The sequence below is a fragment of the Prosthecodimorpha hirschii genome (genome assembly GCF_001305515.1).
Taxonomy (GTDB): domain Bacteria; phylum Pseudomonadota; class Alphaproteobacteria; order Rhizobiales; family Ancalomicrobiaceae; genus Prosthecodimorpha; species Prosthecodimorpha hirschii.
Genome location: NZ_LJYW01000001.1, coordinates 4,483,642 through 4,597,155, shown reverse-complemented (window position 1 = coordinate 4,597,155; position 113,514 = coordinate 4,483,642). Strand labels below are relative to the sequence as shown.

Below are 113,514 nucleotides of genomic sequence, written 5' to 3'. Positions count from 1 at the left end.
TGCGCCGGGCTTGGCCAGATTGCGAATGGCAGGCCCTTTCACTAGGTACTTTCGACTAGGGACATTCCCGGATTCCGCGGTGCGGCGTACGGGAAACTGGCTACGGACCAAGGCTTTTTCGTGAGGCGGCGCCGGACGCTACGGTGTCTGAAGCAAAAATGCCGCACGATTACGCCGGTCGACCCGTTGCGGGGCGGGGCTGGCTGTGCTTTTGGTTTTCGTGCCTTGATCTCGATCAAACCGGCATCGACAAAATGACGCAGTGCAACCGAATTTGCGCCGCATCGCACCGTCGACCGGAGGCCGCCGGAGAGCCCCGGCGGCGCGGGGTCGGTACGGGGTGATCCCGAAGGCGGGCGGGCAGGCTCAAGGAGAGCGCAAGGCCGGACAGAACCGGGCTTGCCGCACGAGCCGAACGACAGAACAGGAATTCGACCGCCGGAAGGCTGGTCAAGGGCAAGGAGCTGAGACGTGATCCGACATGTGATGCGGCAGAGCGCATGGACCCTGGCCGTGATGGCCGGCCTCGCGATCGCGGCGATCTTCGGTACCGGGGCGGCGCTGGCGGCGCAGCCGGTGCCGTGGCAGATGGGGCTGCAGCCCGCCGCCACGGACGTCCACGCCGATATTCGCGCCTTCGAGAGCTTCACCCTGGTGATCATCACCGTGATCACGCTCTTCGTGCTGGCGCTGCTGATCTACGTGATGGTCAAGTTCAACGCCAAGGCCAACCCGGTCCCGTCGAAGACCTCGCACAACACGCTGATCGAGGTCGTCTGGACGGTCGCGCCGGTCATGATCCTGGTCCTGATCGCGATCCCGTCCTTCCGGCTGCTCTACAAGGAGCTGATCATTCCGCCGGTCGACATCACCGTGAAGGCGACCGGATACCAGTGGTACTGGGGTTACGAGTATCCCGACCTCAAGGACGCCAAGAACAAGCCGGTCTCGTTCGATTCGGTCATGCTCGGCGATGCCGACCGCAAGGATCCGGTCAAGCAGCCGCGCCTGCTCGCGGTCGACAACAATCTGGTCGTTCCGGTCGGCAAGGTCGTCCGCGTCCAGGTCACCGCCGCCGACGTGATCCATGCCCTCGCGGTGCCGGCCTTCGGCATCAAGATCGACGGCTATCCGGGCCGCCTCAACGAGACGTGGTTCAAGGCCAACCATACCGGCATGTTCTACGGCCAGTGCTCGGAACTGTGCGGCAAGGACCACTCCGCGATGCCGATCGCCGTCCAGGTCGTGACCGAGGAGCAGTATGCCGCCTGGTCGACGGCCGCGCAGAAGAGCCTCTCGGACGCCAACAAGGTTCTGGCGGCCATGATCGAGGCTGACGAGAAGACCACCGCGGTGGCTCAGCGCTGAGCCGGCATCGATAACGGGACGAGGACGGCGGCGCCGAAGCAGCGGACGCCCCGTGCGAAGAGGATCAAGGAGCGAACCAATGGCTCATGCAGCCGCGGACGCGGGCCACCACGATCACCCGACCGGGTGGCGCCGCTATCTCTACTCGACGAACCACAAGGATATCGGGACCCTGTACCTGATCTTCGCCATGATCGCAGGCGTGATCGGTCTCTCCCTGTCCGTGGCGATCCGCATGGAATTGCAGTCGCCGCATATCCAGATCTTCTCCGATCCGCACACCTTCAACGTGTTCACGACCGCCCACGGCCTGATCATGATCTTCTTCATGGTCATGCCGGCGATGATCGGCGGCTACGCGAACTGGTTCGTCCCGATCATGATCGGCGCCCCCGACATGGCCTTCCCGCGGATGAACAACATCTCGTTCTGGCTGCTTCCGCCGGCCTTCCTGCTCCTCGTCCTCAGCATGTTCGTCGAGGGCCCGGCCGGCAGCAACGGCGTCGGCGGCGGCTGGACGATCTATCCGCCGCTCTCGACCTCCGGCCAGCCCGGCCCGGCGATGGATTTCGCGATCCTCTCGCTGCACATCGCCGGCGCCTCGTCGATCCTCGGCGCGATCAACTTCATCACCACGATCTTCAACATGCGCGCCCCGGGCATGACGCTGCACAAGATGCCGCTGTTCGCCTGGTCGGTGCTGATCACCGCCTTCCTGCTGCTCCTGTCGCTCCCGGTGCTGGCCGGCGGCATCACCATGCTGCTGACCGACCGCAACTTCGGCACGACCTTCTTCGATCCGCAGGGCGGCGGCGACCCGATCCTGTTCCAGCATCTGTTCTGGTTCTTCGGGCATCCGGAAGTCTACATCCTGATCCTGCCGGGCTTCGGCATCGTCAGCCACATCGTGTCGACCTTCTCGCGCAAGCCCGTCTTCGGCTATCTCGGCATGGCCTACGCCATGGTGGCGATCGGCGCCGTCGGCTTCGTCGTGTGGGCGCACCACATGTACACGGTCGGCCTGTCGGTCGACACGCAGGCCTATTTCGTGGCGGCCACCATGGTCATCGCGGTGCCGACCGGCGTGAAGATCTTCTCGTGGATCGCCACCATGTGGGGCGGGTCGATCGAGTTCCGCGTGCCCATGCTGTGGGCCGTCGGCTTCATCTTCCTGTTCACCGTCGGCGGCGTCACCGGCGTGCAGCTGGCCAATGCCGGCCTCGACCGCGCCCTGCACGACACCTACTACGTCGTCGCCCACTTCCACTACGTGCTGTCGCTCGGCGCCGTCTTCGCCATCTTCGCGGCCTGGTACTACTGGTTCCCGAAGATCAGCGGCTACATGATGAGCGAGTCCATCGGCAAGGCGCACTTCTGGCTCACCTTCGTCGGCGTCAACCTCGTCTTCTTCCCGCAGCACTTCCTGGGCCTCGCGGGCATGCCGCGCCGCTACGTCGACTATCCGGATGCCTTCGCGGGCTGGAACATGGTGTCGTCGATCGGCTCCTACATCTCCGCCTTCGGCACGCTGGTGTTCTTCTTCGGCATCTTCGAGGCCTTCTCGAAGAAGCGCGTCGCCGGCAACAACCCCTGGGGCGTCGGCGCCACCACGCTGGAATGGACGCTGACCTCGCCGCCTCCGTTCCATCAGTTCGAGACGCTGCCCCGCATCAAGGGCGACGCCCACTGAGACCGAACCGGCCGGCCGGGTCCTCGCGGCCCGGCCGGCCCGCCGCACCGGCGCGCCCCGCAGCCCAATCGGCGCGGCGCCCTGAAGATCGGATCGAATCCCGGCCGGCCATCGGGTCGAGGCCAGGCTGGAGGGATCGGGAATGACCGACTGGTCGAGCACGTCGCAGGAAGCCCCGGGCTTCGCCCCGGTCGCCATCGCATCGATATCGATGGCGGGGCCGCACGACTATTTCGAGCTGATGAAGCCGCGGGTCATGTCGCTCGTGGTGTTCACCGCCCTGGTCGGCATGGTGCTGGCCCCCGGCGGCCTGCATCCGGTGCTCGCCGCCATCTCGCTTCTGTGCATCGCGGTCGGCGCCGGTGCGTCCGGCGCGCTGAACATGTGGTACGACGCCGATATCGACCGTCTGATGTCGCGCACCCGCGGCCGGCCGGTGCCGTCCGGCCGGGTCACCGCCGAGGAGGCGCTGGCCTTCGGCGCCACCATGTCGGTCTTCTCGGTGCTGGTGCTCGCCGTGACGGCCAATTTCCTGGCCGCCGGCCTGCTCGCCTTCACCATCCTCTTCTATGTCGTCGTCTACACGATGTGGCTGAAACGCTCGACGCCGCAGAACATCGTGATCGGCGGCGCTGCCGGCGCCTTCCCGCCCATGGTCGGCTGGGCCGCGATGACCGGCTCGATCTCGATCGAATCGATCGTGCTGTTCCTGATCATCTTCATGTGGACGCCGCCCCATTTCTGGGCGCTGGCGCTGCTGAAGTCGAACGACTACGCCACGGCCGGCGTGCCGATGCTGCCGGTCGTCGCCGGCGAGACCGCGACCCGCCACCAGATCCTGATCTATGCCGTGCTGATGGCGCTGGTCGGCGTGGCGCCGGCGGTGCTCGGTTTCGGCGGCCTCGCCTATGCGCTCGTCTCGAGCGCGAGCGGCCTGGTTTTCGTCTGGCTGGCGGCCCGTGTCTGGCGCATCCGCGAAGGGGCCCCGGCGCGCAAGGCGGCCGGCCGTCTGTTCGCCTTCTCGATCCTGTATCTGTTCCTGCTCTATGCGGTGCTCCTGGTCGAACGCATCGCCGGCGCGATCATCGGCTAGACGGCGGGAGCGGAACATGAGCGGTGCAGTGATGGGCGAGAACGACAAGATCGAACTGGACGGCGTCAAGCTGACCGAAGCGCAGCAGAAGCGGCGGCGGCAGCGCAATGTCGCGATCGCCGCGGTGCTCGTGTCGCTCGTCGTGATCTTCTATGTGGTGACCATCCTCAAGATGGGTCCCGGCATTCTGGCGAGGCCACTCTAGATGGCGACGACTGAAAACCTCCAATCCCGACCGGACGGCGCCAATCGCCGGGTGGCGATCGCCTGCGCGGCGCTGGTCGCCGGCATGACCGGCGCGGCCTTTGCGGCGGTGCCGTTTTACGAATGGTTCTGCAAGACCACCGGCTATGGCGGCACGCCGCTGACGGCATCGTCGGCGCCCGATCACGTCATCGAGCGCAGCTTCGAGATCCGGTTCGACGCCAACGTCAACGGTCTGCCCTGGCGCTTTACGCCGGAGACGCCGAGCGTGACGGTCAAGGCCGGCGCGGTCGAGACCGTCAACTACGTGATCGAAAACACCAGCGACCGCGAGACCTTCGGGCTCGCCGCCTACAATGTGACGCCGGATCTCTCCGGCGGCTACTTCACCAAGATGATCTGCTTCTGCTTCACCGAGCAGAAGCTCGCAGCCGGCGAGAAGCTCGTCGTGCCGGTGACGTTCTACGTCGATCCGCAGATCGACGGCGACAAGGACCTCACCATGCTGAAAACGATCACGCTGTCCTACACCTTCTTCCCGGCGAAGCCGAATACGTCCAAGCCGGTTGTCGGTTCCCTTTCGGGATCGACGCCGGAAAAGCTCTGAACCGCTGCCGACCATCAGGAATGACGGGGGAACCCATGGCCGAGGCCCATACCAAGAACCACGACTACCACCTCGTCGACCCGAGCCCCTGGCCGCTGGTCGCCTCCGTCGGCGCCTTCCTGATGGCGATCGGCGCGATCGGACTGTTCCGCTGGCTGAAGGCGGAAAGCGTCCCCCTGCTCGGCATCAACATCGCCAATCCGTGGATCTTCGCGATCGGCCTGATCGTGGTGCTCTACACCATGTATGCGTGGTGGGCGGACGTGGTGAAGGAGGCCCATCAGGGCCATCACACCCGCGTCGTCGCGCTGCACCTGCGCTACGGCATGATCATGTTCATCGCCTCCGAGGTGATGTTCTTCGTCGCCTGGTTCTGGGCCTATTTCGACGCCTCCCTGTTCGCCCACGAGGCCAAGCAGTTCGCGCGCGTCACCGCCACCGGCGGCGTCTGGCCGCCCCACGGCATCGAGACCTTCAATCCCTGGCACCTGCCGCTCCTGAACACGCTGATCCTGCTGACCTCCGGCACGACCGTGACCTGGGCGCATCATGCCCTGCTGCATGACGACCGCCAGGGCCTCAAGGCCGGCCTGTGGCTGACCGTGATCCTCGGCGCGATCTTCACCGTCTGCCAGGTCTACGAGTACAGCCACGCCCATTTCGGCTTCTCGGGCAACATCTACGGCGCCACCTTCTTCATGGCGACCGGCTTCCACGGCTTCCACGTCCTGGTCGGCACCATCTTCCTGGCGGTCTGCCTGATCCGCGCCTATCTCGGCCACTTCACCGCGAAGCAGCATTTCGGCTTCGAGGCGGCGGCCTGGTACTGGCACTTCGTCGACGTGGTCTGGCTGTTCCTGTTCGCCTGCATCTATGTCTGGGGTGCCGGCGCCGGCGCCCACTGATCCGATCCGCGGATCACGATCGTGCGATCTTCACACCCGGGCGGCTCCTCCGCCCGGGTGATTTCTTTCCGGCCTGCCCGATCCGGGTCGGTCCGCAACGATCCGCCCTCCCCTGCCGGCCGGAAAGGGAGTATGTCGGCGCCAGCGCCGCACCCGGCGCCGGGCCGCTGCAGCAAGGAGCCGCGCATGAGCTACCACTATCCGCCGCTCTCGCCCTTCTCGACCGGGCTCCGGTGCCGATGCCCGCGCTGCGGTCAGGGCAAGCTGTTTCAGGGCTTCCTCGATACCGCGCCGGCCTGCACGGTCTGCGGCCAGGACTACAAGTTCATCGATGCCGGTGACGGACCCGCCGTGTTCGTCATCCTGATCGTCGGTTTCATCGTGGTCGGCGCGGCCCTGGTGGTCGAGGTCAAGTACCAGCCGCCGATGTGGGTGCACATGTCGATCTGGATGCCGCTGATCCTGATCCTGTCGCTCGGCATGCTGCGCCCGTTGAAGGCGCTTCTGATCGCGCTGCAATATGTCAACAAGGCCCGCGAAGGCCGGCTCGCCGACGAGTGATACCGACGGTCATGGAATGATCGTCGGTATTCGATACGCGAATTTCTCATGCCTCTGACGCCGATGAGACATTCGCGTTGCTTCAACGGCCCGATGCGTCAGCATCCTGGGCCGTTGCTATGAGTGCGCGCCGAAGCCGATCGGCGGGGCCGCATCCGCGCCTGCCCGTGCCGGCCGTGCGCCCCTGACCGGGTCCAATGCAGGAACGCCGATGTCCCGTCTCCGCCTCGTGCTCTGGCCGACCCTCGCCGCCGCTGTCGTGTTTGCGATCCTGGTCGCGCTTGGCAACTGGCAGATGGACCGGCTCGCCTGGAAGGAGGCGATGATGGGGCGGGTCAAGACGCGCATCACGCTGCCGGCCGAGAACCTGCCGCCGGAACCGGTCTGGCCCGCGATCGACGCGGACGCCAAGGACTATGCCGCCGCGCGCGTCACCGGGCGCTTCCTGAACGACAAGGAGGTCCACGTCTTCCACACCCTGGTCAATCCGAAGGGCCGCCTGTCGGGCCAGGGCTATTTCGTGGTGACGCCGCTCCTGCGCGACGACGGCAGCGTGATCGTCGTCAATCGCGGCTTCGTGCCGCTCGACCGCAAGATGCCGGCCAGCCGGCCCGGCAGCCAGATCGAAGGCGAGACCACCGTCGAAGGCCTCTTGCGCCGCCCCGAAGGCAGCAACCTGTTCACCCCCGCGAACGACCGCGCCAACAATGTCTGGTTCACCCGCGACGCGCGTGAGATCGCCCGCGCCGCCGGTCTCGACCCGGCCCGCACCTTTCCGCTGACCCTCGATGCGGCCGCCGCGCAGACCCCGCCCGGCGGTCTGCCGCAAGCCGGCGAGACGCTCGTCACCTTCACCAACAATCATTGGCAATATGCGCTGACCTGGTACGGACTGGCCGCGACGCTTGCCGGCGTCTGGCTCGCCTTCGTGATCGGCCGCTTGCGGCGGCCCCCCGCCGGGAGCTGAGGCGCCGTCCCGCCCGGACTGCCGGACGAGACTATCGGGCCGGAGGAGACTTTCGGGACCATCGAGCCGTCGGGCGGCACCGGCCCTCCGGTCGGGTCGAATACGGATGACGGGGCTTCGGGCGATGACACCCATGCTCCTGTCATGCTCTGCAGGGATGCTCATGCATCTTCCTTCGAGCCAGGCGAGCCCATGCCGCGCAAGTCCACCTCCGCCGCCCCCGCAGTCTCCTCCCCCGCTGCCCCCTCCCCTGCCGCCACCGTCCTTCCGTCCGTCTCCGTCGCTGCCGCATCGCCAAGCCCGGCGGCCGCGCCGGTTCATGCGGGCGCCCTCTCCGGCCTGCTCGACGACGTCCTGGCCCTGCGCGGCCGGGTTCTCGAGGAGGCCGGCGGCCTGATCGGGCGCTTCGCCGGGCCGGCGACAGCGGACGACCCCGGGGTCGTCAACCTCGCCCACTATCTGGCCGTCCGCCACCACGACCTGCGCGACCTGCAGCGCCGCCTGATGCGGCACGGCCTGTCGTCGCTCGGCCGCATGGAGGGCCGCGTGCTGCCGACCCTCGACGCCGTGGCCTTCGCGCTGGCGGCGCTGGCCGGCCGTCCGGCCCCGGTGGAGGAGCCGACCGAGGCCGCTTTCTTCGCCGGCGAAACCGCCCTCGCCGTCCATACGGAGGCCCTCCTCGGTGCGCCGCGCCCGCATCGGCGCGGACGGATCATGGTCACCCTGCCGGGCGAGGCGGCCGACGACGGCGCCCTGGCCGACCGCCTGGTCGCGGCCGGCATGGACGTGGCGCGCATCAACTGCGCCCATGACGATCCCGACGCCTGGCGCCGGATGGCCGGCCATGTCCGCGCCGCCGCCGCGCGCAGCGGCCGCGCCGTGCCGATCCTGATGGACATCGCCGGCCCGAAGATCCGGACCGGCGCGGTCGCGGTACACGACAAGGGCCGGCTCGTGCCCGGCTCGAACCTGGTTCTGATCGCCGAGGGCACGCCGGAGGCCGGCAAGCACGAGCCCTTCGTGGCGGCGGTCTCGCTGCCCGAGATCGTGCGCCGGCTCTCGGTCGGCGACCGGGTCCGCTACGACGACGGCAAGGTCGAGGCAGTGGTCGAGGCGGTCTCGGAGGACCGGGCGCGCCTGCATGTCCTGCGCGCCAAGACCGGCGGCGCCAAGCTGAAGCCCGAGAAGGGTCTGAACCTGCCCGACACCGCGCTCGGCCTGTCGCCCCTGACCGACAAGGACGCGGCCGACCTCGAGGCCGTGATCGCGATCGCCGACATGATCGGCTATTCCTGCGTCAGCCACGCGGCCGACATCGACCTTCTGGAGGACATGCTGGCGGCCCGCAATGCCAGCGCCAAGCCGCTCGGCCTGATCGCCAAGATCGAGCGGCCCGAGGCGGTCGCCAACCTGCCGGCATTGATCGCCCGGGCCGCGGGACGCCGCCCGTTCGGCGTCATGATCGCGCGCGGCGACCTGGCGGCGGAGATCGGCTTCGAGCGGCTGGCCGAAATGCAGGAGGAGATCCTCTGGATCTGCGAGGCCGCCCGGGTGCCGGCCATCTGGGCGACCCAGGTCCTGGAGGATCTGGTCAAGGACGGCGTGCCGTCGCGCGGCGAGATGACCGATGCCGCCATGGCGGCCCGCGCCGAATGCGTCATGCTCAACAAGGGGCCGGAGGTGGTCGCGGCGGTCGAACTGCTCGACCGCCTGATCGGCCGCATGGGCGACCACTTCACCAAGAAGACCCCGACCCTGCGGGCCTTGAAGAGCTGGTAGCCACCGGCTGCGCAGACCGGGTTGCGGGCGGCCTCCGCCCGCGACTACGCCCCCGCCCGATCGCCGGTCTTCGACCCTAGGTCACGGCGGAAGCCTGCCGCCCCTGGCCTCTCCCCGCGCCGGATGACGTGATCCGTGCGGTTCGGGGGCGGCGGCCTGCTACTGCGCGGCGACGCGCTGCCGGCGGTCGAGCAGGCGGCGGACCTCTTCGGGCGGGATCGGCTGGCCGTAGTGGAAGCCCTGGGCATAGTCGCAGCCGAGCAGCTTCAGTTCCTTGGCCTGCTCCTCGGTCTCCACCCCTTCGGCGACGACGCTCATGCCGAGGTCGCGGCCGAGGCCGACGATCGTCTTCAGGAGCAGCGGCCGTTCCTTGCCGTCGCCGCGCACGAAGGACTGGTCGATCTTGATCGTGTCGAACGGGAAGCGCTGCAGATAGGACAGCGACGAATAGCCGGTGCCGAAGTCGTCGAGCGCCAGGCTGGCACCGAGTTCCTTGATCCGGATCAGCACCTTGGCGGTGTATTCCGGATTCTCCATGACGAGGCTTTCGGTCACCTCGATCTTGAGCGAGCCGCGCGCGAGATCGACGCGCGACATGACCGACTTCACGTCGTTGATCAGATCGTGGCGGATCAGCTGCCGGCTCGACACGTTGACGCTGGCGAAGAGCGGCGGGTCCTGCTCGAACTCCTCCTGCCACTGCGACAGCTGCCGGGCGGTCTTGTCGAGCACGAACAGGCCGAGCGGGATGATCAGGCCGGTGCGTTCGGCGATGGAGATGAATTCCTGCGGCGGCACGCGGCCGCGCTTGGGATGGTCCCAGCGCACCAGCGCCTCGAAGCCGGCGATGCGGTTCTCCGCGATCGACAGGATCGGCTGGTAGAGGATGCGGATCTCCTCCTTCTCGATCGCCTTGCGCAGGTCCGCCTCCATGGTCAGCGCATCGCCGCCATGGGTGCGGAGCGACGGACGGAAGGCTTCGAGCCGGTCGCCGCCGAGCCGCTTGGCATGGTGCATGGCGATCTCGGCATCCTTGACCAGTTCGTCCTCCTTGCGGCTCTGGCCGTCATAGACGGCGATGCCGATCGAGGCGGTCAGGAAGATCTCGCGCTCGCCGAAGGTGATCGGCGCCCGGATGGCGCGGCGGATCGAATCGGCGAAGGCGGCGACCCGTTCGGGGTCCTGCTCGGAGATCAGCACGATGCCGAACTGGTCGCCGGAGATGCGCGCCAGGCTGTCCTGCGGCTTCAGCTGACGGGCGAGCCGCCGGGCGACGGTCAGCAGCATGGAATCGCCGACCGACAGGCCGAGGCTGTCGTTGACCTGCTTGAAGCGGTCGATGTCGAGCACCAGGATCGACGGCCGCCCGGTCCCGTCGGCGCGCGAGCGGGCCAGCGCCGCGATGATGCGGTCGAGGAACAGCTCGCGGTTCGGCAGGCCGGTCAGGTTGTCGTGGACGGCGTCGTGCAGCAGCCGTTCCTCGGTGGTGCGCGCATCGGTCACGTCGAGCAGGGTGCCGACGCAGCGGCCGACCTCGCCGTCGCCGCCGAGCACGGGCCGCGCGCGCAGCTGGAACCAGCGGAAATGGCCATCCTCGCAGCGCAGCCGGAAGGCCAGCGAGACGCGGCCGCGGCGCTGCTCGACGACGGCGTCGAGGGTGGTGCGGAAACGGTCGCGATCCTGCGGATGCAGGATCTCGAGCCAGCCGCGCGCGGGGCCCTCCAGCGTGCCGGGCTCGACGCCGAGAATGTCCTCGGTCTCCGGGCTGGTCCAGATGTGGTCGCGCGCCACGTCCCAGTCCCAGATCATGTCGCCGGAGCCGACCAGCGCCAGCGCGCGGCGCTCCACGTCGCCGATCACGCCCGGCCCCATGGCGGCGCCCGTGAAGGCATGCTGCATGACCGTGAAGCCGATCAGCATCACGATCAGCACCAGCCCGCCGGCCAGCGCCGGCTGCACGACATCGTTGACGAGGCTGCCCGACACGGTCAGGCCGGCGGCGATCAGCCAGAAGATCAGCAGGATCCAGGTCGGGATCAGCATGAAGGCGCGGTCGAAACCGTGCGCCGCCATGTAGGCGATCAGGCCGGCGCCGACCACGGCGACGATGGCCAGCGCGAGCCGGGCGATCGAGGCGGCCAGCACCGGATCGATCACCGCGACGCCGACCAGACCGAGCAGGATCACGATCGAGGCGGCGGCGACGTGGCTGTAGCTGACATGCCAGCGGTTGAGGTTCAGATAGCCGTAGAGGAACAGCACCAGCGTGGTGGCGATCATCACCTCCGCGCTCGCCCGATAGGCCTGGTCGGACCCGGGCGGGACCCGGAACACCTTGCCCCAGAAGCCGAAATCGATGCACAGATAGGCCAGCACCGCCCAGGCGAGGCCGGCCGTGGCCGGGAACATGATGGTGCCGCGGACCACGAACAGGATGGTCAGGAACAGCGCGAGCAGGCCGGAAATGCCGAGGATGATGCCGCGATAGAGCGTGAAGGCGTTGACCGTGTCCTTGTAGGCGTCCGGCTGCCACAAGAGGAGCCGCGGCAGGCTGGACGTCTTCATTTCGACGATGAAGGTCACCACCGTGCGCGGATCGAGCGTGATCTGAAAGACGTCCGCCTCGTTGGAGGCCTGCCGTTCCGGCGCGAAACCCTGGCTGGTCGAGATGGAGACGATCCGGCTCGACCCGAGATCGGGCGAGACGAGGCCGGAACCGGCCAGCCGGAAGAAGGGTGCGACCAGGAGCCGGTCGATCTGCTCGTCGGAATTGTTGCGCAGCGCGAAGACGAACCAGTCGGTGTCGGACGCGCCCTGGCGCGAGGAGCGCACCTCGATGCGGCGCACGATACCGTCGGGACCCGGTGCGGTCGAAACCTGCAGGCGGTCGCCGGCATCCATGCGGAACTCGACCAGCCCGGTAATGTCCAGTGCCGGCTTGTCCACCGCCACGTCGATCGGCTCCAACGCCCATGCCGGAGCGGTCCCGGCGATCCCGGCCACCGCCAGGATCAGCCAGACCAGGGCACGGATGACGACGCCCAGAACCGGACCGCTCGTGCGGATGCCGCTCTCTCGCGTCGCCTCAGTCGCGCACGTTGAAAACACTCGAACTCCCGGCCTGATGATCGGAGCCAAGCCGAAACCGAATCAGCATCCGGCGCCGGTTCGCTCGTCGATGAGACGTGGTGCAGAGTTACCGGCTCCGCGCATCGACCACAAGCGGCCCGGTCGGACGCAGCCGCCTCGGATCCGGTCCGGACGGACATATTCAGCGCCGCGTCTGGTACCAGTCCTCGTCGACCATGGCGAAGAGCAGGTGGTCCTGCCAGTAGCCGTTGATGCACAGATAACGGCGGGCGTATCCCTCGCGGGTGAATCCGACCTTTTCGAGGAGCGCGATCGAGGCCGCGTTGGAGGGCAGGCAGGCGGCCTCGATCCGATGCAGCCGCAGCGTCTGGAAGCCGTAGGGCAGCACGGCGCGCACGGCCGCGGTCATCAGGCCGCGGCCGGCATGGGGCTGCCCCATCCAGTAGCCGAGCGAGCAGGACTGGGTCACGCCGCGCCGGATATAGGCGAGCGTCAGGCCGCCGAGCAGGGCGTGGTCATGGGCGCGGAACAGGAAGAACGGATAGCCGTGGTCGGCACGGATCTCCTGCTGGTAGCGCTTGATGCGGCGCCGGAAGGCGGCCTTGTCCAGATCGTCGACCGGCCAGGTCGGCTCCCAGGGCGACAGGAAGCTGCGGCTCTGTTCGCGCAAGGACGCCCAGGCGGTGTGATCGCCGAGCGCGGGGCTGCGCAGATAGAAGCCGTCCCCCCTGATGATCGGGACCGGTTCGAAGGCGGATGCCCGCAGGAAGGCCATGCCGCCGCCTCACGCAGCCTTGCGCGGCGAACCCATCCGGCGTGCGACCAGATCGGGATCGACGGACACGTCGGGCGGCCCGATCACGGCGACGGTCGGCGGAGACCCGGCGAAGATGTCCGCGGCGAGACGCCGGACCTGCTCGACGCCGACCTCGTCGATCCGCGCGATGATCTCGCGCGCGGTCAGCGGCCGTCCATGGATCAGCATCTGGCGCGACAGCGAGCTGGCGCGCGAGGTCGGGCTTTCGAGGCTCATCAGCAGGCCGGCACGCATCTGCGCCTTGGCGCGGGCGACCTCGTCGGCGGCCAGATCGCCCGAAATGCGCTCGATCTCGCCGAGCATCAGCGGCACCAGTTCGTCGACATCGCCCTCCCCGGTCGCGGCGTGGACGCCGAACAGACCGGTATCGGCATAGCCCCAGTGGAAGGCCGAGATCGAATAGCAGAGGCCGCGCTTCTCGCGCACCTCCTGGAACAGGCGCGAGGACATGCCGCCGCCGAGCGTGGCGGCGAGCACCTGGGCGGCATAGTGATCCGGCGAGGTGTAGTGGCGCCCCTCGAAGCCGAGCGTGATCTGCACCTCGTGCAGGTCGCGCTCCTCGCGCCAGCTGCCGCCGTGATAGGTCGCGGTCTCGATCGCCGGCGCCGCGCCGTTGCCGATGCCGCCGAAGCGCTCCTCGGCCAGGCGCAACACATCGTCATGCTCGATGCCGCCGGCGGCGGCGAGCACCATGACGGGGCCGCGATAATGCCCGCCGAGATAGCCGGCAAGCGCCTCCGGGGTGAAGCCCTTGACGGTCTCGGGCGTGCCGAGGATCGGCCGGCCGATCGGCTGGCCCGGAAAGGCCGACTGCTGCAGCTGGTCGAAGACGTGGTCCTCGGGCATGTCGTAGGCGGCGCCGATCTCCTGCAGGATGACGTGCTGCTCGCGCTCCAACTCGCCCGGGTCGAACACCGATTCGGTCAGGATGTCGGACAGGATGTCGACGGCGAGCGGCAGGTCGCCCTTGAGGATGCGGGCGTAGTAGGCGGTCGTCTCGACCGAGGTGGCGGCGTTGATCTCGCCGCCGACCGCCTCGATCTCCTCGGCGATCTGGCGGGCGTTGCGGCGGCGCGTCCCCTTGAAGGCCATGTGCTCGAGGAGATGCGAGATGCCGTGCTCCTCGGGACGCTCGGACCGGGCGCCGGCGCCGACCCAGACGCCGACGGTCGCCGATTCCAGATGCGGCATGGTCTCCGTGACCACAGCCAATCCGTTCGGGAGCCTCGAGACCTCAACCGCCATATCGTCTCCGTTTCCTCCGCCGGGTCTTTGCGCCCGTCAGTACCCGACCTTGATGGCCCGGGTCTTCGATTCGATCACCTTCTCGATCGTGACCAGTTCCGCCGGCACATGCACCATATTCTCCTCGCGGCGCATGATGTGGGCGAGCCAGTTCGGCAGATGCGGCATGATACCCGAAGCCTGCTGGACCGCCTCCGGGAATTTAGCCGGATGCGCCGTCGCCAGCGTGATCATCGGCACGCCGCGTTCCAGATGCTCGTTGGCCACCGCCAGGCCGACCGCGGTATGCGGGTCGGCCAGATAGCCGAGCCGGCTGTAGGTCTCCGCGATGGTGCGCGCCGTCACGGCGCCGTCGGCGCGGCCGGAGGCGAACACGGTGCGCATGTGCTCCATGGCCGGGCCGGGGATCGAGAAGGTCCGCGCCTGCGCCATCTCGTGCATCATGCGGCGCACCTGCGCGGCGTCGCGGCCGGTCGCCTCGAACAGGAGCCGCTCGAAATTCGACGAGATCTGGATGTCCATCGACGGCGAGGTCGAGGGGATCACCTCGCGCAGCTCGTAGGCGCCGGTCTTCAGCGTCCGGTCCAGGATGTCGTTGACGTTGGTGGCGATGACCAGCTTGCGGATCGGCAGGCCCATGCGCATCGCCACATAGGCGGCGAAGATGTCGCCGAAATTGCCGGTCGGCACGGTGAAGGAGACCGGCCGGTAGGGCGCGCCGAGCGTGGCGCCGGCGACGAAATAGTAGACCACCTGCGCGACGATGCGCGCCCAGTTGATCGAGTTGATGCCCGACAGCGAGACCCGGTCGCGGAACGAGAAGTGGTTGAACATCCCCTTCACGATCGCCTGTGCGTCGTCGAAGGTGCCCTCGACCGCGAGCGCATGCACGTTCGGATCGTCGACCGTGGTCATCTGGCGCTGCTGCACCGGCGAGACGCGGCCCTTCGGGAACAGGATGAAGATGTCGGTCCGCTCGCGGCCGCGGAAGGCCTCGATCGCCGCGCCGCCGGTATCGCCCGAGGTCGCGCCGACGATGGTCGCCCGCTCCCCGCGCCGCTCGAGGACATAGTCCATCACCCGCGACAGGAACTGCATGGCGACGTCCTTGAAGGCCAGCGTCGGCCCGTGGAACAGCTCCATGATGAAATGGTTGGGGGCGATCTGGATCAGCGGCGTCACGGCCGGATGCCGGAACACCGAATAGGCCTCGTCGATGATGCGGCGCAGGTCGACCTGGCTGATCTCCGGGTCGATGAAGGGATGCATCACCCGGAAGGCGACTTCCGAATAGGGCTGCCCGGCAAAACCGGCAATGGTCGCGGGCGTCAGGGTCGGCCAGGTCTCCGGGACATAGAGCCCGCCGTCGCGCGCGAGGCCGGCGAGCAGGACTTCCGAAAAGCCGAGAATGGGCGCGTCGCCGCGCGTCGAGACGTACCGCAAGATCAGGTCCCCGATGAGATGCCGCACCGACGGTCCGGCCGGACGGTCCGAAGCCGTCGCATCGGAGCGGCACCGTAGAATCGCGGCGACGCCCCGGCAAGGGCGAACACGATCCCGGCGGCACGGCGGCGGCCTGCCCCGCCCCCGGCCGGCGCGGGGCTGCCCTGATGGGAAAAATCCTTGAGCCGGGGCCGTCCGTCGCGGTAGGTCGCAGGGCGCGCGCCGCTCCGGCGCGCAATCCCGAGGGTCTTCCCGTGTCCGACATGACGATGATCGCGATCATTGCGATCGGGGCGGCGCTCGCCGGCTTCGTGCAGGGGCTGTCGGGCTTCGCCTTCGCGCTGGTCGCGGCCGCGGTCTGGGCCTGGGCGGTACCGCCGCAACTGGTCGCGCCGATGCTGGTCTTCGGTGCGCTGCTCGGCCAGCTGCTGGCCGCGCCGAGCATGCTCAAGGGCTTCAGCCTGAAGGCGACGGCGCCCTTCGTCATCGGCGGTTGGATCGGCGTGCCGCTCGGGGTGGCGATCCTGCCGCATGTCGATCCGGTCTGGTTCAAGGCCGGCGTCGGCAGCTTCCTGGTCACCTATTGCCCGGTCATGCTGATCGCCGCCGGCCTGCCGCGCCTGCGGCTGCGCGCCGTCGCGGCGGACGGCGTGGCCGGCTTCTCCGGCGGCGTGCTCGGCGGCATTGCCGGCATGGCCGGCTCGATGCCGACGCTGTGGTGCGTGATCACCGGCCGCGAACGGCACGAAAGCCGCTCGATCCTGCAGGTCTTCAACATCGCCATGCATTCGGCGACGCTGACCGGCTACTTCCTGACCGGCACGCTGAAGGCCGAATCCGCCAAGTGGTTCCTGGTCGTCGCCCCGGCCATGCTGGTGCCGACCTTCCTGGGCGCGAAGCTCTATCACTCGATCAGCGACACGGCCTTCCGCCGCGTGGTCTTGGTTCTCCTGACGCTGTCCGGCGCCATGCTGCTCGCCGGCTCGGTGCCGGCGCTCCTGGCGCGGTAACGCTTCCGCCGCCGGTCGGGTGCAATTCGCCGCGCGAAGACCTATCTTGGCTCGAGCTGTCTCCCGCCACGGACCGACCATGACCCATCACGCCGTCGATCTCTTCGCCGCCACCGGCCTCGATCTCGAAACCGCACGCCGCCTGACGGCGGAGGCGACCGAGGGGGCGGATGACGGCGAGCTGTTTCTCGAATATCGGCAGTCCGAAGCGCTGGTCTTCGACAATGGGCGGCTGAAATCGGCCAATTTCGACACCACCCAGGGCTTCGGCCTGCGCTCGGTGGTCGGCGAGGCGGCCGGCTTCGCGCATTCGGGCGAGGTCTCGGAGGCCGCGTTGCGGCGCGCTGCGGACGCCGTCAAGGCGGTGCGCGGCGGCTATTCGGGCAGCTATGCGGCCGCGCCGCCGCGGACCAATGTCCGGCTCTATGGCGAGGAAAACCCGCTCGTCGCCCCCTCCTTCGAGGAGAAGGCGAAGCTCCTCACCGAGATCGACGCCTTCGCGCGGGCCCGCGATCCGCGCGTCCGGCAGGTGACGGTCTCGCTCGCCGGCTCCTGGCAGGTGGTCGAGATCCTGCGCGCCGACGGGCACCGGGTACGCGACGTGCGCCCGCTGGTCCGCTTCAACGTCAACATCGTCGTCGGCGAGGGCGACCGGCAGGAATCCGGCGGCCACGGCATGGGCGGGCGCGAGGGCTTCGGCCAGTTCATCGCGTCCGGCTCCTGGCACGAGGCGGTCGAGAAGGCGCTCGCCGAGGCGCTGACCAATCTCGACGCCATCCCGGCGCCGGCCGGCACCTTCGATGTGGTGCTCGGACCGGGCTGGCCGGGCGTGATGCTGCACGAGGCGGTCGGCCACGGCCTCGAAGGCGACTTCAACCGCAAGAAGACCTCGGCCTTCGCGGGCCTGCTCGGCCAGCGCGTCGCCGCGCCGGGCGTCACCGTGGTCGACGACGGCACGCTGGCGGCGCGGCGCGGCTCGCTCTCGGTCGACGACGAGGGCACGCCGACCAACTGCACCACCCTGATCGAGGACGGCATCCTGGTCGGCTACATGCAGGACCGGCAGAATGCGCGCCTGATGGGCATGAAGCCGACCGGCAACGGCCGGCGCGAATCCTTCGCCCATATCCCGATGCCGCGCATGACCAACACCTACATGCTGGCCGGCAGCCTCGCGCCGGAAGAGATCATCGGCTCGGTCAAGAACGGCATCTACGCGGTCTCGTTCGGCGGCGGCCAGGTCGACATCACCTCCGGCAAGTTCGTGTTCGGCTGCACCGAGGCCTACATGATCGAGAACGGCAGGATCGGCCGCCCGATCAAGGGCGCCATGCTGATCGGCAACGGCCCGGACGCGATGACCCGCATCCGGATGGTCGGCAACGACCTCGCCCTCGACCGCGGCATCGGCACCTGCGGCAAGGCCGGCCAGGGCGTCCCCGTCGGCATCGGCCAGCCGACCCTGCGCATGGACGCGATCACGGTCGGCGGCACGCAGGCCTGAACGGCCGGGAGTGGGAGTGGGGTCGGCGGCGAGGGGTAAGGCGACCGGGCATCTGCAACGGGGCGGCAAAATCCGGCGCCATTCCCGCCAAAGCGTTTGGATGGTCTTGCGGCGGCGTGTGTCATGCCGCCACACTCTGCGGAGTTGCTTTGTTCTTTGCGGAGCTCTCCGATGCTCGGACGCCTCATCGCGGTCATGGCCGTTTGGCTTTTTGCGTACCAGAGTGACCCCGTTTTCGCGGCCGGCCGCGCGGCGCTTCTGATCGGCAATGGAGCCTATCAGGTCGGCGCCCTCGCCAATCCGGCGCGGGATGTCGCGACCTTAAAGTCGGCTCTGGAGAAAGCCGGGTTCGACGTGATCGAAGCCCGCACCGATCTGGATCGTAAGGGCATGCTGCAGGCACTCGACGCGTTCGAGTCCCGGGCGCGGAACGCCGACGTGGCACTGGTCTACTATTCGGGCCACGGCATCGAGATCGGGGGAACCAACTATCTGGTTCCGGTGGACGCGCAGCTTCAATCGGACCGCGACGTGAAGTACGAGGCCCTGGCGCTGGACGATATCCTGGCGGCGGCCGAGGGGGCGGCCAAACTGAAGCTCATCCTGCTGGATGCCTGCCGGGACAATCCCTTCGCGGGAGCGATGCGCCGGGTCCAGACGCGCGGCGCGTTCACGCGCGGGCTTGCCCGAACGGAAGCAGCCACTCCGAACACCATCATCGCCTATGCGACCGCTCCGGGGCGGGTCGCCCTGGACGGGACCGGCGCCAACAGCCCGTTTGCCGCGGCCCTCGTGAGGCACCTCCTGACGCCGGGCCTGGACGTACGCCTCGCCCTCGGCCTCGTCCGGGACGATGTCATCGAGGCAACCCGAACCTCGCCGGAACCCCAGACGCCCTATGTCTCGGGCACGGTCGGCGGCGAGGCCGTATCGGTCGCCCCCGCAACGGGCGAGACCGTCAAACCGAACACGGAAGTGATCGCCCTCCCGCCGAAGCTCGATCCCGACCGGCACGCCCGCGAAGATTTCGACCGGGCCCGCTCCGTCAATTCCCTCGCAGCCTGGGAGGCCTTCCTGCGGCACTATCCGACCGGGCTCCTGGCCGATCTCGCCCGTGCCGAGCGGGACAAGCTGACGGCAGCCGCTTCGGCCGGAAAGCCGGTCGGCCCGGCCGTGGCATCCAAGCCGGAGGCATCCAAGCCGGGGGCATCGAAGCCCGCGGCACCGGCCCGTGTGGTGGCATCCCGGGACACCCGAGCCGTGACCCGATCCGTCGAGCCGACAAGGCGCTCGGATCGGCCAGACCCGACGATGTACTCGCGTTCGGTTTGGGGCAAGCACACGCTCGAAGGCCAGCCCGCGACGGCCAAGACGGCCCATGGCACCCTGTATTGCCTTCCGGGACGCGGCCAGGGCCGCCAGTGCCGTTGGCTCGACTAGCTGGCCGGTCACGGACCGGGACCACGGTTCGGCGTTTCGCAAGCGGGATCGGCACCCTATAGTACGGGTTTCCCCTAGAGCATTTCCCGATCGGATGGGATCATCCCATCGAAAAGGAAATGCTCCCGATTCAATGGCTTGAGCCGGTCCTTTCCGGTCGGATCGGTGCGATCTGACCGGGGACAGGCTCTAGGACCGGAGACCGCATGGCCGCCGAAGCCTCTGCGACTGCCCTCGTCACATCCCCGCTCGTCCTGCTCGCCGCCGCGGTGGTGGCGGTGCCGATCTTCAAGCGCCTCGGCCTCGGCTCGGTGGTCGGCTATCTGGCCGCCGGCGTCGCGATCGGGCCGCAGGTGCTGGCCCTGTTCGGCGATCCGGGCGCGATCCTGCATGTCGCCGAACTCGGCGTGGTGATGTTCCTGTTCCTGATCGGGCTGGAACTGGAGCCGCAGCGGCTGTGGTCCATGCGCCGCAACATCTTCGGGCTCGGCAGCGTGCAGATTCTCGCCGCCGGCCTCGGCGTCGGCGCGGCGCTCTATTACGGGCTCGGCACGCCCTGGCGGGTGGCGGTGATCGTCGGCGCCGGGCTCGCCCTATCGTCGACCGCCATCGTCATGCAGATGCTCGAAGAGCGCGGCGAGACGCGCACGCCCGCCGGCGAGAAGGCCTTCGCGATCCTCTTGATGCAGGATCTGGCCATCGTGCCGCTGCTCGCGCTCGTCACGCTGGTCGCGCCGCAGACCGGCGAGACCGGCGACGGCTTCCTGCTCGCCGCCGGCAAGATGGTCGGCGCGGTCGTCGTCGTGGTGGTCGCCGGGCGCTACCTGCTGAACCCGATGTTCCGCTTCCTGGCGGCGGCCGAGGCGCGCGAGATCATGACCGCCGCGGCCCTGATGATCGTGCTCGGCGCCGCCGCCGCGATGGCGCTCGCCGGCCTTTCGATGGCGATGGGCGCGTTCCTGGCCGGAGTCATGCTGGCCGAATCGAATTTCCGCCACCAGCTCGCCGCCGATGTCGAACCCTTCCGCGGCATCCTGATGGGGTTGTTTTTCCTGTCGGTCGGCATGACGGTCGACCTCTCGGTGATCACCGCCGACTGGCGCCTGGTCCTGGGCGGGCTGATCGCGCTGCTGATGGCCAAGTTCGTCACCGTGCATCTGGCCGTGCGGCTGTTCGGCGGCGGCCGCGGCGAGGCCATGCAGGTCTCCGCGCTCCTGATCCAGGGCGGCGAGTTCGGCTTCGTACTCTACCAGAGCGCCGCGGTCTCCGGCGCCATCACCGAGCGCTCGGCCTCGATCGCGGTCGCCGTGACCACGCTGTCCATGGCGCTGACGCCGCTGGTCGTCGCGGCCATCGACCGGCTGCGGCCGAAGCCCGGCGAGGACAGCATCGAGGAAGACTTCAGCGACGTGCGCGGCTCGGTGCTGCTGGTCGGCTTCGGCCGGTTCGGCCAGATCGTCTCGCAGCTCCTGCTCGCCAACGGCACCGAAGTCACCATCATCGACAACGACACCGAGATGATCCGGTCGGCCGCCCGATTCGGCTTCCGCATCTACTATGGCGACGGCACGCGGCTCGACGTGCTGCGCGCGGCCGGTGCCGAGCGGGCCGAACTGATCGTGGTGGCGACCGACGGGCGCGAGACGACCGACCGGGTCGTCGACCTGATCCAGGCGGAATTCCCCAACGCCCGCCTCTTCGTGCGCGCCTTCGACCGCGGCCATACCCTGTCGCTGAAGGCCCGCAACGTCGAATTCGAGATCCGCGAGACCTACGAATCGGCGCTCGCCTTCGGCCGCGCCACCCTGATCGGGCTCGGCCTCGACCCGGACGCGGCCTCCGATCTGGCCGAGCAGGTCCGTCAGCGCGACCGGACCCGCCTCGCCCTGCAGGAGGCCGGCGGAATCATGGCCGGCCGTGGCGCCATGCTGACCGAACCGTCGAAACCGGCCGAACCGACACCGGAGCCGCTGATCGAGCCGAAGCGGCCGTCCCGGGCGCTCACCATCGAGACAGAGAGCGTCGCCCGCACCGAGAAGGTCGCAAGCGGCAGCCGGTGACCGGCGCAGGTGTGTCATACATGCAACTTGCCCTACCGAAGAGGGAGCCGAGGGGCGAAAGCGGTGCGGTCGATGCTGCCGGATTGTTTTCAGCGCCGTTCGACATGCTAGTCTCCGAGTCGTCCAGCTTTTTGGGGGAAATCACCATGAAGATCGTTCGTATCGCTCTCGTCGCTCTCGTCGCCGCCGCCGGCCTCTCGGTCGCTGGCTGCGCCAAGGCTCCGGCCCCGGCTCCGGCGGTCGTGAAGGGCTGATTTCGGCGGGGCGCACGCGAAAGCGGCCCCCACCGCATTCATCTCGGAATTCGGAATCGCTTCCCGACGGCACCGGTGACTGACCCACCGGTGCCGTTCGGTTTTTCCGGCCCGCCATCACGGGCCGCCAAGGACAGGCCGGAGCCAGGGCACTCATGAGCGAGCCGCGCGAGAACAGCGGCGCGGAGGCGCAGACGCCGGGCCGCCCGAAGGCCGTGTTCACCACGGGATCGACACTGCGCCATGTCGTGGTCATGACCACGACCGGCTCGATCGGGCTGATCGCGGTCTTCCTCGTCGATTTCCTCAATCTCTTCTATATCGCCCAGCTCGGCCGCGAAGACCTGACCGCCGCGATCGGCTATGCCGGCGCGCTCTTGTTCTTCATGATCTCCATCAATGTCGGCGTGATGATCGCCGCCACGGCGCTCTGCGCCCGCGCGATCGGCGCCGGCCGCCCCGAGGAGGCGCGGCGAATCACCACCTCCAGCCTGACGCTGTCGGCACTGGTGCTGGTCATCCTGTCCGCCGCCATCATGCCGCTGCTCGGCCCGCTCTGCGGCCTGATGGGCGCGACCGGCGCGACGCGCGACATCGCGGTCGACTTCCTGATCATCGTCACGCCGTCGACCCCGATCATGGGGCTCGGCATGGTCGCCTCGGGACTGCTCAGGGCACGCGGCGACGCCCGGCGCGCCATGTATGTGACGCTCGCCGGCGCGGTCGCCTCCGCGGTGCTCGACCCGATCCTGATCTTCGGCCTCGGCCTCGGCGTCACCGGCGCCGCGATTGCCACCGTCGCGGCGCGATTCGCCATGGTGACGGTCGGCCTCTACGGCATCGTCATCGTGCACGACATGGCCGAGCGGCCGAATCTCGACGGCATCCGCAGCGACTGGCGCCCGCTGGCGGCGATCGCCGTGCCGGCGATCCTGACCAATGTGGCGACGCCGGCCGCCAATGCCTGGGTGACGGCCGAAATCGCCCCGTTCGGCGATTCGGCGCTGGCCGCCTGGGCGGTGCTCGGCCGGATCATCCCGCTCGCCTATGGCGGGCTGTTCGCGCTGGCCGGAGCGGTCGGCCCGATCGTGGCGCAGAACTACGGCGCCGGCCTGTTCCCGCGCATGCGGCGGACGCTGACCGACTGCCACCTGTTCACGCTGGTCTATTGCCTCGTCGTCTGGCTGGCGCTGTTCATCGGCGCCGAGCCGGTCATCCGGGCCTTCGCGCTGTCCGGCGAGGGCGCCGTCCAGGTCCGCGCCTTCGCGACCTGGATCGCGCCGAGCTATGTGTTCCTCGGCGCGCTGTTCGTCGCCAATGCGGCCTTCAACAATCTCGGCTTCGCCACCCTGTCGACGGCCTTCAACTGGGGCCGCGCCACGCTCGGCACCATCCCGTTCACGACGGCGGGCGCGTGGCTGGCCGGATCGGTCGGCGTGCTCGCCGGGCAGGCGCTCGGCACGGTTCTGTTCGGGACCGCGGCCGCCGTGGTCGCCTACCGGGTCGTCGACCGGCTCGAGGCGACCGCCTGGAAGCCGGAGCGCGAGGGCACCGGCATCGCCTGAGCCGGCGCTCCCCGATCGCCGGGTCCGTCGGTGAGGCCGCAGCCGGCAAGGCCGCGGTCTGCAGGACCGACATCTGCAATACCGACATCTGCAATGCCACAGTGGCGCAAACGGCTGCGGCCCGCTATCGTAACGGACTTGTCGACTTCGGACGCCCCATGAACCGCATCGAACTGCCCCGCGCCTTCGGCGAAGCGCGCATCCAGTACCTCGACGGGGACTACAAGGTCCTGTCCCAGGGTTCCTACGTGCGCTGCGCGGTGACGGGGCTGCAAATCCCCATCGACGAGCTGAAATACTGGAATGTCGAGTTCCAGGAAGCCTATGTCGACGCCTCCGCGTCGCTCGAACGCCACCGCCAGCGTCAGCGCTGAACGCGGCCGAGCAGCCGATCCAGGGCCTGGACGAGCGCGGCGGGATCGTCGATCGCCAGATCGACCGTCAGCACGGCCGTGCGCGCCGCCAATTCGGCGCGAGCGCCGGACCGAAACCCGGCGAGACGGACGATATCCTTCTCGGTCGTGACCGGTTCGGCACAGAGCGCGGTCGCCTCGGCCAGAAGCCGGCGCGCCTCGTCCTCCGAATAGGCGTGATGATCCGGGAAGGGGCGCAGGCCGGCGACATCCGCACCCAGCGACGCGAGCGTATCGCCGAACTTTTCCGGCCGTCCGATGCCCGCGAAGGCCAGAACCCGGCGGCCGTGCCAGCCTGCGGCCTCGCGCGCCACCAACCGCCCCTGCATCGTCGGTCCGGCGAAGCCCGGCAGGGCGGGCGCGGCGACGCCCTGCCCGATCCGCAGCACGAGATCGGCCATGCCGGCCTGAAGGCTGAGCGGCGCACGCAGCGGCCCGGCCGGGAAGACCCGTCCGTTGCCGAGCCCGTAGCCGCCATCGACCACCACCAGGGCGAGATCGCGACCGATCGCGCCGTTCTGGAAGCCGTCGTCCAGGATGACCAGATCGGCGCCCTCCGCCGCCGCCAGCCGGATGCCGGCCTCGCGGTCGCGCGCCACATAGGCCGGCACGCCGCGCGCGGCGATCATGGCCGCTTCGTCGCCGACGCGCGCGGCATCGTGGCGGGCGGGGTCGACCCGCAGGGGGCCGCGCTCCGTACCGCCATAGCCGCGCAGCACGATCGCCGGATGCGCGCCGCGGCCGGCGGCGAGACCGGCCAGCGCCAGCGCGGTCGGCGTCTTGCCGGCGCCGCCCATGACGAAATTGCCGACCGCGATCACTGGCGCGGGCGACCGCCCCTCGGGCCGGCGGTGCATGCGGCGGGCGGCCAGCGCGCCGTAGAGCGTGGCGACCGGGGCGAGCAGATGGGCCGCGAGCCCGTTCTTCATCCAGAACGCGGGAGCCCGGGGCGGCATCACTCCGGCCCGCGCGCCCGGCCCTCGGCCGCACGGGCGGCCAAGGGCGCCAGAAAGGGTTCGATCGCCGCGAAGGCCCGATCGAGCGACCCGCGGTTCTGATCGAGGATGCGTGCCCCGGCCTGCGCCATCGCGGCGGCGGCGGCCGGATCGGCCATCAGCGCACCGACCGCCTCGGCCAGATGCGCCCCATCCGGGACCAGGGCCGACGCGCCGATCCGGTCGAAGGCGCGGTAGAAATCCTCCTGATTGTCCACATGCGGCCCATGCAGGACCGCCGTGTTCAGGGCCGCGGCCTCGATCGGGCTGTGTCCGCCGCGGGCGACCAGCGATGCCCCCACGAAGGCGATCGGGCTCACCCGATAGAAGAGGCCCATTTCGCCGAGCGTGTCGGCCAGCAGGATCGCGGTCTCGGGACCGACGGCCTCGCCGAGCGAGCGTTGCGCCACCGTCAGGCCCCGTTCGGCGAGCGCCGCCCGGATCGCGCCGCCGCGTTCGGGATGGCGCGGCACGAGCAGGGTCAGAAGGCCCGGGAAGCGATGGGCGAGCACCGCATGGGCATCGGCGACGAGCTCCTCCTCGCCCGGATGGGTGTTGGCGGCGAGCCAGACCGGCCGGTCGCCGATCGCATGCCTGAGCTCGGCGACGGCCTGCGCCTCGGCATGCGGCGCCATGGCGTCGTATTTCAGGTTGCCGGTCACCACGACCGGGCCGGCACCGAGGCCGCGCAGGCGATCGGCGTCGGCCTCGGATTGCGCCAGCACCAGGGCGAAGCGTCCGAACAGGGTCCCGGCGACGCCCGCCAGATGCGACCAGCGCTGCGCCGAGCGGACGGACAGCCGCGCATTGACGACGATATGCGGAATGGCGCGCCGGGCGATCTCGCCGACCGTCACGGGCCAGACTTCCGATTCCACGAAGATCGCCAGATCCGGCCGCCAGTGGTCGAGAAAGCGGGTGATGGCCGGGGCCACGTCGAGCGGGGCGAACTGATGCAGGGTGCCGGCCGGCGCGCGGGCGGCGGCGATGCGGGCCGAGGTGACCGTGCCGGTGGTCAGCAGCACGCGCGGCCCGCCGGCGCCGATCCGCTCGATCAGCGCCATCACCGACAGCGCCTCGCCGACGCTCGCCGCATGGACCCAGACCAGCGGTCCGGCCGGCCGGGCGAGGCCGGCCCGCCCGAAGCGCTCGCCGAGACGGCTGCGATCCTCCTTGCCGGCGAGCAGGCGGCCGCGCATCAGAAACGGCAGGGTCGGCGCGGCGAGACGGCCGAGACCGCGATAGAAGGCCAGCGCGCTCCGCGCGACCGCATCAGCCACGGCCGGCCTCCTCGGATGTCTCCGACGCCGACATCCCCCAGTCGGGACGCGGCAGCGGCCCCCACTCGGCCCGCGGCGCGGGGGCGGCGAGGCCCTTGACCAGCAGGTCGGCGCGGGCATGGACGCGATCCAGCCCCTCCTCGATCCGCCGTTGCGCCGCCGCGACCGCCTCGTCGCGATCGATCACGATCGGCTCGCCGATGACGAAGGCGAAGCGGCCGAACGGCAGGTTGATGGCGGCGCGATCCCAGTTGTCGAGATGGAAGCGATGGGTGGTGGCGACCGCGAAGGGCACGACCGGCCGTCCGGAATGGCGCGCCATGGCGACGATGCCCTCGCCGGCGCGCCGGCGCGGGCCCTTCGGCACGTCGGCGGTCAGCGCCACGATCGCGCCCTGCTCCAACTCGCGCAGGGCCGCGATCAGCCCCATCACGCCGCCGCGCCGATGGATCTGCTCGGGCGTCACGCCGGCCGAAGCCCGGATGGCGCCGATGCCGAAGCGCTCGCAGACCGTGGCGATGATCTCGCCGTCGCCGGAGCGCGAGATGATCGCCTTGACCTGCCAATGGTCGGGCCGGGCGACCGGCAGCATGAAGTGCTCGCCATGCCACATGGCCAGGATGAAGGGGCCGAGCCGGTCGGCCTCGGCGATCGCGTCGGGCGGATCGATCACGGCCGTCTGGGTGGAGCGCAGCAGCCGCAGCCAGCCGGCGACCAGGCGCCCGATGGTGCGCTGTCCTGCCGGAGAGCGGGCGAGCGCCTTGATCATGTCAGGCCTGTGCCGCCCGGATCCGGTCGTCGGCCCGCGCGACCGCTGCGCGCGCGACCGCCACATCGTCGACCAGCACCATGGCGCCGCCCGGGCCGGAATGGCCCTGGCCGGCCATCATGCGGGCATAGAGCCCGCCGCTGGCGACGAGCTGGTCGTGGCTGCCCAGTTCGGCGATCACGCCGCCGTCCATCACGCAGATCAGGTCGGCCTTGCGGATGGTCGACAGGCGGTGGGCGATGACGATGACGGTGCGATCCTCCAGAAGCGTTTCGAGCGCCTCCTGAATGCGCGCCTCCGCCTCGCCGTCGAGCGCGCTGGTCGGCTCGTCGAGCAGCAGGATCGGCGCCGACCGCAGCATGGCGCGCGCGAAGGCGATGCGCTGCTTCTGCCCCCCGGACAGGAGCTGGCCGGCCTCGCCGACCCGGCTCTCGTAGCCGTTCGGCAGGCCCATGATGAAATCATGGGCGGCCGCCGCCTGCGCGGCGGCGACCACCGCCTCGTCGGAGGCATCCTCGGAGCCGTAGCGGATATTGGCCTTGATGGTATCGTCGAACAGCACCGGCTCCTGAGTCAGGAGCGCCGAGGCCAGCCGGACCGAGGCGATCGTGGCGGTGCGCACGTCCTGGCCGTCGATCAGCACGCGGCCCTGCTGCGGATCGAAGAAGCGCAGGATCAGGTTGATCACGGTCGACTTGCCGGCCCCCGACGCGCCGATCAGGGCGACGCGCGTCCCGGCCGGGATGTCGAGATCGAAATTCTTCAGGACCGGCTGGTCGGGCTCGTAGCCGAAGGTCACGCCCTCGAAGCGCAAGGCGCCGCCGGCGAGCACCAGCGGCCGGGCGTCCGCGACCTCGGTCACGCGCTGGTCCTGGTCGAGGATGGCGAAGACCCGCGCCGCCGCGACCGTGCCCTCGATCAGCTGGTTGTGCAGCGAGGCGAGGGCCTTGACCGGCTGATAGACGAGCAGCGCGGCGGTCATGAAGCCCATAAAATGACCGAGCGTCACATTGCCGCTGATGCCCTGCCAGCCGCCGTAGAAGATCGCCGCCGCAATGCCGACGCCGCCGAGCGCCTCGGTGATCGGGCCGGAGGCGGCGCGCGTGCGCACGGTCTCCATCATGTGGCGCAAGGTGCGCTCGATGATGTGCCGGGCGCGATTGGTCTCGTGGCTCTCGCGGTGATAGGCCTTGACGACGCGGATCGACTTCAGCGTCTCCGAGACGATCGTGCCCAGCGCGCCGACCTCCTGAAGGGCGGAGGTGACCGACTGGCGCGCCCGGCTCTTCTGCCGGCGCACGAACCAGCCGCCGAGCGGCAGCGCCGCGAGCGTGATCAGGGCCAGCCGCCAGTCCATCCAGATCATGGCGCCGCACAGGAAGACGACCTGCATGAAATTCTGCACCACCGCCGTGATGGTCTGCGAGGCGGCGGTGTTGATGGTCGTCACGTCGTTCATGAAGACCGAGACGAACCGGCCCGAATGGGTCGACTGCAGCCATTGGACATCCGCGAAGGCCAGCTTCTCGAAGAGCTGGCTGCGCAGATCCGCGACGATCCGGTTGGACAGATAGCCCTGCGAGACGCGGGCGAAATATTCCGCCCAGGAGCGCGCCACCATGACCACGATGATCACGGGCGGCAGGCCGAGCAGGAAGGCCTCGTTCTTGGCGATGAAGATCTCGTCGGCCGCGAACTGCATCAGGAACGGCAGGGCACCGGTGCCGGCCGCCGCGAAGGTCATGGCCAGCACGGTCAGCAGCACCAGCTTCAGCCGCGGCACCACATGGTCGCGGACAATGCGCCGCATGACCGCGACGGTCGACATGTCCGGCACCGCGAAGCCGCCGTCTGCGTCTTGTTCACGCCGATCGGCCGACCGGTCGTCGAATAAGATGCCAGTCATGGGCGCAGTTTGTCCTCGGCGGTCACGCGAACGGGGAAGAACATGTACCGCCGAACGCCCCCGAGGTCACCATCTCCGACGGAGACGGTCTCAATCCTTGTCCGGATGGTCGGGGTCGAGCAGGCGATGCAGATGAACGACGAAGTAGCGCATGTGGGCATTGTCGACCGTCGCCTGCGCCTTGGCCTTCCAGGCGGCATGGGCCGTGGCGTAGTTCGGGAAGACGCCGACGATATCGAGATGGGTGAGATCCTTGAACTCGACCTTGTCGAGATCGGTCAGTTCCCCGCCGAACACGAGGTGCAGAAGCTGCTTGTCTTTGGCGGCTTTCGCCATGGCGACGACCCTTCTGGTGGACGATGCGCCCCGGCATGCAAGAGCGGTGCCGAAGCGAACCCACGAACCTATCGGCTTGCGCCGTCAGGCCTTGGCCAGCGCCGCCAGCAGGGTCCGGGTCGCGGCGATCAGGCCCGGCGCCGCCGCGAAGAGCGGCGGATGGCGCGGAACCCGTTCGTTGTAGCGGACCGGATGCCCGCGGTCGGTCGACAGCCGGCCGCCGGCTTCCTGCACCAAAAGATCCGCCGCCGCAAGGTCCCAATCGTGGGCACGCCCGCTGGCCAGTGCCAGATCGAGCCGGCCGTCGGCGACCTGGGCGATGCGCAGCGCGAGCGAGGGGATCGACGGACGGACGTCCATCCGCTCGCGCTGGAACAGGCTGCGGTCAAGGTAGCCGTGCGGCCCGGAGACGCGGGCTCCGGCCAGCGTCCCCTCGCGCCGGCTGGCGCCGAGCCGGTGCGCGCCGCGCCAGGCGCCGCGGCCGGCCGTGGCCAGCATCAGGTCGTCGGTCGCCGGCTGGTAGAGGGCCGCGGCGACCGGGCGGCCGGCCTCGACCACCGCCGCCGAGACGGTCCAGAGCGGATTGCCGGCGATGAAGGCGCGGGTGCCGTCGATCGGGTCGATCACGAAGACGCGGTCCCGGTCGAGCCGGTCGTCGCTGTCGGCGGTCTCCTCGGAGAGCCAGCCGTAATCCGGCCGGGCGCCGAGCAGGCGGCCGCGCAACAGCCGGTCGGCCTCGATATCGGCCTCGGAGACCGGCGAATCGCCGGCCTTCATCCAGACGCGCGGCTCGTTGCCGAAATAGCCGAGCGCCAGCCGGCCGGCCTCACGCACGGCGGCGGCCAGCAATTCGGTGTCGGCCCCGAGGTCGGGACCGGGGTCGCCCCCCTGGCGCCGCTCAGCGTCCGGCAATCGTCAAGCCCTCGATGCGCACGGTCGGCGCGTTGATGCCGAACCGGTATTCCAGGTCGTCGGCCGGCGTCAGGCGCCGGTACATGTCCTTGAGGTTGCCGGCGACGGTGATCTCGGCGACCGGATAGGTCAGCTCGCCCTGCTCGATCCAGAAGCCCGAGGCCCCGCGGCTATAGTCGCCGGTGACGCCGTTGACGCCCGAACCGATCATGTCGGTGATGTAGAGCCCGCGCTCGACCGAGCCGATCATGTCGGCCCGGCTGACCGAACCCGGCTCCAGCGTCAGGTTGGTCGAACTCGGCGAGGGCAGCCCCGTGCCGCGCGCGGCACGACCATTGGAGACAAGGCCGAGTTCGCGCGCCGAGGCGCTGTCGAGCAGCCAGTGGCGCAGGATGCCGTCCTCGATCACGGCCAGCCGCGGCCCGGAGACGCCCTCGCCGTCGAACGGCCGCGAGCCGAGGCCGCGCCGGCGGTGCGGGTCGTCCGAGATGGTGACGCCCTCGGCGAACAGGCGCTCGCCCATCCGATCCTTCAGGAACGAGGTCTTGCGCGCCACCGCGGCCCCGTTGATGGCGCCGGAGAGATGGCCGACGAGGCTCGTCGCCGCGCGCGGATCGTAGATGACCACCGCCTGGCCGGTCGCCGCCTGGCGCGGCTTCAGCCGGCGCACGGCGCGTTCGCCGGCCTTGCGGCCGATCGCCTCCGGGTCTTCGAGTTCGGCGCGATGGATCTTGCTGGAGGCTTCCCAGTCGCGCTCCATGCCGGTGCCCTCGCCGGCGATCGCCGTCATGGCGATGGAATGCGACGAGCGCAGCCAGGTGCCGACGAAGCCGTGCGAGGTGACCAGCACCATGCCGCCGAGCCCCCAGGAGGCGGAGGCGCCGCCGGAATTGGTCACGCCCGCGACCGCGCGGCCGGCCTCCTCCGCCGCCAAGGCGGCGAAGCGAAGCTGGTCGACGGCCGGCACCGTGGCATCGACCAGGTCGAGCGCGGGAAATTCGCGCGCCAGCAGATGGTCCTCGGCGAGGCCCGCGAAGGGGTCCTCCGGGGCGGCGCGCGCCATCGCGACGGCGCGAACGGCGAGCTGATCGGCGTCGCTCACGGTATTGGCCGACACGATCGCGCTGCGCCGGCCGACGAACACGCGCAGGCCGAAATCGTCGCCCTCCGAGCGCTCGCTCTGCTCGACGGCGCCGAGCCGCACCTGCACGCCGAGCGCGATGCCGCGCACCGCGACCGCATCGGCCGCATCCGCCCCCGCGCGCCGGGCGGCTTCGACCAGGCGGTTGGCCTGATCGAGAAGGGCGGACTGGTCGAGCAGATCGGTCATCGGGGTCTCGCGGCAGGCGGGAAGGCCTCCCCGATTTAGGCCGTGCGCCCTCCCGGCACAAGGTCGCTCGGGGCCGTCCCCCGGCGAAGGCGCATCGCGGCAAGGGCAGACCGCCCGCACCGCAATGGGGAGATGTTGACGTTTCATCAGTGTTTCGGAGAGAGTTCGGTAACCGTGACCGCCGGCACAAAAGATTAACCAGCTTTCTTAAGCGCCCACCGACCCGCACCCAGTATCTTGCCCCCAACGAAGACACGAGTGCTTTGGCTCTTGTGGAGGGTGACGTGTTGGGACGTAACGGCAGCAAGATTTCAGTGAACGTGGAGCCGATCGAACAGACATTCGACAAGGCGATACGTTTGGACCCGCAAGCTCTCCCGCATCGCTACAAGTATCGCACCGGCCTCGAAGGCGACGCCGCGGAGGCCGCCGTGCTGCTCGACCGGACCATGGCGACGGTGTGCCGCCGCCTGCCGTCCGGCATCCCGATGGCGATGCGCATGACCATGCATGCCTTCGAGGGCGTGGCGGTTCGCTTCGCGCCCGGCGACGACGGCGACAGCATGAAGGTGGTGCTCGAACTGCTGCACCGCGACCCGAACCTGTCGCTGCCGCTGGCGGTGGTCGACGACATGGACGATGTCGTCGCCGACTGGCGCAGCTGGGGCCGGGCCCTGTCGCTGCCGCTGCTGGTCGTCGAGGCCGACGGCTCCTACCGGCCGGTCGAGGCGCGGCTCGGCGCGGTCGACATCCGCCCGACGCGTCCGCGCCGGCGCCGCTCGATCCTGGCGCAGCGCCGCCCGCGCTTCCTGGTCCGCCGGCGGGTGCCGGTCATCCCGGAGGTGCCCACCTTCGTGGCCGGCCGCGAGATCACCGCCTGGGAGTAGCCGTCACAGGCGCCCGAGCGCCGCATCGGCGACGAGGCCGAGGAAGAACAGCCAGCCGGCATCGCGGTTGGCGCGGAACAGCATGAGGCAGAGATCGGGATCGTCGATATCGATCCGGACGACCTGCCAGGCGAGATGGGCGGCGAACAGCGCGAGGCCGCCATAGGCCGCCATGCCGGCGCCGGCGAGACGGCAGGCGAGGCCGAGCGCGATGACCGCCGCCAGAAAGAAGAGGGCGAGCAGCGGCCGCGTCGCCCGGCCGAACAGGCGCGCCGTCGAGCGCACGCCCACGATGGCGTCGTCCTCCTTGTCCTGATGCGCATAGATCGTGTCGTAGCCGATCGTCCACAGGATCGCGCCGGCATAGAGCGCGAAGGCGGCGCCGTCGAGCCGGCCGAACACCGCCGCCCAGCCCATCAGCGCCCCCCACGAGAAGGCCAGGCCGAGCACGAATTGCGGCCAGTCGGTGATCCGCTTCATGAACGGATAGATCGCCACCACGCCGAGCGAGGCGATGCCGAGCAGGATGGCGAAGCCGTTGAACTGGATCAGCACCAGGAAGCCGACCAGGGCCTGCAGGGCCATGAACAGCTTGGCCTGCGTCACGCTGACCTGGCCGGACGGGATCGGCCGGGACCGGGTCCGGGCGACCTTGTCGTCGATATCGCGGTCGACGATGTCGTTATAGGTGCAGCCGGCGCCGCGCATCGCGATCGCCCCGATCATGAACAGCACGAGATGCCAGGGATCGGGCCAGCGCGCGCCGGAGGCCCCGGCCGCCAGCGCCGCCGACCACCAGCACGGCCAGAGCAGCAGCCACCAGCCGATCGGCCGCTCCAGCCGCGAAAGCCGCGCATAGGGGCGCAGGCCGGGCGGGATGAAGCGGTCGGCCCAATGGCCCCGGACCGCGTCGGCGACGGTCATGTCGGCCGTCGCGGCGGCGGATGCGGACGATGCGGGGGCCGGCGCCCCAGGCGGCGGTGCTGCGGTCATGTCCATGGTGGTGACGCGGCCGGGGCGTGCGGTCAAGCGCGAAAGGTGGAGCGCTGCGCCGCGGCGCCTGCCGACTTGCATAGTATACCCCCCTATCCTATAGGTTTGTCATGAGCCACACGACCACCCACAAGCCCAAGCTGCTCGCCCGCGTCCGCCGCATCCGCGGGCAGGTCGAAGCCCTCGAGCGTGCCGTCGAGAGCGACATCGGCTGCGCGGACGTGCTGCAGCTGGTCGCCTCGGTCCGCGGCGCCGTGAACGGGCTGACCGCCGAACTGATCGAACACCACCTGACCGAGCATGTGCTCGACGTCGACGATCCGGCCCAGCGCCGTCAGGGCGCCGAGGATCTGGTCGAGGTGATCCGCACCTATCTGAGGTAGCCTTGCGATGCCCGACATCACCACCCTGATCCAGTCCGGCGCGGCCAATCCCTGGCTCTATCTCCCGCTCGCCGTCCTGCTCGGCGCCCTGCACGCGCTGGAACCCGGCCATTCCAAGTCGATGATGGCCGCCTTCATCATCGCCGTGCGCGGCACGCCCGGTCAGGCGGTGCTGCTCGGCCTGTCGGCGGCCTTCGGCCATACCATCGTGGTCTGGGTGATCGCGCTGATCGGGCTCTGGCTCGGCGACAGGCTGATCCTCGACAAGGCGGAACCCTGGCTTCTGATCGCCTCCGGGCTCCTGGTCGTCGCCCTCGCCCTGCGCATCGTCGGCCTGATCGGCACCGAGACGGAAGGCGATCACGGGCACGGGTCCCACGGGCACTCGGCGCACGGGCACGGGCATCGGCATGGTGCGCACAGCGGATCGGGCGCCCCGGATCGCGCCGGCCGCGACCATCACCATCATCATGATGACCACCATCCCGATTCTGACCACGGCGCGCACAGCCACCACGACCATCCGCCGGCGTCCGATCCGGAGGCCGGCCTCGACGCCCATGCGGCCGCCCATGCCCGCGAGATCCGGACCCGCTTCGCCGGCCGGCGCTCGGTCGGCACCGGCGAAATCCTGTGGTTCGGCTTCACCGGCGGGCTGCTGCCCTGCCCGGCGGCGATCGCGGTGCTGCTGATTTGCCTGCAGATGCGCGCCTTCACGCTCGGCATCGGCATGGTGCTCGCCTTCAGCGCCGGGCTGGCGGCGACCATGGTGACGGTCGGGGTGGTGGCCGCCTGGGGGGCCGGTGCGGCCCGGGCACGCTGGGCCGGGATGGATCGCTGGGGCGCGCGGCTGCCCTATCTTTCGGCCGGCATCGTCCTCGTGCTCGGCCTCGCCATGGCGGCCCGCGGCATCTGGATGCTGGCCTGAGGCGCCACAGCCCGCTTTGCCTTGACCAGCCGGCCATGCCTGCTAAACCGCGCGCCAGAGCTCATTCCACAGCGCGGGGCGGCATGAACATCCTGTTGATCGGTTCGGGCGGGCGCGAGCATGCGCTCGCCTTCGCGCTCAAGGCCTCCCCGCTCTGCACCCGCCTCATCGCCGCGCCGGGCAATCCGGGCATCGCCGAGGCGGCGACCTGCGTCGCCCTCGACCCGGCCGATCAGGACGCGGTCGTGGCGCTGTGCCGGGCCGAGGCGATCGATTTCGTCGTGATCGGACCGGAGGCGCCGCTGGTCGCCGGCCTCGCCGACCGGCTCGAAGCGGAGGGCATCGCGACCTTCGGGCCGAGTGCGGCGGCGGCCCGCCTCGAAGGCTCCAAGGGCTTCACCAAGGACCTCTGCGCCCGCTACGGCATCCCGACCGCCGCCTATGGCCGCTTTTCCGACCGGGCCGCCGCCGAGGCCTATGTGCGCAGCCACGGCGCGCCGATCGTGATCAAGGCCGACGGCCTCGCCGCCGGCAAAGGCGTCACCGTCGCGATGACGCTCGACGAGGCGCTCGCGGCGGTCGCCGAGTGCTTCGCCGGCACCTTCGGGGCGGCCGGTGCCGAGGTCGTGGTCGAGGAGTTCCTGGTCGGCGAGGAGGCCAGCTTCTTTGCCCTCGCCGACGGCGCTTTCGCGCTGCCGCTCGCCTCCGCGCAGGACCACAAGCGCGCCTTCGACGGCGATCGCGGTCCGAATACCGGCGGCATGGGCGCCTATTCGCCGGCGCCGGTGATGACCGAGGCGATGACCGAGCGGGTGATGGCCGAGATCATCCGCCCGACCGTCGCCGCCATGGCGGCGATGGGCGCGCCGTTCCGCGGCGTCCTGTTCGCCGGCCTTATGATCACCGAGAGCGGCCCGAAGCTGATCGAATACAATGTCCGCTTCGGCGACCCCGAGACGCAGGTGCTGATGCTCCGGCTCGATGCCGATCTGGTCGCCCTGCTCAAGGCCGCCCGCGACGGCACGCTCGCCTCCGCCACCTGCCGCTGGCGCGACGAGGCGGCCATGACGGTGGTGATGGCCGCCCGCGGCTATCCGGGCGCCTACGCCAAGGGCTCCGCGATCGGCGGCGTCGCGGCGGCGTCCGCCCTGCCGGGGGTCAAGGTGTTCCATGCCGGCACGGCGCTGAAGGACGGACGGCTGGTCGCCGCCGGCGGGCGGGGGCTGAATGTCTCCGCGCGCGGGGCGACCGTCGCCGAAGCGCGGGCGCGGGCCTATGCGGCGGTGGCGGCGATCGACTGGCCGGACGGCTTCTGCCGCACCGATATCGGCCATGCGGCGCTGGCCCGGGAGGCGGCCGCCGCGCGCTGAGCGCGGCACCGGACGGGCGTCAGCCCTCTTCGGTCATCAGCCGGCGCAGTTCGCCGGCGATCGCATAGGGGGCGACGATGTCGAGCCGCACCGGCGCCAGCGGCGGCAGGGTATCGAGAACGAACCCCCGGAACGCGATGTTGCGGGTCATCACGCAGGGCGTGAAGCCGGCCCCGGCGGCGGCCATGTGGTAGGCATAGCCGCAATCGTTGACGGTGATCACCTTGCGCACGGCGAGGCCGCTGTTCATCAGCACGGAGCGCGCCCGCTGCCAGATCTCCATTTCCTGGTTGCACAGGATCAGGACGCCGTTGTCGACGCCGATCCACTCGGTCGGCAGTTCGACGCAGAAGGCGGACTTCTTGCGCAGCGACGGCAGCGAGATGCGGACATCGTTGTCCGGCCGCTGATGGATCTCGGTGGATTCGAGAAACTCCACATCGAAACCGCCGGAATGGTCCGGCATCGCCATCTGCAGCATGCTGACCACGTCGCGTCCGCTCAGAAGCGGCGTCACGGCGATCTTGAGCGCCTGGATGGTTTCGGCCGTCTCGTGCAGGCCGTCGACGATCTGGGCGATCTTCATGAAGGCCTTGATGGCCGCCGCACCCTGCCGGGTGGCACGCGCGCCCGAGCCCGTGCGATCGAACAGCAGGATCCCCAACTCGCGCTCAAGCCGTTGAACCGCCATCGAAATGGCGGGCTGCGAGGTACCGATGGTCTCGGCGGCCTTGGAAAATGAGCCACATTGATAGACGGTAATGACCGCTTCCAGATCGCGGATTCGCATCGTCTTCCGCCTCGAACCTTCCCGCAGACCGGCGGCCGCGCCGTGAACCGCACCCAAGCCCTTACCCTAGGGCAGCATAGTGATCGCATCCGATCGTGTCTCCCAGGTTTTTCGGAAACACGCAAAAGCGAACCGGAGTCGAACGTGGACCTGCCCGACCTTTTCACGAATTTCGATGCCCAAACAGTCGATGTCGGCGAGGCGCGCCTGTTCTGCCGCATCGGCGGCCGCGACGATGCGCCGCCGGTGGTGCTGGTGCACGGCTATCCGCAGACCCATGTCGAATGGCATCGGATCGCCGGCGCGCTGGCCGAACATTTCCGCATCGTATTGCCCGACCTGCGCGGCTACGGCTGGTCGTCGGTGCCGTCCGACGAGCCGGGTCACGCCGCCTATTCGAAGCGGGCGATGGCGCAAGACATCGTCCGGCTGATGGAGAAGCTCGGCCATGCCCGCTTCGCCTATGTCGGCCATGACCGCGGCGCCCGCGTCGGCTACCGGCTGGCCCTCGATCATCCCGGCCGGCTGTCCCGCCTCGCCCTGCTCGACATCGTCCCGACCGCCGCGATGTGGTCCGGCATGGACGCCAAGCTGGCCATGAAGGTCTATCACTGGCTGTTCCTCGCCCAGCCGGCGCCCTTCCCCGAGACCCTGATCTTGAGCCAGCATCGCGCCTACCAGGACCATTGCCTGGCCAGTTGGACCAAGGCCCGCGACCTGTCGGCCTTCGATCCGGGCGCTCTCGCCCACTATAACGCCTTCTTCGGCGTGCCCGAACGCCTGCATGCAACCTGCGAGGACTACCGCGCCGGCGCCACCATCGACCGGGCGCTCGACGAGGAGACGCTCGCCGCCGGCCACAAGATCGGCTGCCCGACCCTGGTGCTGTGGGGCTCGTCCGGCATCCCGGCCGATGGTGGAACCGCCCCAGACGGCAGCACCGCCCATAACGGCAACGCCGTCCGGGACGGCGGGACCGTCGAGGACGGGCCGCTGGCGGCCTGGCGGCCCTTCGCCGACGACCTGCGCGGCGCGCCGATCGACAGCGGCCATTTCCTGCCCGAGGAGAACCCCGAGGCGACGCTGTCGGCGCTCGTCCCCTTCCTCAAGGGCGAGGCCTGACGCCTCCGGCCGATCGCTCCGGTGCGGGCGGTGGGCCTGCGGCGAAGGGAGCGCTTGCCTGCCTGCCCGCGCCTCGCCATTGTCCGGCGCACCGGGCGGTCGCGCCGGGTCGGATGCGCGGGGACACCGGCGCGAGCGACCGGGCGCCTGAGAAGAACGGCCGGGTCCGACGCGTTTCGACCGAAACCGATCGGACCCCGACCCGGCGTGGAGGAAACGGATGTCGCTGCCCGATCTCTATCCCGGCTTCGAGACGGTCACGGTCGATGTCGGCGAGGTGACGCTGTTCGCCCGGGTCGGCGGGCCGGTCGGCGCGCCGGCCGTGGTGCTGGTGCACGGCTATCCGCAGAGCCACGCCATGTGGCACCGGATCGCCCCGAAGCTGGCCGAGACGCTGCGGGTGGTGGTGGTCGATCTGCGCGGCTACGGCCAATCGTCCGTGCCGGCGCCGGAGGAGCGCCACGCCCAGATGTCGAAGCGGCGCATGGGCGCCGACATCGTCGCCCTGATGGCGAAACTCGGCGCCGAGCGCTTCGCCTTCGTCGGCCACGACCGCGGCGCGCGCGTCGGCTACCGACTCGGCTTCGACCAGCCGGAGCGGCTGACCGGCCTGGTGCTGATCGACATCGTCCCGACGCCGGTGATGTGGGAACGCATGGACGCGACCTTCTCGCGCAAGGTCTATCACTGGTCCTTCCTGGCCCAGGCCGCCCCGGTGCCGGAGACGCTGATCGCCAAGGCGCCGATCGAGCATCTGTTCCAGACCCTGGCCGGATGGACCGTCGACAAGGACCTGTCGGCCTTCGATCCCGGTGCGCTCGCCCATTACCGGGCCTATTTCCGCGATCCGGCCCGCATCGCCGCCTGCTGCGAGGACTATCGCGCCGGCGCGACCATCGACGTGGAACACGACGAGGCCGACCGGCGCGCCGGGCGCCGCATCACGGTGCCGACCCAGATCATCTGGGGCTCGGTCGGCCTTCCCGCCGACGCCAAGGCGCGCGAGAGCGGCCCGCTGGTGGTCTGGCGCGACTGGTGCGAGACCCTGGAGGGCGGCCCGGTCGAGGGCGGTCACTTCCTCGCCGAGGAAAATCCGGAGGCGACGCTGGCGCTGATGCAGCCCTTCCTGGCCCGCGTCGCGGACTGATCATCCGCAGCCGGCGGGATCGCCCCGCCGGTCCCGGTGCCGCCCTCACAAGCCGTCGAGGACGATCTTGCCGATGGTGCGCCCGCTCTCGACGCGGCGATGCGCCTCGGTCAGCGTCTGCGGCGACAGGGTGCCGAGCCGCTCGGTGACCGTGCTGCGGATCACGCCGGCATCGACCAGCGCCGAGACCTCGTCGAGCAGCCGCCGCTGCTCGTCCATGTCGGGCGTGCCGAACAGCGACCGGGTGAACATCAGTTCCCAGTGCACCGACAGCGACTTGCGCTTGAACGGCACGATGTCGAGGGTCTTCGGGTCGTCGATCACGGCGAGCCGGCCCTGGGGTTTGAGCGCGCGCAGGATGGCCTCGAGATGGCGCTCGGTCTGGGTCAGGCTCGCGACCATCTCGACCCCGTCGAAACCGATCGCCTTCAGCGCCTCGTCGAGCGGACCGGAATGGTCGATCGCGTGATGGGCGCCGAGATCCTTCACCCACGCGACCGTCTCTGGACGCGAGGCAGTGGCGATCACCGTCAGCCCGGTCAGGCGGCGGGCGAGCTGGATCAGGATCGAGCCGACCCCGCCGGCCCCGCCGACGATCAGGAGCGTGCCGCCGGCAGCCTTGCGGCCATGCGGCTGGCCGAGCCGGTCGAACAGCAGTTCCCAGGCGGTGATGGCGGTCAGCGGCAGCGCCGCAGCGTCCGCGAAATCCAGGCTGGCGGGCTTGTGGCCGACCAGCCGCTCGTCGACCGCCTGGAATTCGGCATTGCTGCCGGGCCGGTCGATGGCGCCGGCATACCAGACCGCGTCGCCGACCCGGTAGTGCCGGACGTCCGGCCCGACGGCCTCGACGATCCCGGTCGCGTCGAAGCCGAGGATGCGCGCCGTGCCCGGCGGCGGCGCCGCATTCATGCGCTGCTTGGTATCGACCGGATTGACCGAGACCGCCCGGACGCGCACCAGGAGGTCGCGCGGGCGCAGCTCCGGCTGCGGCATGTCGAGGGACACGAGCGGTCCTGGACCGCCGAGCGGGTCTGCCCCGCCGAGCGGGCCTGCACCGCCAAGCGGGCCTGCCCCGCCGAGCGGGCCGGGATTGCGATAGCCGATCGCCTGCATGACTGATCTCCTGGATGCTGCCGAGGGGCCCGGACGCCGTCGCGGCGCACCGCCGGCAGAGGGGGGTGGGTGGCCGCGACCATGCCGGCTTGCCGGTCATCTGAGAAGCGAATATCTCTAATCGCATTCAGTAGGAGAGCTAATGGATGCGGATCGATCTGGACCTCGATCTCCTGCGCGCCTTCCTGGCCGTTTCCGAGACCGGCAGCTTCACGGCTGCGGCGGAGGTGGTCGGGCGCACGCAGTCGGCCGTCAGTCAGAAGATCCTCCGGCTCGAAGACCTGATCGGCGCGCGCCTGTTCGATCGGACCAGCCGCAGCCTGGCCCTGACTGAGGACGGCCGCCGGCTCCTCGAACCGGCCCGGCGCCTGCTCGATCTGAACGACGAGACCGTGCGCCTGTTCCGCGCGCCGCCGGTGCAGGGCACGCTCCGGCTCGGCGTCGCGGACGACTTCATTCCGCACCAGCTGCCGGGCCTGCTCGCCCGGTTCCGCAGGCATCATCCGGGCATCCATATCGACCTGCGCACCGGCATGAGCTGCGACCTCGTCGCCGCGATGGCCCGCGGCGAGTTGGAGCTCGCCATCGCCCAGCGCGGCGCCAGCGGGGCGACCGGCCGGCTTCTGTGGCGCGAGCCGATGGTCTGGATCGCCGCGGCCGGATGGCGCGCCGAGCCCGACCGGCCGGTGCCGCTGGTCGCCTTGCCGGCGCCCTGCAGCTATCGGCGCATCGCCGAGGCGGCGCTGGCCGACCAGGGCCGATCCGTCCAGGTCACCTGCACGGCGAGCAGCCTGATGGGCATCCAGGCGGCGGTGCGCGGTGGCCTCGGCGCGACCGTGCTCGGCCGCTCCTTCGTGGCGCCGGGCCTGGACATCCTGGGCGCCGCCGAGGGCTGGCCGCCCTTGCCCGAGATCGAGATCGTGCTGATCGGCGAGGACGGCGCCCATGCCGATCTGGCCGGTCCGCTGGTCGGCTTCCTGACCGAGACCCTCGCCACGCCGCGCCTGCAGTTCGTCGCCTGAGTGGGCGAGGCCGGCCGGCCGTGCTGCCTTGGCGCCCGCCGCAATGCCGCCCCAGGCGCGCGGCAGACAACGCTTTCGTTCCCCGTCCCGGGGCCTCCACCAGGAGCAATGCCATGTCGGATCCCCGGATCGGTCTCGTGCTCGGCGGCGGCGGCGCGCGCGGCTTCGCCCATATTCCGGTGATCGAGGCGCTCGACGAGCTCGGCCTGCCGCCCGCCGCCATTGCCGGCACCTCGATCGGCGCGATCATGGGCGCCTCGCGCGGCAGCGGGCTGACCGGCCGGGAGATCCGCGAGCGCACGCTCGAGGTCTTCGGCAACCGCGCGGCCGCGCTCGGCAAGCTCTGGGACCTGCGCCCGCGCCGCTTCGCCGACATCCTGGCCCCGGGCGGGCTGGCGCTCGGCCAGCTCGATGCGGAACGCATCCTGTCGGTCTTCGTCGGCGACGCGATCCCGCCCACCTTCGCCGATCTGGTCATCCCGACCGCGATCATCGCGACGGATTTCTACGCCTCCGGCGAGATCGCGCTGCGCGCGGGCGACTTGCGCAAGGCCGTCGCCGCCTCGATCGCGCTGCCGGTGGTGTTCCGTCCCGTGCTGCATGACGGGCGCGTTCTGATCGACGGCGGCGTGCACAACCCGGTGCCGGTCGACCATGTCCCCGACAGCATGGATTTCGTGATCGCCGTCGATGTGGTCGGCCAGCCGGAACCCGTCGACGGCCGGCAGATGCCGAGCGCCCTGGAGACCATCTTCGGCGCCTCGCAGATCCTGATGCAGGCGGTCGCCAAGGGCAAGTTCGAGAAGCGCCCGCCCGACCTCCTGATCCGCCCCGCCGTCTCCGGCTTCCGCGTGCTCGACTTCCTGCGCGCCCGCGAGATCCTGGAGGCGACCGACGCCACCAAGGACGAGGTCAAGCGCCGCCTCGAACGCATGATCGCCGCCCACCCGGCCGAACCGGTCGCCCTGCCGCCGCCGAAGCCGAAGCCGGCCGGGCGGCTGCGCCGGATCCGGCAGGCGCCGCATTCCCCTTCGTGATCGGCCGCCCGCGGGAGAGGCGCAGCGGCGCGCCGCCGGGCGCCCGGACCGGTCGAGGCCGGTTGTGGACGATCGCTCCGAACCACCGGCGGGCCGGATGCCCGCACCCGCCGCCGCGCGACGAACCCCGTCGTCAGCGCCGTGCGCGAAAGAAATCCCGGAGCAGGTCCCCCGCTTCCGTCTCGCCGATGCCGCCATAGACGTCCGGGGCATGATGGCAGGTCGGCTGCGCGAAGAGCCGCACGCCGTGGTCCACCGCGCCGCCTTTCGGGTCGCCCGCGCCATAGTAGAGCCGCCGGATGCGCGCGAAGGCGATCGCGCCGGCGCACATCGGGCAGGGCTCGAGCGTGACATAGAGATCGCAGCCGATCAGCCGCTCCGACCCGATCGCCGCCGCCGCCGCCCGGATCGCCAGCATCTCGGCATGGGCGGTCGGATCGCGATCCGCCAGCGTCCGGTTGCCCGCCGCCGCCAGCACCACCCCGTCCCGAACCACCACCGCCCCGACCGGCACCTCCCCCCGCCCCGCCGCAGCCCGCGCCTGCGCAAAGGCGAGCTCCATGAACCCGGCCGCCGAGAGCTGCGGCGCGCCAGACCCATCCGAGGCGAGTCCGCCCGCCAGCCCCGCGGCGCCTTTCCCTTCTCCCCCGCCCCGGGGGCGAAGGGTGAGGGCTGAACGCTGGCTCTGTCCCGTTGCGGGCTCGAAGTCCTCGGCTCCTTCCCCTTCGCCCCCTCCCAGGGGGAGAAGGAAGGCGGCAGAACGCTGGCTTTGACCTGCTTCGATCTCATACCCCCCGGCTCCCTTCCCCTTCGCCCCCTCCCAGGGGGAGAAGGTGCCCGAAGGGCCGATGAGGGGGCGAGCTGGCGGCGAGCTCCGCAATCGCGGTCCGGCCGCCGGAGACCTCACTCGAACCGAGGCTCTCGTCTAATGGCGGGACCGACCCCCTCATCCGGCCTTCGGCCACCTTCTCCCCCCCCGGGGGGAGAAGGGAGATAGCCGAACGCGTGCCCTGTCCCGCTGCAGGTTCGAATCCCCCGGTTCCTTCCCCTTCGCCCCCTCCCAGGGGGAGAAGGGAGGCGGCGAGACGCTCACCCGGTCCCGCTGCCGGTTCAAAATCCCTGGCTCCTTCCCCTTCGCCCCCTCCCAGGGGGAGAAGGGGCGCGCGGGAACTCTGGCTTTGCACCGCTTCGACCTCGAAATCCCCGGCCCCTTCACTCGCGCCTGGAGACTGAAGCGAGGCGCCGGAACGGGGCTGGTCTTGTGGGTGTGACATCGGCTTACGGATCCCTCGCGAACGGCGCGCGCACCTGATAGTAAGGCGCCATGAACGAGACGAACACTTCCGACAAACCCCGGAAATCCCCTGCCCGGCCGAAGGCGCCGAAGACCGCGAAAGCGGCTGGCGACAAGCCCGGCAAGCCCGCCCGCGCCGCCCGTCCGGCCAAGCCGGACGCCATGGTCGAGGGCGATGGCGCGCCCGACCGCGAGCGCATCGCCAAGCGCATCGCCCGCTCGGGCCTCTGCTCGCGCCGCGACGCCGAAGTCTGGATCGGCGAAGGCCGCGTCGAGCTGAACGGCAAGGTGCTCGAGACGCCCGCCGTCACGGTCGGCCCGGACGACCGCATCCTGGTCGACGGTGCCCCGCTGCCGGCCAAGGAGCGGACCCGGCTCTGGCTCTACCACAAGCCGGCCGGCCTTGTGACCACCGCCAAGGACCCGGAAGGCCGCCCGACCGTGTTCGAGCGCCTGCCGGCCGAGATGCCGCGCGTCGTGTCGGTCGGCCGGCTCGACATCAACACCGAAGGCCTGCTGCTGCTGACCAATGACGGCGGCCTCGCCCGGGTGCTCGAACTGCCGGCGACCGGCTGGCTGCGCCGCTATAGGGTGCGCGCCTTCGGCACCGTCACGCAGGCCGATCTCGACGCGCTGAAGGAGGGAATCACCCTCGACGGCATCTCCTATGGCCCGATCGAGGCGGCGATCGACCGCGCCCAGGGCTCCAACACCTGGCTGACGATCGGCTTCCGCGAAGGCAAGAACCGCGAGGTCAAGCGCGTGCTCGGCCATCTCGGCCTGGACGTGAACCGCCTGATCCGCGTCTCCTTCGGCCCGTTCCAGCTGGTCGACCTGCCGGAAGGCGAGATCCGCGAGATCCGCGGCAAGACGCTGAAGGACCAGCTCGGCAAGCGGCTGGTCGAGGAGAGCGGCGCGGATTTCGAGGCGCCGCTGATCCATCACATCCACGGCGAGGCGCCAGAGGCGCCGAAGCGGGCGCGCGTCACCGGCTCCGACAAGCCGGCCCGGGCCGGACGCACCGAAATGGCCTTCGCCGGCACCGGCGAACGCAAGACGCTGCGCAAGCCGGCCGCCGCCAAACCCGAAACCCCGCCCGATGCCGCCGAGGCGGCCGCCATGCGGCATGGCCGCAAGACCGCCCGCGATGTCGAGATCGTGCGCCGGCCGACCGAGGGGCCGAGCTCGCCCGACGGATTCGGGCCGAAGAAGCGCCGTCCGCCGAAGCCGCGCGACCTGAACGCAGCCGGCAGCGCCCCGCGGACCCGCCCCGGTGGCGGCGGCGACGACCGGCCCCCGCGCCGCGTCGACGGCCCCTATGGCGATGATCGCGCGCCGCGGCGCGACGACGGCGCATCCCGCGGCGGCGCCCGCCCGCCACGCCGGGACGAAGGCTCGTCGTTCGGCGACGCGCGCCCGCCCCGGCGCGAAGATGGTCCGCCGCGCGGCGGGTCCCGTCCGCCACGGCGCGAGGATGGTCCGCCGCGCGGCGGACCGGGCCGTGGGCGCCCCCAGCCGAGCGAATTGGGCGGCGAGCGGCCGAAGCGCGGCTTTGGCGACGGGCCGCCGCGTCGGCGGCCGCGCATTCTGGAAGAAGTGCCGCCCGGCACCGAGGCCCCCGCCCCCCGGCGCGGCGGTTTCGGACCCGGCATCGGCGGCGACAAGCCGGAGCGCGGCGGATTCCGCTCGGAAGGCTTCCGCAGCAAGGCCGGCAACCGCGCCGCCGGCTTCCGCAACCATGACGGCGGCGGCTCGGTCTCCGCGCGGCCGCGCGGCGGGGCGGAAGGCGGCGAGGGCGGCCGTCCGGACAGAGGCGGATCCGACAGGAGCGGCCCCGACAGAGCCGGACAGGATCGGCGTCCGCCGCGCGAGCGCGGCCCGGGCGCTGGTGGCGGCGCCGGCAAGGGCTTCGGCAAGAGCTTTGGCGGACGCGATCGCGGCGAAGGCGGCGGAGCGCGTCCGGAGCGTCCGGACGGCGACCGCCCGTTCCGCGCCCGGGGTGGTGCCCCGGGCGGTGACCGCGACGGTCCGCGGGGCGGATTCGGCGGTGGCCCGCGCGGGGGCGGTTCCGGCGGGGGTGGTCCCGGCAGCGGCCCGCGCGGTGGCGGTGGTGGCTTCGGGGGCGGCCCGCGCGGTGGTGGCGGCGGTGGCGGCGGCGGTGGCGGCGGCGGTGGCGGCGGTGGCGGCGGTGGCGGCGGCGGACGTCCGCCGCGCAGCGGCGGTCCCGGCGGCAAGCCGTTCGGCGGCAAGCCGGGCGGACGCGGTCCGCGCGGCGGCCCGGACCGCGGCTGAGACCTGAGACCGGCGGTCATGGAACGACCGTCGGCATTCGATCCGCGGATTTCTCATGCCTCTGACGCCTATGAGAAATTCGCGTTGCTTCAACGGCCCTATGCGTCAGCATCCTGGGCCGTTGGTATGAGAAGAGACGGGGGCTGAGGCGCCATGCGCATCGTCGGCGGGCGGTTTCGCGGGACGGCTCTCGCGGCGCCCAAATCCATGGCGATCCGGCCGACCACCGACCGGGTCCGCGAGACGCTGTTCAACATCCTCGCCCATGGCCACGACGATCCGGTCGCGGCGGCGCGCGTGCTCGATCTCTTCTCGGGCACCGGCGCGCTCGGCCTGGAAGCGCTCTCGCGCGGTGCGCGCTTCTGCCTGTTCGTCGAGGACGCCGCGGAGGCACGCGGCCTGATCCGGGCCAATGTCGAGAAGCTCGGCCTGACCGGCGCGACCAAGCTGTGGCGCCGCGACGCCACGAAGCTCGGCGAACTGTCCGGCGGCCTGGAGCCGTTCGATCTCTGCTTTCTCGACCCGCCCTACGGCAAGGGCCTCGGCGAACGGGCGCTCGCCGCCGCGCGCGACGGCGGCTGGCTCAGGCCCGGCGCCCTGTGCGTGCTGGAGGAGGCCACCGAGGCGCCCTTCGCGCTTCCGGCCGGCTTCGAACTCCTCGACGACCGGGACTATGGCGAGGCGCGCTTGCGCTTCCTGCAGGTCGCCGAATAGCGGGCGGTAGGTCGCCGGATGGCGGCAGACCGGGCGCGCCGGCCGCCGCTGGACGATCCGCACGCCCCGATCCATGCGCCCGGATCCATGCGCCTCAGCCGGTCACCCCGCCCAGGGCGTCTCCACGACCGGCGTCAACGGCCGCCGGCCGCCGAACCAGCTCGCCAGATTGTCGACCACCAGCTGGCCCATCAGATCGCGGGTGTGGTGCGAGGCCGAGCCGACATGCGGCAGGAGCGTGATCCGCTCATGGGCGATCAGCCGGTCGGGCCGGCAGGGCTCGACCTCGAACACGTCGAGGCCGGCCGAGGCGATCACGCCGCGGTCGAGCGCGTCGACCAGGGCCGCCTCGTCGACCACGCTCCCGCGCCCGATATTGATCAGCACGCCGTTGGCCCCGAGGGCCGCCAGGACGTCGGCCCCGATCAGGTGCTGGGTCGCCGCGCCGCCCGGCAGCACCGAGATCAGCGTATCGACATCGCGCGCCATGGCGATCAGGTCAGGATAATAGCGCCGCGTCTCGCCGGCGACCGGGCGGCGGTTGTGGTAGACGACCGGAAGCCCGAAGGCCTCGACCCGCTCGGCGATGGCCCGGCCGATGCGACCGAAACCGACGATGCCGACGCTGCGGCCGCGCAGGGTGGTGCGGGTCAGCGGATAATGGCCCTTCGCGGCCCACTGGCCATCGCGCAGCCAGCGCTCGGCGGCGCCGAGTTCGCGCACGGTCATCAAGAGGAGGCCGAGCGCCGTGTCGGCGACCTCCTCGGTCAGCACGTCGGGCGTGTTGGTGACGATGATGCCGCGACGGCCGGCTTCGACGGCGTCGATCGAATCGTAGCCGACGCCCATATTGGCGACGATCTCCAGCTTGGGCAGCCGGTCCATGAAGGCGCCGTCGATGCGGGCGTGGCCGACGGCGACGACGCCGCGGATGCGCGGACCGACCGCGGCCAGGAAGGCCTCGCGCTCGGCCGGCGCCGGCAGACGATGGACGGTGAAATGGGCGAGGACGCCGTCCTCGATCCGCTGCATCATCGGTCCCGTCGCCAGAACATCCGCACGATCCATTGCCGCCCTCCCGGCTCCCCCTCGGCGGGGCGCCCTCTGATCTGCCGACGATTTCCGGCTTTTGGAAGCTCTAGGCGACGGCCAATCCTCTGACAAGCCGGTGCCGCCGGCGGGCGCTCATGCGGCGGGCGCCGACGTCGATTCGCGCAGGCGCAGCTCGGGCGTCACCAGGATGCGGCGCTGCTCGGGCGCGCGGCCCTGCAGGATGCCGGTCAGCATGGCGGCGGCGCGGCGGCCGACCTCCTGCTGGCCGTTCCAGACCGTGGTCAGCGCCGGCGACCAGACCGAGGCCTCCTCGATGTCGTCATAGCCGGTGACCGAGACGTCCCGGCCGGGTTCCAGCCCGCGCCGGCGCAGCTCGTTGACGATGCCGAGCGCGATCAGATCGTTGAAGGCGGCGATCGCGGTCGGCTTGCGCGCCAGCACCGCGTCGGTGATGGCGCGGCCCTCGTTGCGGGTCATCAGTTCGGTGAAGATCAGGTCCGGATCGACCGGGATGCCGGCCGCCTCCAGCGCCTCCTCGTAGCCGCGCCGCCGGTCCCGTCCGCTCGACGACTGGCTGCGCCCGCCGACGAAGGCGATGCGCCGGTGGCCGAGGCCGATCAGGTGCTCCACCGCCATGCGCAGGCCGGCACCGTCATCGCCGCGCACCATGGGCGTCTCGTCGAGACCCGGCACCTCGCGGGCGATCAGCACCGTCGAAAGCCCGGCCGTCTCCAGCCGCGTCACGTCCTTCGGCGTGGTGCCGACCGAGGGCACCAGGATGACGCCGTCGGCGCGGTATTGGAGCAGCGTTTCGAGGAAATTCCGCTGGCGGGCGAAGTCGTCGCCGTGATTGCAGAGCAGCACGGTCAGCTGATGCTCGACCAGTTCGGTCTCGACCGCTGCAACAAGCTCGGCGAAATAGGAATTCAGGATGTCGTTGACCACCACCCCGACGATGTTGGTCCGCGCGGTCCGCAGGCTGGCGGCTGAGCGGTTGTAGATATAGCCGAGTTCGTCGGCGAGCGCGGCGACGCGCTTGCGCGTGTCGTCCGCGACCAGCGGGCTCGACCGCAAGGCCAGCGACACGGTCGCGGTCGAGATGCCCAGGCGCTCGGCGATCATCGCCAGCGTCAGGCGTTTCGGGGGCGGTCTGCTCGATACGTCCATGGATTTCCTGTACCACGATTCCTGCGCGTCAGATCCGGGACGAAAGCCCCGGATCGTCAGCAATATCCCAGACCGTCGCCGATCGCGACGACGGGCAGACAAAGGCAGGGAGGCGAAATCATGGCAAAGCCCGTCATCGGGTTCGTGGGCGTCGGGCTGATGGGCCACGGCATGGCGAAGAACATCGTCGAGAAGGGCTATGCGCTGCGCATCGTCGGCAACCGCAACCGCACGCCGGTCGAGGACCTGGTCGGCCGCGGCGCCGTCGAGGCGGCCACGCCGCGCGACCTGGCGGCGGCCTGCGACATCGTCCTGCTCTGCGTCACCGACAGCGCCACGGTCGAGAAGATCGTGCGCGGTCCCGACGGGCTGACGGCCGGCGCCCGGCCCGGCCTGATCGTGGTCGACTGCTCGACCGCCGATCCCAATTCGACGCTCGCCCTGGAGGCCGAGCTCGGCCGCATGGGCATCACCTTCTGCGACGCGCCGCTGTCGCGCACGCCCAAGGATGCCTGGGAGGGCACGCTCGACGTGATGGTCGGCGCCGACGACGCCACCTTCGAGACGATCGAGCCGGTGCTGGCCACCTTCGCGGGCCGCATCGTGCGGGTCGGGGCGGTCGGCAACGGCCACAAGATCAAGCTGCTCAACAACTTCGTCGCGATGACCTATGCGGCGGTCTATTCCGAGGCCTTCACGCTCGCCAAGAAGATCGGCATCGAGCCGCAGGCGCTCGACAGCGTGCTGCGCGGCGGCCGCATGGATTGCGGCTTCTACCAGACCTTCACCAAATACCTGCTCGACCGCGACGTGAATGCGCACCGCTTCACGATCCGCAACGCCCACAAGGACCTGCGCTATGTGAGCGGGCTCGCGACCGCGTCCGGCGTCGCCAACTGGATCGGCGCGGCGGCCCGGAACTACTACGCCACCGCCGAGGCGACCGGCCATGGCGACGACAACGTGCCGCAACTCTCCGACGTGATCGCGGGCCTCAACGGCACCAGGCTCGGCTGACCCGGCGCGGCTCCGGATCGGGCAGCAATGGGCCGGGCCGGTCGTGGAGGCCGCCCCGGCCCGGCACTCCGCGTCTCCTTATCCCAACGGCCCAGGATGCTGACGCATCGGGCCGTTGAAGGAACGCGAATTTCTCATAGGCGTCAGAGGCATGAGAAATTCGCGTATCGAATGCCGACGATCATTCCATGACCGTCGGCATCAGACCGGCCGGTCGTCGGCGATCACCTTGCCGTCGTTGGGCAGCGTGCCGGCCCGGGCGACCACCACCCTGCCCTTCAGCCGCGTGATCTCGGCGAGGCTCGCCGCGACCGCGTCGGTGAAGCCGGCCGAGCCGTCCGCGGTCTCGATATGGAGGCTCATCACGTCCTGCTCGTTGTCGCGGGTGACGACGAGCCGGGCGCGGGCGATGCCGGGATGGCGGCGGACGACCGCCTCGACCTGGGCCGGATCGACGAACATGCCCTTGACCTTGGTGCGCTGGTCGGCCCGGCCCATCCAGCCGCGGATGCGCAGATTGGTGCGCCCGCAGGGCGAGGGTTCGGGCAGGATCGCGGAGAGGTCGCCGGTGCCGAAGCGGATCAGCGGATAGACCGGGTCGAGCCGGGTGACGACGATCTCGCCGACCTCGCCGTCGGGCACCGGCTGATCGCTGCCCGGCCGGACGATCTCCAGGATGAGGCCCTCGGTGACCACCATGCCGGGCAGGGTCGTCCCGTCGACCAGCCCGGTCTCATGCGCGATGGCGCCGAGATCGGCGGTGGCATAGGCCTGCCGCACGGCCACCCCGCGCCCTTCCAGATGGTCGCGCAAGCTCGCCGGCAGGGCCGCGCCGGAGACCAGCGCCTTGCGGATCGGGGCCGCGCCGCGATCGGCCTCCTGCCAGGCATCGAGCAGGATCTTCAGGAAATCCGGCGTGCCCGCATAGGCGGCCGGCCGGAACTGCGCCATCAGCTCGACCTGGGTCGCCTTGTCGGACGGGCCGGCCGGAATGACCGGACAGCCGAGCGCGCGCGCGCCGGAATCGAAGATGAAGCCGCCCGGCGTCAGATTGTACGAGAAGGTGTTGAGCACGATGTCGCCGCGCCGGAAGCCGGCGGCGTGCAGGGCGCGCGCCATGCCCCACCAGTCGTCGCCGGCCCCCTCCGGCTCGTAGACCGGGCCGGGCGAGGCGAACAGGCGGGCGACGCCGGGGCCGGCCGGCTGGGCAAGCCCGCCGAAGGGCGGCTCGGCGGTCTGCCGGTCCTTCAGGTCGGCCTTGCGCAGGACGGGAATCGCGGCGAGATCGGCGCGGGTCTTGAGCGCCTTCGCGTCGATGCCCTTCAGTCGGCCGCGCCACGCCTTGCGCCGGCCGAGCGTATCGACCGCCTCGCGCAATGCCTTGAGGAGCGCGCGGTCCCGGCTGGCGGGATCGCGCGTTTCCAGCCTGTCGAAATACTGCAAAGCCATTCGGTCCCCCCTGCCGGCGTCGGACGGACGCCGGCGTCGCTGGTTCGGGCGGACCGGGGCCCGGTCACGCCTGGATGTAGTCGTCGAGTGCACTCAGGGACGCGAAGCGGCGCAGGCCGAGCGCGGTCGGTGCCGTCACCCCGCCGTCGGCATGCAGCGTCACCTCGCGGCCGCGATAGAGCATCTTCCGGTCGGCCGGCTGCATGCCGGCCGTCGCCTGGGTGACGGCGGCATCGACGGTCATGCGGAAGGCGGCCTCGCCCGTGCGCTGTTCCTGCTCGATCGCCTCGGCGACCCGCATGGCGACGCCTTCGTAGGTCTCCGAACGGCGCTCGAGCTTGCCGAGATGGCCGGCCATCTCGACGTAGCGGCCCTCCATCAGGGTCCGGAAGGACTGGGCCTCGGCGCGGGCCGCGGCCAGCTGGTCGATGGCGCGGCCGAGCCGGTCGACGATCTGCGCCAGCCCCCACAGCACGAAGGCACCGATCATGATCAGGAAGCCCGGAACGGCGGCGGTCGCCTGCGGCGGCAGCGGATAGCCGATCGCGGTCGCCAGACCGTAGCCGAACACCAGCAGCGCACCGAGATAGATGAACCCCGACATATGTTTCCCCTCTCCGTTTGTTGACCGGGGAAACTCAGGCGAGCCAGCGTTTCCTCCGCTTGTAGTGTTTGACGTCCTTGAAGCTCTTGCGGCCGGCGGCGGCCACTCCGAGGTAGAACTCCTTCACGTCCTCGTTCTCGCGCAGCGCCTTGGCATCCCCGTCGAGAACGACCCTCCCCGATTCCAGGATATACCCATAGGTCGCGTAACGGAGTGCGACATTCGTGTTCTGCTCGGCCAACAAAAACGATACGCCCTCGCTGGCATTGAGGCGGCGCACGATCTCGAAGATTTCCTCCACGATCTGCGGCGCCAGCCCCATGGACGGCTCGTCGAGCAGGATCATGTCGGGCCGCGACATCAGCGCCCGCCCGATCGCGACCATCTGCTGCTCGCCGCCCGAGGTATAGCCGGCCTGGCTCTGCCGCCGCACCTTCAGGCGCGGGAAGAAGCCGTAGACCTTCTCCAGGTCGGCGCGGATCGCCGCGCGCCCGTCGGTGCGGGTGAAGGCGCCGGTCAGGAGGTTTTCCTCGACCGTCAGATGGCCGAAGCAGTGCCGCCCCTCCATCACCTGGATGCAGCCGCGCCGGACGAGCTCGTTCGGCGAGCGGTCCTGCACGGCCTCGCCCTTGAACAGGATGTCGCCCTTGGTCACCTCGCCGCGCTCGGCATGGAGCAGGTTGGAGATCGCCTTCAGGGTCGTGGTCTTGCCCGCGCCGTTGGCCCCCAGGATGGCCACGATGCCGCCCTTCGGGACGGTCAGCGACACGCCCTTCAGGACCAGGATGACGTGGTCGTAGATGACCTCGATATTGTTGACGGCGAGGATCGGATCGGACATCGGCGACAGCCTGTCGGGAACGGCGCGAGACGGAAGCGCCCGGGGCACGCGGCGGAAAGCCGGCACGGAGAGATCCCGCGCGGCGCCGGAAGGCGCGCCGGGAGACCGGCGCGGGAGGAGCCCCCGCGCCGGCCGGGTCACGGCATCAGGACTTCGGGCAGTCCTCGGAACGGGCCGGCCAGGGCGCGTTCTTGGCGGTGTAGTCGGAGGCGTCCTTCTCCAGGAGCGGCCGGACCTTGTCCTTCATGGGCGCGATCCAGTCGGAGGCCTTGACCCACTTGGTGCCGTTCCACTGCTGCAGATAGACCGCGTGGGCACCGGAATGGTCGTCGCAGGTGACCTTGACGGGCGCCGCGAAGCCGCCGAGACCGATCTCCTTGAAGCGGGCCTCGGAGATCTCGAGCGCCTCCAGGCCGAGCCGCATGTCGGCGGCGTTGATCACCTTCTTGCCGGTGATCTTCTGCGCCGTGCGGATCGCCTCGGCCATCAGGACCGAGTTGTAGACGCCCTTGTTGTAGTTGACCTCACCGATCTTGGACTTCTCCTTGACCGACGAATTGCCCTTGTCGAAGACGTGCTTGACGATGTCCTGCACGGCCGGGAAATCGGCGCCGGTGGCGGTGAAGTTGAGCGTCAGATAGCCCTTGCCGCCCGGGCCGGCCGGACGAGCGTCGTCCTCGGAGCCCGACCACCAGACGCCGATGAACTTGTCCATCGGATACCCAACCTTGGCGGCCTCCTTGACGGCGGTCGGGTTCATGGCGCCCCAGCCCCACATGACCATCCAGTCCGGATTGTCCTGCTGGACGTTCAGCCACTGCGACGACTGGTCCTGCATCTTGTCGGCCGGCACCGGATACTTGGCGACCTTGAAGCCGTAATCCTTGGCGAGGCCTTCGAGCAGCGGGATCGGCTCCTTGCCGTAGGGCGCGTCGAGATAGATGAAGCCGATGGTCTTGCCTTTGAGCTTGTCGAGGCCGCCGGACTTGTCGCCGACATACTTGATCGCGACCGACAGGCCGTCCCAATAGGTCAGCGGCGGGTTGAACACCCACGGGAAGGTCTTGCCCATGGCGGCGGCGGAGAGGCCGTAGGCCATCGACAGGACGGGGATCTTCTCCTGGGTCGCCTTCGGAATCAGCGCCAGCGTGATGCCGGTCGACCAGGGATTGTAGACCAACGCGCCCTTGGCCTTGGTCGCCTCGTAGCACTCGACGCCCTTCTGCGCCGTGTAGCCGGTCTCGCATTCCTCGGTGACGATCTTGACGCCGCCGATGCCGCCGTCGCGGGCATTGAGCATCTTGAAATAGTCGTGCATGCCGTCGGCGATCGGGATGCCCGAGCCGGCGAAGGCGCCGGTGCGGTAGGTCAGCAGCGGAATGTAGACCGAATCCTCGGCCGCGGCCGGCAGCGCCGTCCCGACCAGCGCCATCATGGCGGTGCCGACGAGCAACGTGTTCACGCGCATCACTTCCTCCCAGTCTTTCCCGGCCGTTCCTTGGGGCGGCGGCCGGCTTGTCGAGCCGCGTCGGAGAGCGCCGGCCGGCTCGTGCGCCGGCGCCCCGGATGGTCTTCGCGTCAGTACGGGAACGGCCAGACGCGCAATTTCTGCTTGCCGATCTGCCAGAGCCGGGCGAAGCCGTGCGGCTCGACGATCAGGAAGAAGATGATCAGGCCGCCGATGATCATCACGGTGACCTGGTCGACGACCGCGGACGGCAGTTCGATGCCGAGGATCTGCGGGGCGAACTTGATCACCACCGGCAGCGCCGCGATGAAGCCGGCACCGAGATAGGAGCCGATCAGGCTGCCGAGGCCGCCGATGATCACCATGAACAGGACCTGGAACGACAGCTCGATGTTGAAGGCGATCGATTCCATCGAGCCGTAGTGGAAGAACAGCAGCATCGCGCCGGCCACGCCGCAGAAATAGGACGACACCGCGAAGGCGAGCAGCTTGGTCGGCAGCAGCCGCACGCCCATCAGCTCGGCGGCGATGTCCATGTCGCGGACCATCATCCATTTCCGGCCGATGCGGCCGCGCACGATGTTGGAGGCGATCCAGGTCAGCGCGACCAGCAGCGTCAGGACGCACAGATAGCGCGCGGTCTCCGAGGCGCCCGGGCCGGTGATCTGCACGCCGAAGAGGCTGCGCCGGGCGGCCTCGATCGAACCCGACGAGGAATAGTTGGTCAGCCAGCCGATGCGGACGAAGCACCACTGCAGGAAGAACTGCGCCGCCAGCGTCGCGACCGCCAGATAGAGCCCCTTGATGCGCAGGCTGGGCAGGCCGAACACCACACCGATGGCGGCGGAGAAGAAGCCCGAGGCGAGCACCCAGACGAGCACGTTCACGTCCGGAAAGGCCGTCGCCAGCTTGAAGCAGGCATAGGCGCCGACGCCCATGAAGGCGCCCGTGCCGAGCGAGATCAGCCCGGCATAGCCGGTCAGGATGTTGAGCCCGATCGCCGCCATGGTCAGGATCAGCATCGGGATCATGATGGTCGAAACGAAGAAGGGCGACCCGAACATCGGCACCGCCAAATAGGCGATGGCCAGGATCACCGCGATGCCGATCCGATCCTGCCGGATCGGGAACACCGCCATGTCGTCGGCATAACCCGTCTTGAACTGACCTGCCTCGCGATAGAACATCGATCCCGTCCCTCAAACCCGCTCGATGATCTTCTCGCCGAACAGGCCCTGCGGCCTGAACAGCAGGAACAGAAGGGCGATCATGTAGGCGAGCCAGCTTTCGATGCCGCCGCCGATCAACCGGCCCCAATAGATCTCGCCGATCTTCTCGCCGATCCCGATAATCAGCCCGCCCACGATCGCGCCCGGCACCGAGGTGAAGCCGCCGAGGATCAGCACCGGCAGCGCCTTCAGGGCGATGATCTCCAGCGCGAAGGACACGTCCGAGCGCGCCCCCCACATGATGCCGGTGACCAGCGCCACGATGCCGGCCGCGAACCACACGATCACCCAGATCTGCTCGAGCGAGATGCCAACCGACAGCGCCGCCTGGTGGTCGTCGGCGACCGCGCGCAGCGCCCGGCCGATCCGGGTGCGCGAGAAGAAGAAGGCGAGCCCGGCGACCATCACGATGGCGACGATGGCGGCGGTCAGGTCGATCAGCTTGATGACGACGACGCGGTCGAACAGCGGAATGCGCCAGACCCCGGACGGAATGCCGAGTTCGTTGGCGATCATCACCTTCGGCTCGCCGCCGAAGACCAGTTCGCCGAAGCCGACCAGCACGCGCGTCAGCCCGATCGTGGCCATCAGCAGGATGATGTCCGGCTGGTTGACCAGCGGGCGCAGCACGATCCGCTCGACGCCGACGGCCAGCACATACATGACCACCAGCGCCAGCGCGACCGCCACCCAGGCCGGCACGCCGGCCTCGTGCAGGCCGACCAGGGTCAGGGCCGCGAACACGACCATGATGCCCTGGGCGAAGTTGAACACGCCGGAGGCCTTGAAGATCAGCACGAAACCGAGCGCGATCAGCGCATAGAGCACGCCCGAGACGAAGCCCTCCCAGATCACCTGGACCAGGAAGGCCGGATTGGTCGCCATCCGGGCGAAGGGTTCGACCAGCACCATCGAGAGGACTTCGAGAACCTGTTCCACCGTCGCCCCGCCTTCAGTGCTGCACGCCGAGATAGGCGTCGATCACGTCCTGGTTCTTCTGCACCTCGTCCGGCGTCCCGTCCGCGATCTTGCGCCCGTAGTCGAGCACGACGACGCGGTCGGAAATGTCCATGACGACGCCCATGTCGTGTTCGATCAGCGCGATCGTGGTGCCGAACTGCTCTCGGACATCGAGGATGAAGCGGCTCATGTCCTCCTTCTCCTCCAGGTTCATGCCGGCCATCGGTTCGTCGAGCAGGAGCAGTTCCGGTTCCTGCGCCAGCGCGCGGCCGAGTTCGACCCGCTTCTTCAGGCCGTAGGGCAGCTTGCCGACCGGCACCTTGCGGATATGCTCGATCTCCAGGAAATCGATGATCTCCTCGACCTTGCGCCGATGCGCGATCTCTTCGTTGAGCGCCGGGCCGACGCGCAGGCATTGCCAGAAGAAGCCGACATTCATCTTCAGCGCCCGGCCGGCCATGATGTTTTCGAGCGTGGTCAGCCCCTTGAACAGGGCGACGTTCTGGAACGTCCGGCTGATGCCCTGCTGGGCGGCCGTATCGGGCCGCTGCCGGCGCCGCACCTCGCCGCGATAGGTGATGCGGCCGTGCTGGGGATGGTAGAAGCCGTTGATGACGTTGAGCATCGACGTCTTGCCGGCGCCGTTCGGGCCGATGATCGCGCGGACCTCGCCCTTGCGGATGTCGAACGAGATGCTGTTCAGCGCCTTCACGCCGCCGAAGGCGAGGCTGATCCCCTCGACCTCCAGGAGCACCTCGCCGGCCGCGATCGGCTTCGGCCCGGCGCGCCGTCCGGTATCCACGAACGCCATCATTCTGCGGCCTCCCGGACCGGCTCCGGCCGCACGGCCGGATAGGTCGCCATGTCGCGGATCTTGACCGTGGCGGCGATCGATCCCTTGCGGCCGTCCTCGAAAGTCACTTCGGTATTCACGTAGCGCTCCGTCGAACCGTCATAGAGGGCCTCGACCAGCGGGGCGTAGCGCTCGGCGATGAAGCCGCGCCGGACCTTCTGGGTGCGGGTCAGTTCGCCGTCGTCGGCATCGAGTTCCTTGTGCAGGACCAGGAAGCGCTGGATCTGCGAGCCCGACATCATCGGCTCGCCGGCGAGGTCGCGATTGACCTGGTCGACATGGCTGGCGATGATATCGTAGACCTTGGGATGGCCGGCCAGTTCCTGGTAGCTGGCATAGGAAACGTTGTTGCGCTCCGCCCAGTTTCCGACCGCGACGAGATCGATATTGATCATCGCGCAGCAGAAGCCGCGGCCATCTCCGACCGCCACGACCTCCTTGATGTTCGGGAAGAACTTGAGCTTGTTCTCGACATATTTCGGCGCGAACAACTCGCCGGAGAGAAGCCGGCCGACATCCTTGGCGCGGTCGATGATCCGGAGGTGGCCGGTCTGGTCGAAGAAGCCGGCATCGCCCGAATGCACCCAGCCGTCCGCCGTCTTGGTCGCGGCGGTCGCCTCCGGGTTCTTGAAGTAGCCCATGAACACGCCGGGGCTGCGGTAGAGCACCTCGCCGGTCTCCGAGATGCGGATCTCGACATCCGGCGCCGGCTTGCCGACGGTGTCGGCGCGGATTTCGGCATCCGGCTGCATGGTCACGTAGACCGCGGCTTCGGTGGCGCCGTAGAGCTGCTTCAGGTTGACGCCGATGGAGCGGAAGAAGCGGAAGATCTCCGGGCCGATCGCCTCGCCGGCCGTGTAGGCGACGCGGATGCGGCTGAAGCCGAAGCGGTTCTTCAGCGGCCCGTAGACCAGGATCTCGCCGAGACCGTAGAGCAGCCGGTCGACCAGGCCGACGGGCTGGCGGTCGAGGATCGCCTCGCCGACGCGGCGCGCATGCTCGATGAAATAGTTGAACATGCGCCGCTTCGGCGCGCTGGCATCCTCCATGCGCACCAGCGTCAGGGTGAGCAGGTTCTCGTAGACGCGCGGCGGCGCGAAGGCATAGGTCGGGCCGATTTCGCGCCGGTCGTCGACCACCGTCTCCGGGCTTTCCGGACAGTTGACGCAGAAGCCGGACACGTAGGACTGGGCATAGGAGAAGATGTGATCGCCGACCCAGGCGAGCGGCAGATAGGCGATGACCTCCTCGGCCGCGCTCAAGGCATCGAACTTGATGCCGTTCTCGGCCGAGATCAGCACGTTGTCGTAGCTGAGCATGACGCCCTTGGGCTTGCCGGTGGTGCCCGAGGTGTAGAGGATCACGGCGAGATCGCCGCCCCGGCCGGCCGCGATACCCTGGCGCCAGCGCGCCTCCAGCCCGGCATCGGCGGCCCGCGCCTTGCGGCCGATCTCCTGGACGGCGGCGAAGCCGTGCAGCCGCGTATGGTCGTAGTGCCGCAGCCCGCGCTCCTCGTCATAGACGATATGGGCGAGGCCGGGCAGCCGGTCGGCCATGGAGAGCACCTTGTCGGTCTGCTCCTGGTCCTCGACCACCGCGAAGGCGACCTCCGCATGCTCGAGCACATAGACCATCTCGTCGGCGACGGAATCCTTGTAGACCGGCACCGGCACGCCGCCGATCGACTGCACCGCCGCGAAGGTCCAGTAGAGCCGCGGCCGGTTGGCACCGACCACGGCGACCGTGTCGCCCGCCTTCAGGCCGAGCGCCTGCAGGCCGAGCGCGACGTCGCGCACTTCGTCGGCAACCTGCGCCCAGGTCCAGGTCTGCCAGATGCCGAGATCCTTCTCGCGGATCGCCGGTCGGCTGCCCATGACGGCGGCATTGCGCATAAGCAGTTTCGGAAACGTATCGTCGCCAGCAGCACGTGCGGCCACAGCCATGCCTCCCTGAACCGCGCCCCTTGAGGGGTCTTTGCGGTCGGCCGCTCGCGGCGGCCCGTTGCTCCCATGCCCCAGACAATGCCATGCTGTTCGCCGGGTGCATAGCAGACCCTTGACAGACGAAACCTCAGGGTTTCTGTTATGGCTGCCGGTGGTCTCGTCCGACGCAGCGCTGCCACCTGCGCCGTCGCGCCGACCACGGAACGGCCACGATGGCGCCCCGCGATCGTCGGGGGCCTCCAGCCACCCGGCGCTCTGGTGCGTCCGCCCTCTGAAGCCCCTGCCCCTCGGACGCCTGGCGCGCCGCGCCCCAGACGTCCTGCCGCACCGCCTTTCTGATACCTGCCCTTCTGACGCCCGCCCTTCTGGCGCCCGAACCCGCCGGTCCGCCGCCCTGCGCGCCCGGCGGCGCGAACCCCTGGCCCGTCGCTTTGACGCGTGGCATCCGGACGGGTAGCGTCGCGGCTCCGGAGGACGCGATGGGCCACGACCACCCGCACGATCACGATCGTCAGCACGATCACGACCATCAACACGATCACCACCATGGTCACGACCATGATCATGACCACGACCATGACGGCTCGGCGCTGTCCGAGGTCGCGCTCAGGGTCAGGGCGCTGGAATCGCTGCTGGTCGAGAAGGGCTATGTCGATCCGGCCGCGCTGGACGCGCTGATCGAGACCTACGAGACCAAGGTCGGGCCGCGCAACGGCGCCCGCGTGGTCGCCCGCGCCTGGAGCGACCCGGCCTTCCACGCCTGGCTGATGCAGGATGCCACCGCGGCGATCGCCTCGCTCGGCTATACCGGGCGGCAGGGCGAGCACATGGTGGCGGTCGAGAACCGTCCCGGCCGGCACAACATGGTCGTCTGCACGCTGTGCTCCTGCTATCCGTGGTCGGTGCTCGGCCTGCCGCCGGTCTGGTACAAGGCCGCGCCCTACCGCTCGCGCGCGGTGATCGAGCCGCGTTCGGTGCTGGCCGAGTTCGGCGTCACCCTGCCGGACGAGACCGAGATCACCGTCTGGGATTCGACCGCCGAGATCCGCTATCTGGTCATCCCCGAGCGCCCTTCGGGCACCGAGGGCTGGAGCGAGGACCGGCTCGCCGACCTGGTCACGCGCGATTCCATGATCGGCACCGGTCTCGCCCTGCCGGCGGATGCGCATCCGGAGGCCGCGGCATGAACGGCGCGCAGGACATGGGCGGCCAGATGGGCTTCGGCCCGGTGGCGCCGGAAGTGAACGAGCCGCTGTTCCATGGCGCCTGGGAGAAGCGGGCGCTAGCCATCACGCTGGCCATGGGGGCGACCGGCAGCTGGACCATCGACCGCTCGCGGTTCATGCGCGAGTCGATGCCGCCGGCGGCCTATCTGTCCAAGAGCTACTACGACATCTGGGCGACCGGCCTGGAGCGCCTGCTCATCGATACCGGGCTCGCCAGCGCGGAAGAGATCCGCACCGGCCATGCGCTGACGCCGCCGGCCCCGGTCAAGCGCGTCCTCAAGGCCGCCGACGTGCCGGCGGTGCTCGCCCGCGGCGGCCCGTGCGACCGGCCGGCCACCGCCCCGGCGCGCTTCGCGGTCGGCGACCGGGTCATGACGCGCATCATGCATCCGAAGACCCATACCCGCCTGCCCCGCTACGCGCGCGGCAAGCCGGGCCGGATCGAGGCCGTGCACGGCGCCTTCGTGCTGCCCGACACCAACGCCCACCACCAGGGCGAGGGACCCGCCTGGCTCTACGGCATCGTCTTCGACGGCCGCGACCTGTGGGGTCCCGACGGCGATCCCCTGCTGACCGTCCGCATCGACCTGTTCGAACCCTATCTGGAGCCTGCGCCTCTGGAGCCCGCCCCCTTGGAGCCCGCCCTCTTGGAGCCCACACCGTGACGGCCGACCGGCTCGCCGCCTTGCCGGCGATCCCGCGCGACGCCGACGGGCCGGTGTTCCGCGAGCCTTGGGAGGCGCAGGCCTTCGCGCTGGCGGTGCGGCTGCACGAGGCCTGCCTGTTCGGCTGGGACGAATGGGCCGCCGCGCTCGGTGCCGAGATCAAGGCCGCGCAGGCCGCCGGCGATCCCGATACCGGCGAGACCTACTATCTCCACTGGCTGGCGGCCCTGGAGAAGCTCGTCGCCGCCAAGGGCGCGGTGACGGACGCCGAACTCGCCGACCGCAAGGCCGCCTGGGATCGCGCCGCCCGCGCCACGCCGCACGGCGAACCGATCGTGCTCGGCCGCGAGCTGCAGGCCCCCTGAGCTGGACGACGGATCGTCACGCCACCCCGGCCATGCGTGCGGCGAAGCCGAGCGCCGCGGTCAGGCCGACCGTGCCGGCGACCGACCAGTGCCTTCGGAACAGCACATAGGCCGCGACCAGCGCCAGCACGGCCGCGACCGGGTCGAGCGACAGCGGCACCGGCAGGTCGAGCGCCAGCCAGCCGTGCCGGATCTGCGTCACCTCCCGGAACAGGATGTGGAAGGCGAACCACAGCGACAGCTTGAGGATGACGCCGACCACCGCCGCCGTGATGCCGGCGAGAGCGGCCGACAGGGCCGGCACCCGTCCGATGCGCTCGACCAGCGGCGCGCCGAGCAGGATCCAGAGGATCGACGGCGTGAAGGTGACCCAGGTGGTCATCGCCGCGGACAGGAGCCCCGTCGAGACCGCGTCGAACGGCGCCGGATGGCGCCATCCGGCCAGGAAGCCGACGAACTGCGTCACCAGGATCAGCGGACCCGGCGTGGTCTCGGCGAGACCCAGGCCGTCGAGCATCTCGCCGGGCGTCAGCCAGCCGTGGCTCGTCACCGCCGCATCGGCCATATAGGCCAGCACCGCATAGGCGCCGCCGAAGGTGACGACCGCGAGCTTGGAGAAGAATCCGGCCACGACCACCAGGACATGGTCCGGCCCGAGCGCCAGCCCGGCCAGCAGGACCGGGCCGCCCCAGGCGAGCGCGCCGATCGCCGCGACCAGGATCGTGCGGCGCACCGCGCGCGCCCAGTCGATCGGGCCGGGCTCGATCCGGGTCGCCGGCCCCTGTCGGCCGCGCAGGAAAGCGGCGCCCGCCAGCCCGGCGGCGACGACCACCGCCGGATAGGGGATCGCGGTCAGGAACAGGACGGCGAATGCCGCCGCCGCGATCGCCCAGGCGGGCGGGGCTTTCAGCGCGCGGCGCCCGACCCGGATCAGGGCCTCGACGACGATCGCCAGCACGCCGGCCTTGACGCCGTAGAACAGGGCCTCGACGGCGGCGAGCCGGCCGAAGGCCGCATAGGCCCAGGCGAGCGCCAGCATCAGGAGGGCGCCGGGCAGCACAAACAGGAGGCCGGCCGCCAGTGCGCCGGCGGTCCGGTGCAGGTGCCAGCCGCAGAAGGTGGCCAATTGCTGCGCCTCGGGGCCGGGCAGCAGCATGCAGAAATTGAGCGCGTCGAGATAGCGCTTCTCGTCGAGCCAGCGTTTCTCGTCGACCACGATGCGGTGCATCAGGGCGATCTGGCCGGCCGGCCCGCCGAAGGACAGGCAGCCGATCCTGGCGAAGGTGGCGACCAGTTCGCCGAAGGACGGCGGCCCCGCCGACCGCCGGGGATCCGCCCCGCTGCCGCTGTCGAGTGGGCCCGCGCCGCCGGTCCGGTTCGAGGCGCCCGTCATGATGCCGTCCCCGGGCGGCGGGAGACCCAGTCGTGGGTCTCGCCGGTCGCGTCCCGGGCCCAGCGGTAGAGGGCGTCGTAGAGAACCATGCCGGCATCGAGCTGCGCGAGGTCGGTGGCGTGCATGCGCGACAGGCCCAGCGACAGGGCGAGCAGGCCGGCGGCCTCGGGCGCGAGGTCGGGCCTGTCGGTATCCGCGCCGCGCACGATCGCGGCGACGCGGTCGAGCGGCGGGGTCGAGAGTTCGAAATCCTGCAGCAGGGCGTCGAAGCTGCAGCCTGCGCCGCGATGGGTGAAGCGGACGCCCTCGACATCGAACGGCGTCGCGCCGAAGCGCTCGGCCACCGCCTCGACCTCGCCGGGCGCGACGAACAGGAAGACCGCATCCGGATCGACGAACCGGCGGATCAGCCACGGGCAGGCGATCCGGTCGATCTTCGGGCGCGCCCGCGTCACCCAGACGGTCCGCCCGGCGGCATCGCGCGGCGGCAGGGCGGCGTCCGGGATCATCGGCAGCGATGCGTCCGCCCAAGCGCGGAAGCCACCCTCGAGCACGACCGCATCGGCGCCGCCATGGCGCAGCCAGGCGGCCACGCCGTGCGACAGCTTGGCGCCGCGCTCGCAGACCACGACGACGGAGCGGCCGGCAAAATGGGCCGCGCCGTCGACGGCCTCGGCATGGCCAAGGCGGCGCGAGCCCGGCAGCAGCCGGGGATCGCGCGCGAAATCCTCCGGCACGCGAACATCCAGGATGGCAGGGCCATGCGGGAGCCCGACGAGACGGGCAAGTTTCTCGACGGAAATACAGGCAAATCCGGGCATCAGGCAGCCTCGACGGTCGCGACGGGAAAACCAGGGGGGTCGGGACGCGATCGTTCGGCCGAAGCCTCGTGGGGAAACCGCACTCCCCATGGACATGGATCATGGAGAGTGCGTCCCGTATGGTCAAGAATGCCGTCAGCACCCGGTTTGCGCGACGCGGCCGGGAAGGCTCGCGCAGAAGCTCGCCGGCTGCATGGTCATCATGCCGGCCGGCACCTGTCCGGCCGGGACCGGATCGGATAGGGATGATTGCTCGGACAAAAGTGGGGAAACGCATGCCGACGCGGTACGATTTCGAGGGCCAGGTCGCGGTGGTGACCGGCGGTGCGCAGGGCATCGGACGGGCCGTGGTCGAGCGGCTTCTGACCGACGGCGCCCGGGTCGCGATCTGGGATCTCGATGTCGAACTCGCCGCGGAGACGGCGGCCGAACTCGGCGGCGACAGCGACATCCTGCCGGTCAAGGTCGACATCGGCGACTATGCCAGCGTCGAGGCCGCGCGCGACGCCACGGTCGCAAAGTTCGGCCAGGTCGACATCCTGGTCAACAATGCCGGCATCGCCGGCGCCAATGCCAAGCTGTGGGACTATCCGGTCGACGAGTGGAACCGCATCTTCCGGATCAACACCGCCGGCACCTTCCATTGCTGCAAGGCGCTCGCGCCGCTGATGGTCGCCCGCAACTACGGCCGGATCGCCAATGTCGCGTCGATCGCCGGCAAGGAAGGCAATCCGAACGCGTCGGCCTATTCGGCCTCCAAGGCGGCCGTGATCGCGCTGACCAAGTCGCTCGGCAAGGAGCTCGCCGACTACGACATCGCCGTCAACTGCCTGACCCCGGCCGCCGCCCGCACGGCGATCTTCTCCCAGATGTCGGAGGAGCACATCGCCTTCATGCTGTCCAAGATCCCGCGCGGCCGCTTCGTCGCCGTCGAGGAGGTCGCGGCAACCATCGCCTTCATGGTCTCGCGCGAATGCTCGTTCACGACCGGCGCGGTCTTCGACGTCTCGGGCGGACGGGCCACCTATTGAAACCTCCGACCGATCTTCCCGGCACGGCCGAGCCGGTGCTGGCCGGCAGGCCGGCCGGCCCGGCCGCGGACATCGAGGCGCGCCGCGCGCAACTGGCGCGCCTCAAGGGCATCGGGCTGATGTGCCTGGCGCTCGCCTGCTTCTCGGTGCTCGACGGCGCCGCGAAGTGGCTGGTGCGCGACATGCCGGCGCTGCAGGTCACCTTCGTCCGCTACACCGTGGCGCTGGCCCTGATCGCCGCCTTCCTCAATCCCTGGACCCAGGCGGACGCCTGGACGACGCGCCGGCCGTTCCTGCAATTCGTGCGCGGGCTCCTGCTGTTCGGCTCGACCATCTTCAACTTCATCGCGGTGCGCACGCTACAGCTCGCCGACACCATGGCGATCGCCTTCGCGACGCCGTTCCTGATCGCGCTCCTGTCCGGCCCGCTGCTCGGCGAGCGCATCGGCTGGAAGAACTGGGTGGCGATCCTGATCGGCTTCGCGGGCGTGCTCGTCATCACGCGCCCGGGCACCGGCGGCTTCCAGACCGCCATGCTGTGGAGCTTCGGCAGCGTCGCCTGCTACGCCGCCTACGGCATCGCGACCCGGACCCTGTCGGGCATCGATTCGACCGCCAGCATGCTGGTCATCTCGGCGGCGATCCCGGTCGGCATGCTCGCGCCCGTGATGCCGGCGGTCTGGGTCTGGCCGCCGACGACGCTCGACTGGGCGCTGATGCTGCTGCTCGGCCTCGCCGGCGCCGTCGGCCATTTCTTCCTGATCCGCGCCTATACCCATGCCCCGGCACCGGTGGTGGCGCCGTTCATCTACACCCAGATCGTCTGGGCCGTCCTGATCGGCTACCTGGTGTTCGGCGACCTGCCGGGTCTCAACACCATCGTCGGCGCCTCGATCGTGATCGGCAGCGGCCTCTATCTGATCTGGCGCGAGACCGGACCCTCCGCCGGCCGCTGACCGGACCGGACCGGCCCCTGCTCTCCGCCGGGATCGCTCGTACCGGCCAGACCGCCGGAGCGCGCTTCCCATCGACTGCCAGCAAACAGAAGCCCCCGCGCCGGGATCGCCGGCACGGGGGCTTCCGTGGTCCCGTCACGGGTGCCGGATCACTTGACCCAGCTGCCGCCGAGTTCGTCGTCGATATGGACGCGGATGATCTCGTCGAAGGTCTTCTCGGCCGTGAAGCCGAAGCTCTCGGCGCGCGAGGCGTCGAAATTGCGCGGCCAGCCGGCGACGATGCCGCGGATGGTCTGGTCGGGCTCGCGGCGGATGCGGGCGACGACGCCGTCGCCGGCGACACGGCGCAGGGCCTCGATCTGCTCGCCGACCGTGACCGACAGGCCCGGCATGGTCAGGTTGCGCCGCGCGCCGAGCGGGGCGGTGTCCATCGTCGCCGCATGGATCAGGAAGCCGACCGCCGAGCGCGGCGAGGCATGCCAGTGGCGCACATCCTCGTCGACCGGCAGCACGGCCTCATGGCCGGCGAGCGGCTCGCGGATGATGTTGGAGAAGAAGCCCGAGGCCGCCTTGTTGGGCTTGCCGGGGCGAACGCAGATGGTCGGCAGGCGGATGCCGACGCCGTCGAAGAAGCCGCGGCGCGAATAGTCGGCGAGCAGCAGTTCGCCCATCGCCTTCTGGGTGCCGTAGGAGGTCAGCGGCGTCGTGAAGAACTCGTCGCCGATCGCCTCCGGGAAGGGCGCGCCGAAGACCGCGATCGAGGAGGTGAACACCATGCGCGGCTTGTAGCCGCCGCCGACGAGGCGGATGGCGTCGAACAGGAAGCGCGTGCCGTCGAGATTGATCCGGTAGCCCTTCTCGAAATCGGCCTCGGCCTCGCCCGACACGATGGCGGCGAGATGGAAGATCGCGCCCGGACGCGCGGCGATCAGGCGTTCGGCCTCGCCCGGCACCGACAGGTCGCCCTGCAGCGCGACGATCGGGAACGGCGCCTCGGGACGATCCGGCACGATCACGTCGGTCAGCGTCATGGCGGTGATCGGTGTCGCGCCGAGACGGCCGTCGCGGACCAGCCGCTCGGTCAGCTTGCGGCCGACCATGCCGGCGGCACCGATGATCAGGACATGCATGCGGAACTCTCCTCTTGGACGTCTTCAGCGTTTCTTGCGGTCAGTCGCTCCGGGCGGCCGACCAGGGTTCGAGCGTGACGGCGCCGGCAGCGTCGATTTCGACGAGACAATCCGCCGGCGCATGGTCCTCCAGATGGATCATGAGACCCTCGAAAAGCCGGGCCTGCAGCGCCAGGGGCCCGTTGGGCACGATGACGGCGAGGCCCGGATGCCGCGGCAGGCGCGCATAGATCCGCCGAAAATCGCGCCGGTTGTTGGTGACCAGTACGGCACCGCGCCCGACGGCCGCACCGGCGATCAGACCATCGGGCGTGCCGGCGAGGCCGAGCCGGACGACATGCTCTGCCAGATGGCCGCGCGCCGCAGCCAGATCGACCAGACGCCGGTGCAGGCATTCGTCGATCAGGAAATCGAGATTCACGGCGCCGAAGGTCCGAGCGGGATGCCGCGCGCTTGCGCCCAGCGGCTGACCGCATCGACGGCATCGGCAGGAAGGCTTGGATATCCGTCCAGAATCTCGGCCGCAGACGCGCCGCTGCGCAATTCAGCGACGATGGTCATTGCGGGAACGCGGGTTCCCGAGACGCATGGCATGCCACCCAGGATGTCGTCCCGTTCGACGACCCCGCTGTGGACTGCGGCCCGTTCTCCCGATGCGGTCGCCATGACGCGTCTCCCGAAACCCCGGTGCCAGTCTAGCGCCTTCCCGCCTTCCGGCCCAGCCTCAGAGCGCGAAGCCGCCGTCGGCGAGGTGGATCTGGCCGGTCGTGTAGCTGGACTCGTCGGAGGCCAGATAGACAGCGAGCATGGCGATCTCCTCGGCCTTGCCGAGCCGGCCCATCGGCTGGCGGTCGACGAAGGCCTGGCGCACGGTCTCGACGGCCTGTCCGGTGTTGCGCGCCAGCGTGGTGATCCGGTCGTCGAGCGAGGGGCTCTCGATCGTGCCCGGGCAGATCGCGTTGGCGCGGATGCCGCGCTTGATATAATCGGCGGCGACCGCCTTGGTCAGGCCGATCACGGCCGCCTTGGTGGCGCCGTAGACGTAGCGGTTCGGGATGCCGCGCACGGAGCCGGCGCCGGACGCGATGTTGACGATCGAGCCGATCCCCTTCTCCAGCATGCCGGGCAGGAAGGCCTTGATGGTCCGGTGCATGGACTTGACGTTCAGGTCGAACGAGAAGTCCCAGTCATGCTCGGAGCAGTCGAGCACCGTGCCGTGATGCACGAAGCCGGCGCAGTTGAACAGGATGTCGACCGGACCGACCGCCTCGGCGAGCGCCATCACGGCCGGGGTCGACAGCACGTCGAGCTTGTGCACCTCGGCGACGCCGCCATCCTTGAGGTCGGCGATCTTGGCGAGATCGAGATCGGTCGCGATCACATGCGCGCCCTCGGCCGCGAAGGCGAGCGCGGTCGCCCTGCCGATGCCCGCACCCGCAGCCGTGCAGAATGCCCGCTTGCCTGCCAATCGCCCCGCCATTCCATCCTCCCGTGACGTTCTTGGTGTCGGATCCTTCATAGGCCGGAACGGATTCGGGGAAAAGCCGGAATGCGGTATTCCTCTGATGATTGAAATGCGCAGCCCGTTCACCGCCGCCGGCCGCGCGCAGCGGGCCGTCGCCCTGCGTCAGGCGTCCTCAGAGGCGGCGCACCATATGGGTGATGCGCCGGCTGCCATCGTCGTCGATCCGCTCGATCGCGAAGCCCTTGCGGGCGTACCAGTCGACATTGCGCACCAACAGGGCGTTGGTCAAAAGCCGCAGCGTGTCGCGGCCGAGTTGCCCGGCACGGATCTCCGCGGCCGCGAGGAGCCGATTGCCGAGACCCGACCCCTGCGCCGCAGGCGCGACCGACAGATTTTCGATGTAGAGATCGTCCGGCCTGAGATCGAGGATCAGGGCGCCGGCCAGCACGCCGTCCTGGTCCGCGAGCCAGACCTCCCAGTCCCGCAGCACCGCGCCATAGTCCCATTCCATGGGGATGGGCGTGCGGCCGATGATCCGCGCGTTGGCCGCATAGGCCGCCCGCTGCAACGCCTCGAGGGCCCCGCGGTCGTCCATCCCGGCGCGGCGCAGGCCTGCGAGGGTGCCGGTCATCCCCGCGCCTTGCCGGTGAACGTGCCGAGCGACTGCTTCTGATGCCCGTCCGCGTCGAAATTCTCCGGTGCCAGCCAGGCCGCATAGGCGGCCTTCAGGGCCGGCCATTCGCTGTCCAGGATGGAGAACCAGGCGGTGTCGCGGTTGCGGCCCTTGACGATCATGTGCTGGCGGAAGACGCCCTCGGGCAGGAAGCCGAAGCGCACGGCGGCCCGCTTGGACGGGCCGTTGCCGTTGTCGCATTTCCATTCGAAGCGGCGGTTGCCGAGGTCCTCGAAGACATAGTGCATCAGCAGATGGATCGCCTCGGTCGCGATCGGCGTCTTCTGCAGCGTCGGCGAGAAGAAGATGTGGCCGACCTCGATGACGCCGCTGGCCGGCCGGATTTCCATCAGCGTCGCGCAGCCGAGGGCCTTGCCGGTCGCCTTGTCGAGGATGGCGAAATAGAGCGGGTCGGTCAGGCTGTCGCGGGTGCCGAGCCAGGCCTGGAAGGCGGCCTCGTCGGCGAAGGGGCCGTAGGCGAGCCAGGTCCATACGGCCGGATCCGCCACCCCGCCGGCCCAGATGTCCGGTCCGTGCCGTGCCGCGTCGAGCTTCTCGATCCGGGCGAAACGGCCCTCCCGCGTGACGGGTTGCGGCGGCAGGGCGGGCTTCGGCGCTGTCATCAGGGCATGTCCGGTCGTGAACGGGTTTCCGATGCGTCAAACTAGCGCCGGGGCCGGTCGGAAGACCAGCCCCGCACAGGACATGACCGGAATGCGGCGGAACGGCGGACCGGCGCTCAGGCCGCCTTGATGCCGGCGAAGAAGCCGTCCATCCGGGTCTCCAGCCGCTTGGCCTCCGCCGTCAGGGACTCGGCGAGCCCGAGCAGGCCCTCGGCGCTCTTCGCGGTTTCGACGACGCCCTCGTCGACGCTGCCGATGGTGTGGTCGACCTCGCCGGTCGCCCGGGCGGCCTCGGAGACGTTGCGGGCGATCTCGTTGGTCGAGGCACCCTGCTCTTCGACGGCGGCGGCAACCTGCATGGTCAGCGCGTCGATGGTGCGGATCGTGGACTGGATCTCCTCGATGGCGGCGACCGACTGGCGGGTCGTGGCCTGGACGGCGACGACCTGCTGGGCGATCTCCTCGGTCGCCTTGGCGGTCTGGCCGGCCAGTGCCTTGACCTCGTTGGCCACCACCGCGAAGCCGCGGCCCGCCTCGCCGGCCCGCGCCGCCTCGATGGTCGCGTTGAGGGCCAGGAGATTGGTCTGCGCCGCGATCGACTGGATCAGACCGACCACGTCGCCGATGCGCTGGGCGGCCGTGTCGAGGCTCTGCATGGCGCCCGACGACCGTTCGGCGGTGACCACGGCCGCCCGCGCGGTCGAGGCGGCCTCGGCGACGCGGCGGTTGATCTCCCCGATCGACGCCGAAAGCTCTTCGGCGGCGGCCGCGACGGTCTGCACATTGACGGTCGTCTGCCGCGAGGCCTGGGCCATGGTGCGGGTGCGCCGCTTGGAATCCTCGGCCGTGTCGATCTGCGAACGGGCCGACCCGGCGACGCGGGCGGCGAGGTCGACGACGCTGGTCAGCGCGGCGGCGGCATCGCCCTCGAAATTGCGCACCGAGGTCTCCAGGCGGGTCTGCCGTTCGCCGCGCGCCCGGCTTTCGCCTTCCAGCGAGAGCTTCAGGCGTTCGGAATTGGCCACCGCCTCGCGGAAGACCTCGACGGTCCCGGCCATCGTGCCGATCTCGTCGCTCCGCCCGCGCTCCGGCACCGTGACCGCGGTGTCGCCGCGCGCGATCCGCTCCATCGCGGCCGACAGGGCGATGATCGGACGGGCGATGCCGGCCCGGGCCATCCACATGCCGAACAGGCTGAGCAGGAAAGCCAGGAGCACCGCCCCGACCACCAGCATGACGCCGGTCGCATGAACCGCCTCGCCGTCGTCGGCGATCCGGTTCGACGCCCGATCGAGCGAGGTGGCGAGGGCCTCGAGATCCTTGTTCAAGGCCGAGCGGACCGCCCGGTTCTGATCGTTGTCGCCGAGCGCCCGGGCGGCGGCCGGCCCCTCGGCAAGGCCGCGGGCCGCCATGTCCAGGCGGAACTGGCGGAACTGGTCGACCCGGCCGCGCATCTCGTTGAAGAGCGCGCGATCTTCAGGCTCGACGCGCGCCTCCCAGCCGCGCACCACCTCGACCATGCGGTCGAGGTTGCGGGCCATGCCGTCGGCGAACGGCTTCGCGGCGGCGGCATCCTTGGCCATGTAGATGCCGCGTGAATCCATCACGACGGCATAGATCAGACCGTTCAACTTCTCGATGTCGGCGTTGCTGCGAAGGACATTCTCCAGACGAACCGCCAGCTTCTGGTCGCTGTTCGACTGCCAGATCGCCGCCACGCCCGTGATCAGCGTGGCCACCAAGACCAGGGCGAAAAGGGCCGATAGCCTGGTCGAAATGCTCAAACGTCTCAGCATGGGAATCCAACGCGTTAACACATGGTATTTACTTGATATATTGAAATTATGAAACGATCGTAAATTACAAAATAACATTAGAAAATGCTGATCTTTCCGCATCTCCGTGCCGCGGAACGCACAAGCAGGCAGGTCGCCTGCATCACGGCCCAATAGAGCTACGATGCAGGCAGGTCCCGTCGACGATCACTTCACCAGGATGTTCTTGAACAGCCAGGGATCGCCCTCGTCGATGTCTTCCGGGAACAGGCCGGGCCGGCCGACGAGCGGGGTCCAGTCCGTATAGACGCCGACGACGGGCCCGAGATACGGCCGCTGCACCTGCAGGCAACGGCGATAGTCCATCTCGTCCGCCTCGACGATACCCGCCTCCGGATTGTCGAGCGCCCAGACCATGCCGGCGAGCACGGCCGAGGACACCTGCAGGCCGGTGGCGTTCTGGTAGGGGGCGAGCATGCGCGTCTCCTCGATGGAGAGCTGCGAGCCGTACCAGTAGGCATTCTTGGCGTGGCCGTAGAGGAGAACGCCGAGTTCGTCGATGCCGTCGACGATCTCGTGCTCGTCGAGGATGTGGTTGGCCGCCTGCTTGACGCCGGCCGCGCCGAACATCTCGTGCAGCGACAGCACGGCATCGTTCGACGGATGATAGGCATAGTGGCAGGTCGGCCGGTATTTCGGATTGCGACCCTCGCCGACCGTGAAGTAGTCGGCGATCGAGATGGATTCGTTGTGGGTGACCAGGAAGCCGTATTGGGCGCCCGGGGTCGGGCACCAGGAGCGCACGCGGGTATTGGCGCCCGGCTGCATCAGATAGATGGCGGCCTGGCAGCCGGTCTCGTGCCGGCGGCCGTTGGAGGGCATCCAGGTCTCGTGCGTGCCCCAGCCGAGTTCGGCCGGCTGCAGGCCCTCGGAGACGAAGCCCTCGACCGACCAGGTATTGACGAACACGTCGGCCGGCTTCGGATTCTTGGAGCGCTGCGTGTCGCGCTCGGCGATGTGGATGCCCTTGACGCCGACGCCGCGCATCAGGTCCGCCCAGCCGGCGCGATCCTTCGGCTCCTCGAAGGCATGGCCGGTGTCGCGGGCGATATCGACCAGCGCCTGCTTGACGAACCAGGACACCATGCCGGGGTTGGCGCCGCAGCAGGAGACCGCCGTGGTGCCGCCCGGCGAGCGCGCCTTCTCGGCGCGCACGGTCTCGCGCAGCGCATAGTTCGAGCGCGCGGCCGCACCGGCATTCTTGTCGAAATAGAAGCCGAACCAGGGCTCGACGACGGTATCGATATAGAGCACGCCGAGTTCGCGGCAGAACTTCATCAGGTCGAGCGAGGAGGTATCGACCGAGAGATTGACGCAGAAGCCCTGTCCGCCGCCCTCGGTCAGGAAGGGCGTCAGCAGTTCGCGGTAGTTCTCGCGGGTGACCGGCTGATGGACGAAGCGATAGCCGCGCTCGTCGACCAGCTTGCGGTCGCCGTCGAAGGGATCGATCACCGTCAGGCGCGACTTGTCGAAGGAGAAGTGACGCTCGATGAGCGGCAGCGTGCCCTTGCCGATCGAACCGAAGCCGATCATCACGATCGGACCGGTGATGGTGTGGTAGACGGGCCAGTCGGTCATCGGGCTACTCCGTGCGCCACCTCGGGCGGGCTTTGTGATTTTGGTATTGCTGCGTCGCAATAGCGCGAAGGGGCCGACCGAATCAATCGAATCGACGGTCGCAGCGCGATTGAGCGGTCAGGCCGCAGGGTCGCAGTCCCGGAAGGGCGCGCGGCCGGCCCCGGCCGTGGCCGGCACCGTCCGGCCGCATGCCCGCCGGTCTCGGCCCCCGGCGCGGACGCCGCGCCGGCGGAATCCCATGACGGGCCGCGGAGGCCGCGACGGCGGCGTCGTGTGGCGGGCGCGATCAGCCCGCCTTCCGCAAGCGGTCGACGACCGGTGCGGTGCCGAAGACGGCCTCGACGGTTTCGAGCCGTTCGGCCGGGGCTCCCGTCGGCAGGACGAGGCCCGCCGCACCGGCGAGCGCGCCGGGCTGGAGCTCCAGCGCCAGCAGGCGGTGCGGCTCGTAGGGGCCCGGCAGGCGCATCGCCCCGGTCGCGGCCGCCGAGAAGCCGAAGCGCTCGTAGTAGGCCGGATCGCCGACCAGGATCCCCGCCGCATGGCCGGCTTCCGCGGCCCGGCCGATGGCGAGCCGCATCAGGGCCGCGCCGATGCCGCGGTCGCGCCGCGACGGATCGACCGCGAGCGGGCCGAGCAGCAGGACCGGGCGCGCGTCGGCCTGGCCGAACACGGCCGCATGCCACAGGCGCACGGTGCCGACGATCGCGTCGCCGTCGCGGGCGACCAGCGACAGGCCGGCGGCCGGACGGCGGCCGTCGCGGAAGCGGGCGGAGGTCTTGGTGAAGCGGGCCTGGCCCATCACGCGGTCGAGGAGGCCCTCGCGCGCGACCGCATCGGCCGCCGCCTCGGTGTCGTAGACGATCATGGCAGTGACTTTCCGGGAAACCCGCAGCGCCGGTCGGTTCCGGCTCGGATCGGACAAGCCGGCGGAGGGATCCGCCGGACGCTCGTCGCGAGGTCGCAACGCGCCGTCAGGCGCGCCCGAACTCCTCGGAAAGGCCGGCAGTGCCGGCCGGAGGCCCGTGAGCCTCGGAAGCGGGATCGATCGGAGGCCGCAGGCGGCCCGCCGGCGTCCGTCTCAGATCACGTAGGCCTTCAGCGGCGCGAAGCCGTTGAAGGCGACGGCCGAGTAGGTGGTCGTATAGGCGCCGGTGCCTTCGATCAGAACCTCGTCGCCGATCGCCAGCGAGACCGGCAGATCGTAGGGGGTCTTCTCATAGAGCACGTCGACGGAATCGCAGGTCGGGCCGGCGATCACGCAGGGCGTCTTCTCGTCCGTGTCGCGCTCGGTCAGGATCGGATAGCGGATCGCCTCGTCCATGGTCTCGGCGAGACCGCCGAACTTGCCGATGTCGAGATAGACCCAGCGCACGTCGTCCTTGACCGACTTCTTCGAGATCAGCACGACCTCGGCCTTGATCACGCCGGCGCCGCCGACCATGCCGCGACCCGGCTCGATGATCGTCTCGGGCAAGCGGTTGCCGAAATGCTTGCGGATCGCCGAGGTGATCGACTGGCCGTAGGCACCGACCTCCGGGACCTGACGCAGATACTGGGTCGGGAAGCCGCCGCCCATGTTGACCATCTTCAGCGTGATGCCGCGCTCGGCCATCTCGCGGAAGATCGACGCGGCCGACGCCAGGGCGCCGTCCCAGGCTTCGGTGTTGCGCTGCTGCGAGCCGACATGGAACGACACGCCATAGGCTTCCAGGCCGAGACGATGGGCATGCTCGAGCACGGCCGGCGCCATCTCCGGATCGCAGCCGAACTTGCGCGACAGCGGCCATTCGGCATCGGCGCCATCCGACAGGATGCGGCAGAAGACGCGGGCGCCGGGCGCCGAACGGGCGATCTTCTCGACCTCGGCCTCGCAATCGACCGCGAACAGTCGGATGCCGATCTGATGGGCGCGCGCCACGTCGCGCTCCTTCTTGATCGTGTTGCCGAAGGAGATGCGGTCCGGGGTCGCGCCGGCGGCGAGCGCCATCTCGATCTCGGGGATCGAGGCGCAGTCGAAGCACGAGCCGAGATCGGCGAGCAGCGACAGCACTTCCGGCGCCGGGTTGGCCTTGACCGCGTAGAAGACGCGGGTGTCCGGCATGGCGCGGGCGAAGGACATGTATTTTTCGCGCACGACGTCGAGGTCGACCACCAGGCAGGGACCCTCGGGACGGCGGGTGCGCAGGAATTCACGAATACGAGCGGTCATGGGGTCAGACTCCCGATCCTCGACGGCCACGAAAACCCCCGATCGCGACGCCCTTTCGGGGCCGTTCGGATCGGGCTCTCGCCGGCGGATCCGCGTCAGCGGACCCGAAGGCTTTTCGGGAGACGGCCACGCGAGCGCCGGACCGCGATGGAGACGGTCCGTCGGCTCGGGGAACGCGCCCCGATGAGCCGGCTCTTCGCCGGCGGTCCCATCGACGCCTGTGCGGGGCGACGATGGCCCGACTGCCTCAGCGTCCGGACTTGTCGGGACTGGACCCCGACGAGCCCGAATGCGAAGCATTCGGTCGTTGCTGCCATGGATTGGAACGGGAAACCCGATCCGCACGTCCGGCAAGGAAGTAGTTGCCTCTTCAGTGACCCCGGCCTTTGGAGAGCCGGCAGAGACCAAAAAAGCCCTCTACGTCGTTGCTTCAAGCCGCGTTCCCGGCGTGAGACGCCGAGTGCGCCGGTTCTGATCTCCGGCTGCCGGTTTGCCCAGGCGACCTCCGGGCCTCTTGTCCCTCGGGTGTCGCCTACCGGCACGCAGCCACAGGCACGTGCGAAATTGGGCGAGGGGTGAAATAGGTCCAACCGCCCCCGGATGCAAGCGCTATTTTCGTCATAATTGGATTTCGCAGATTTCGCATCCCGGCCAACATATTAGCGACGTTCTGACGGGCCCGTGACGGCCTCTCCGGCGACACCCGGGACGCAACCCTCGGGACCAATCGGTCGACTCGCCCGTCGGCAGGCCCCCGAACGCCATGCGGCGCCGGATTCCCTTCCGGGAACCGGCGCCGCACAGGTCTTTCGGACGGTCGAGGAGATCAGGCGAAGGCGGGCTTGCGGCCGGCCTCCGGCAGCAGCGCGAAGGCGCCGGCGCCGAGGAAGACCTGCGCCAGGGAGGCGACCGCCAGGAACACCGGATATTCCCAGCCGCCGTTCGGGGCCGAGAAGACCCAGCCGTTGCCGCCATGGCCGAAGATGGCCGCGCCGAGCATCAGCGGGACATAGAGGGCGGCGATCGGGCGGACCAGGACGCCGGCGATCAGGGCGAGGCCGCCGCCGACTTCGAGCGCGATGGTCGCATAGGCGGCGATGGCCGGCAGGCCCAGGCTGCCGAAGTAGCCGACCGTACCCGGAATCGTGAAGACGAGAACCTTGAGCAGGCCGTGGGAAAGGGCCATCACACCGAGGGCAAGACGGAGAGCGAGAGCGCCATAGGCGGGATCAAGACGGTTCATGACAGGACTCCAATCTGGAAAGACGGCCCGGTCAGGTTCGGGAGGGCGGGGGCCGTTGGTGAGCCGAGAGATAGCCATCCAACCCATCTATTGACAATCATCGCATCAAGAGACGTATTGTTCGACAAACGGAGACGATTGAATTTGGATACCGTCACCCGCATGCAGGCCTTCATCGCCGTGGTCGAGGCCGGCGGCTTCTCGGCCGCGGCCCGCCGCACCGCCAAGTCGAAGGCGCTGATCTCCAAATATGTGAAGGATCTCGAGGACGAGCTCGGCGTCCGGCTGCTCAACCGGACGACCCGGCAATTGTCCCTGACCGAGGTCGGCCAGGCCTATTTCCGCGAGGCCGGCGAGATCCTGCAGCGGATCGACGATCTCGCCGACAGCGTGCGCGACACCCATCGCGAGCCGCGCGGCCTCCTCAGGATCTCCGCGCCGCGCAGCTTCGGCGATGCCGAACTCGGCCATGCGATCATGGAGTTCCTGGTCGCCCAGCCGCAGATCGCGGTCGACCTGCGCCTCGACGACCGCTTCGTCGATCTGGTCGAGGAGGCCTTCGATGTCGCCATCCGGATCACCGAACTGACCGATTCCAGCCTGATCGCCCGCCGACTCGCCGATTTCCGCAGCGTCTTGACCGCCTCGCCGGCCTTCCTGGCGGAACGGCCGCGGCCGCAGACGCCGGCCGACCTGATCGGCCAGCCCGGCATCATCGACACCAACTATCGCGGCCGGCACAACTGGGCCTTCCGGGACGGCGAGGAACGGGTCGTCATTCCGATGGCGCCGCGGATCGAGGTCAACAGCCCCGAGGTCGCCCGCCTGGCGGCGCTGAGGGGCCTGGGCTATGCGCGGCTGCCCTGGTTCACGGCGCGCGAGGCCTTGGCCGACGGCCGTCTGGTCGCCCTGCTCGAAGACTACGAGCCGCGTTCGACCGCGATCTACGCGGTCTATCCGCACCGCCGGCATCTGTCCGGCAAGGTCCGCGTCTTCGTCGACTTCCTGGTCGGCTGGTTCGACAGTTGCCGCCAGAAAGGCTTCTCGGCCACGCCGCCGCCGGCGCGCGTTGCCGCTCTGGTGCCATCTTCGTGATCTTCATGCTGGCTCAGAATCGGCGCATGCTCCCGCCCACCCGAACGGCAGGTCCCATGGTGAACCTCTCCCGCGCCTCCATCGCGTTGCTCGCTGCCCTGGGCGCCTGGTTCGGCGCCGCCGGCCCCGCGGCGGCCCATCCGCATGTCTTCGTCGACGCCCGCGCCGAACTGGTCTTCGATGGCAAAGGCCAGATCAGTGCGATCCGCCAGGTCTGGCGCTTCGACGACGCCTTCTCGGCCTTCGCCACGCAGGGCTTGGACACCGACGGCGACGGCAAGTTCTCCAAGGAAGAGCTGCAACCGCTCGCCAAGATCAATGTCGATTCTCTGAAGGAATACGACTATTTCACCTTCCTGAAGCTCGCCGGCAAGCGCAAGGGCTTCAAGCTGCCGTCCGAATACTGGCTGCAGATGCGCGACGGCTTCCTGACGCTGTTCTACACCCTGCCGCTGATCGAGCCGATCGCCGCCAAGGGCACGGCCGTGGAACTGGAAGTCTACGACCCCGGCTATTTCGTCGACTTCACCCTGGTCGAGCAGGAGCCGGCCCTCCTGGTCGGCAGCCCGCCCGGATGCAGCATCGACGTGCACAAGAAGGGCGAGCCCGAGGGCGCGACGGCCGCGATCCTCAGCCAGATTCCGGCCACCGAGCGCGAACTGCCGGCCGACCTGCAGGCCGTCACGCGCCAGTTCGCCAACCGCATCACCGTCAAATGCCCGTGACGGGTGGGAGCCGGCCATGATCCGATCGCGCCGCCTCGCCCTCCTGCTTCTCGCCGCCGCAGTCGTCCTGGCCGCCGCCGGCGGCAGCGTCGATGCGGCCGGCCCGTTCGGGGTCGCGGCGCCCGAGGCCGGCGGCGGGGGCGGCACCGGCCTCTTCGGCTGGATCGCCCAGCAGCAATCCGCCTTCTATCGGGCGCTGACCGGCGCCGTCCGGGCGCTCAAGACCGATCCGACCGCCGTGGCCGGGCTGGTCGGTCTCGCCTTCGCCTATGGCGTGTTCCATGCCGCCGGCCCCGGGCACGGCAAGGCCGTGATCGCCTCCTATGTGGTCGCCAACGGCGAGACGCTGAAGCGCGGCGTGCTGCTGTCCTTCGTGTCCGCGCTGTTCCAGGCGCTGACCGCGATCCTGTTCGTCGCCGCAGCGGTTTTCGTCCTCAACCTGACCAGCATCGCCATGACCGAGGCGACCCGCGGCCTGGAACTGGCGAGCGGCAGCCTGATCACCGCGCTCGGCCTGTGGCTGGTCTGGACCAAGGCGCTGCGGCGCGGCCGCGTGTTCTCCGCCCTGGCGCAACCGGCCATGGCCGGAGGCCCCGCCGGCCTTTCGGGCGCGGCCTTCGATCATGCCCACGGTCCGGACTGCGGCCACAGCCCGACCCTGCGGCTGGCCCGCCCCGGCGGCCCCGGCCCTAAGCCGGCCCGGTTTCAGCCGGTCGTCGCCTGCGAGGATTGCGGCCACCTGCATGCGCCCGATCCGCGCCAGCTCACCGACCCCCTGTCGCTCCGGCGCGCGCTGTCGGCCGTGGTCTCGGTCGGCATCCGGCCCTGCACGGGCGCGCTGATCGTGCTGGTCTTCGCCTTCTCGCAGAAGCTCTGGTGGGCCGGCGTGCTGGCCACGCTGGCGATGGCGGTCGGCACCGGCCTGACCGTCGCCGTGCTGGCGAGCCTGGCCGTCTCGGCGAAGAGCTTCGCCCTCGGACTGGCCGGGTTCGACAGTCCCTGGAGCACGCGCATCGTCCGCGGCGCCGAAATCCTCGGCGCACTGGCGATCCTGACGATGGGCATCCTGATTCTCGGCGCCACCCTGGTCGGCGGCCCGCCCATGGCGGGCTGAAGGCCGCAGCAGGTCCCAAGCCGGCGACCGGATCGGCTCCCCATCGGGGGAGCCTAGCGAGCTTCCGGACGCACCGCCGACGGCCGCGACCGGGCCGTGCGGATCATTCCGCGCCTTCCTCGTCCGGCACGGCTTCCTCTTCGGGCGTCGGCTCGTCGTCGGGCGGGATGGCGACGCCGGTCAGGTTGCGCTCGATTTCGCGCAGCAGCTTGCGGATGCGCTTGCGATCCTTGTCGTCGAACCCGGCGAGTGCCTCCTTCTCGAGGCGCTTCCAGGCCTTGTCGACATCCTCGATCCGGGCGCGTCCGATCTCGGTCAGATGCACCCGGGCGAGGCGGCCGTCGGTTTCCGACGCGGCTCGACGCACCAACCCTTGAGCGGCCAGCCGCGTGATCATCTTGGTGACGGTCGGCGGCTGCACGCTCAAGGCCTGGGCGAGTTGGGTCATGGTCTGACCGTCCGTCTCGGCCAGCGATTTCAGGACCGTTTCCTGTCCTGGATGCAGGCCGATCCGGGCGAGATGCGTCCCGGAGCGGGCGCGGTGGGCCTTGGCGGCCTGGGCGAGCCGATAGGTGATCGTCTTGCGATAGCTGAAGCTCATGATGAATTGTCGCGTAACACCCTTGCATGTCAATTTCGTATCAGTCGCGCGCGGATTCCGGTGCGACGCCCTTTGACCTTTCCCGATAGGTCTTCCCTTTCGGCATGTTCGCCAAAAATGCCGCATTGCCGGGCCGGATCTCACGGGCCATCCTTGGCGCGCTCGGAGGAAATGGGCGCGGGCCGGCTCACGGGCCGGTCCGCGTTTCTTCCGCGCCGATCCCGCCGGACGGGTCCGGTCGGCCGGCTCAGAACGCCTTCATTTCGCGTTCGACCTGATCCAGGAAGGCCTTGCGGCGTTCCGGCGTGGTGTTGTTCATGTCGTAATGGGCGATGTAGCGCACCGATCCGGTGCGCCGGATCACGGCACGCAACGAGCGGGTGACGATCTTGCGCGGCGGATCGCCGGCCAGGAAGGCGCGCCAGCGGGTGCCGCCATAGGTGGTCACCGCCGCGATCTTGCGGATGTTGAAGAGGTTCGGCTTCCAGGAGCCGCCCTCCATCCGGAACGAGACGCCGGGCAGGAAGACCTTGTCGAAGAAGCCCTTCAGAATGGCCGGGAAGCCGAAATTCCAGATCGGCGTGGAAATCACGATGGCCTCGGCCGCCAGCACCCGCTCGACATAGCCGGCGACCGGTCCGCGATTGGCCGGAACGGTATGATAGTTGAGCCGATCCTCCCGGCTCATCACCGGATTGAAGCCCTCGGCATTGAGGTCGCAGTCGTCCACCTCATGGCCCGCGGCCCGCAACGTCTCGACGATCCGGGCATGGATGGCCGCGTTGAAGCTCGTTTCGACGGGATGGGCAAACAGCACGAGAATCTTCATCGACAACCAGGCTCCAGGTAAAAAGCACGCAGGCCCCCTGCCCCGTTCCCGCACCCTCCCCTTCTCCCCGGCGGGGCGAAGGGGAAGGAGGCGTGAGATTCGGAGGGGGGTTATCCGGTGCCGAAGATCCTTGCCGCCCCCCTGCCCCGGCCCCGCGCCATCCCCTTCTCCCCTTGCGGGAGAAGGTGGCCGAAGGCCGGATGAGGGGTGGGATGCTGCGAGGGGCGAGAGACCGGCGGTCCGAGGTGGATTCCGGGGCCGGGAGGGCGGCAGAGGCCGCGATATTGCCCCCCGCATCCGCCCTTCGGGCCCCTTCTCGCCGACAGGGAGAACGGGAAGGAGGCGAGAGATTTGAAGGGGTTCGGGTGGCGCGACCGTTACGCACGGGCGGCGGCCGCGGCGAGGCCGGGGAAGAGGAACAGCTTGCCGGACGAGAAATCGAAATCCGGGTCTTCCCAGGCGATCATCTTGCCCGGATTGAGCAGTCCCTTCGGATCGGCCTCGCGCTTGAAGGCGAGCTGGATCGGATCGGACTGCTTCATGCCGCCCTCCTCCAGCGTGTAGCGGTGCGGATTGAAGATCGGGCAGCCGTTGGCCTCGTGCAGACGCATGATCTCGTCGAGGCGCGGCTCGCTGGTGTAGCGCACGATCGGCAGCCCGAAGCAGGTGACGCGCCCGTCGAAGCGGACGAACTCGCAATGCGCCGGCACCTCGTCGCCGAGGAGGCCGACCATCCGCTCGACGCTCTCGACATGGGTCGGGAACGGATAGAGGACCTGCAGATAGGTGATCGACGGATCGACCCGGAGGCCCCGCAGGGTGGTGTGGTTCCAGGCCAGTTCGTAGGCCGGCGGCAGGCTCTTCAACTCCTCGGCCGTCGCCTTGTCGGAGCGGTAGACGATCTCGGCCTTGCGGCGCGCCACGAAGGTCTCGAAGGCCCCCATCGCGTGCGGGGCGACCATCACGACCACGACCGACTGGTCACGGCGCAGGAATTTCTGGTGGCGCAGGAAGTAGTCGTAGGGCACCGGCGCGGCGATCGGGGCGATCTCCTTGACCAGGATTCCGTCCTCGTTGCCGAGCTCGTCGCCGAAACGCACCGCGGCCATGAAGTCGTCGAAGCCGACCAGCACGTCGATCCAGTCATAGGCGGCGGTCAGCGGCATCTCGACTTCGGTGATCACGCCGTTGGTGCCGTAGGCGTGCATCACCTTGGAGAGATCGTCGCCGGTGATGTCGAGCACGCGCGGGCTTGCCTCGCAGGTCACCACCCGGGCGCGGATCACGTTGCCGAGGTCGCGCAGGCCGCCCCAGTTGATCGAGCCGACGCCGCCGGATCCGCCGGCGATGAAGCCGCCGATCGTGGCCGTTCGATAGGTCGAGGGATGCAGCCGCAATTCCTGGCCGGAATGGGCGCGAGTGGCGGCATCGAGCTCGGAGATGACGATGCCGGCACCCGCCGTCACCGAGCCCGGCCGGATCGCGCCGACCTGCTTCAGCTCGGTCAGCGCCATCACGACGCCGCCGGAGAGCGGCATGGCCTGGCCGTAATTGCCCGTGCCGGTGCCCCGCGTCGTCACCGGCACGCCGGTCTCGTAGGCCGCGGCCAGGATGCGGATCACCTCGGCCTCGTCACGCGGGGTGACGATCAGATCGGCGGTGACATGGTCCAGCTGGCGCTTCAGGACCGGCGAGTACCAGTAGAAGTCGCGGCTCTTCTGCTTGACGATCTGGGCATTGTCCTCGATCCGGACGCCGTCGATCAGGGCCCGGAACTTCGCGAGATCGGCCATGGGTCACTCCGCTGAAGGCTCGGATCGGTTGTGCATCAGGTCGTCCAGTTCGCGATAGTCCGGCAAAGTGCGGTCGATCGCCCGGCCGCGCCGGAGCACGGTGCGGTCGGCCTGCGGGCGCGACAGGAACTCGGTCCAGCTGCGCGCCCGGAACAGTACCAGATCGGCCGGCGCACCCTCGGCGATCACGCCGAGATCGGGACGGCGCATGACCGCCGCCGGCGTGCGGGCGATCACGGCCGGCCAGTCGCCCATCGGATGGTCGAGATGCAGGATGCGCACGGCCTCGCGGAAGACCTCGACCGGGTCGAGATCGCCATAGGCGTAGAACGGATCGCGGGTGTTGTCGGAGGAAACCGCGACCGGAATGCCGCGCGCCTTCATCTCGTGCAGCAGGGTGACGCCGCGCCAGCGCGGGGTGCGGCCGGGCACGCGATCCTGCAGATACATGTTGCACATCGGCAGCGAGACGACGGCGATGCCGGCCTTCGCCATCAGGTCCAGCGTGCGGTCGACGGTCGCCTCGTCCTGGCGGGCGAGCGAGCAGCAATGGCCGACCGTGATCCGGCCCTGGAAGCCGGTCGCGAGCGCCGTCTCGGCGATCACCCCCAGGGTCTTGACCGTCGGATCGCCGGTCTCGTCGACATGGAAATCGAGATCGAAACCGTGCTCGGCCGCCTTGCGGAAGAGGGTCGCGAGCCCCGTCTCCAGTTCCGGCACCATATAGGTGACCGCGCCGAGGATGCCGGTCCCGTGCGCCGCCACCTCGGCCACGATGGCATCGACGAAGGCCTCGTCGGCGGCGAAATTGATGCCGAACAGCGGCGAGCCCTGCAGGTCGATCCGCCCTTCCCAGGCCTCGCGCATGGCCCGGAAGACCGGCCAGGAGATGCGGTGTTGCGGGGCGATCGAGTCGATATGGGTGCGGATCGCGGTGGTGCCGTGCGCATAGGCGCTGCGCAGCGCGAAATCCATGCGCCGGCGGACATCGTCGGCGGTCCAATGCGCCAGGCGGTCGGCAGAGACATTTTCCAGAGCGCCCTGGAAGGTGCCGTCCGGATTGCGCCGGCGCGGCCAGATATGGCCCTTGTCGAGATGGGTGTGCAGTTCGACGAAGCCGGGGAAGATCAGGCCGCGATCGAGATCGGCGACCGCGATGTCCTGCGGGGCGGCCGCGCCGGTCGGGGCGATGCGGGCGATCCGGCCGCCGGCGATCAGGATGTCGACGCCGGCGAGGCCGTCGCGGTCGGGCACGAGATCCACGCCGTCGACCAGCGCGACCGGCACGGTGGCATGCGCCAGGAACAGGGTATCGGCCTCGATCGGCTTCAGAAATCCGGTCTGCATCGGTCTCGTCTCAGCTTTCGCGGCGGATCGCGCTCTCGTGCCAGCGCCGCAGCGCCAGATGGGTGATCAGGCTGGTCAGACCGTAGATGGCGACGCCGGTCAGGGCGAGCAGCAAGAGCGCCACGAACATGCGCGGCACCAGCATGCGGTACTGCGCCTCCAGGATGCGGAAGGCGAGGCCGCCCTTGGCGCCGGCCGCGCCGGCGGCGAATTCCGCCACCACCGAGGCGATCAGCGCCAGTCCGCCGGCAATCCTCAGTCCGGTCAGCAGATAGGGCAGGCTCGACGGCAGCTTCAGGAGCCAGAGGGTCTGGCCGGGGCTCGCGCGGTAGAGCTTGAACAGATCGAGCAGATTGTGGTCGACGCTCTTCAGGCCCTGGGTGGTGTTGGCCAGGATCGGGAAGAAGGTGACCAGCAGCGCGCAGGAATAAAGCGTGGTCGTGGTCTCGAAGAAGATCAGCAGGATCGGCGCGATGGCGATGATCGGCGTCACCTGCAGGATGACCATGTAGGGGGCGAGCGCGTAGTCGAGCCAGCGGAACTGGACGACCACGATCGCCAGCGCGACGCCCGACACCATGGCGATCAGCAGCGCCACGCCGGTGATGGTCAGCGTCGTCTGCAGCGCGGGCAGCAGCGACGGGATGTCGCGGAAGGTGGCGAGGTAGACGGTGATCGGGCTCGGCAGCAGGTAGCCTGGCACGGCGTTGAGCCGCACATAGGCCTCCCAGGAGCCGATCAGCACCACCAGCAGCACCAGCGGCAGCACGACCTTCGGCAGCCAGGCGGGCAGCCCGCCGGCGGCGCGGGACGCACCGCCCTCTTCGTCGTCGATCACGGGTCCGGGCGCGGTCATAGGTGGTCGTTGGCTCCCATGGCGGCGTGCAGGGCGTCGGAGGCCTTGCGGCAATATTGCGCATAGACCTCGGAGGTGCGGAAATCCTCGCCGCGCGGGCCGGGCACGTCGATATCGATCTCGGCGACGACGCGGCCGGGCCGGGCGGCCATCACGACGATGCGGCTGGACAGATAGACCGATTCGAAGACCGAATGGGTGACGAAGACGACCGTCCAGCCGAGTTGTTCGCGCAGGCGCAGGATGTCGTTGTTGAGCTTGAAGCGCGTGATCTCGTCGAGCGCCGCGAAGGGCTCGTCCATCAGCAGGATCTTCGGCTGGGTGACCAGGGCGCGCGCGATCGAGACGCGCATCTTCATGCCGCCGGACAGCTCGCGCGGATAGGACTCGGCGAATTTCGCCAACCCGACCAGCTCCAGCGCGTGCATGATGTCGGCCCGGGCGGCCGCCTTGGAGATGCCCTTCAGCCTGAGCGGCAGCCAGACATTGCCGAACACGGTCGCCCAGGGCATCAGCGTCGGCTCCTGGAAGACGAAGCCGATCTCCCGGTCCGGGCGTCCGTCGGGATCGTAGGTCGCCGACGGCCAGTCGACCGTGCCGGTCGAGGCGGTGGCGAGGCCGGCGATGATCCGGAGCGCGGTCGACTTGCCGCAGCCGGACGGTCCGAGCAGCGAGATGAACTCGCCCTGGCGGATGTCCAACGCCATGTCGGACAGCGCCACCGTCCCGTTGGAGAATGTCTTGGAGATCGCCTTCAGCGAGACGATCGGCTTGCGGCTGTCGGTCATCAGGGATGCTGCACCTTGGTCACGGACCTTGCGGTCCCGGGCGACGCAGCGCAGGGCCGCGTCCTCGTGTCGCGAATGGGCCGGACCGGGCCGCCGGCCCGCGCGAGTCCGGCCGACCCGTCAGGGTCCGGGGACCGCCGATCCAGGCGACCCCCGGAGCAATCGTCGGACCGCGCCGCTCGGGCGCCCGCCCGGGTCTCAGCCGCCGGCGAGCTTCTTCTTCACGTCGAGCCCGACGCCCTTGCAGACGAACTTGGCGGTGAAGGACTTCTTGTAGTCGACCGAAGGATCGACCACCTTGGCGGAAACCATCTTGTCGAAGAAGGACTTGTGCTGCGCATCGACCATGCAGCCGATGCCCTTGGTCAGCGCCTCGCCCGATTCGACGATGCCATATTCCTTCATCTTGGCGATCGAATAGGCGATCTGGTCGTCGGACATGTCGGGATTGTCGGCCTTGATCGCCGCGTTGGCGGCCTTGTTGTCGCCGTAGAGATAGTTGTACCAGCCGATCATGGTCGCATCGACGAAGCGCTGGACCAGTTCGGGCTTATCATCGACCAGCTTCTGGGCCGTCTCGATGGTGGTCGAGTAGGTATCGAAGCCGTTGTCGGCGAGCAGGAACAGCTTGGGCTTCCAGCCGGCCTGCTTCTCGACCTGATAGGGCTCGGAGGTGATGTAGCCCTGCTGGGCCGACCTCTTGTCGGCGATGAACGGCGCCGGGTTGAAGGTATAGGGCTTGTACTGCTCGTCCTTGAAGCCCTTATAGGCGACCTTCATCCACTGGAAGTAGGAGATGTAGCCGTCCTTGCCCATGAACAGGGTCGGCAGCTTGGCCAGATCCTCGAACTTCTCCAGGCCCTGGTCGGGATGGGCGATGAGGACCTGCGGATCCTTCTGGAAGATCGCGCCGACGACCACGAAGGGCACGTTGTTCTTCACGCTGTCGAGCGACTGCAGCATGTTGCCGCCCATGTAGAAGTCGATCTTGCCGGCCAGCAGCAGCGTGCGGTTGGCCGCCTGCGGACCGCCCTGCTTGATGGTCACGTCGAGGCCGTACTTCTTGTAGGTGCCGTCGGCGACCGCCTGATAGTAGCCGCCATGCTCGGCCTGGGCGAGCCAGTTGGTGCCGAAGGTGACCTTGTCTTCGGCACTGGCGCCGACCGTCATTGCCCCCGCCAGGATGGCCGCGACCGTGCCGGTTGCCGTGATCCTGCGATCGAACAGACCCATTTTCCACTCCTCCTTGCGGAATCACGGACGCCTTGACCGCGCCGCCACTGATTTGACCGTACGGTTGAGCAAGCGACGTGCCAGTCCCGCAGCGGCATGTCCGTGCAGTCAGCCCCGCCCCCTGTGGCACCGTCCCTCCGCATACGTTCGGGAGCACGCCCAGACCGTAAGCATATGCGCGTATTTTATGCAGGTCGAGCCGATTGCTGGCGCCTTGAAGGCACCGCGACAACTGCCTAGGCTCTGGTCATGACCACGAAACGCCCGCTCGCCCCCACCTCGATCCGTCCGCCCTTCGCCCGCTACAGCCACGGCGTGGAGGTCGCCCCTGGCGCCCGCCTGGTTTTCGTCTCCGGTCAGCTCGGCGTCCGCGCCGACGATACCGTCCCGGAGGATGCTGCCGAACAGGCGCATCTGTGCTTCGACAACATCGCGGCGATCCTTGCGGAAGCCGGCATGACGCTCGACGACGTGGTGCAGGTCCGCGCCTTCGTCACCGATCGCGCCTTCATGGCCGACTACATGACCGTGCGGAACGCCCGCGTCGGCAATCCGCCGCCGGCCTCGACGCTGATGATCGTCGCCGGCTTCAACCGCCCGGAAATGAAGGTCGAGGTCGAGGTCTTCGCCGCCCGCCTGCCGTGATAGGATCGGCCCGAAAGGGAGCCGCCGATGGCCGAACCGGATGTGCGCCGCATGAGTGTGGGCGAGTTCCTGGCCTGGGAGCCGGGCGACGGCCTGCGCTACGAACTGGTCGACGGCTGGCCGCGGGCGATGACGGGCGCTCGGATTCGGCATGACCGCGTCGTGCGTCGCGTGTTGCGCATTCTGGAAGACCGCACCGGCGCCGGACCCTGCGAACCCTTCTCGTCCGATATCGGCATCCACACCCCGCGCGGCGACCTGCGCCGGCCCGATGCGACGGTCGATTGCGGGCCACGCGACCCGGACGACACGATCGCGCGCATGCCGGTCGTGGTGGTCGAGGTCCTGTCGCCGTCGACGAAGCATTACGACCTCCTGGTCAAGATCATCGACTACAAGGCGATCCCGTCGCTCTGCCACATTCTGTTCGTCGAACCGGACGACCTGCGCGCGATCCTCTATAGCCGCGGCGCGGACGGCTCATGGGCCGAGCTTTCCCTGATCGGCGCCGACACGGAGGTCGACCTCGCCGCGATCGGCGCACGATTCCGGCTCGGTGCGCTCTACGGCGACGACCCGACGCTTTCAGGAGGAACGATCGATGTGTGACCTCTGTCGGCCGACGGCGACATCGGGCCTGTCGCTCTCGTGCGTTCGCTGAAAGGTCGCGCCGATGGCAGAACCCGAAATCCGTCGCATGAGTGTGGAGGACTTCCTGGCCTGGGGAGCCGGGCGACGGCCTGCGCTACGAACTGGTCGACGGGTGGCCGCGGGCGATGGGAGGCGCGCGCGCCAAGCATGCGCGGATCGTGATCAATGCCATCATGGCGCTCAGGGCGCGTCTCACGGGCGGACCGTGCGAGCCCTTCACGGACGATCTCGCCGTGCTGACCCCGAAGGGCAATCTGCGCCGGCCCGACGTGACGGTCGATTGCGGCGATCCCGATCCGGAAAAGCAGGTCGCCGACCGGCCGGTCCTGGTCATCGAGGTCCTCTCGGAATCGACCCGGCGCTTCGACGAATACCTGAAACTGACGGAATATCGTTCGGTCGCATCGCTGCGCTACGTGCTGCTGGTCGAACCGGACCTGCCGGCGGTCGCCTTCCATGTCCGCGGCCCGGACGGCACCTGGAGCGACCGTCCCCTGATCGGACCCGAGACCGAGATCCCCCTCCCCGATCTCGGCTGCACCCTGACCCTCGCGGACCTCTATCCAAACCGGAGTTGACATGCGTCTCTGGCTGAAAGACCCGATCGCCGAACACGACCATCCCGCCGGGATGCAGCCGCTTTTCGACCTCCCGGCGTAAGCGCAACTGACGCCAGGGAGCCGCCGATGGCCGAACCCGAGATCCGTCGCATGAGTGTGGAGGACTTCCTGGCCTGGGAGCCGGGCGACGGCCTGCGCTACGAACTGGTCGACGGCTCACCGCGGGCGATGACCGGCGCGCGCAGGAACCACGATGACGTGGTCGTCAATACCCTCGTCGCGCTGCGGCAGGCGTTGCGCGGCGGTCCCTGCCGGCCGCATACCGACGATATCGGCGTGCGGACGGGCAGCCACACCATCCGCCGGCCGGACGTGACGGTCGATTGCGGCCCCCGGGATCCGAACGATCTCCTGGCGACCGGTCCGGTCCTGGTCATCGAGGTGCTGTCGGACTCGACGCGGAAGCTCGACACGCAGTTCAAGGTGATCGAATACAAGGCTCTGCCGACCCTCAGGGCCATTCTGCTGCTCGATCCCGACGACTCTGCCGCACTGCTCTATGCGCGCGAGACCGGCGGTGCGGATTGGCGCGAGATCGCGCTGATCGGACCGGACACCGTCGTGCCGCTGGCATCGCTCGATCTTTCGTTCCCTCTCGCCACCTTCTATGCCGACGTCCTGTAGCGACCGGCATCCTTGCGGAGTTGACATGCGTCTCTGGCTGAAAGACCCGATCGCCGTCCTTGCCGACGGCGCCGAACGCGGCCTGGTGGTCGAGGGGCGCCGCATCGTGGAATTGGTCGGGCGCGGTCGCGAGCCGGCAATGCCGGTCGATGCGGTCTATGATGCCGGCCGGCATGTGATCGTTCCGGGTCTGGTCAACACCCACCACCACATGTTCCAGACCCTGACCCGCGCCCATCCGGAGGCGATCAACAAGGAACTGTTCCCCTGGCTGGCGGCGCTGTTCCCGATCTGGGCGCGCCACGTCAAGCCGGACAATCTGCGCCTCGCGACGCGGCTGGCCCTGACCGAACTCCTGATGTCCGGCTGCACCACGGTTTCCGACCACCAGTATCTGTTCCCGCCGGGGCTTGAGTCGGCGATGGACATCCAGGCCGAGGAGGCCACGGCGGCCGGCATGCGCATGACGCTGACGCGGGGCTCGCTCAACATGTCGGTCGAGGATGGCGGCAACGCGGTCGCCGAGGCGACGCAGGATGTCGACACCATCCTGGCCGATTGCGAGCGCGTCGCCGGCCGCTATCACGATGCCACCGAGGGTGCCATGCTGCAGGTCGCCTTCGCGCCCTGCGCGCCGTTCAACGTCACCAAGCGGCTGATGGTCGAGACGGCGAAGCTTGCCGAGCGGCACGGCTGCCGGCTGCACACCCATCTCGGCGAAACCCGCGACGAGGACCAGTATTGCCTGGCCAACTTCCAGTGCCGGCCGGTCGACTATCTCGAGGAGGTCGGCTGGCTCAACGACCGCGTCTGGCTGGCGCACGGCATCCATTTCAACGACGAGGAGGTCGGCCGGCTCGGCCGGCACGGCGTCGGCGTCTGCCACTGCCCGACCTCCAACATGGTGCTCGCCTCCGGCATGTGCCGGACGCGCGAGTTGGAGGCGGCCGGCGTGCCGGTCGGGCTTGGCGTCGACGGCTCGGCCTCCAACGACAATTCCAACCTGATGGAGGGCGTGCGTCACGCGCTGATGATCGGCCGCCTCGCCTATGACGCGACGCTCAGCCACACCGACGCCCTGCGCTGGGCGACGGAGGGCTCCGCGCGCTGCCTCGGCAGGACCGATATCGGCCGCATCGCGCCCGGCCTGCAGGCCGATCTCGCGCTCTTCACGCTCGACGAGCTGCGCTTCTCCGGCGCCGGCGATCCGATCGCCGCCCTCGTCCTGTGCGGCGCGCACCGCGCCGACCGCGTCATGGTCGCCGGCGCATGGCGCGTCGTCGACGGCCTGCCGCTCCATCTCGACATCGCCGAACTGCGCGCCCAGCACGGCGCCGCTGCCCGCGCATTCCTCGAAAGGCTCTGAGCATGCCCCCCAAGCGCTACTGGCACGAACTGACCAGCTTCGACTTCCGCACCCCCGACGTGGCCGATTGGATCGCCGTCCTGCCGGTGGCGGCGATCGAGCAGCACGGGCCGCACCTGCCCGTGGCGACCGACATGGTGATCAACGAGGGGCATGTCGCGCGCACGCTCGCGATCCTGCCGGCCGACCTGCCGGTGCTGTTCCTGCCGACCCAGGCGATCGGCAAGTCGAACGAGCACATCTCCTCGCCCGGCACGCTGACCTTCACATGGGAGACGGTCACCAAGGCCTGGCTGGAGATCGGCGACAGCGTCGCCCGCGCCGGCGTTCGCAAGCTGGTGATCATCAACAGCCACGGCGGCAACGTGCCGATCATCGACATCGTCGCGCGCGAATTGCGGGTGCGTCACGACATGCTGGTCGTCGGCACCGCCTGGTCGCGCTTCGGCCAGCCGGACGGGCTCTATGGCGAGAAGGACCGCCGCTTCGGCATCCATGGCGGCGAGATCGAGACCTCGATCATGCTCGCGCTCCGGCCCGACCTCGTGAAGATGGCCGAGGCGCGCGACTTCCGCTCGAACCAGGAGAATTTCGAGCAGGAATTCAAGCATCTGCGTGCCCACGGCCTGAGCCAGTTCGGCTGGAAGGCGCAGGATCTCAACCCGGACGGCACGGTCGGCGACGCCTCGATCGCGACCGCCGCCAAGGGCGAGGCCTCGCTCGATCATGCCGCCCGCACCATGGTCGAGCTCCTGACCGACGTGCACCGCTTCGACCCCGCCCGCCTGTGGCGGCCGGCCTGACGCATCCCGGCGCACCGCCGCCCCGCCGATTGTCGCGCCCGCCACGCCGTGGTTGCGCCGTCACATGATCTGCAGCCGCATCCGCTAGTCTGGTCCCATCGCGCCTGAACGGGGGGATCGGATGGGCACCTGGGGACCTCACGCATTTGAAAACGATTCGGCGCTCGATCTGATCGCGGAGGTCGCCGACGGCGGCGGCCTCGCCCGCCTCGAAGCGGCGATCGACCGGATCCTGGCGGCGACCGACGATCTCGACGCGTCGGAGGCCGAGGCCGGTCTGGCCGCCGGTGCGATCCTGGCGCTGATGGCCGGACGCGGCGACGGCAGCGAGGTTCCCGAGGACCTCGCCGGCTGGCTCGCGGAGGCGGGTACGGCGCCGCCGGCACTGCTCGCCAAGGCCCGCAAGGCCGCCGCGCGGACCCTCGCCGAGGGTTCGGAACTGGCCGAGCTCTGGAACGAAGGCCCCGATGCGGAGATTTGGCGCGACGCGGTCAACGACCTGATCGAGCGGCTCTGAACGGCCGCATCGGACCGGCCAGCGCCGGGGAACTGGCCTGCATGGGCGATCGGGCCAAAGGCGGCGATCAAGCCCACGCCGGAGATCGGGCCTGCGTGGGCGATCGGGCTTGCGTGGGCGATCGGGCCGGCTCCGTTGTCCGCCTCAGCCCGCGGCGCGGGCGGCCGCGACCCGGGCCTCGATTTCCGCCACGAGGCCGGGCTCCAGCCCGAGCCGGCTGGCCAGTTCGGCCAGATAGGCCTTCTCCGAATTGCGGTCCGGCGTGATGGCCAGCGTGGAAGCCGCGTAGATCTGGGTCGCCACCTGCGGCGAGGTCGCGGCGGCGACCACCTTCTCGATGTCGACCGGGCTGGAGAGTTCGGCCTCCAGGAAGCTGTTGGCTTCCGGATCGAGACCGGCGGCCGCAGCCTTGCCGAGGATGGTCTGGTATTCCTTCGGATCGACCACGCCGTCGGCCTTGGCGGCATTGATCATGGCGACGATCAGCGTCGCCGCCAGACCCTGTTCGCCCTCGGGATGCTCGACGGCCGGCGGGCCGGCTTCGGCGGGCGCCCCCGCCCCCTTGCTTGCCTGCCAGTTCGAATAGGCCTTCCAGGCGAGGCCGCCGATCGCCGCCAGGGCGCCCGCCTGCAGCGCCGTGCCGCCGACCTTGCGGCCGGTCTCTGTGCCGAACAGGACGCCGAGGAGACCGCCGGCCGCCGCGCCGATGCCGAGCTGTTCGGCGTTGCGGGTGACATAGTCGCGCGCCTTGTCGACGGTGTCCTGGCCGAAGATCTGGCTGGCCTGGCCGGCCACCGTCTCGGTGCCCTGGCCGAGCAGATCGCGGCCCTTGGTCAGGAGATCGTCCGCGAGGGCGCCGCCCTGCGGGCCGACCAGCTGATCGAGAAGCTTCCGGGCATCGAACATGGCAAAGTCCTCCCTGAACACGGGAGGACTGTGGGGATTGCCACCGTCATCTGCAAGACGGGACTGATGCGAAAGCCGGGATGGGCCGCAGCCGGAGATCCGCTCAGAGGCGCGCCAGTGCAGCCGCCTCCCGCGCCAGCGTCTCGATCCGCGCCCAGTCGCGCGCCTTGACCGCATCGGCCGGGACGACCCAGGAGCCGCCGACGCACATCACGTTGGGCAGGGCGAGATATTTCGGCGCCTTTTCGAGCGTGATGCCGCCGGTCGGGCAGAAGCGCAGATGCGGCAGCGGCGAGGCCAGCGCCTTCAGGTATTCGGCACCGCCGGCCGGCTCGGCCGGGAAGAACTTCATCCGGCGGTAGCCGTGCTCGGCGAGCGTCATCGCCTCGCCGGCCGTCGCGACGCCGGGCAGCAGCGGCACCGGCGAGCCCTCCGCGGCATGGATCAGCTTCGGCGAGGCGCCGGGCGAAACCAGGAACTCCGCCCCGCAGGCGACCGCGGCGGTCAGCTGGTCGATGTCGAGCACCGTGCCGGCGCCGACCACGGCGCCCTCGATCGCCTTGCAGGCCGTCAGGCAATCCAGGGCGGCCGGCGTGCGAAGGGTGATTTCGAGCACCGGCAGGCCACCGCGGACCAGCGCGCGGCCGATCTCGACGGCGCTCTCCGGATCGTCGAAGAGCAGGACCGGAATGACGGGGGCCATCGCCACGATGGCATCAAGACGATCGATATCCTGGGTCATGCCCCTGCTTAATCCATCGTATCCGCGATGAGAAGGCTTTGCCGCGCCAACCCACCGCGTTCACGCCGGACCGGCGGGCCGGCTTGCCGCCGGCGGCCGGATCTGAAAGTTTCGCTGCCGGTCCGGGTGCCGTGCGGCCGGCCCTGTCGGTTGCCGGTCTAGTCAGTGTTGAGGGAAAGAGGCCATCGTGACCTGGATGCAGCGCCTCGCCGAAAGGGTCGGACTGGGACCGCGCACCGAGCGCCATTTCGTCGTCGTGCCGAAGCTCGGGCTTGCCTATGGCCGGATCCCGAAGGTCGCCAACACCTCGATCCGGACGCTGCTCGCCCGCCATGTCCGGCGCACGCCGGAGGGTCGCGAGATGCCGCCCAACACGGATGCCTTCTGGCAGACCGGGACGGAGGATGCCGCGATCCTGAGCGCGGCCGAACTGAAGGCGCGCCATCCGGATGTCTTCGTCTTCTCCTTCGTCCGCGATCCGTTCGACCGGCTGGTCTCCTGCTGGTGCGACATGATCGACCGGCCGCGCACCGTGCTGCCGGCGCTGGCCGCCAACGGCTTTGCGGCCGGAATGGATTTCGCCGCCTTTCTCCGCCATGCCGCCACCGTGGCGGACCGGCGCGCCGACCTGCATGTCCGCGCCCAGGCCGCGATGCTGGTCGAGGGCGGGCGCGTGGTCCCGGACTTCGTCGGCCGCTACGAGCGGCTGGCCGAGGACTGGGACGTGGTCGTCGCCGAGGCCCATGCGCGCAGCGGCATCCGGCTCGACCCGCTGCCGCAGTCCAACATCCGGCGCCGCGACCGTTCCGACGTGCCGCTGCTGTTTGCCGATCCGGCGCTGATCGAGATCGCGCGCACCCGCTACGCCGAGGATTTCCGGCGCTGGTATCCGGACCGCGCCGAGCCGCGTGCCGGCATCGCCCCGCCGCCGCCCGCACCCAAGGCGCTGCCCCGCACGCCCCGCCGCAAGCCCGAACGGGCCTGAGGGGTCTCCTCCAAACCGGAAACGGGCGTCAGTCCCAGCCCGGGATCGCCGGCCGTGCGATCATCAGTGCCACGATCGCCATCACGGCCGCGAAGGCCGGGAAGCCGAAGGCGAACCACCAGGCGAACAGGCGGTGATAGAGCGGCGGCAAGGCCTGACCGGTGCGCAGGGCCGCGGCCGCCAGATCGCGCATCCTCATCTGCATGACCACCACCGGCAGCCAGAAGGCGCCGGTGACCAGATAGAGCAGCAGCGCCAGCGCGATCCAGCCGTCGCCGGGCGACAGGCCGAGCATGTGCACCAGGCCGAGGCCGGTCAGCGGCTGTACGACCACGGCGGTCGCCGTAAACAGGAAATCGGCGATCACGACGATCCGGGCCACCCCGGCGATCGTCGCGACATCGCCGGTGCGGTGCGCCGCGACCATGAAGAAGGCGATGCCGGCCCCGGTTCCGAGCAGCACGCAGGCGCCGATGACATGCAGGAACTTCAATGCGATATAAAGCAACGGCGCCTCCCGGCCGGGCGAGACCGACCCGACATTCGGGCAAGCCCGGGCGTCGCGCAATCGCCGACGCCGACGAGGGGTCGCCGCACCGGGGCGCCGCCGGTCACCCGGTCTGGTCCAGGCCGGCCGGCTTCGGCGCCGCCGCCATCCCTTGATTTTCGCGGCCCGGACACGATCTAGGGACCAGCGAGGCGGCAAGGGGCCACGCCGGAGCGCGCGGTGCCCGTCCACGGCTGTGGCGCCACGCCAATGGCCGGGCGGCGACGCCGGAAGATGCGGCGTTCTCGCCGACGGGGCCGCGGACCGGCTGAGACCGGCAAGCGGAAGAATGGGATTGTCGTGCACTGATGACGGACCACAACGGTGCGCACCCCTCCCAGCCCGATCTCTCCGCCCTGCCGGCCTCGCGCCGCCTGAACGCCCTGGCCGAAAGCCTCGATGCCGAGACGGTCGAGCTCGGCGAACTGGTCGATCGGCTCGGCCATGCCGGCTTCGGCTTCTTCCTGCTGATCCTGACCATCATCGTGCTGATCCCCATTCCCGGCCCGGTCGGAATGGTGCTCGGCATTGTGATCGGATTCGTCGCCCTGCAGCTCCTCATCGGCGCCCGGCGGCTCTGGCTGCCCGGCTTCATGCGCCGCCGCCGCATCCCTGCGGCGCCGCTGAAGAGCATGCTACTGCGCATCATCCCTAAGCTCGCCTGGGCGGAGGCCTTCCTGAAACCGCGCCGCTGGCCGCGGCTGACCGGCTTCGGCGCCCGCAGCCTGCTCGCCGTGCCGGTGCTGTTGATGGGGGCGACCATCTCGCTGCCGATCCCGCTCGGCAATTTCATGCCGGCCCTGGCCCTGATGGCGGTCGCGCTCGGCCTGATCGTGCGCGACGGGCTCGCGGTCATCGCCGGTCTGGTGCTCGCCGTGCTGGCGATCTTCTGGACATCGGCCCTGTTCGTGCTCGGCGCCGAACTGACCGCCTCGCTGATCGCGCTGCTGCCCTAATGGCGACCGGCCCGCACCGGCGGCGGATGCCGGTCGGTGCCGTCGGCCTGCGGCCAGACGCGCCGGCAGGGCGCCCGGCTCGAAGGGGGAGGTGCCGGACCGGTGGCGGGGGCTAACCGGTCCGGGCACCGTGACGGGTCCTCGACATGATGACGAACCGGACCCAACGTCATACTCCGCTCGCGGCCCTGTCACGGCGCCGACGCGTCCCGTAAGCTCCATGCCAGCCTGACGCAGCGACCGTGGAGACTCCGTGCCGCCTCTGATTCCGATCGACGACCCGGACGATCCGCGCATCGCCGCCTTCCGCGACATCCGCGAGCGCGACCTCGTCCGCCGCGACCATCTGTTCGTCGCCGAAGGCGAGGTGGTGCTCAATGTCCTGGCCCGGTCGCCGCTGTGCCGGCCGACGACGCTTCTCCTGCTCGACAGCCGCGTCGCGGCTTTGGCGCCGCTCCTCGACGCGCTTGCCGAGGACGTTCCGGTCCATGTCGCCCCGCGCACCGTCATCGACCGGATCGTCGGCTTCCCGCTGCATCGCGGCATCCTGGCGCTCGGCCGGCGGGTGGAGACGCCGACGCCGAACGACCTCCTGGCGCGGCTTTCGACGACGCGCGCCCGGGTCCTGGTGCTGGTCGGCATCGCCAATCACGACAATATGGGCGGCATCCTGCGCAACGCCGCCGCCTTCGGCGCCGATGCGGTGCTGATCGACCACGCCTCCTGCGATCCGCTCTATCGCAAGGCGATCCGGGTCTCGGTCGGCGGCGCGCTGGTGGTGCCTTTCGCGCGCCTCGAAGTCGGCCGCGATCCCGTCGAGCTCGTCCGCGCCGCCGGGCTGGAACCCGTCGCCCTGACGCCCTCCGGCGCCGAAACGCTCGCCGATCTGCCCGACCTGCCGCGCGCCGCCCTGCTGTTCGGCACCGAAGGCCCCGGCCTGCCGGCGGCCACCATCGCCCGCTGCCGCGGCATCCGCATTCCGATGGCCGGCGGCTTCGACAGCCTCAACGTCGCCACCACCAGCGGCATCGTCCTGCACCATCTGGCCGAGCAGAAATCGCCGCGATGATCCGGCTTTCGATCCTCTAAGCCGGCTTACGATCACGATTTCGGGATCGGCGGCCGGCCTCCCAAGCCGCTCCGTCGAGCCGACCGCCTCGGTCGGGCCGCAATCGGCCGGGCAGAATCGGGACAGACCGGAGGTTCCCGATGCGCCATAGCCTTGCCGCCCTGCTTCTCGCCGCATCGATCCTCGCCGTCCCGGCCGCCCCGGGGGCCTTCGCCCAATCCGACGCCGCCGCGCCGCCGGCACGGGCGGCCGTCCGCCCCGCCCCCGACAATCCGTCCGAACTGCCGCCGCCGAGCGTCACCCGCCACCGGCTGAAACTGCCCGACGGCGAACTCGCCTTCACGGCCACCGCCGGCGCCACCCGGCTCTACGACGACGGCGGCACGCCGATCGCCGATTTCGTGCTGACCAGCTACCGCCTCGACGGCGCCGATCCGGCGCGCCGGCCGGTCGCCTTCGTGGTCAATGGCGGCCCCGGCGCGTCTTCGGCCTGGCTCCAGTTCGGCGCGCTCGGTCCCTGGCGGCTGGTGCTCGACGGTGCCGCCGTGCCGCCCTCGACGCCGCCGCGTCTGGTCGACAATGCGGAGGGCTGGCTCGCCTTCACGGATCTGGTCTTCATCGACCCGCCCGGCACCGGCTACAGCCGCCTCGTCGGCAGCGGCGACGACATCCGCCGGCGCGCCTATTCGGTCGACGGCGACATCGATTTCCTGGCCGCGATCATCCGCCGCTGGACGGAGGACAATCGCCGCGAGCTGTCGCCGAAGGTCTTTGTCGGCGAAAGCTATGGCGGCTTCCGCGGCCCCCTCCTCGCCCGGGCGCTGGCGACCGACCACGGCGTCGGCCTGAAGGGCCTCGTCCTGGTCTCGCCGGTGCTCGACTTCCGCCTGCGCGACAGCCGCAACATCCAGGCCGAGGCCGCGCTGCTGCCGTCGATGGTCGCCGCCGCGCGCCGGCTCGATCCCGCCCTCGCCGGCCCGCCGATCGCGGAGATCGAACGGATCGCGGCCAGCGAACACCTCGCCGATCTGGCCCGCGGCCCCCGCGACGAGGCCGCGCGCGGGCGGATCGTGGACCGCGTCGCCGCCTGGACCGGGCTCGACCGTGCGCTGGTCGCCCAATATGGCGGGCGCCTGCCGCTGAACGTCTTCCTCAACCATGTCGACCGGCGCGGTGGCCGCTTCGCCAGCCCCTACGATGCCGCCGCGGTCGGCCTCGACCCGAATCCGTTCGGCGAGAGTCACGGCGCGCTCGATCCGGTGCTCGACGCCCTCAAGGCCCCGTTCACGTCGGCCGCGCGCGAACTCTATGCCGGCAAGCTCGACTGGGCGCCGAAGCGCCGCTACGAGGTGCTCTCGAACGGGGTCAACCGGGCCTGGGAATGGGGCCGCTCGCTGTCGCCGCCGCAATCCTCCGGCGCGCTGGCCGAGATGCTGGCCGCCGACCCGACGCTCGGCACGGTCGTCGTGCATGGCTCGGCCGACCTGGTCACGCCCTACATGGCCTCGCGCTTCGCCATGGACCAGATCGCGGTGCCGGGCGTCGGCGACCGCCTGCAGCTGCGCGTTCTCGCCGGCGGGCACATGTTCTACGCCGACCCGGCCTCGCGCATCGCCTTCCGGGATATCGGCCGCGACCTCGTCGCCGGCGCGGCGCGGTAGCGACCGGAGCGCCGGGCAGCCCCCCGCCGGACGCCGGTCGCAAGCCCGGCCGCGCCCCCTATATGATCGGGATCGTCCGCGGACCGCACGGCACGGATGGCCGTGCGGTCCGCGGCCCCTCCGAATGCGCGGTTCGATCGCTTCGACCCTCAGCGACAAGGCAGGCCCGATGCTCCCTCTCTCGGTGCTCGATCTCTCTCCCGTTCCCGAAGGCGCCGACGCGGCGACGGCACTCGCCAATACGGTCGATCTGGCCATTCTGGCCGAACAGCTCGGCTATCACCGCTACTGGCTCGCCGAGCACCACAACATGGCCGGCATCGCCAGCGCGGCGACCGCCGTCGTGATCGGCCGGGTCGCCGCCGCGACCCGCACGATCCGGGTCGGCTCGGGCGGCATCATGCTGCCGAACCATTCGCCGCTGGTCATCGCCGAGCAGTTCGGCACGCTGGCGAGCCTGTTTCCGAACCGGATCGATCTCGGCCTCGGCCGCGCCCCCGGCACCGATCAGCTGACCGCCCAGGCGATGCGCCGCGATCTGCACGCCGCCGCCGAGCATTTCCCGCAGGACGTGATCGAGCTGATCCGCCTGTTCGAGCCGGCCCAGCCGGGCCAGAAGCTGCGCGCCGTTCCGGGCGAAGGCCTGCGCGTGCCGGTCTTCATCCTCGGGTCGAGCCTGTTCGGCGCACAGCTTGCCGCCATGCTCGGGCTGCCTTTCGCCTTCGCATCGCATTTCGCCCCGGCCCAGTTGCACGAGGCGCTACACATCTATCGCACCCGCTACGAGCCGTCCGAGCGCTGGCCGCAGCCGCATGCCATCGTGGCGATCGGCGCGGTGGCGGCGGAAACCGATGCCGCGGCCGAACTCCTGTTCACGTCGCAGCAGCAGGCCGTGCTCAACCTGCGCCGCGGCATGCCCGGCCGCCTGCCGGCGCCGGACCCCACCTTTACGGAGCGTCTGACCCCGATGGAACGGCATGCGCTCGACCAGTGGCTCGCCTATTCGGTCGTCGGCGGCCCGGACCGCGTGCGCCAGCGCCTAGCCGCGATCGTCGCGGAAACCCAGGCCGACGAGATCATCGCCACCGGCCAGATCTTCGACCACGCCGCCCGCCGCCGTTCCTTCGAACTCCTCGCCACCGCCCGCGACGGTCTCGCCCTGGCGGCGTGATCGCTGGCGCCGGCGATTGGCGGGGGACTGTTGTCTCGAGGGAGTGCCCCAAACTCCCGGAGGGCCGCAGATCTCCCCGGCTCGCATCCCCGGACAAGGCCCGTAGGGCCGCCGATCCGGGGCCTACTCGCCTGCGAGCGGCGTCAAGATTGCAAGCAAAAACAAGATCTTGCTACTTGCTTCCAGCAAAGTAGGTCCCGGCTCTGCGCTTCGCTTCGGCCGGGAATGTTGATGTGGATGGCTCCCTCCTGCGGCATCTGAGTGCCAGAGTGTGTCTTGCAACGGACACGATGGATAGGAGCCATCCATGAGCGAGATTATCAGAATTGGGGTCGACTTGGCCAAGCTGGTTTTCCAGATGCACGGTGTCGACGCGGCGGATCGGGCGCTGCTGCGGCGGCAGGTGAAGCGGGCGCAGTTCATCGGGTTCCTGGCGCAGCTGCCGCCATGCCTGGTGGTGATGGAGGCCTGCGGTTCGGCTCACCACTGGGCACGCCGGATCGCGGCGCTCGGTCACGAGGTCCGACTGGTGCCGGCGGCCTATGTGAAGCCCTACGTCAAGCGCAACAAGAACGACGCCATCGACGCGGAGGCGATCTGCGAGGCGGGCGGGCGGGCGAGCATGCGCTTCGTTCCGGTCAAGTCGGCCGAGGCCCAGGCGGTCGGGATGCTGCACGGCACGCGCCAGCTGATGGTGAAGATGCGGACGATGCAGGTCAACGCCTTGCGCGGTCATCTCGCCGAGTTCGGGCTGATCGCGGCCAAGGGGATCGAGAAGCTGCCGGTTCTGGCGGCGCTGGTGGAGGAGACGCCGGCCGATGCGCTGCCGGAGATCGCGCGCTCGAGCCTGCGGGCGCTGCTCGGCGGCATCCACCGGCTGGACGAGGAGATCGCCGGCCTGGAGGCGGAGCTGAAGGCCTGGCATCGCGGCAACGAGGTCAGCCGGCGGCTGGCGGAGATCCCCGGCATCGGGCTGATGACTGCGACCGCGCTGGCCGTCAGGGTCGTCGATCCCGGCCTGTTCCGCAACGGCCGCGACCTCGCCGCCTGGGTGGGACTGACGCCGCGCCAGGATTCGACCGGCGGCAGGACCCGGCTCGGCAGGATCACCAAGGCAGGCGACGCGCTCCTGCGCCGGCTCCTGATGCTCGGCGCGACCTCGCTCATCAGAAGCCTGAAGACATCGGACAGCGCCCTGGGGCGCTGGGTCCGAGCGCTGCTGGCGCGCCGCCCGCCGAAGGTGGTCGCGATCGCGCTCGCCAACAAGCTGGCGCGCATCGCCTGGGTGGTGATGGCGCGGGGTGAGCCCTTCGACCCCCGGCGCCTGGAGGCGGCGGCCGGGGCAGCCTGACACGAACCGGCCGCCACGCAGACCCGACCCGCAAGGGGCGGCAACGATTGGCGAGGGTGAACCGAAGAGGTGAAAGCACGCGGTCGACCCGCAATCCGGAAAACCCGCCGCACGCATCGCTCCTTCGAGAGCATGGGAATGTTCGGGACCGGATCAGCGGACTTCATCTGGGCCGTGGTCCCAAGGACCACAACGTCAAGGCCGTACACATGCCTGCACCCGACCAACCTGCGCAAACCTCGAAAATACACCTTGCCAAACGGCAGCCATCCACACATGCGTTGGGGGATTGCGTATCTGTCCCCAAATCCATCGCGCGCGCCTTCCCGGATCCGGGGGACCCGCTGCAATCTCGCGGGTCGCATCCCCCGGACAAGGCCCGAAGGGCCGCCGATCCGGGGCCTACTCGCTTGCGCGCGGCGGCAAGATTGCGATGATAGACAAGGGCTTGTGACTAGTTCCGTCCAGCAGAGTAGGTCCCGGCTCTCCGCTTGCGCTCCGGCCGGGAATGCGATGCGAGATGGTGCATCCCTTCCCGGATCCGGGGGCGCCATCGATCCCTCAACCGACCCCCCGGACAAGGCCCGCAAGCCCATCGATCCCCCGGCCCGCATCCCCGGACAAGGCCCGCAAGCCCGCCGATCTCCCGGCCGCATCCCCGGACAAGGACCGCAAACCCGCCGATCCCCCGGCCGCATCCCCGGACAAGGCCCGAAGGGCCGCCGATCCGGGGCCTACTCGCTTGCGCGCGGCGGCAAGATTGCGATGATAGACAAGGGCTTGTGACAAGTTTCCAGCAGAGTAGGTCCCGGCTCTCCGCTTGCGCTCCGGCCGGGAATGCGATGCGAGATGGTGCATCCCTTCCCGGATCCGGGGGCCCCATCGATCTCTCAACCGACCACCCGGACAAGGCCCGCAAGCCCATCGATCTCCCGGCCGCATCCCCCGACAAGGCCCGCAGGCCCATCGATCCCCCGGCCCGCTTCCCCGGACAAGGCCCGTAGGGCCGCCGATCCGGGGCCCACTCGCAGGCGAGCAGCGTCAAGATCATCAATTTTCAGAACGGTTTATCGGAAGTCCGACGGCAGCGAGGGCTCCAACACCCCGCCTTCGGTCACAAACCTGGCTTCGGAGCAATCGGACCGCAGGTCCTCCGCGGCGAAGGCCAGCACGGCGCGGCGGGCGGCGCGTTCGCCGGCTTCCCGGCTGGATTTGTCGACATGGGCGGTGCGATTGACGACCTGGAGGTTGGGGGTGCCCCAGAAGCCGAGCAGGTTCGGCCAGGGCAGATCGCGGTGGTCGCGCCAGACCTGGAACAGCGGTACGCGGTGGTCGACCTCGGCCGTCTTCAGGAGCCGCTTGCCCGTCAGGGCGCAGCGCCGGCTCTGGCGCTTCTTGAGCGCGGCCAGCCCGGTGACCGGCTGGGTCCAGAGCTTCCAGGCGGCGACGCAGGCGGAATGCCAGCGGGCGGTGCGGTTGGGACGGCCGTCCTGCCAGAGATCGCGGTGCCAGCCGAGCCGGAACACCGGCTGGCCGCAGACGCAGCAGCGCCCCGGCTCGCCCGCCATCACCTCCGCGCGCCAGGGCGCCGGCGGCAGGCGGAAGCCGGTCGCGTCCGGCAGGTCCCAGCGCCAGCCCTCGGGCGTGCCGGACCGGCGCGCCAGCGCGCGGGCGAGCGCGTCGGCGCGCAGCGGATGGTGACGCCAGTACGTCTCCATGATCAGGCGCGGCGTCGGCGGCACGAAGGGGCGCGCCATCGCGAAGGCGAGCACGGCCGGCGGGAACAGCTCCGGCAGGCTGCGCTCCAGCCGCGCGCGCGACCGTGCATTGCGCTCCGCTCGAAAGGAATTGTCCGCCATGCTCGTCCCGGCTCCGGCTCGTCCGCCGAGCCTCACCCGATTCGGGTGAAGGCATTCTCAACGGACGGATCGCTTCCGCCGCAGCTCGAACCCGCCGCGATCACGCCTTGTCGGCGGTGAGCTTCGCCAGCCGCTGCAGGGCGAGCGGATAGCCCTGGGTGCCGAAACCGGCGATCACCCCGGAGGCGACGAGCGAGACATAGGAATGGTGGCGGAAGGATTCCCGCTTGTGCACGTTGGAGATATGCACCTCGATGATCGGGAATTCGCAGGTCGACAGGGCGTCCAGGATGGCGACCGAGGTGTGCGTATAGGCGGCCGGATTGATCACGATGCCGGCGGCGGTCTCGCGCGCCTCGTGGATCCAGTCGATGATCTGGTGTTCGGCATTGGACTGGTGGAAACGGATGTCCAGACCCAGCTCCGCCCCGACGCGCCGGCATTCGGCCTCGATATCGGCGAGCGTCTCATAGCCGTAGATATGCGGCTGGCGCTTGCCGAGCAGGTTCAGGTTCGGGCCGTTGAGGACGAAGACGAGGCGGCTCATGGACGGATCTCACGTTCGGTTGGGGGCGCGAGACTAGAGCCTTTCGCGATCGAGCGGAAGCCGGCCCCCGTTCGGAGCCGCATCGATTCAACAGCTTAGAGAAGCCCATCGGCGGGCGGCAGGAACGGCGGACGGCGGGGCCGGCCGGCCCCGGCTGCCGTCTGCTGGACGGCGTCTCGCGCCATCGGGCGGCGGGCGCGAGGGCCGCCGCCCGTCGTGCGTCGCCGTCAGAACAGGAACGACCCGGCCTGCAGATCGTTCGGATCGGCGACGCCGACCAGCAGGACCGTGTCGCCGTTCGGCATCTGCACCAGCGTGTCGGCCCCCTGGTCGACGAAGGTCAGGCTGGCATAGTCGGTGCCGTAGGCCGACAGGTCGATCATGTCCTCGCCGACCGTGAAGTCGGAGATCTGATCGGTCCCGCCGCCCTCGATGAACACGAAGGTGTCGTCGCCGGTGCCGCCCGTCAGACTGTCGTCGCCGAGACCGCCCGACAGCGTGTCGTTGCCGCCGCCGCCCGACAGGCTGTTGGCGGCCGTGTTGCCGAGGATGGTGTTGTCGAGCCCGTTGCCGGTGCCGTCGATCGCCTGCACGCCGATGAGGGTCAGGTTTTCGACATTGGCGCTGAGCGTGAAGTCGACCGAGCTGCGCACCTCGTCGGTGCCGGTCCCGGTCTCGGAAACCACGTCGCCGACATTGTCGACCACATAGACATCGTCGCCGTCGCCGCCCGACAGGCTGTCGACGCCGAGGCCGCCCTCCAGCATGTCGTTGCCGGCGCCGCCGTCGAGCGTGTCGTTGCCGTCCTCGCCGTAGAGCTGGTCATGGCCGTCGAGGCCGGTCAGCACGTTGGCGCCGGAATTGCCCGTGAGGGTGTTGTCGAGCGCGTTGCCGGTGCCGTTGATCGCGGCCGTGCCTTCGAGCGACAGGGTCTCGACATTGGCCGAGAGCGTGTAGCTGACGGTGGACTCGACCGAGTCGATGCCTTCGCCGGCCAGTTCGGTGACCACGTCGCCGGTCGCATCGACCACATAATGGTCGTCGCCGTCGCCGCCCGCCATGCTGTCGGTGCCGGTGCCGCCGTCGAGTTCGTCGTTGCCGAGCCCGCCGGTCAGCGTGTCGTTGCCGGCGGCGCCCGAGAGGACGTCGTCGCCGTCCTGGCCGTCGAGCTGATTGGCGCCGGAATTGCCGGTCAGCACGTTGTCGAGGCCGTTGCCGGTGCCGTTGATCGCGGCGGTGCCGGTCAGGATCAGGTTCTCGACATTGTCGCCGAGCGTGTAGGTCACCGACGCATTGACGGTGTCGATGCCGGTGCCCGTGCCGGCATCCTCGACCACCACGTCGCCGACCGCGTCGACCACATAGACGTCGTTGCCGAGCCCGCCGGTCATGCTGTCGTTGCCGGTGCCGCCGTCGAGCGTATCGGCGCCGCCGCCGCCCGAAAGCGTGTCGTCGCCGGCGGCACCCGACAGCGAGTTGTTGCCGCCATTGCCGGTGATGACGTTGGCGACCGTGTTGCCGATGCCGTTGATCGCGCCTGTGCCGGTCAGGATCAGGTTTTCGACATTGGTGCCGAGCGTGAAGGTGACCGAGGCCTGCACCGTGTCGGTGCCTTGGTTCGCCGCCTCGGTGACCACGTCGGTGGTCGAATCGACCACATAGCTGTCGTCGCCGGCGCCGCCCACCATGGTGTCCTTGCCGGCGCCGCCGTCGAGGCTGTCGTTGCCGTTGCCGCCGACGAGACTGTCGGTGCCGCCGCCGCCGAGCAGCGTGTCGTTGCCGTCGGCGCCGGTCAGCGTGTTGGCGCCGGTATTGCCGGTGATGACGTTGTCGAGATTGTTGCCGGTGCCGGTCAGGTTGCCGGAGCCGGTCAGGGTCAGGTTCTCGAACAGCGAGCCGAGCGTCCAGCTGACCGTGCTGATCACCGTGTCGGTGCCGCCGGCCTGGGTGGAATCCTCGGTCAGCTTGTCCTTGGAATTGTCGACGTAATAGGTGTCGTTGCCGGTGCCGCCGACCAGGCTGTCGTTGCCGGTGCCGCCGTCGAGCGTGTCGTTGCCGGCGCCGCCGGTCAGCGTGTTCTTGCCGCTGTTGCCGGTCAGATTGTTGTCGGAGCCGTTGCCGGTCGCCGAAATCGACGACGATCCGGTCAGCACCAGGTTCTCGACATTGGCCGCGAGCGTATAGGCGACCGAACTCTGCACCGTGTCGATGCCGGCATCGGCACCCTCTTGGACCACGTCGCCGCCGGCATCGACCACATAGGTGTCGTCGCCGGTGCCGCCGACCATGCTGTCGTTGCCGGTGCCGCCGTCGAGCGTGTCGTTGCCGCCATTGCCGGTCAGCGTGTCGTTGCCGGCGAGGCCGGACAGCTTGTTGGCGCTGTCGTTGCCGGTCAGCGCGTTGTTGCTGGCATTGCCGGTGCCGCTGACCGCGCCGCTGCCGGTCAGGATCAGGGTCTCGACATTGGTGGCGAGCGTGTAGGCGACCGAGGCATAGATGGTGTCGGTGCCGGCATTGGAGGCCTCCGTCACCACGTCGCCGGTCGCATCGACATAGTAGGTGTCGTTGCCGGTGCCGCCGACCATCGTGTCGTTGCCGGTGCCGCCGACGATCGTATCGTTGCCGTCGCCGCCGGAAAGCGAGTTCGCGCCCGAATTGCCGGTCAGCAGGTTGGCGAGCGCGTTGCCCGTGCCGTTGATGGCGGCCGATCCCGCCAGCGTCAGGTTCTCGACATTGGCGCCGAGCGTGAAGGTCACCGAACTGGTCACCAGGTCGGTGCCGCCGCCCGCCGCTTCGGTGACGGTGTCGCCGACATTGTCGACCACGTAGCGATCGTCGCCGGCGCCGCCGGCCATGCTGTCGGCGCCGGTGCCGCCGTCGATCGTGTCGTTGCCGCCATTGGCCGTGAGGGTGTCGTTGCCGGCCCCGCCATTCAGGGAATTGTCCGCGTCGTTGCCGGTGATCGCGTTGGCGAGATCGTTGCCGATGCCGTTGATCGCCGTCGTGCCGGTCAGCACGAGATTCTCGACATAGCTGCCGAGCGTCCAGGAGACCGAGCTGTTGACCGTATCGGTACCGCCCTGACCGGTGGAATCCTCGGTCACCACATCGCTGAGGGAATCGACGAAATAGGAGTCGTTGCCGGTCCCGCCGCTCATCAGGTCGTTGCCGGTCCCGCCGGTCAGCGTGTCGTTGCCGGCGCCGCCCGACATCGTGTCGTTGCCGAGACCGCCGTCGAGCGCGTTGTTGCCGGTATTGCCGGTCATGACGTTGCCGGCATCGTTGCCGGTGCCGGTGAAATTGCCGGTCCCGGTCAGGACCAGGTTTTCCAGGTTGGCGGCGAGCGTGTAGCTCAGCCCGGCCTGGACCGTATCGGTGCCCTCGCTGGCATTCTCGGCGATCTGGTCGGCGAAGTCGTCGACGATATAGGTGTCGTTGCCGGCCCCGCCGGCCATGCTGTCGGCACCGACGCCGCCGTCGAGCGTGTCGTTGCCGCCGCCGCCGTCGATCGTGTCGCTGCCGTCGCCGCCGGAGAGCGCGTTGTTGCCGCTGTTGCCGGTCATCACGTTGGCGAGCGCGTTGCCGGTGCCGTTGACGTTGGAGCCGCCGGTCAGGACCAGATTCTCGAGCTGGGCGCCGAGCGTGTAGGCGACCGCGCTCTTGACGGTATCGGTGCCGCCGCCCGCGCCTTCCACCACCACGTCGCCGGCATTGTCGACCACATAGGTGTCGTCGCCGATGCCGCCCGTCATGCTGTCGGCGCCGGTCCCGCCGTCGAGCGTATCGTTGCCGCCATTGCCGTTGAGCGTGTCGTTGCCGTCGGCACCGGACAGGGAATTGGCGCCCGAATTGCCGGTCAGGACGTTTGCGAGCGAATTGCCGGTGCCCTTCAGGTCGGCGGTCCCGGTCAGGGTCAGGTTCTCGACATAGCTGCCGAGGACATAGTCGATCGAGGCCTCGACGCGGTCCGTGCCGCCCTGCGCGGTGGTGTCCTCGACCACCAGATCCTGCGCGCTGTCGACGACATAGACGTCGTCGCCGATGCCGCCGGACATGGAATCGTTGCCGGTGCCGCCGTCGAGCGTGTCGTTGCCGCCGCCGCCGAGCAGGGTGTCGTTGCCGCCCGCGCCCGCGAGGCTGTTGTTGCCGTCGTTGCCGGTCAGCCGGTTGGCGAGCTCGTCGCCGGTCAGGTTGAAATTGCCGGTCCCGATCAGGACGATGTTCTCGACATTGGCGATCGAGCCGACATCGACGGTCGTATAGACCGTGTCGGTGCCGCCGCCGGCCGCCTCGACCACGATGTCGGTCAGGCTGTCGACGAAATAGGTGTCGTTGCCGAGGCCGCCGACCATGCTGTCGTCGCCGGTGCCGCCGTCGAGCGTGTCGTTGCCGTTGCCGCCGTCGAGCGTATCGGCGCCGTCGCCGCCGGACAGCGAGTTCGCGCCGGTATTGCCCGTGATGGTGTTGGCGAGGACGTTGCCGGTGGCGTTGATCTGCGACGAGCCGGTCAGCGTGATGATCTCGACACCGATCCCGGCCACGAACGAGACCGAGCTGATCACCGTGTCGGTGCCGCCGGAATCGGTGACCGTGTCGCCGACATTGTCGACATAGTAGAGGTCGTCGCCGGTGCCGCCGGACATGGAATCGGCGCCGGTGCCGCCGTCGATGGTGTTGTTGCCGTTGCCGCCGTCGATCGTGTCGTTGCCGCCGCCGCCGTCGATCGAGTTTGCGGCCGAATTGCCGATGATCGTGTTGGCAAGGCTGTTGCCGAAACCGTTGATCGCCGCCGAGCCCAACAGGGTCAGGTTCTCGACATTGGTGCCGGTCTCGTAGGTGACCGTCGTGAAGACGGTGTCGGTACCGCCCTGGTTGGACGCCTCGGTCACGGTGTCGGAGGTCGAATCGACGACATAGACATCGTCGCCGGTGCCGCCGGACATGGAATCGTTGCCGGTGCCGCCATTGAGCGTGTCGTTGCCGGCGCCGCCGTCGAGGGTGTCGTTGCCGTCGTCGCCGGACAGCGCGTTGGCGCCGTCATTGCCGGTGATGACGTTCTTGGACGCGTTGCCGGTGCCCGAGAAGTCCCCGGTTCCCGTGAGGGTGAGGTTCTCCAGATTGGCGGAAAGCGCGTAGCTGAACGAGGCGACGACGGTGTCGGTGCCCTCGCTGGCATTCTCGACGACCGTGTCGGAGACGCTATCGACATAATAGGTGTCGTCGCCGATGCCGCCGACCAGACTGTCGTTGCCGGTGCCGCCGTCGAGGATGTCGGATCCGTCGCCACCCCAAATGGTGTCGTTGCCGCCCGCCCCGGACAGGGAATTGGCGCCGGAATTGCCCGTGATGGTGTTGGCGAGGTCGTTGCCGAGGCCGGTCAGCGATGCGGTGCCGGTCAGGATCAGGTTCTCGATGCCGGTCCCGAGCTGGAAGCTGACCACGCTCGACACGGTATCGGTGCCGCTCGAATCCGAGATCACGTCGCCGGCGCTGCTGACATAGTAGAAGTCGTCGCCGGCGCCGCCGTCCATGCTGTCGCCGCCGTAGCCGCCGTCCAGCGTATCGTTGCCGTCGCCGCCCAGCAGCGTGTCGTCGCCATCGGCGCCAGACAGGCTGTTGGCGAGGCCGTTGCCGTTGATGATGTTGTCCGAGCCGTTGCCGGTGCCGTTGGTGGCCGTGCCGGTCAGCGTCAGATTTTCCAGATTGCTGGCGAGCGTGTAGCTGACCGCCGCGTAGACCGTGTCGGTGCCGCTGTCGAGGCCCGACCCCTCGATGATCACGTCGGAGGCGCTGTCGACATAATAGGTGTCGTTGCCGTCGCCGCCGTCGAGCCGGTCGATGCCGGCGCCGCCGTCCAGCGTGTCGTCGCCGGCCGCGCCGATCAGCGTGTTGGCGCTGCCGTTGCCGGTGATGTCGTTGTCGAGGCTGTTGCCGGTTCCGGTCGAGGCCAGCGTTCCGGTCAGGACCAGGTTTTCGAGATAGTCGCCGAGCGTGTAGCTGTCGCCCGAATAGACCGTATCGGTGCCGCCGTTGGCGGTCGAATCCTCGATGATGACATCGCTATTGGTATCGACATAATAGGTGTCGTCGCCGGTGCCGCCCGACATCGTGTCGACACCGGTACCGCCGTCGATGGTGTTGTTGCCGGAATTGCCGGTGATCGTGTTGTCGAGATCGTTGCCGGTGCCGCTGATATTGCCGGTCCCGGTCAGGACCAGCTTCTCGATATAGGACCCGAGCGTGTAGGACGCCGACGCCTCGACCGTATCGACGCCGCCGGTCGAGGTCCCGTCGGTTTCGACGGCCAGGTCGTTGGTGTCGTCGACGATATAGAGGTCGTCGCCGGTGCCGCCTTCCATGCTGTCGACGCCGGTGCCGCCGTCGAGCGTGTCGACGCCGCCGTCGCCGATCAGGGTGTCGTTGCCGCCGGCGCCCGCCAGGCTGTTGGCGCCGGAATTGCCGGTGATCGTGTTGGCGAGGCCGTTGCCGGTGCCGTCGATGTCGGCGATGCCGGTCAGGACGAGATTTTCGACATTGGCGGTCAGCGTATAGTCGATCGAGCTCTGCACCGTGTCGGTGCCCTCGTTCGCATTCTCGCTGACCACGTCGCCGATATCGTCGACCACGAAGGTATCGTCGCCGGCGCCGCCCGACATCGTATCGGCGCCAGTGCCGCCGTCGATGCTGTTGTTGCCGCTGTTGCCGGCGATGACGTTGCCGACGCTGTTGCCGAAGCCGTTGATGTTGCCCGAGCCGGTGAGCGTCAGGTTTTCGAAATTCGTCGCGAGCGTCCAGGTGACCGAGCTCTGCACCGTGTCGGTGCCCTGGCCGGCGCTTTCGACGAGGGAATCGCTGAGGGTGTCGACCACGAAGGTGTCGTTGCCGAGGCCGCCGACCAGCGTGTCGTTGCCGGCGCCGCCGTCCAGCGTGTCGTTGCCGTCGCCACCCGACAGGCTGTTGCCGCCACCGTTGCCGGTGATCGCATTGTCGAGCGTGTTGCCGGTGCCGTCGATGCCGTTGAAGCCGGTCAGCACCAGGTTCTCGACATAGTTGCCGAGCGTGTAGTCGATCGAGCTCTCGACGGTGTCGGTGCCCTCGCCGGTCAACTCCACGACGACATCGCCGACATCGTCGACCACATAGGTGTCGTCGCCGGTGCTGCCGACCATGGAATCGGAGCCGGTGCCGCCGTCGAGCGTGTCGCTGCCGCCGAGCCCGTTCAGGGTATCGTTGCCGCCGAGGCCTTCGATCAGGTCGTCCGAGGCCGTCCCGTTGAGAACCTGAGACGTGAAGTCACCCGTGATCGTAGCCATCGGCGGTCCCTACTCAGTCCTTTGCGGCCCCCGGCTTGCGCCGGACCCTCGTCGCGCTCTCGGCCGCTGGCCCCCGGACCGCATCCGCGGTCCCGACGCCGTCCGCCTTCCGGACCTCGTTCCCGGCCGCACCCGCTCGCCGGCCCATCGATGGGCCGGCCGATGGCGCGATCGAAAATGGCCGCGCCCGGGCGCAACCCGCAGGCGGGTCGAACCTTAACAGTCCGTCACCCTAGAATGTGTACAGCGCCGGCGGTGTGACGAAAGGCACAGCATCGGCATGGCCGTCGACGGCGCCGACACGTGAGAATCGGCACGATGGGGGCCGTTCCGGATGCCGATCGGGCGAAATCTGGTCGGGATGTGTCGGAAATCCGCGCTGCGTGGCGTCCTTGGTACCGGATAGGCTTCATCCCGGGAGGACCCTCATGAGCAAGATCACGACCTGCCTCTGGTACGAGCGCGACGCCGAGACGGCGGCCCGCCTCTATGTCTCGCTCTTCGCCGATTCGCAGATCGACGCGATCCACCGCAATCCGATCGACGGTCCGTCGGGCGCCGCGGGCTCCGTGCTGGTGGTCGAATTCACGCTCGCCGGACGGCGCCACATGGCGCTCAACGGCGGCATGGCGATGCCCTACAGCAACGCCGTCTCGATCTATGTCGATTGTGCCGATCAGGCCGAGGTCGACCGCCTGTGGGATGCGCTCCTGGCCGACGGCGGCCGCCCGGAGCAATGCGGCTGGCTGCGCGACCGCTGGGACGTGCCCTGGCAGATCATCCCGGCGGCGCTGCCGCGCCTGATCGCCGATCCCGATCCGGCCCGCGCCGCCCGCGCGATGGCGGCCATGATGGAGATGGTCAAGATCGACATCGCCGCGCTGGAGCGCGCGGCCGACGGCTGACCGCCCGGACGCGCCGCCGGTGCCCGGGCGGATGGGCCGCCGGTGCTCGGGCGGATGGGCGGACAGCGCAAGCCACCGTTCCGCAAGTCACGGACCCGCGAACCTCGATCGCCGCCGCCGCCGGGGCGGCGCGATCGGCTTTCCCGGGGCGGGCTACTTGCCGGCGTCGAGCTTGGCCAGACGGTCTTTCGCTTCGGCATCGCCGGCGGCCACCGCCTTCTCGTACCAGGCGCGCGCGGCCGCGAGGTCGATCGCGAGGCCGCCGGTGCCGGACGTGTAGGCGTCGCCGAGGTTGAGCATGGCGACCGGCTCGCCCTGCTCGGCGGCCTGGCGATAGAGCGCGATCGCCGCGCGAGCGTCGCGGCGGACGCCCTTGCCGCCCTCCTCCAGCAGGGCGCCGAGGCTGTTCATGGCCTGCGGCGAGCCCCGCGCGGCGCCCTTCCGGAAGAAGCGGGCCGCCTTGCGGTCACTGCGCCGGACGCCCTCGCCGTCGCGATAGATGACGCCGAGATTGTTCCAGGCGGTCGCATCGCCGCGCTTGGCGGCCAGGCGATAGAGCTGGCGCGCCCGCTTCGGGTTCGCGGCCACGCCCTGGCCGTTTTCGACCATGTAGCCGATCGAGGTCAGCGCCGCCGCCGAGCCGAAGGCGCCGGCCACCCGGAAATGGGCCAGCGCCGGGCCGAACTGGCCGAGCTTGTGGTGGGCGCGGCCGAGCTGGTGGATCAGCCGGCGGTTGCCCGGCGCGGAGCGGACCGCCTCGGTACAGGCCTCCAGCGCCGCCGCGCCGTCCATGTCGGCCATCAACAGGCCGCGCGTGCCGGCCGGCAGGTCGGGGTCGCCCGTGCGCCCCGCTCGGGCGTCGCAGAGCTGCGCGGCCTCCGATTCGGCGGCGGCGACGGAGGCGACCGGAAGGCCGGTGGCCAGCAGGACGGCAAGGACGGAGACGGCGCGAAACATACTCCACCTCAAGGTTCGTGCGATGACGGAAACGGCGGAACGAGGCCGGCGACGTGCCCGTCACCGGCCTCGGCTTGGTCTTGGATCCTGTGGCCCCGGCCCGGGATCGGGGCCGGAGGGGTCCGGCCCCGCACCCCGGGTCAGGGGCGCGAAAGGCCGGCATCTCGTCCCTGGCGCGCGGCGACCGGATCGCCGGTCACCGCGGGCCTTGGTCACCGAGCGACCGTCGTCACCGGGCGACCATGGTCACGGGGTGACCTGGATGGTGACGCGGGCGAGGCCGAGCTGGGGGGCGGGTTTGGTCGGGACGACGGCGAGGTCGCGGTCGAGGGCGGCCTTGTCGGCTTCCGCGAAGGGCTCGCCGGCGGTCTTCACCGGCGTGATCGGGCGCGGGTCGCTGGTGCACAGCGCCGTCACCGTCTCCAGCGCCGGGCCGGTCGCCACCACCGTCTGCGGTGCCCCGCCGCCCGACACGAACAGCGTCTGCCCGGGCTGCACCAGCGGGT

Annotated in this window: 101 protein-coding genes; 48 read left to right on the top strand and 53 right to left on the bottom strand. The window is 69.5% G+C overall.

Annotation, left to right across the window (positions count from 1 at the left end):
- Nucleotides 1-486: 486 nt before the first annotated feature.
- The 9 genes from coxB to ABB55_RS20175 all read left to right on the top strand — a co-directional run bounded on the left by coxB (nucleotide 487) and on the right by ABB55_RS20175 (nucleotide 9,174).
- Nucleotides 487-1,368: a cytochrome c oxidase subunit II gene (gene coxB / locus ABB55_RS20210; protein ID WP_054360418.1), complete on the top strand. Its 882-nt coding sequence runs from the start codon at nucleotides 487-489 to the stop codon at nucleotides 1,366-1,368.
- Between the two features lie 79 nt (nucleotides 1,369-1,447).
- Nucleotides 1,448-3,058: a cytochrome c oxidase subunit I gene (ctaD, locus tag ABB55_RS20205; RefSeq protein WP_054360417.1), complete on the top strand. Its 1,611-nt coding sequence runs from the start codon at nucleotides 1,448-1,450 to the stop codon at nucleotides 3,056-3,058.
- 142 nt (nucleotides 3,059-3,200) lie between these two features.
- Nucleotides 3,201-4,151: a heme o synthase gene (locus ABB55_RS20200; RefSeq protein ID WP_054360416.1), complete on the top strand. Its 951-nt coding sequence runs from the start codon at nucleotides 3,201-3,203 to the stop codon at nucleotides 4,149-4,151.
- A 16-nt stretch (nucleotides 4,152-4,167) separates the two neighbouring features.
- Nucleotides 4,168-4,356, top strand: a complete 189-nt coding sequence (locus ABB55_RS29910) for a hypothetical protein (RefSeq protein ID WP_140939921.1) — start codon at nucleotides 4,168-4,170, stop codon at nucleotides 4,354-4,356.
- Entirely contained in the window at nucleotides 4,357-4,962 is a 606-nt protein-coding gene (locus ABB55_RS20195) for a cytochrome c oxidase assembly protein (protein ID WP_054360415.1), read from the top strand.
- 35 nt (nucleotides 4,963-4,997) lie between these two features.
- Nucleotides 4,998-5,867 (top strand): cytochrome c oxidase subunit 3, encoded by an 870-nt coding sequence (locus tag ABB55_RS20190; protein ID WP_054360414.1) that lies wholly within the window; start codon nucleotides 4,998-5,000, stop codon nucleotides 5,865-5,867.
- 186 nt (nucleotides 5,868-6,053) lie between these two features.
- The gene (locus ABB55_RS20185; RefSeq protein ID WP_054362194.1) at nucleotides 6,054-6,428 is read left to right on the top strand and encodes a DUF983 domain-containing protein; all 375 of its coding nucleotides are present in this window, start codon (nucleotides 6,054-6,056) and stop codon (nucleotides 6,426-6,428) included.
- A 211-nt stretch (nucleotides 6,429-6,639) separates the two neighbouring features.
- On the top strand, nucleotides 6,640-7,395 hold the full coding sequence (locus ABB55_RS20180) for an SURF1 family protein (RefSeq protein ID WP_054360413.1): 756 nt from the start codon (nucleotides 6,640-6,642) through the stop codon (nucleotides 7,393-7,395).
- A gap of 192 nt (nucleotides 7,396-7,587) precedes the next feature.
- Nucleotides 7,588-9,174 (top strand): pyruvate kinase, encoded by a 1,587-nt coding sequence (locus ABB55_RS20175; RefSeq protein ID WP_083463790.1) that lies wholly within the window; start codon nucleotides 7,588-7,590, stop codon nucleotides 9,172-9,174.
- Nucleotides 9,175-9,333: 159 nt separating this feature from the next.
- Here ABB55_RS20175 and ABB55_RS20170 read toward each other — a convergent pair whose 3' ends face one another.
- The 4 genes from ABB55_RS20170 to thrC form a co-directional block, all read right to left on the bottom strand.
- Nucleotides 9,334-12,219, bottom strand: a complete 2,886-nt coding sequence (locus ABB55_RS20170) for an EAL domain-containing protein (protein ID WP_394367240.1) — start codon at nucleotides 12,217-12,219, stop codon at nucleotides 9,334-9,336.
- Between the two features lie 226 nt (nucleotides 12,220-12,445).
- Nucleotides 12,446-13,039 (bottom strand): GNAT family N-acetyltransferase, encoded by a 594-nt coding sequence (locus ABB55_RS20165; protein ID WP_054360412.1) that lies wholly within the window; start codon nucleotides 13,037-13,039, stop codon nucleotides 12,446-12,448.
- Between the two features lie 9 nt (nucleotides 13,040-13,048).
- On the bottom strand, nucleotides 13,049-14,287 hold the full coding sequence (locus ABB55_RS20160) for a M16 family metallopeptidase (RefSeq protein ID WP_244472190.1): 1,239 nt from the start codon (nucleotides 14,285-14,287) through the stop codon (nucleotides 13,049-13,051).
- Between the two features lie 75 nt (nucleotides 14,288-14,362).
- Nucleotides 14,363-15,769, bottom strand: a complete 1,407-nt coding sequence (gene thrC, locus ABB55_RS20155; protein WP_054362191.1) for a threonine synthase — start codon at nucleotides 15,767-15,769, stop codon at nucleotides 14,363-14,365.
- Nucleotides 15,770-16,032: 263 nt separating this feature from the next.
- Here thrC and ABB55_RS20150 point away from each other — a divergent pair, with 263 nt between their 5' ends.
- The 6 genes from ABB55_RS20150 to ABB55_RS20125 all read left to right on the top strand — a co-directional run bounded on the left by ABB55_RS20150 (nucleotide 16,033) and on the right by ABB55_RS20125 (nucleotide 23,976).
- Complete coding sequence (locus ABB55_RS20150) at nucleotides 16,033-16,779, top strand: sulfite exporter TauE/SafE family protein (protein WP_054362190.1); 747 nt, start codon at nucleotides 16,033-16,035, stop codon at nucleotides 16,777-16,779.
- A 79-nt stretch (nucleotides 16,780-16,858) separates the two neighbouring features.
- Nucleotides 16,859-18,283, top strand: a complete 1,425-nt coding sequence (tldD, locus tag ABB55_RS20145) for a metalloprotease TldD (protein WP_054360410.1) — start codon at nucleotides 16,859-16,861, stop codon at nucleotides 18,281-18,283.
- A 171-nt stretch (nucleotides 18,284-18,454) separates the two neighbouring features.
- Nucleotides 18,455-19,723 carry a caspase family protein gene (locus ABB55_RS20140; RefSeq protein ID WP_054360409.1) on the top strand — a complete coding sequence of 423 codons (1,269 nt, stop codon included), beginning with the start codon at nucleotides 18,455-18,457 and terminating at the stop codon, nucleotides 19,721-19,723.
- 206 nt (nucleotides 19,724-19,929) lie between these two features.
- A complete protein-coding gene (locus ABB55_RS20135) occupies nucleotides 19,930-21,783 on the top strand; it encodes a monovalent cation:proton antiporter-2 (CPA2) family protein (protein WP_054360408.1) in 1,854 nt (617 codons plus the stop codon).
- A gap of 409 nt (nucleotides 21,784-22,192) precedes the next feature.
- Complete coding sequence (locus tag ABB55_RS20130; protein ID WP_083463788.1) at nucleotides 22,193-23,602, top strand: MATE family efflux transporter; 1,410 nt, start codon at nucleotides 22,193-22,195, stop codon at nucleotides 23,600-23,602.
- 158 nt (nucleotides 23,603-23,760) lie between these two features.
- A complete protein-coding gene (locus ABB55_RS20125) occupies nucleotides 23,761-23,976 on the top strand; it encodes a DUF2093 domain-containing protein (RefSeq protein ID WP_054360407.1) in 216 nt (71 codons plus the stop codon).
- On the opposite strand, the gene lpxK is transcribed toward ABB55_RS20125, so the two are convergent.
- The 7 genes from lpxK to ABB55_RS20090 form a co-directional block, all read right to left on the bottom strand.
- Entirely contained in the window at nucleotides 23,967-24,944 is a 978-nt protein-coding gene (lpxK, locus tag ABB55_RS20120; protein ID WP_244472082.1) for a tetraacyldisaccharide 4'-kinase, read from the bottom strand. The genes ABB55_RS20125 and lpxK overlap by 10 nt on opposite strands.
- Before the next feature lie 26 nt (nucleotides 24,945-24,970).
- Nucleotides 24,971-26,290, bottom strand: a complete 1,320-nt coding sequence (locus ABB55_RS20115) for a 3-deoxy-D-manno-octulosonic acid transferase (protein WP_054360405.1) — start codon at nucleotides 26,288-26,290, stop codon at nucleotides 24,971-24,973.
- The gene (locus ABB55_RS20110; protein ID WP_083463786.1) at nucleotides 26,283-27,059 is read right to left on the bottom strand and encodes a lysophospholipid acyltransferase family protein; all 777 of its coding nucleotides are present in this window, start codon (nucleotides 27,057-27,059) and stop codon (nucleotides 26,283-26,285) included. The genes ABB55_RS20115 and ABB55_RS20110 overlap by 8 nt, the downstream gene beginning before the upstream one ends.
- Nucleotide 27,060: 1 nt before the next feature.
- On the bottom strand, nucleotides 27,061-28,887 hold the full coding sequence (locus ABB55_RS20105; RefSeq protein WP_210168259.1) for an ABC transporter ATP-binding protein: 1,827 nt from the start codon (nucleotides 28,885-28,887) through the stop codon (nucleotides 27,061-27,063).
- 168 nt (nucleotides 28,888-29,055) lie between these two features.
- Nucleotides 29,056-29,301 carry a DUF4170 domain-containing protein gene (locus ABB55_RS20100; RefSeq protein ID WP_054360403.1) on the bottom strand — a complete coding sequence of 82 codons (246 nt, stop codon included), beginning with the start codon at nucleotides 29,299-29,301 and terminating at the stop codon, nucleotides 29,056-29,058.
- An 84-nt stretch (nucleotides 29,302-29,385) separates the two neighbouring features.
- The gene (locus ABB55_RS20095) at nucleotides 29,386-30,150 is read right to left on the bottom strand and encodes a 3'(2'),5'-bisphosphate nucleotidase CysQ (RefSeq protein ID WP_244472081.1); all 765 of its coding nucleotides are present in this window, start codon (nucleotides 30,148-30,150) and stop codon (nucleotides 29,386-29,388) included.
- A gap of 49 nt (nucleotides 30,151-30,199) precedes the next feature.
- Nucleotides 30,200-31,543 (bottom strand): TldD/PmbA family protein, encoded by a 1,344-nt coding sequence (locus ABB55_RS20090; protein WP_054360401.1) that lies wholly within the window; start codon nucleotides 31,541-31,543, stop codon nucleotides 30,200-30,202.
- 284 nt (nucleotides 31,544-31,827) lie between these two features.
- On the opposite strand from ABB55_RS20090, the gene ABB55_RS20085 reads away from it, so the two are divergent.
- Nucleotides 31,828-32,430, top strand: coding sequence for a DUF6101 family protein (locus ABB55_RS20085; RefSeq protein ID WP_140940341.1), 603 nt, complete (start codon nucleotides 31,828-31,830; stop codon nucleotides 32,428-32,430).
- A gap of 3 nt (nucleotides 32,431-32,433) precedes the next feature.
- Here the strand turns inward: ABB55_RS20085 and ubiA are convergent, their stop codons facing one another.
- Entirely contained in the window at nucleotides 32,434-33,354 is a 921-nt protein-coding gene (ubiA, locus tag ABB55_RS20080) for a 4-hydroxybenzoate octaprenyltransferase (RefSeq protein ID WP_054360399.1), read from the bottom strand.
- 179 nt (nucleotides 33,355-33,533) lie between these two features.
- On the opposite strand from ubiA, the gene ABB55_RS20075 reads away from it, so the two are divergent.
- The 3 genes from ABB55_RS20075 (at nucleotide 33,534) to purD (ending at nucleotide 36,104) form a co-directional block, all read left to right on the top strand.
- Nucleotides 33,534-33,806 (top strand): metal/formaldehyde-sensitive transcriptional repressor, encoded by a 273-nt coding sequence (locus ABB55_RS20075; protein WP_054360398.1) that lies wholly within the window; start codon nucleotides 33,534-33,536, stop codon nucleotides 33,804-33,806.
- A gap of 7 nt (nucleotides 33,807-33,813) precedes the next feature.
- A complete protein-coding gene (locus tag ABB55_RS20070) occupies nucleotides 33,814-34,734 on the top strand; it encodes a nickel/cobalt efflux transporter (protein ID WP_054360397.1) in 921 nt (306 codons plus the stop codon).
- Nucleotides 34,735-34,817: 83 nt separating this feature from the next.
- A complete protein-coding gene (purD, locus tag ABB55_RS20065) occupies nucleotides 34,818-36,104 on the top strand; it encodes a phosphoribosylamine--glycine ligase (protein WP_054360396.1) in 1,287 nt (428 codons plus the stop codon).
- Nucleotides 36,105-36,123: 19 nt separating this feature from the next.
- On the opposite strand, the gene ABB55_RS20060 is transcribed toward purD, so the two are convergent.
- Nucleotides 36,124-36,894 (bottom strand): LysR family transcriptional regulator, encoded by a 771-nt coding sequence (locus ABB55_RS20060; RefSeq protein ID WP_054360395.1) that lies wholly within the window; start codon nucleotides 36,892-36,894, stop codon nucleotides 36,124-36,126.
- A 144-nt stretch (nucleotides 36,895-37,038) separates the two neighbouring features.
- Here ABB55_RS20060 and ABB55_RS20055 point away from each other — a divergent pair, with 144 nt between their 5' ends.
- Nucleotides 37,039-38,016, top strand: coding sequence for an alpha/beta fold hydrolase (locus tag ABB55_RS20055; protein ID WP_054360394.1), 978 nt, complete (start codon nucleotides 37,039-37,041; stop codon nucleotides 38,014-38,016).
- Nucleotides 38,017-38,236: 220 nt separating this feature from the next.
- Nucleotides 38,237-39,163: an alpha/beta fold hydrolase gene (locus ABB55_RS20050; RefSeq protein ID WP_054360393.1), complete on the top strand. Its 927-nt coding sequence runs from the start codon at nucleotides 38,237-38,239 to the stop codon at nucleotides 39,161-39,163.
- 45 nt (nucleotides 39,164-39,208) lie between these two features.
- On the opposite strand, the gene ABB55_RS20045 is transcribed toward ABB55_RS20050, so the two are convergent.
- Nucleotides 39,209-40,276, bottom strand: a complete 1,068-nt coding sequence (locus tag ABB55_RS20045) for a zinc-binding alcohol dehydrogenase family protein (protein ID WP_083463785.1) — start codon at nucleotides 40,274-40,276, stop codon at nucleotides 39,209-39,211.
- A 146-nt stretch (nucleotides 40,277-40,422) separates the two neighbouring features.
- On the opposite strand from ABB55_RS20045, the gene ABB55_RS20040 reads away from it, so the two are divergent.
- Together ABB55_RS20040 and ABB55_RS20035 are read left to right on the top strand one after the other, a co-directional pair.
- Nucleotides 40,423-41,298, top strand: a complete 876-nt coding sequence (locus ABB55_RS20040; RefSeq protein ID WP_054360392.1) for a LysR substrate-binding domain-containing protein — start codon at nucleotides 40,423-40,425, stop codon at nucleotides 41,296-41,298.
- Nucleotides 41,299-41,411: 113 nt separating this feature from the next.
- Entirely contained in the window at nucleotides 41,412-42,335 is a 924-nt protein-coding gene (locus ABB55_RS20035; protein ID WP_083463784.1) for a patatin-like phospholipase family protein, read from the top strand.
- A gap of 133 nt (nucleotides 42,336-42,468) precedes the next feature.
- On the opposite strand, the gene ABB55_RS20030 is transcribed toward ABB55_RS20035, so the two are convergent.
- Entirely contained in the window at nucleotides 42,469-42,897 is a 429-nt protein-coding gene (locus ABB55_RS20030; protein WP_054360391.1) for a nucleoside deaminase, read from the bottom strand.
- Between the two features lie 762 nt (nucleotides 42,898-43,659).
- On the opposite strand from ABB55_RS20030, the gene ABB55_RS20025 reads away from it, so the two are divergent.
- Nucleotides 43,660-45,921: a pseudouridine synthase gene (locus ABB55_RS20025; RefSeq protein ID WP_054360390.1), complete on the top strand. Its 2,262-nt coding sequence runs from the start codon at nucleotides 43,660-43,662 to the stop codon at nucleotides 45,919-45,921.
- A gap of 153 nt (nucleotides 45,922-46,074) precedes the next feature.
- A complete protein-coding gene (gene rsmD / locus ABB55_RS20020; protein WP_054360389.1) occupies nucleotides 46,075-46,635 on the top strand; it encodes a 16S rRNA (guanine(966)-N(2))-methyltransferase RsmD in 561 nt (186 codons plus the stop codon).
- Nucleotides 46,636-46,737: 102 nt separating this feature from the next.
- Here the strand turns inward: rsmD and ABB55_RS20015 are convergent, their stop codons facing one another.
- A complete protein-coding gene (locus ABB55_RS20015; RefSeq protein ID WP_054360388.1) occupies nucleotides 46,738-47,703 on the bottom strand; it encodes a 2-hydroxyacid dehydrogenase in 966 nt (321 codons plus the stop codon).
- Between the two features lie 117 nt (nucleotides 47,704-47,820).
- Complete coding sequence (locus ABB55_RS20010) at nucleotides 47,821-48,855, bottom strand: LacI family DNA-binding transcriptional regulator (protein ID WP_054360387.1); 1,035 nt, start codon at nucleotides 48,853-48,855, stop codon at nucleotides 47,821-47,823.
- Nucleotides 48,856-48,975: 120 nt separating this feature from the next.
- On the opposite strand from ABB55_RS20010, the gene ABB55_RS20005 reads away from it, so the two are divergent.
- Entirely contained in the window at nucleotides 48,976-49,872 is an 897-nt protein-coding gene (locus ABB55_RS20005) for an NAD(P)-dependent oxidoreductase (RefSeq protein ID WP_054360386.1), read from the top strand.
- Between the two features lie 201 nt (nucleotides 49,873-50,073).
- Here ABB55_RS20005 and ABB55_RS20000 read toward each other — a convergent pair whose 3' ends face one another.
- From ABB55_RS20000 to ABB55_RS19965, 8 genes are all read right to left on the bottom strand, one after another.
- Complete coding sequence (locus ABB55_RS20000) at nucleotides 50,074-51,321, bottom strand: phenylacetate--CoA ligase family protein (protein ID WP_054360385.1); 1,248 nt, start codon at nucleotides 51,319-51,321, stop codon at nucleotides 50,074-50,076.
- Nucleotides 51,322-51,385: 64 nt separating this feature from the next.
- Nucleotides 51,386-51,925, bottom strand: a complete 540-nt coding sequence (locus ABB55_RS19995) for a hypothetical protein (protein WP_054360384.1) — start codon at nucleotides 51,923-51,925, stop codon at nucleotides 51,386-51,388.
- Between the two features lie 34 nt (nucleotides 51,926-51,959).
- A complete protein-coding gene (locus tag ABB55_RS19990; protein ID WP_054360383.1) occupies nucleotides 51,960-52,766 on the bottom strand; it encodes an ABC transporter ATP-binding protein in 807 nt (268 codons plus the stop codon).
- Between the two features lie 145 nt (nucleotides 52,767-52,911).
- Nucleotides 52,912-54,234: an ABC transporter substrate-binding protein gene (locus ABB55_RS19985; protein ID WP_054360382.1), complete on the bottom strand. Its 1,323-nt coding sequence runs from the start codon at nucleotides 54,232-54,234 to the stop codon at nucleotides 52,912-52,914.
- A 110-nt stretch (nucleotides 54,235-54,344) separates the two neighbouring features.
- Entirely contained in the window at nucleotides 54,345-55,421 is a 1,077-nt protein-coding gene (locus tag ABB55_RS19980) for a branched-chain amino acid ABC transporter permease (RefSeq protein ID WP_054360381.1), read from the bottom strand.
- A 12-nt stretch (nucleotides 55,422-55,433) separates the two neighbouring features.
- The gene (locus ABB55_RS19975; protein ID WP_054362187.1) at nucleotides 55,434-56,375 is read right to left on the bottom strand and encodes a branched-chain amino acid ABC transporter permease; all 942 of its coding nucleotides are present in this window, start codon (nucleotides 56,373-56,375) and stop codon (nucleotides 55,434-55,436) included.
- A 40-nt stretch (nucleotides 56,376-56,415) separates the two neighbouring features.
- Entirely contained in the window at nucleotides 56,416-57,237 is an 822-nt protein-coding gene (locus tag ABB55_RS19970) for an ABC transporter ATP-binding protein (protein ID WP_054360380.1), read from the bottom strand.
- On the bottom strand, nucleotides 57,234-59,168 hold the full coding sequence (locus ABB55_RS19965; protein WP_244472080.1) for an AMP-binding protein: 1,935 nt from the start codon (nucleotides 59,166-59,168) through the stop codon (nucleotides 57,234-57,236). The genes ABB55_RS19970 and ABB55_RS19965 overlap by 4 nt, the downstream gene beginning before the upstream one ends.
- Nucleotides 59,169-59,698: 530 nt before the next feature.
- On the opposite strand from ABB55_RS19965, the gene nthA reads away from it, so the two are divergent.
- Genes nthA through ABB55_RS19950 form a run of 3 tightly spaced genes read left to right on the top strand, consistent with a single transcriptional unit; the run spans nucleotide 59,699 to nucleotide 61,475 of the window.
- The gene (nthA, locus tag ABB55_RS19960; RefSeq protein WP_054360378.1) at nucleotides 59,699-60,406 is read left to right on the top strand and encodes a nitrile hydratase subunit alpha; all 708 of its coding nucleotides are present in this window, start codon (nucleotides 59,699-59,701) and stop codon (nucleotides 60,404-60,406) included.
- Nucleotides 60,403-61,110, top strand: coding sequence for a nitrile hydratase subunit beta (gene nthB / locus ABB55_RS19955; protein WP_054360377.1), 708 nt, complete (start codon nucleotides 60,403-60,405; stop codon nucleotides 61,108-61,110). Before nthA ends, nthB begins: the two co-directional genes overlap by 4 nt.
- Complete coding sequence (locus ABB55_RS19950; RefSeq protein WP_054360376.1) at nucleotides 61,107-61,475, top strand: nitrile hydratase accessory protein; 369 nt, start codon at nucleotides 61,107-61,109, stop codon at nucleotides 61,473-61,475. The genes nthB and ABB55_RS19950 overlap by 4 nt, the downstream gene beginning before the upstream one ends.
- Nucleotides 61,476-61,491: 16 nt before the next feature.
- Here ABB55_RS19950 and chrA read toward each other — a convergent pair whose 3' ends face one another.
- Both chrA and ABB55_RS19940 read right to left on the bottom strand, forming a co-directional pair.
- Nucleotides 61,492-62,868 carry a chromate efflux transporter gene (gene chrA, locus ABB55_RS19945; RefSeq protein ID WP_083463783.1) on the bottom strand — a complete coding sequence of 459 codons (1,377 nt, stop codon included), beginning with the start codon at nucleotides 62,866-62,868 and terminating at the stop codon, nucleotides 61,492-61,494.
- Nucleotides 62,865-63,689, bottom strand: a complete 825-nt coding sequence (locus tag ABB55_RS19940; RefSeq protein WP_054360375.1) for a chromate resistance protein ChrB domain-containing protein — start codon at nucleotides 63,687-63,689, stop codon at nucleotides 62,865-62,867. The genes chrA and ABB55_RS19940 overlap by 4 nt, the downstream gene beginning before the upstream one ends.
- 275 nt (nucleotides 63,690-63,964) lie before the next feature.
- Here ABB55_RS19940 and ABB55_RS19935 point away from each other — a divergent pair, with 275 nt between their 5' ends.
- Both ABB55_RS19935 and ABB55_RS19930 read left to right on the top strand, forming a co-directional pair.
- Nucleotides 63,965-64,720: an SDR family NAD(P)-dependent oxidoreductase gene (locus tag ABB55_RS19935; protein WP_054360374.1), complete on the top strand. Its 756-nt coding sequence runs from the start codon at nucleotides 63,965-63,967 to the stop codon at nucleotides 64,718-64,720.
- On the top strand, nucleotides 64,717-65,676 hold the full coding sequence (locus tag ABB55_RS19930; protein WP_054360373.1) for a DMT family transporter: 960 nt from the start codon (nucleotides 64,717-64,719) through the stop codon (nucleotides 65,674-65,676). The genes ABB55_RS19935 and ABB55_RS19930 overlap by 4 nt, the downstream gene beginning before the upstream one ends.
- 149 nt (nucleotides 65,677-65,825) lie before the next feature.
- On the opposite strand, the gene denD is transcribed toward ABB55_RS19930, so the two are convergent.
- From denD to ABB55_RS19880, 11 genes are all read right to left on the bottom strand, one after another.
- Nucleotides 65,826-66,806, bottom strand: coding sequence for a D-erythronate dehydrogenase (gene denD, locus ABB55_RS19925; RefSeq protein WP_054360372.1), 981 nt, complete (start codon nucleotides 66,804-66,806; stop codon nucleotides 65,826-65,828).
- Nucleotides 66,807-66,846: 40 nt separating this feature from the next.
- Nucleotides 66,847-67,227, bottom strand: coding sequence for a DUF5615 family PIN-like protein (locus ABB55_RS19920; RefSeq protein ID WP_054360371.1), 381 nt, complete (start codon nucleotides 67,225-67,227; stop codon nucleotides 66,847-66,849).
- A complete protein-coding gene (locus tag ABB55_RS30965) occupies nucleotides 67,224-67,472 on the bottom strand; it encodes a DUF433 domain-containing protein (RefSeq protein ID WP_083463781.1) in 249 nt (82 codons plus the stop codon). The genes ABB55_RS19920 and ABB55_RS30965 overlap by 4 nt, the downstream gene beginning before the upstream one ends.
- A gap of 58 nt (nucleotides 67,473-67,530) precedes the next feature.
- Entirely contained in the window at nucleotides 67,531-68,286 is a 756-nt protein-coding gene (locus tag ABB55_RS19915) for an SDR family oxidoreductase (RefSeq protein ID WP_054360370.1), read from the bottom strand.
- 157 nt (nucleotides 68,287-68,443) lie between these two features.
- Nucleotides 68,444-68,902 carry a GNAT family N-acetyltransferase gene (locus ABB55_RS29905; protein ID WP_140943462.1) on the bottom strand — a complete coding sequence of 153 codons (459 nt, stop codon included), beginning with the start codon at nucleotides 68,900-68,902 and terminating at the stop codon, nucleotides 68,444-68,446.
- The gene (locus ABB55_RS29900; RefSeq protein ID WP_054360368.1) at nucleotides 68,899-69,567 is read right to left on the bottom strand and encodes a GNAT family N-acetyltransferase; all 669 of its coding nucleotides are present in this window, start codon (nucleotides 69,565-69,567) and stop codon (nucleotides 68,899-68,901) included. Before ABB55_RS29900 ends, ABB55_RS29905 begins: the two co-directional genes overlap by 4 nt.
- Before the next feature lie 116 nt (nucleotides 69,568-69,683).
- Entirely contained in the window at nucleotides 69,684-71,363 is a 1,680-nt protein-coding gene (locus ABB55_RS19900; protein ID WP_054360367.1) for a methyl-accepting chemotaxis protein, read from the bottom strand.
- 186 nt (nucleotides 71,364-71,549) lie between these two features.
- Entirely contained in the window at nucleotides 71,550-72,980 is a 1,431-nt protein-coding gene (locus tag ABB55_RS19895; RefSeq protein WP_054360366.1) for a homospermidine synthase, read from the bottom strand.
- Nucleotides 72,981-73,266: 286 nt separating this feature from the next.
- A complete protein-coding gene (locus ABB55_RS19890; RefSeq protein ID WP_054360365.1) occupies nucleotides 73,267-73,845 on the bottom strand; it encodes a GNAT family N-acetyltransferase in 579 nt (192 codons plus the stop codon).
- Nucleotides 73,846-74,058: 213 nt separating this feature from the next.
- Nucleotides 74,059-75,189: a type III PLP-dependent enzyme gene (locus tag ABB55_RS19885; RefSeq protein WP_054360364.1), complete on the bottom strand. Its 1,131-nt coding sequence runs from the start codon at nucleotides 75,187-75,189 to the stop codon at nucleotides 74,059-74,061.
- Nucleotides 75,190-76,015: 826 nt separating this feature from the next.
- Nucleotides 76,016-76,432: a DoxX family protein gene (locus tag ABB55_RS19880; protein WP_054360363.1), complete on the bottom strand. Its 417-nt coding sequence runs from the start codon at nucleotides 76,430-76,432 to the stop codon at nucleotides 76,016-76,018.
- A 144-nt stretch (nucleotides 76,433-76,576) separates the two neighbouring features.
- On the opposite strand from ABB55_RS19880, the gene ABB55_RS19875 reads away from it, so the two are divergent.
- Genes ABB55_RS19875 through ABB55_RS19865 form a run of 3 tightly spaced genes read left to right on the top strand, consistent with a single transcriptional unit; the run spans nucleotide 76,577 to nucleotide 79,366 of the window.
- Nucleotides 76,577-77,527 (top strand): LysR family transcriptional regulator, encoded by a 951-nt coding sequence (locus ABB55_RS19875; RefSeq protein ID WP_054360362.1) that lies wholly within the window; start codon nucleotides 76,577-76,579, stop codon nucleotides 77,525-77,527.
- 56 nt (nucleotides 77,528-77,583) lie between these two features.
- Nucleotides 77,584-78,252, top strand: coding sequence for a DUF1007 family protein (locus ABB55_RS19870; protein WP_054360361.1), 669 nt, complete (start codon nucleotides 77,584-77,586; stop codon nucleotides 78,250-78,252).
- Between the two features lie 16 nt (nucleotides 78,253-78,268).
- The gene (locus ABB55_RS19865) at nucleotides 78,269-79,366 is read left to right on the top strand and encodes a nickel/cobalt transporter (RefSeq protein WP_054360360.1); all 1,098 of its coding nucleotides are present in this window, start codon (nucleotides 78,269-78,271) and stop codon (nucleotides 79,364-79,366) included.
- Between the two features lie 103 nt (nucleotides 79,367-79,469).
- Here ABB55_RS19865 and ABB55_RS19860 read toward each other — a convergent pair whose 3' ends face one another.
- The 7 genes from ABB55_RS19860 to ABB55_RS19830 all read right to left on the bottom strand — a co-directional run bounded on the left by ABB55_RS19860 (nucleotide 79,470) and on the right by ABB55_RS19830 (nucleotide 86,813).
- Nucleotides 79,470-79,967 (bottom strand): MarR family winged helix-turn-helix transcriptional regulator, encoded by a 498-nt coding sequence (locus tag ABB55_RS19860; RefSeq protein WP_054360359.1) that lies wholly within the window; start codon nucleotides 79,965-79,967, stop codon nucleotides 79,470-79,472.
- 247 nt (nucleotides 79,968-80,214) lie between these two features.
- The gene (locus ABB55_RS19855) at nucleotides 80,215-80,796 is read right to left on the bottom strand and encodes an NAD(P)H-dependent oxidoreductase (RefSeq protein WP_054360358.1); all 582 of its coding nucleotides are present in this window, start codon (nucleotides 80,794-80,796) and stop codon (nucleotides 80,215-80,217) included.
- 377 nt (nucleotides 80,797-81,173) lie between these two features.
- Entirely contained in the window at nucleotides 81,174-82,589 is a 1,416-nt protein-coding gene (locus ABB55_RS19850) for an FAD-binding oxidoreductase (RefSeq protein WP_054360357.1), read from the bottom strand.
- A gap of 3 nt (nucleotides 82,590-82,592) precedes the next feature.
- Entirely contained in the window at nucleotides 82,593-83,936 is a 1,344-nt protein-coding gene (locus tag ABB55_RS19845) for a cytosine deaminase (RefSeq protein WP_054360356.1), read from the bottom strand.
- Between the two features lie 10 nt (nucleotides 83,937-83,946).
- Nucleotides 83,947-84,792 carry an ABC transporter permease gene (locus ABB55_RS19840; RefSeq protein WP_054360355.1) on the bottom strand — a complete coding sequence of 282 codons (846 nt, stop codon included), beginning with the start codon at nucleotides 84,790-84,792 and terminating at the stop codon, nucleotides 83,947-83,949.
- Nucleotides 84,789-85,580 (bottom strand): ABC transporter ATP-binding protein, encoded by a 792-nt coding sequence (locus ABB55_RS19835; protein WP_054360354.1) that lies wholly within the window; start codon nucleotides 85,578-85,580, stop codon nucleotides 84,789-84,791. The genes ABB55_RS19840 and ABB55_RS19835 overlap by 4 nt, the downstream gene beginning before the upstream one ends.
- 198 nt (nucleotides 85,581-85,778) lie before the next feature.
- On the bottom strand, nucleotides 85,779-86,813 hold the full coding sequence (locus ABB55_RS19830; protein ID WP_054360353.1) for an ABC transporter substrate-binding protein: 1,035 nt from the start codon (nucleotides 86,811-86,813) through the stop codon (nucleotides 85,779-85,781).
- A gap of 249 nt (nucleotides 86,814-87,062) precedes the next feature.
- On the opposite strand from ABB55_RS19830, the gene ABB55_RS19825 reads away from it, so the two are divergent.
- From ABB55_RS19825 to ABB55_RS19795, 7 genes are all read left to right on the top strand, one after another.
- On the top strand, nucleotides 87,063-87,458 hold the full coding sequence (locus tag ABB55_RS19825) for a RidA family protein (protein WP_054360352.1): 396 nt from the start codon (nucleotides 87,063-87,065) through the stop codon (nucleotides 87,456-87,458).
- Nucleotides 87,459-87,485: 27 nt separating this feature from the next.
- Nucleotides 87,486-88,067 (top strand): Uma2 family endonuclease, encoded by a 582-nt coding sequence (locus ABB55_RS19820; protein ID WP_054360351.1) that lies wholly within the window; start codon nucleotides 87,486-87,488, stop codon nucleotides 88,065-88,067.
- A gap of 92 nt (nucleotides 88,068-88,159) precedes the next feature.
- Nucleotides 88,160-88,687 carry a Uma2 family endonuclease gene (locus tag ABB55_RS19815; protein WP_152982115.1) on the top strand — a complete coding sequence of 176 codons (528 nt, stop codon included), beginning with the start codon at nucleotides 88,160-88,162 and terminating at the stop codon, nucleotides 88,685-88,687.
- Between the two features lie 108 nt (nucleotides 88,688-88,795).
- On the top strand, nucleotides 88,796-89,353 hold the full coding sequence (locus ABB55_RS19810) for a Uma2 family endonuclease (RefSeq protein WP_054360349.1): 558 nt from the start codon (nucleotides 88,796-88,798) through the stop codon (nucleotides 89,351-89,353).
- A gap of 25 nt (nucleotides 89,354-89,378) precedes the next feature.
- The gene (locus ABB55_RS19805) at nucleotides 89,379-90,719 is read left to right on the top strand and encodes an 8-oxoguanine deaminase (RefSeq protein WP_054360348.1); all 1,341 of its coding nucleotides are present in this window, start codon (nucleotides 89,379-89,381) and stop codon (nucleotides 90,717-90,719) included.
- 2 nt (nucleotides 90,720-90,721) lie between these two features.
- Complete coding sequence (locus ABB55_RS19800; protein WP_054360347.1) at nucleotides 90,722-91,522, top strand: creatininase family protein; 801 nt, start codon at nucleotides 90,722-90,724, stop codon at nucleotides 91,520-91,522.
- A gap of 121 nt (nucleotides 91,523-91,643) precedes the next feature.
- Nucleotides 91,644-92,039, top strand: a complete 396-nt coding sequence (locus ABB55_RS19795) for a DUF4259 domain-containing protein (protein WP_054360346.1) — start codon at nucleotides 91,644-91,646, stop codon at nucleotides 92,037-92,039.
- Nucleotides 92,040-92,183: 144 nt separating this feature from the next.
- Here the strand turns inward: ABB55_RS19795 and ABB55_RS19790 are convergent, their stop codons facing one another.
- Nucleotides 92,184-92,945, bottom strand: a complete 762-nt coding sequence (locus tag ABB55_RS19790) for a tellurite resistance TerB family protein (RefSeq protein WP_054360345.1) — start codon at nucleotides 92,943-92,945, stop codon at nucleotides 92,184-92,186.
- 103 nt (nucleotides 92,946-93,048) lie between these two features.
- Nucleotides 93,049-93,687 carry a bifunctional 4-hydroxy-2-oxoglutarate aldolase/2-dehydro-3-deoxy-phosphogluconate aldolase gene (gene eda, locus ABB55_RS19785; RefSeq protein ID WP_054360344.1) on the bottom strand — a complete coding sequence of 213 codons (639 nt, stop codon included), beginning with the start codon at nucleotides 93,685-93,687 and terminating at the stop codon, nucleotides 93,049-93,051.
- A 196-nt stretch (nucleotides 93,688-93,883) separates the two neighbouring features.
- On the opposite strand from eda, the gene ABB55_RS19780 reads away from it, so the two are divergent.
- On the top strand, nucleotides 93,884-94,672 hold the full coding sequence (locus ABB55_RS19780; protein ID WP_244472188.1) for a sulfotransferase family protein: 789 nt from the start codon (nucleotides 93,884-93,886) through the stop codon (nucleotides 94,670-94,672).
- 28 nt (nucleotides 94,673-94,700) lie between these two features.
- Here ABB55_RS19780 and ABB55_RS19775 read toward each other — a convergent pair whose 3' ends face one another.
- Entirely contained in the window at nucleotides 94,701-95,180 is a 480-nt protein-coding gene (locus tag ABB55_RS19775) for a DUF2269 family protein (protein ID WP_054360342.1), read from the bottom strand.
- A 347-nt stretch (nucleotides 95,181-95,527) separates the two neighbouring features.
- Between ABB55_RS19775 and ABB55_RS19770 the strand changes: the two genes are divergently transcribed.
- The 5 genes from ABB55_RS19770 (at nucleotide 95,528) to ABB55_RS19750 (ending at nucleotide 101,427) form a co-directional block, all read left to right on the top strand.
- Entirely contained in the window at nucleotides 95,528-96,175 is a 648-nt protein-coding gene (locus ABB55_RS19770; protein ID WP_054360341.1) for an exopolysaccharide biosynthesis protein, read from the top strand.
- 253 nt (nucleotides 96,176-96,428) lie between these two features.
- Complete coding sequence (locus ABB55_RS19765; RefSeq protein ID WP_054360340.1) at nucleotides 96,429-97,244, top strand: TrmH family RNA methyltransferase; 816 nt, start codon at nucleotides 96,429-96,431, stop codon at nucleotides 97,242-97,244.
- Between the two features lie 140 nt (nucleotides 97,245-97,384).
- Entirely contained in the window at nucleotides 97,385-98,905 is a 1,521-nt protein-coding gene (locus ABB55_RS19760) for a S10 family peptidase (protein WP_054360339.1), read from the top strand.
- Between the two features lie 169 nt (nucleotides 98,906-99,074).
- Complete coding sequence (locus tag ABB55_RS19755) at nucleotides 99,075-100,076, top strand: LLM class flavin-dependent oxidoreductase (RefSeq protein ID WP_054362185.1); 1,002 nt, start codon at nucleotides 99,075-99,077, stop codon at nucleotides 100,074-100,076.
- Nucleotides 100,077-100,383: 307 nt separating this feature from the next.
- On the top strand, nucleotides 100,384-101,427 hold the full coding sequence (locus ABB55_RS19750; RefSeq protein ID WP_054360338.1) for an IS110 family RNA-guided transposase: 1,044 nt from the start codon (nucleotides 100,384-100,386) through the stop codon (nucleotides 101,425-101,427).
- Nucleotides 101,428-102,494: 1,067 nt separating this feature from the next.
- Here the strand turns inward: ABB55_RS19750 and ABB55_RS19745 are convergent.
- The 3 genes from ABB55_RS19745 to ABB55_RS29895 form a co-directional block, all read right to left on the bottom strand.
- Complete coding sequence (locus tag ABB55_RS19745) at nucleotides 102,495-103,286, bottom strand: hypothetical protein (protein ID WP_244472079.1); 792 nt, start codon at nucleotides 103,284-103,286, stop codon at nucleotides 102,495-102,497.
- Between the two features lie 100 nt (nucleotides 103,287-103,386).
- Nucleotides 103,387-103,833 carry a type II 3-dehydroquinate dehydratase gene (gene aroQ, locus ABB55_RS19740; protein ID WP_054360337.1) on the bottom strand — a complete coding sequence of 149 codons (447 nt, stop codon included), beginning with the start codon at nucleotides 103,831-103,833 and terminating at the stop codon, nucleotides 103,387-103,389.
- Nucleotides 103,834-104,060: 227 nt separating this feature from the next.
- Complete coding sequence (locus ABB55_RS29895) at nucleotides 104,061-111,146, bottom strand: calcium-binding protein (protein ID WP_054360336.1); 7,086 nt, start codon at nucleotides 111,144-111,146, stop codon at nucleotides 104,061-104,063.
- Nucleotides 111,147-111,574: 428 nt separating this feature from the next.
- On the opposite strand from ABB55_RS29895, the gene ABB55_RS19730 reads away from it, so the two are divergent.
- On the top strand, nucleotides 111,575-112,051 hold the full coding sequence (locus ABB55_RS19730) for a VOC family protein (RefSeq protein WP_054360335.1): 477 nt from the start codon (nucleotides 111,575-111,577) through the stop codon (nucleotides 112,049-112,051).
- A gap of 153 nt (nucleotides 112,052-112,204) precedes the next feature.
- On the opposite strand, the gene ABB55_RS19725 is transcribed toward ABB55_RS19730, so the two are convergent.
- Nucleotides 112,205-113,008 carry a tetratricopeptide repeat protein gene (locus ABB55_RS19725; RefSeq protein ID WP_054360334.1) on the bottom strand — a complete coding sequence of 268 codons (804 nt, stop codon included), beginning with the start codon at nucleotides 113,006-113,008 and terminating at the stop codon, nucleotides 112,205-112,207.
- 246 nt (nucleotides 113,009-113,254) lie between these two features.
- A partial coding sequence (locus ABB55_RS19720) for a hypothetical protein (RefSeq protein WP_054360333.1) occupies nucleotides 113,255-113,514 on the bottom strand: 260 nt, incomplete at its 5' end.

Bases quoted from the DNA above. Each gene is read 5' to 3' on its own strand.
- ABB55_RS20045 (WP_083463785.1), bottom strand. From the start codon at position 40,276: ATGCAGGCGATCGGCTATCGCAATCCCGGCCCGCTCGGCGGGGCAGGC.
- ABB55_RS20135 (WP_054360408.1), top strand. From the start codon at position 19,930: ATGGCCGCCGAAGCCTCTGCGACTGCCCTCGTCACATCCCCGCTCGTC.
- ABB55_RS19790 (WP_054360345.1), bottom strand. From the start codon at position 92,945: ATGTTCGATGCCCGGAAGCTTCTCGATCAGCTGGTCGGCCCGCAGGGC.
- ABB55_RS19780 (WP_244472188.1), top strand. From the start codon at position 93,884: ATGCAGCGCCTCGCCGAAAGGGTCGGACTGGGACCGCGCACCGAGCGC.
- ABB55_RS19880 (WP_054360363.1), bottom strand. From the start codon at position 76,432: ATGAACCGTCTTGATCCCGCCTATGGCGCTCTCGCTCTCCGTCTTGCC.
- ABB55_RS20100 (WP_054360403.1), bottom strand. From the start codon at position 29,301: ATGGCGAAAGCCGCCAAAGACAAGCAGCTTCTGCACCTCGTGTTCGGC.
- ABB55_RS19810 (WP_054360349.1), top strand. From the start codon at position 88,796: ATGGCCGAACCCGAGATCCGTCGCATGAGTGTGGAGGACTTCCTGGCC.
- ABB55_RS30965 (WP_083463781.1), bottom strand. From the start codon at position 67,472: ATGGCGACCGCATCGGGAGAACGGGCCGCAGTCCACAGCGGGGTCGTC.
- ABB55_RS19935 (WP_054360374.1), top strand. From the start codon at position 63,965: ATGCCGACGCGGTACGATTTCGAGGGCCAGGTCGCGGTGGTGACCGGC.
- ABB55_RS19980 (WP_054360381.1), bottom strand. From the start codon at position 55,421: ATGTTCTATCGCGAGGCAGGTCAGTTCAAGACGGGTTATGCCGACGAC.
- ABB55_RS19895 (WP_054360366.1), bottom strand. From the start codon at position 72,980: ATGACCGACTGGCCCGTCTACCACACCATCACCGGTCCGATCGTGATG.
- ABB55_RS19805 (WP_054360348.1), top strand. From the start codon at position 89,379: ATGCGTCTCTGGCTGAAAGACCCGATCGCCGTCCTTGCCGACGGCGCC.
- ABB55_RS19975 (WP_054362187.1), bottom strand. From the start codon at position 56,375: ATGGTGCTGGTCGAACCCTTCGCCCGGATGGCGACCAATCCGGCCTTC.
- ABB55_RS19915 (WP_054360370.1), bottom strand. From the start codon at position 68,286: ATGGCGGGGCGATTGGCAGGCAAGCGGGCATTCTGCACGGCTGCGGGT.
- ABB55_RS20070 (WP_054360397.1), top strand. From the start codon at position 33,814: ATGCCCGACATCACCACCCTGATCCAGTCCGGCGCGGCCAATCCCTGG.
- lpxK (WP_244472082.1), bottom strand. From the start codon at position 24,944: ATGAAGAACGGGCTCGCGGCCCATCTGCTCGCCCCGGTCGCCACGCTC.
- chrA (WP_083463783.1), bottom strand. From the start codon at position 62,868: ATGACGGGCGCCTCGAACCGGACCGGCGGCGCGGGCCCACTCGACAGC.
- aroQ (WP_054360337.1), bottom strand. From the start codon at position 103,833: ATGAGCCGCCTCGTCTTCGTCCTCAACGGCCCGAACCTGAACCTGCTC.
- ABB55_RS20035 (WP_083463784.1), top strand. From the start codon at position 41,412: ATGTCGGATCCCCGGATCGGTCTCGTGCTCGGCGGCGGCGGCGCGCGC.
- tldD (WP_054360410.1), top strand. From the start codon at position 16,859: ATGACCCATCACGCCGTCGATCTCTTCGCCGCCACCGGCCTCGATCTC.
- nthA (WP_054360378.1), top strand. From the start codon at position 59,699: ATGGGCCACGACCACCCGCACGATCACGATCGTCAGCACGATCACGAC.
- ABB55_RS19725 (WP_054360334.1), bottom strand. From the start codon at position 113,008: ATGTTTCGCGCCGTCTCCGTCCTTGCCGTCCTGCTGGCCACCGGCCTT.
- ABB55_RS19965 (WP_244472080.1), bottom strand. From the start codon at position 59,168: ATGCGCAATGCCGCCGTCATGGGCAGCCGACCGGCGATCCGCGAGAAG.
- ABB55_RS20110 (WP_083463786.1), bottom strand. From the start codon at position 27,059: ATGATCAAGGCGCTCGCCCGCTCTCCGGCAGGACAGCGCACCATCGGG.
- ABB55_RS19835 (WP_054360354.1), bottom strand. From the start codon at position 85,580: ATGACCGACAGCCGCAAGCCGATCGTCTCGCTGAAGGCGATCTCCAAG.
- ABB55_RS20060 (WP_054360395.1), bottom strand. From the start codon at position 36,894: ATGCGAATCCGCGATCTGGAAGCGGTCATTACCGTCTATCAATGTGGC.
- ABB55_RS20105 (WP_210168259.1), bottom strand. From the start codon at position 28,887: ATGTCGACCGTCGCGGTCATGCGGCGCATTGTCCGCGACCATGTGGTG.
- ABB55_RS19900 (WP_054360367.1), bottom strand. From the start codon at position 71,363: ATGCTGAGACGTTTGAGCATTTCGACCAGGCTATCGGCCCTTTTCGCC.
- eda (WP_054360344.1), bottom strand. From the start codon at position 93,687: ATGACCCAGGATATCGATCGTCTTGATGCCATCGTGGCGATGGCCCCC.
- ABB55_RS29900 (WP_054360368.1), bottom strand. From the start codon at position 69,567: ATGACAGCGCCGAAGCCCGCCCTGCCGCCGCAACCCGTCACGCGGGAG.
- ABB55_RS19760 (WP_054360339.1), top strand. From the start codon at position 97,385: ATGCGCCATAGCCTTGCCGCCCTGCTTCTCGCCGCATCGATCCTCGCC.
- ABB55_RS19885 (WP_054360364.1), bottom strand. From the start codon at position 75,189: ATGACCGCTCGTATTCGTGAATTCCTGCGCACCCGCCGTCCCGAGGGT.
- ABB55_RS19800 (WP_054360347.1), top strand. From the start codon at position 90,722: ATGCCCCCCAAGCGCTACTGGCACGAACTGACCAGCTTCGACTTCCGC.
- ABB55_RS19770 (WP_054360341.1), top strand. From the start codon at position 95,528: ATGACGGACCACAACGGTGCGCACCCCTCCCAGCCCGATCTCTCCGCC.
- ABB55_RS19855 (WP_054360358.1), bottom strand. From the start codon at position 80,796: ATGAAGATTCTCGTGCTGTTTGCCCATCCCGTCGAAACGAGCTTCAAC.
- ABB55_RS19820 (WP_054360351.1), top strand. From the start codon at position 87,486: ATGGCCGAACCGGATGTGCGCCGCATGAGTGTGGGCGAGTTCCTGGCC.
- ABB55_RS19860 (WP_054360359.1), bottom strand. From the start codon at position 79,967: ATGAGCTTCAGCTATCGCAAGACGATCACCTATCGGCTCGCCCAGGCC.
- nthB (WP_054360377.1), top strand. From the start codon at position 60,403: ATGAACGGCGCGCAGGACATGGGCGGCCAGATGGGCTTCGGCCCGGTG.
- ABB55_RS20005 (WP_054360386.1), top strand. From the start codon at position 48,976: ATGGCAAAGCCCGTCATCGGGTTCGTGGGCGTCGGGCTGATGGGCCAC.
- ABB55_RS20040 (WP_054360392.1), top strand. From the start codon at position 40,423: ATGCGGATCGATCTGGACCTCGATCTCCTGCGCGCCTTCCTGGCCGTT.
- ABB55_RS20050 (WP_054360393.1), top strand. From the start codon at position 38,237: ATGTCGCTGCCCGATCTCTATCCCGGCTTCGAGACGGTCACGGTCGAT.
- ABB55_RS19940 (WP_054360375.1), bottom strand. From the start codon at position 63,689: ATGCCCGGATTTGCCTGTATTTCCGTCGAGAAACTTGCCCGTCTCGTC.
- ABB55_RS20185 (WP_054362194.1), top strand. From the start codon at position 6,054: ATGAGCTACCACTATCCGCCGCTCTCGCCCTTCTCGACCGGGCTCCGG.
- ABB55_RS19865 (WP_054360360.1), top strand. From the start codon at position 78,269: ATGATCCGATCGCGCCGCCTCGCCCTCCTGCTTCTCGCCGCCGCAGTC.
- ABB55_RS19840 (WP_054360355.1), bottom strand. From the start codon at position 84,792: ATGACCGCGCCCGGACCCGTGATCGACGACGAAGAGGGCGGTGCGTCC.
- ABB55_RS20175 (WP_083463790.1), top strand. From the start codon at position 7,588: ATGCCGCGCAAGTCCACCTCCGCCGCCCCCGCAGTCTCCTCCCCCGCT.
- ABB55_RS20150 (WP_054362190.1), top strand. From the start codon at position 16,033: ATGACGATGATCGCGATCATTGCGATCGGGGCGGCGCTCGCCGGCTTC.
- ABB55_RS20025 (WP_054360390.1), top strand. From the start codon at position 43,660: ATGAACGAGACGAACACTTCCGACAAACCCCGGAAATCCCCTGCCCGG.
- ABB55_RS19745 (WP_244472079.1), bottom strand. From the start codon at position 103,286: ATGGCGGACAATTCCTTTCGAGCGGAGCGCAATGCACGGTCGCGCGCG.
- ABB55_RS20030 (WP_054360391.1), bottom strand. From the start codon at position 42,897: ATGGAGCTCGCCTTTGCGCAGGCGCGGGCTGCGGCGGGGCGGGGGGAG.
- denD (WP_054360372.1), bottom strand. From the start codon at position 66,806: ATGCATGTCCTGATCATCGGTGCCGCCGGCATGGTCGGCCGCAAGCTG.
- ABB55_RS20200 (WP_054360416.1), top strand. From the start codon at position 3,201: ATGACCGACTGGTCGAGCACGTCGCAGGAAGCCCCGGGCTTCGCCCCG.
- ABB55_RS19825 (WP_054360352.1), top strand. From the start codon at position 87,063: ATGACCACGAAACGCCCGCTCGCCCCCACCTCGATCCGTCCGCCCTTC.
- ABB55_RS20075 (WP_054360398.1), top strand. From the start codon at position 33,534: ATGAGCCACACGACCACCCACAAGCCCAAGCTGCTCGCCCGCGTCCGC.
- ABB55_RS19750 (WP_054360338.1), top strand. From the start codon at position 100,384: ATGAGCGAGATTATCAGAATTGGGGTCGACTTGGCCAAGCTGGTTTTC.
- ABB55_RS19730 (WP_054360335.1), top strand. From the start codon at position 111,575: ATGAGCAAGATCACGACCTGCCTCTGGTACGAGCGCGACGCCGAGACG.
- ubiA (WP_054360399.1), bottom strand. From the start codon at position 33,354: ATGACCGTCGCCGACGCGGTCCGGGGCCATTGGGCCGACCGCTTCATC.
- ABB55_RS20015 (WP_054360388.1), bottom strand. From the start codon at position 47,703: ATGGATCGTGCGGATGTTCTGGCGACGGGACCGATGATGCAGCGGATC.
- ABB55_RS20090 (WP_054360401.1), bottom strand. From the start codon at position 31,543: ATGACCGATCTGCTCGACCAGTCCGCCCTTCTCGATCAGGCCAACCGC.
- purD (WP_054360396.1), top strand. From the start codon at position 34,818: ATGAACATCCTGTTGATCGGTTCGGGCGGGCGCGAGCATGCGCTCGCC.
- ABB55_RS19830 (WP_054360353.1), bottom strand. From the start codon at position 86,813: ATGGGTCTGTTCGATCGCAGGATCACGGCAACCGGCACGGTCGCGGCC.
- ABB55_RS19795 (WP_054360346.1), top strand. From the start codon at position 91,644: ATGGGCACCTGGGGACCTCACGCATTTGAAAACGATTCGGCGCTCGAT.
- ABB55_RS20125 (WP_054360407.1), top strand. From the start codon at position 23,761: ATGAACCGCATCGAACTGCCCCGCGCCTTCGGCGAAGCGCGCATCCAG.
- ABB55_RS19850 (WP_054360357.1), bottom strand. From the start codon at position 82,589: ATGGCCGATCTCGCGAAGTTCCGGGCCCTGATCGACGGCGTCCGGATC.
- ABB55_RS29905 (WP_140943462.1), bottom strand. From the start codon at position 68,902: ATGACCGGCACCCTCGCAGGCCTGCGCCGCGCCGGGATGGACGACCGC.
- ABB55_RS20190 (WP_054360414.1), top strand. From the start codon at position 4,998: ATGGCCGAGGCCCATACCAAGAACCACGACTACCACCTCGTCGACCCG.
- ABB55_RS19845 (WP_054360356.1), bottom strand. From the start codon at position 83,936: ATGCAGACCGGATTTCTGAAGCCGATCGAGGCCGATACCCTGTTCCTG.
- ABB55_RS19990 (WP_054360383.1), bottom strand. From the start codon at position 52,766: ATGTCCGATCCGATCCTCGCCGTCAACAATATCGAGGTCATCTACGAC.
- ABB55_RS20180 (WP_054360413.1), top strand. From the start codon at position 6,640: ATGTCCCGTCTCCGCCTCGTGCTCTGGCCGACCCTCGCCGCCGCTGTC.
- ABB55_RS19755 (WP_054362185.1), top strand. From the start codon at position 99,075: ATGCTCCCTCTCTCGGTGCTCGATCTCTCTCCCGTTCCCGAAGGCGCC.
- ctaD (WP_054360417.1), top strand. From the start codon at position 1,448: ATGGCTCATGCAGCCGCGGACGCGGGCCACCACGATCACCCGACCGGG.
- ABB55_RS20010 (WP_054360387.1), bottom strand. From the start codon at position 48,855: ATGGACGTATCGAGCAGACCGCCCCCGAAACGCCTGACGCTGGCGATG.
- rsmD (WP_054360389.1), top strand. From the start codon at position 46,075: ATGCGCATCGTCGGCGGGCGGTTTCGCGGGACGGCTCTCGCGGCGCCC.
- ABB55_RS19970 (WP_054360380.1), bottom strand. From the start codon at position 57,237: ATGATGGCGTTCGTGGATACCGGACGGCGCGCCGGGCCGAAGCCGATC.
- ABB55_RS19985 (WP_054360382.1), bottom strand. From the start codon at position 54,234: ATGCGCGTGAACACGTTGCTCGTCGGCACCGCCATGATGGCGCTGGTC.
- ABB55_RS29895 (WP_054360336.1), bottom strand. From the start codon at position 111,146: ATGGCTACGATCACGGGTGACTTCACGTCTCAGGTTCTCAACGGGACG.
- ABB55_RS20140 (WP_054360409.1), top strand. From the start codon at position 18,455: ATGCTCGGACGCCTCATCGCGGTCATGGCCGTTTGGCTTTTTGCGTAC.
- ABB55_RS20195 (WP_054360415.1), top strand. From the start codon at position 4,357: ATGGCGACGACTGAAAACCTCCAATCCCGACCGGACGGCGCCAATCGC.
- ABB55_RS29910 (WP_140939921.1), top strand. From the start codon at position 4,168: ATGAGCGGTGCAGTGATGGGCGAGAACGACAAGATCGAACTGGACGGC.
- coxB (WP_054360418.1), top strand. From the start codon at position 487: ATGCGGCAGAGCGCATGGACCCTGGCCGTGATGGCCGGCCTCGCGATC.
- ABB55_RS19890 (WP_054360365.1), bottom strand. From the start codon at position 73,845: ATGATCGTCTACGACACCGAGGCGGCGGCCGATGCGGTCGCGCGCGAG.
- ABB55_RS20165 (WP_054360412.1), bottom strand. From the start codon at position 13,039: ATGGCCTTCCTGCGGGCATCCGCCTTCGAACCGGTCCCGATCATCAGG.
- ABB55_RS19995 (WP_054360384.1), bottom strand. From the start codon at position 51,925: ATGTCGGGGTTCATCTATCTCGGTGCGCTGCTGGTGTTCGGCTACGGT.
- ABB55_RS19870 (WP_054360361.1), top strand. From the start codon at position 77,584: ATGGTGAACCTCTCCCGCGCCTCCATCGCGTTGCTCGCTGCCCTGGGC.
- ABB55_RS20000 (WP_054360385.1), bottom strand. From the start codon at position 51,321: ATGGCTTTGCAGTATTTCGACAGGCTGGAAACGCGCGATCCCGCCAGC.
- ABB55_RS20130 (WP_083463788.1), top strand. From the start codon at position 22,193: ATGAGCGAGCCGCGCGAGAACAGCGGCGCGGAGGCGCAGACGCCGGGC.